The following is a 115343-nucleotide window of genomic DNA, read 5'->3' as shown; positions in this document are numbered from 1 at the left end:
CTATTCAGGAGCCGGACTGGGAGTGGGTACTCGTCGATTCGACCAGCGTCAAAGCCCATCCGCAGACCGCCGGCCAAAAAAAGCCGCGGGCGGCGAAGCACTCGGCCGCAGCAAAGGCGGGCTGACGACGAAGGTGCACGCGGCGGCCGATGCGTTGGGCAATCCGGTGTATGTGCATTTTTCGGGCGGGCAAGAAGCAGACGGCAAGCACTTTGAGCGAATCATCGAGTCCCTGCCGACGGAGGTCAAGGCCGTCGTCGGCGACAAGGGCTACGACACGAACGCGGTGGTGGAGCGTATGGAAGAGCACGAGGCCGAAGTGGTCGTTCCCTCAAAGAAAAATTGCACCACCGAGCGTGTAATCGACAAGAATTTGTACCAAGACCGCAACAAAGTGGAGCGGTTTTCTTGAAAATCAAGCAGAATCGCGCCGTCGCCACACGCTATGACAAGAAAGCCGCGTGCTATTTAGCCGTGGTTCACCTCGCCTCCGTCATGTGCTGGCTCAAATGACAGCTGTCCACACGCTCCAGATCACCCACCGAAAATAAAACTTACCGAAAGCATTGGTTTAAAGAGTACTGATTATTAGATTTGCCATATAAAATCACGCAAAAAAACAATATCTCGCTTTTTTAACTGCTCAAAATCATGAAACACCAGTTTACTTCTTTTCTTATCCTTGTGCTGCTGGCATTCAGCAGCCTGGCCGGGCTCCAGGCCCAGGTGCTGGACCCCACGTTTCAGCCCACGGTGCTGAAAGCTTCCTACATCGGGGGGCTGCAAACGGGCGTACAGGTGCTGGCCGTGCAGCCCGACGGCAAAATTCTGGTAGCGGGCGGCTTCGATTTCGCCAACGGCGTGCTGGCCAGCAAAATCCAGCGCCTGAACGCGGACGGCACCAACGACGGCACCTTCAACCCCGGCGGCATGGGCGCCAACGGCTTCATCTCGGCCGTACTGGTGCAGCCCGATGGCAGGATTGTAATTGCCGGCGGCTTCACCGTCTACAACGGTACGCCGGTTTCCATCCTGGCCCGCCTCAACGCCAACGGCACCCTCGACGCCACGTTTGCCCAGGTACCGTTGGGTGAAACTCGGCAGCTGAGCAGCCTGGCCCTGCAGCCCGACGGCAAAATCCTGGTGGGCGGCAGCAACAGCTTCACTCCTGGTGCGGCCGGCGCCCTAGTCCGCCTGAACGCCAACGGCACGCCGGATGCTTCGTTCAACATTGGCGCGGGAGTTCCATCGGGCCTGGTGAACGCCATTGTGGTGCAGCCTGACGGCAAAATTGTTGTGGGCGGTAGCTTTCCCAGTTTCAACGGGCAAACCAGCCGGCTAGTGCGGCTGAATCCCAACGGCAGCCTAGACGCGGCCTTCAGCCCCGGCACCGGCCCCAACAATACAGTATCAACCCTGGCCCTACAGCCCGACGGCAAAATACTGGCAGGGGGTTTCTTCACTACATACAACGGCCAGCCCGCGCCGGGCGTGACCCGCCTGCTGCCCAATGGCACCCTCGACAACACCTTCAACCCGGGCTTTGGCCCTACCACGGCCACCGGCACGGCCAGCTCGGTGCTCACCCTGCGGCTGCAAAGCAATGGCAATATTCTAGTAGGCGGCAACTTCGTGCAGTTCAATGGGTCGGCCACTATGCGGGTGGCCCGGCTGTTTCCCAGCGGTGCGGTGGACCCCAACTTTGGTTTGCGCGCGGGCGCCAACAACTTCGTAGTAGCCCTGGCTGAGCTGGCTTCGGGCCAGATACTGGTGGGCGGCGGCCTAACGCAGTTCGACGGCAACGCCAAAACTGGTTTGGCACGCCTTAGCGCCACCGGATTCGACGACCCGACGTTTGCGCCTTTGTTCGAACCGCGGGGCACCCTGGCCCAGGTCGAGCCCCTGGCCAACGGCCAGTTGCTGGTGCGCGGCAACTTCACCGTCTTTAATGGTACCCCGGCCCCGGGTGCGGCCACCGACGTGCGCCGTGTAAACGCCAATGGCAGCCTGGACCCCTCTTATGTCGTGGCGGGAACGTCGCTGCTGGGCGTGCAGCCCGACGGTGCCTTCTTTCAGCAGGTTGCAGGCCCTACGCTGCGGCGCATACTGCCTTCGGGGGCGGTCGACAACTCCTTTCTTGGACAGCCCTTCCTGCCCTTCACCTCGAACATCCGAAATGTGTTGGTGCAGCCCGACGGCCGCATACTGGTGTTTGGTCTGTTCGGTGCCTACAGCGGAACCCGCAACGGCACGGTGCGCTTGCTGCCCAATGGTAACCCCGATGCCTCGTTCACGCCGCCAGTGGGTTCGCTGTTTCGCACCTACTTCAGCCCTTACCTGCAGACCAACGGCAAAATTGTAGTCAACTACTCCGAAACGTCGGGCACCGTAACTACCACCCAAACCGTTCGCCTGAACGCGGACGGCACCCCCGATGCGACGTTCTCGTTCGGCACCGGGCCCAATGCCGGGTCGACCATTTTCAATTTAGTTCAACAGCCCAACGGCGAGTTTTTAGCGCGGGGCAGCTTTACTACCTTCGACGGGCAGGCTACGCCGTTCGGCATCGTTCGGCTCAATGCCAATGGCGGCCTAATCAGCACCCTACCTGGCCTGGCGGACTTCTACGGGGGGCTCTTGGTGCAGCCCGACGGCCGTATTCTGGCCGTCATAGCCTCCGGCGCCACTACCGCGCTGGTACGCCTGAACAGCGACGGCAGCCGCGACAACTCGTTTGCTCCGGTGGTTATTCCGGGCGCCATTTTCATAGGCGACGACGTGTTAACGGCCACGGTGCTGCAGCCTGCCGACAACAAAATCATCGTGTATGGCAGCTTCCGCTCGGTGGCCGGGCAGCCCCGCATCGGCCTGGCCCGCCTCACCAACTCCATTGCGAGCAGCATCCGCGCCGCGGCCGCCGCCCTGCCGCTGGAAGTATACCCCAACCCCACCCGCCAGCACCTTACGGTGGCCGTGCCCGTCGCCGCCACGGCCCTGCAGGCTACCCTGCTCGACCTGACCGGCCGCGCCGTGCGCACCTGGACGTTGCCTGCCCGCCAAGCGGAAGCCCAACTCGATTTGGGCGCTGTAGCGGCCGGCGTGTACGTGCTGCGCATTCCCACGGCAGCCGGTACCTATCAGCAAAAAGTGGCTGTGACCCGCTAAGTAGTGAGCCCTATTTATTTAGGCTATGTCAGGTCGCGAATTGGATAGTGTATTGCAGACCGACGCGGTCGAGGATATGCCAGACGGCGGTTTTGAGGGTCTTGAAATCGACGTAGGCTTCGGGACGGAGCCATTCGTATTTGATTTTGCGCCACAGAGTTTCGATTTTGTTGAGGTGGGAACTGTAGGGGGGCAAATAGAAAATATGGACGTCCCGGTCTTCCCACGCGGCCAGCCGCGCCTGAAAGGCGGCCGCGTGGTGGATTTTGGCGTTGTCGAGCACGAGCACGGTGGGGCGGGGGCGCGTGGCGGCCCAGGCATCGAGCGTGTCGATGACGAAAGCGGCGTTCAGGGAGCCTTCGCGGGCAGCGGTATGCAGATCGTTGGTGGTGGCGTTGTAGAAGCCCAGCACGTTGAAGCGCCGGCTGTGACACGGCTGCGTGGCGACCTGTTCGCCAGGGAATTGCCAGCCGTAGGGCAGGGCCGAGGTCAGGCAAAAGCCCGATTCATCACCGTAAAACAGGTCGATGTGGCCTGCTTTTTCCAGCCCTTGCCAGTCGGCCAGGCGTTCGGCTTTGTCGGCGTAGTCCTCCGGGTCCTGGGCCGTTTTCAGGCTGTGGCGGAACCGGCGCCACGTCCCACCAACTTTTTAAAAAAACGCTTTAACGTCCTGGGGGAAAATTCTTTGTTCAATTCCTGGCGCAACGTGGCCGTCACTTCTTTGAGTGGCTGGCGGTTGGTGCGCACGGCCGCTTGCACCCGCGGCTCGTCGGCCGCCGTGAGCACTGGCGGCCCGCCCTGGCCCCCGGCGACTCGCTGGTGCTGAGCTACTCGGCCCACTACCGCGCCCGGGGCTTCGAAAACAAGGTTTCCCGGCCCCTGATTAACGGCAACGGCACCTTTCTCAACAACTTCGACCTGGCGCCCACCATCGGCTACACCCGGCTGGGAGAGCTGGAAAGCGCCACCGACCGGGCGAAATTCAACCTGCCCGAACGGGCCCGCATGGCCCCGCAAAGCGACTCGGCGGCCTACGCCAATACCTACATTTCGACCGACGCCGACCGCCTGCGCTTCGAAGCCACGGTGAGCACCAGCCCCGACCAGATTGCGGTAGCCCCCGGCTCCCTCGTGAAAGAATGGCAGCAGAACGGCCACCGCTACTTCCACTACCGCCTGGCCGCGCCGGTGCTCAACTTCTATTCCATCACCTCGGCCCGGTACAAGGTGCGCCGCGAAAAGCTGAATGGCGTCGACCTGGAAATCTACTACCACCCCGCCCACCCCTACAACCTCGACCGCATGATGCGCTCCATGCGCGCGTCGCTGGCTTACTACGGCCAGCAGTTCGGGGCCTACCCCCAGCAGCAGGCCCGCATCATCGAGTTTCCGCGCTACCAACAGTTTGCCCAGGCTTTTCCGGGCACCATGCCGTATTCCGAAGGCCTCGGCTTCATCGCCCAGACCAGCCCCGACGACCACGACGTAGACCGCACCTACCGGGTGGTAGCTCACGAAATGGCCCACCAATGGTGGGGCCACCAGGTAACCGGCGCGGCCGTACAGGGAGCCACGTTTATGTCAGAATCTGTCTCGGAATACCTCTCGGTCCTGATGCTGGAACGGCTCTACGGCCCGGCGCGGGTGCTGACCCTGCGGCGCTACGCGCTGGATTTTTACCTGCGCGGCCGGGCCAGCGAAAAGGTGCATGAGCTGCCTCTGCTCTACAACGAGGACCAGCCCCACATTCACTACGCCAAAGGCTCGCTGGCGCTGTATTCGCTGCGCAGCTACCTCGGTGAAAAACGCCTCCACGGCGCGCTATCCCAGTTCATCCACGACTACCAGGGCCGCCCCGCGCCCTACCCCACCTCGGAGGACCTCTACGGCTACCTGCTGCGGGCCACCCCCGATTCGCTCCACTACTTCGTGCAGGACCAGCTGAAGCGGATTACCTTGTATGATAACCAGCTGCAGGAAGTAGCTTACCAACGCTTGCCGGATGGTCGTTACCAGGCCATTGTCCAAATCGAGGCCCACAAGCGCTACGCGGACCCGGTCGGCAAGGAAACGGAGGCTCCTTTGCACGATTACATCGATGTGGCCCTGTACGGGGCGGGCAGCAAGGTGCTCTACCGGCAGCGCGTACTCGTGACGAGCCCCCGGAAAGTACTGCGCCTCACCCTGCCCGCAGCTCCGCAAAAGGCCGTCATCGACCCCGATTTTCTACTCGTGGACCGTCGGCCGGAAGACAACAGCCGAGCCGCGGTGGAGCTGGGTCGCCCGCCGAGCTAGTGAGGCACTTCCCGAAGCCAGGGAGCGACAGTCCTCCTCGGCTCCTGCCGACGGTCGAATACCAGCAGGAGGCAGGAGCTGAGGGGACCACGTTTCGGCAGTTTTTTGAATGATTTATGGCTTCCTTAGAAAATATAAATGCTCCGTTGGCAGCTGGCCAGCGGAGCATTTTTTAAAGGGAATATGGCAAGAAGCATGAGAATGGCAATAGTGCAGCAGCTTGCTGCAACAATCGCGCGGCCTTGTGCTTCGGTGCCGGTTCAAAAACGCGCAGTCATGTCCAAATCGCCACCTCATCAACAGCAGAAGCCCCCGCACCACCTACGACGACTCTCGCGTGCAACGCAAGGCTTCAATGGATACAGAGGCTTCTTTCTGTGCGCACAGCTGAATGTGCACACCGCAAATATATTCCCTACCCCACGGCCATCTTGCCCGCCTCGTGCCACAGGAACCCCGGCAGCGGCGTCGCCAACTCCCAGGTAATGGCCATGGGCCGATTGCCCTTGTGGCTCACGTACCGCACGGGCCCCAGGAACACGTAGGGCATCGTCAGCCCCGCCGCATCCTGATTCCGCTCGCGCACGAACAGCAGAATGGTTTTGCCTTGCGCCTGGTGCCGAATGTAGCTGAGGCCCTTCGGAGTATCTTCCGCCGTGCTGTTCTGCGACTCCCAGTGAAACAGCGTGTCGCTGATAGCATAGTCGTGGTAGAGCGTGGTAGGGGAGTAGTTGCGGCTCGACTTTTCGAGGGTGACGAACAGCAGCTCCGTGTTCAGTGGCGCTATGTAGCAGACGCCTTCGCGCACGGACGGATTGCGCTCAAACGTCCACACCCCAAACGCACACAGGATTTCGTCGCGGCCATAGCGGCTGTGCAGCTGCAGCGCACAGGGGTAGGGTAGCTCCAGGGCCACGGGCGGAATGCTGATTTGCGCTTCGCACACGTCCACCACCTCCAGTACCTCCGCCGTCAGGGTCGGCATGGCCCGCAGCGTGGCCAGGCTGTCCAGCAACGAATCCAGCCCTAGCTTGGGCCCCGGCGTCTGGTACAGCAGGTAGTGCAGCATGAGCCCCATTTCCGGGGCTAGCGGGAGCTTCAGTAGCTCCGTCAAGTCCTCCACTCCCTCAAATACCCGCCGCACAAATGCCAGAAAAGCCGGCCCGTTGGCTTGCGCCAACCGCCAGACACTGCCCACCAGCTGCTTTTCGGTGGCCGCCAACTCCGGCGGAGCCAGCACCCCCGCCCGGACTTTCAGCGCCGTCCAGCCCCGGTCGCCGCGCGAACGGTAAATATCCACCAGCGCAAAATGCGTGTGCGCCAAAAAGGTGGCCAGCGTGAGCGGCAGCGCGCTTTCCTGCGGGAAGATGCGTATCCGCCGTTCCAGCACGCGCACATTCTCGCCGGTGGCCGCCCGGATGTTGTCGAGGATGAACCGCATGGCTTCGCGCTCCATCTGGATGCTGCACCCCACGGGCAGGCGCGGAAATCCTGCCTCCGCTTCGCTCAGCACCGAGCCGCCGGTGCGGCCCAGCAGCGCCCGGAATTTCTGCTCGTAGCTGTATTCCTGCCGGGCCTGCCCCACGAAGTCCAGCACCGTCAAACACTCTTTGCTGTCGTGTAGGCGCAGCCCCCGGCCCAGCTGCTGCAAAAACACCGTCAGGCTTTCCGTCGGCCGCAAGAACAGTAGCGTATCCACCTCGGGAATATCAACGCCCTCGTTGAAAATATCCACCACGAACAGGTAGTTGAGCTCCCCGCGCCGCAGCTGCGCCACCGCCGCCCGCCGCTGCTCGGCTGTGGTGTCGCCGCTGGCCAGGTAGCTGGCCTTCAGGCCCGCCGCCTGGAACTTGGACGCCATCAGCCGCGCATGCTCCCGCGTGGCGCAGAAGCCCAGGGCCCGCGCCTGGTGAGGCGCCAGCAAATAGTGCTGCAGCGCCTCTAAAATGGCACTCACCCGCACATCGTTGCCGGTGTACACGTTAGTCAGGTCTTCAGCGGCATAGCGTCCATTGGTCCACCGCACGTTGCGGTAGTCCACCGGGTCCGTGATGCAGAAATACTGAAATGGCACCAGCAACCCGCGCGCAATGGCTTCGGGCAGCCGGATTTCCGCCGCAATGGTGTTATCAAAGTCCGGCAGGATACTTTCCCCGTCGGCCCGCTCCGGCGTCGCCGTCAGCCCCAGCAGAATAGTGGGCTGAAACCAGGACAGAATAGGCCGGTAAGAAGCCGCTGCTAAGTGGTGCACCTCATCAATCACCAGGTATTGATAATAGTCCCGCGGGATGGTTTGCTGAAAGAAATCCAGCCGCGACGCGAAGGTCTGCACCGAAACGAACAGGTAGTCAAACTGTATCGGCTGCTCCGTCCCCACCCACAATTCCCCAAAATTGGCCTCGCCCAGAATGTGCCGAAACGTGGCGCGGGCCTGCCGCAAAATCTCCTCCCGGTGCGCCACAAACAGCAGCCGCGGCAGCGTGGTAAACTGCTTGGCAAAGCGGGCATAGTCAAACGCCGACACCACGGTTTTCCCCGTGCCCGTGGCTGCCACCACTAGGTTGCGGAAGTGCCCCCGCAGGCTGCGCTCGGTCTCCAACCGGTCCAGGATTTCCTGCTGGTACGGAAACGGCCGGATGCGGAAGTTGGGCAGTGAATCAGCCTCCGCCGCGCCGCTTTTCTCCTGGCGCAGGGCTTGGGCTAGCCTTTGCTGATGCTCAGGTAGGCCACTGTATTCTTCAAATTCCGGCGAGTTCCAGTAGGTTTCAAACGTGCCCCGGAACTTGTTCAAAATGGCCGCATTGTCCTGGGCCGTCACTTTCACGTTCCACTCCAGCCCGCTGGTCAGCGCCGAGCGGCTCATGTTGCTCGACCCAATGTAGGCCGTATCAAAGCCCGAATTGCGGCTGAACAGGTAGGCCTTGGCGTGCAGCCGTTCGTGCTCTGCATTGTAGCTGATGCGCAGTTCCGCTCCCGGCAGCGCAGCCAGGGCGTCAACCGCCTTCTGTTCGGTGGCCCCCATGTAGGTGGTCGTGAGCAGCCGTAGCGGCTTGCCCTGCTCGGCAAACGCCCGGAGCGCGGGCAGCAGCAACCGCAGCCCGCTCCATTTCACGAAACTAACGATGAAGTCAATCCGGTCAGCCGTTGCTATTTCCTTTTTCAACTCGGCCTCCATCGACAGCTCCGAATTGCCTCCGCTGAACAGGTCGCTCTGCGAAAACCGCAACGCCGGCTCTACCCCATCAAGGTGCTTGCCCAGCTTGGCCGAATCATGCTGCGTCGCCTGTGGAAGTTGCAGCCACGGCAGCACCGCCCGCAGCAGCTGCCCCTCCGGCGCCAGGTGGCTGCCCGCCGCCAACACATCCGACTTATCCTGCAGGTAGGCAATTATCCCGTTAGCCAGCGCCAGCTGCTCGCCCACCTCCTCATTCTTCGCCAGCTGCCCGAGCACGCTGCCCAGCAGTTGCGTCAGGTGCCGCGTGATAAACACGGCCGCGTCATCGGCCCCCAGATTTTTCTCCGCAATGGCATAAACCGCCGTTTCTAAAGTAGCAAGCTGGCCCCGCAGCTGTTGCGTGACGAGGGTTTCGTAGTGGCCGGTTTCCAATACAGTATGGATAGAGTAGCTGAGCGCACAAATTAGCGCACCCAGCGCAATATGAATCGATTTTCAACAAGCCCTTCCTGCACTCCTGAAAAGCGCCGCCGCTAGTTTGCCGACGGGATTTTCCTGTGTGCTACAGGCCTCCCAATACGTCGGCTACACCGCGCCGGCCGCTAGGCCTCTGGGGAATCCGGCACGCCAAGCGCTGCATCCAGTTCTTCCGACGTGGGCAGACTGCGGCGCAGCTCGGCGGGCAGGGCCCGCGTAAGCTGCCACTCTGCTACCCCAATCGGCTGGTTCAGGCCGCGCAGTGCGTATTCAGCCACCACCCGGTTCTGACTCTTGCACAGCACCAGCCCGATGGTGGGCTGGTCGGTCGGGTGGCGCAGCAGGTCGTCGGCCGCTGCCAGGTAGAAATTCATCTTGCCGCTGTCTTCGGGCTTAAACTCGCCCATCTTCAGGTCGATGATGACGAAGCACCGCAGCCGGAGGTGATAGAACACCAGGTCCAGGTAGTAGTCCTGCCCGCCGACTTCCAGGTGATACTGGCTGCCCACCAGCGCAAAGCCCTTGCCCAGCTCCAGCAGAAACGAGCGCACATGCCCGAGCAGGCCCTGCTCCAAATCCCGTTCCTGCGCCTCGGCCCCCAGCGAAAGGAAATCAAACGTGTACGGGTCTTTCAGAATCTGCTGCGCCAGCTCCGACTGCGGCGCGGGCAGCGTGCGACTGAAGTTGCTCACCGCCCGCCCCTGCCGGTGGTAGAGGCCACTTTCCACCTGCGCGGCCAGCACGTTGCGGCTCCAGCCGTTTTCAATGGTCTGCTGGACGTACCATGTCCGCTCGGTCGGGTCCGCTACCTTGTCCAGCAGGCGCACATTATGGCCCCACGGAATTTGTGCAACAAGCTGTTGCACAATTGACGCATCCGGCCACGCCTGAGCAAAAGCCCTCATGTATTTGAGGTTGCGGGACGAGAAGCCTGAGGCTTCCGGGAACTCCTGCCGTAGGTCCTGCGCCAGTTGGTCGACGACCTTGGCCCCCCAGCCTTGCTGCTGCTGTCGTTGCAGAATCTGCCGGCCAATGCGCCAGTACAGCTGCACCAGCTCCGAATTCACCGCCAACGCCGCCCGCACCTGCGTCTCACGGATGTGGCCTTCCAGCTCCGCCAGGAACTGCGGGTAGTCAGATGGGAGTGGGAGAGTAGGCATGGGTCGAAGATAGAAAGCGGCTAAGGGAAGCGAAAGCCGCCCCGCAAAATTACTCCGGTCTGTCGCGCCACTCTGCAGAATCACCAGTCCATGCTGACAGCCCGATTCGTTCTTTTACCTCCCCATGCAAAAGGCCGGCCCCTCACAAGTAGGGGCCGGCCTTGCCGGTTGCTGATACCCGGGAAAGCTGCTAATCCAGCGTTTCCGTTTCCCGCGCAGCTACCGGCGCGGCATCCTTTTCCGGAGCAACAGCCATGGCAACCGGCGCCGGCGCGATAATCGGCGTGCCTGCCACAACCTCGCCAAACAGCGGATTAGCCGGCAGCTCCTGCCCGCCGTTGCCATCCGGCACCTGGTTGAAAAGAACCTCCTCCTCACCCGGCGTACTCTGCGCCAGATGGTCTTCCAGCACTTCCTGCCCGCTGTCGGCGTGCAGCGCCTGCGTGAGCAGCGTATAGGTGCTCACGTCCACGCCGTAAATCTGATTCAGCGCGTTCATCTGCATGGCCGCGTCCTCCGCCGCGCCGATGGCATCCGAGAGCAGCTTGGTGTAGCGCCGGGCCTTCTGGTCGGCTTTAGCACGAAGTCGAATAGCGCGCTTCATGCGCCGCTTGAATTGGGTCTGATAAGCAGTAAGTGCCATGATGTTGCGGAATGAAAAGTGAGAAATGAAGAATGAGGAATCAGCAATGGTTGCCCCGGCCACGCCGGCAGCAATTATTCATTCTTAATTCCTCATTCTTAATTGCCGCCAGGCCTACGCCACGTACTCAATGGCCAGCGGGTTCGTGCTGTTGTTGTTCAGGGCGTAGAACTTGCCGTTGATCTGCTGGTAGAAGTTGATGCCTACCACGCCCACCACCAGGTTAGCCGCCACCGGAGCCGCCGGGAAGCTGGCCACCACCGACTGGTTCACCAGGGCCGCGCTGTTGATGGGCAGAATGCCCGGCGGAGCGGTTACCACGGCGTTGGTGTAGGTCAGCGTCTCCATGTCCAGGTCCGAAGCCGCAAACACCACCTCGAAGTGCGTAGCGCCCTGCGGAGCCGCAATGTCCGAGGCCGGATTCAGCGCCGGGATGCTCATGGTCACATCCGCCCCGTTGCCACTTACCTCTTAAGGGAAGTACATGGTCTGCCCGATGCCGGCCCCGGCATTGAAGTTGAAGCCGAGCAGGGGAGCCGAGTTGCCCGAGTCGAACACGCGCTGGCCCCGGTCGTTCGTGTCGTCGAGCCCGATGACCTCGCGCATCACTTTCGTGAGGCGGGCCGCCACCTGCGAGTCGCCGGCCGAGGCAATGGCCACCCGCAACGAGTTGCGGAGTAGCTTGCTGTACTTGGCGGCCAGGCCAAACTCGGCCGCGTTTTCGCGGGTCCGCGCCCGGCTCGGGGCGTTGGCGAAAGCCGCTTTGTCGCTGGCCGGTTTCTGGGAGATGCTCCCGTTTTTGCTGAACACCAGGCCCCCGACGGTGCCCTGAATGCCAATGATACCTGTCTGACGTGCCATAGTAGTAAGTTGTTAGAAGTTGAGAATCCGTTTGTGTCGTGGCTGCTTGCGCTTATGCGACCTTGCTACCAGGTGCAGCCCACCCCGTAGCGCCGCTTGTTTTTGTAGTTGAATTGCCGCCAATGCCGCGGCGTGAGCACGCCCACCGCCCCACACTTCCAGAGTCCGCGCCGGGCGGCTACCGCTGAGGCCTGCTGCGCGGCCCGGCCCGCTACCCGGTGCTTCGGGTCCCAGGCCCACGCCCAGCCCCGCACCACCAGCAAAGAATCAAGCGCCAGCGCCGGGCCGCCGGCTGCGGGCAGCCGCACTGAGGCCATGGTCCGCCCGTAGAGGTCCACGCCCCGCCGCGTCAGCAGCACCGTTCGATCTGAGCCGAGTAGCCGCGCCACCGAGTCTGCCGCCTGGTGCCCATAGGGTTGGTCTCGCTCCGGCGCATCCACCCCAAGCAGCCGCACCCGGTATGTCACGCCACCGGCCAGCACGTCGTAAGTATCGGCGTCCACCACCCGCACCACCCGGCCCGCTTCTTCTTTCGGCGCTGCGCTGGTACGGCTGGCCGGGGTCAGGCTCTTAACGGCCGTTTCACCCAACCCGAAACCAGTCGCAACCAGAAGCAGCCACCCACTGAAATACAGCGCTTTATCTTTCATAGCACGAACCTACAGCCGACCATTAGCCGTTGTATATTCGTCTGTCCAAGTAGTCCTGATTCGCCCCCACATGCCCCAGGTTTGCCTTTATCCCAAGGACGTTGCCCGGCTCACCGGCACCGGCTACGACGCCGGCAAGCGCCTGTTACAGCGTATCCGCACCCAGCTGCGCAAGCCCGCCCGCGCCTACATTTCCGTCGCCGAATTCTGCGCCTACACCCGTCTGCCGGAGGCCGAAGTACAAGCGGCCCTCAACGGGTCGCCGGCATCAGCCAACCGGGGCTGAAGGCAGGACGGAGGCAATCTGCAGCCACTTCCCGCGCCGCTGCTGCCGTCTGCTTATTTGCCTAATTTGCGGTTCCTCTAACAGTTATCTTCTTTCACAGTGTTTGCGTTTGCCCGGGCCCGATTTAGTTTCTTCTTCGCCTTGCTACTGGTAGTGGGTCTGCCTGGGGCCGGGCAGGCAGCCTCGCCGCCCGCGCCGCTCGTCCCGGTTGTCAGCGACACAGTTCAGCGGCCGATAGCCTATCACTTCGTCCTCACCAGCTTGCCGGCCAATACCCCCGGCGATGCGGCGCTCTACCTGGTGGGGTCTTTCAATAACTGGCAGCCCGCCGATACGCAGTATCGGTTTCGGCGGCAGGCCAACGGCCTGTTTGACCTCACGCTGCGCACGGAGCAGGCCCGGCTCGAATACAAAGTGTCGCGGGGGAGCTGGGCGGCCATTGAGGGCAGCGGGCACGGGCAGGTGCGTGCCAACCGCGTGGCAACGCGCCAGCAGGCGCAGACCGGCGACGTGGAAGTGCGCGTGCAAAGCTGGGAAGACCTGAGCGGCACCTTCCAGTTTTATTCGCTCTACGACCTGCTGCTGCTGTTTTCGTGCTTCCAGGGAGTGTTGCTGCTGATTGCCATTCCTAGCCTTCAGCACGCCAACCGGGCGGCTAACCGCTGGCTGCTCTGGCTGCTGGGCCTGGGAGCCGGCTGCACCCTGCTCACGGTGGTCAGCAGCGACCGGACGGTGGCCAATGTCTATCCGCAGCTGACGTTGGTGCCCGACTTCCTCTGGTTTCTCTACGGGCCGCTCTTCTACGGTTACATCCGCCGGCTGCTGTTTAACGAGGCGCCGCGGCGGCGGCAGTGGCTGCAACTGTTGCCCGCGGCGCTGCAGCTGCTGGTGTACCTGCCGTACTTTCTGCTCGACAGCTACGAGTTTCAGCTGCGGCTGGTGAGCCACGAAACCGGGCTGCGGGCCGTGCTGCTGACCACCGGATTGGTGGCGCTGCTCACCAACGCTGCCTACTGGCTGGCGAGCCGCCGGGTTATCCGGGCCTACACCCGGCAGTACGAGGCCAGCGTGTCGTACGCCCAGAACCTGCGCTATCTCACCACGGTGCTGGGCATTCAGGCCGGGTGCCTGGTGCTGTGGGGCTTTTTGTTCGGCGTAGTGCTGGCCAGCCGCTGGGCCATGTTCGACGTGTACACCCTCGTGGCCCGCAACCAGGCCCTGATCTGGCTGGTATTTTCTACGCTGCCCTATTTTCTGGGCTACGTCGTGCTGCACCAGCCCGAAATATTCCGGCTGGTGCCGGCCCCGGCGGCTCCAATCGCGCTGCCGGCTGGGGCAGAGGTTGCTGTGGTGCCCGTTCCGATGCCGCTGCCGGTTGTGGCTGAAGTGGCCGGGGCACCCGTCCAGGAGCCTGTTCCGGCGCCGCTGCCGGCTGTGCCGCGCCCGCCCCGCCCGCCGGCGTTGCTCGACCTGCCCGCCGCGCAGGCCACGGTGGCCGGCTACATGCGGCAGCATAAGCCCTACCTCAACCCGAGCCTGACCATTCATGAGCTGGCCACGGGGCTGCAGCTGCCGCCGCACGTGCTGTCCAAAGTCATCAACGAGGGCTTCGGCCAGAACTTCTTTGACTTCATCAACGCCTACCGGGTCGATGAATTCAAGCAGGCAATGGCGGCCCCGCAGGCCCGGCAATACACCCTTCTGGCCCTGGCGCTGGAGGTCGGCTTCAACTCGAAAACGGCCTTTAACCGCGCCTTCAAAAAGCAAACCGACCAAACGCCGCGCGAGTACTTCAGCGGCATCCGCGAGGAGTAGGCACCAGCCGCTGAAGCACCACTTTCGGACATAGGTACCATATTTATGGATTAATAAACATCTAATCAATAGGTAGTTATATGGTGTTGGTGAGGATAATGCGCGGACTTTGAAAAGTGGGGCGCTTCGCGAAAAGCAGGGAGCGAGGTTTGGCAACCCAATGCGGTAAGGCTCCGGCCGGCCGAAGTGGGAAGCACACTTTCTCCCACCCGGCGGCCACTGGTGCCGCGCTGTTTTTACTCCTTATGTCCTTTGCCAAACTGCTGCTCGTGCTGCTGCTGCTAGCCGGCAGCCGCCTCCCTGCTACGGCTACTTCGCTCGTTGCTGGCCCCGGCACTCCACCCATCAGCCGCATTGACCCAACCTTCTGGTGGGTGGGCATGAAAAACCCGAAGCTGCAGCTGCTGGTGCATGGGCCGGGCCTGACCACCAGCGAAGTAGCCCTTGCCAGCTACCCCGGCGTCACGCTGGACAGCTTTCAACGGCTGGAAAGTCCCAACTACCTGGTGGTCAACCTCACCATCAGCCCCAGCGCCCAGCCGGGCAAGCTACAGCTCGAATTCCAGGGCAAGCGGAAAACCACCTACGCCTACGAGCTGCGGGCCCGCACCACGCCCGGCGACAAGAGCAAAGTGCAGGGCATCAGCAGCGCCGACTTCATTTACCTGCTCATGCCCGACCGGTTTGCCAACGGCGACCCGACCAACGACGTGGTGAAAGGCAACCGGGCGCGTACCGTTGCCCGCGACTCCATGTATGCCCGCCACGGCGGCGACCTGAAGGGCATCGAGCAGCACTTCGACTACCTGAAAGAGCTGGGCGTGACGGCCATCTGGCCCACCCCGGTGGTCGACAACAACATGCCCAAAGCAGGCTACCACGGCTACGCTCTCACCGATTACTACGCCGTGGACCCGCACTACGGCAGCAATGAGGACTACGTACGCTTCGTGCAGCATGCCCACGAGCAGGGCCTGAAGGTGATTCACGACGTGGTGCTCAACCACATTGGCAGCTTCAACTACCTCTGGCTCGACCAGCCCGCTAAGGACTGGTTTCACCAGTGGCCCACCTTCACGCGGGGCAACTACCGCAACGGCACGGTAAACGACCCGCACGTGGCGGTGCTCGACCGCCAGCTGTTCAGCACCACCTGGTTCGACACCACTATGCCCGACCCGGCCCAGGAAAACCCATTGGTGGCCACCTACCTCATCCAGAATTTTCTGTGGTGGGTGGAGTACACCGGCGTCGACGGCTACCGCGTGGACACGTACACGTACTCCGACCCCACGTTTCTGATGAACTGGGGGAAGGCCATCCTGGAGGAGTATCCGCAGCTGGGCATGTTTGGCGAAACCTGGATGCAGCAAGGCGAAGGCGTGGCCCAGCAGGCGTTCTGGACCCGCAACGTGTTTCCGCCCATCAACGGCTTCAAGAGTAACCTGCCCGGCGCCCTCGACTTCATGCTGCGCATGACCCTGGTCGAAAGCCTGACCAAGCCCGCCGGTTTTGACGAGGGCGTGTCCAGGCTCTACTACGCCGTGCAGGGCGACTGGATGTACGAGGATGCCAGCCGCAACGTCATTTTCCTCGACAACCACGACGTGGACCGGATATTCTCGGTGCTGGGGGAGGACGTGAACAAGCAGAAAATGGCCCTGGCCTGGCTGCTGACCGAGCGCGGCATTCCGCAGCTCTACTACGGCACCGAGGTGCTGATGAAGAACTTCAGCCGCCCCGACGGGCTGCTGCGGGAAGACTTCCCCGGCGGCTGGCCCACCGACCCGAAAAACGCCTTCACGGCCGCCGGCCGCACCCCGGCCCAGCACGACATGCACACGTACGTGCGCAAGCTGGCCACCTACCGCAAAACCCACCCGGTGCTGCACACCGGTCAGCTCACCCACTTCGTGCCCGAAGATGGCGTGTACACCTACTTCCGCCACGATACCCAGGGCCACACCGTACTGGTGATGATGAACTGCAACCCGGTCGCGAAAACAGTGCCGCTGAACCGCTTTGCCGAGCGCCTGCGCGGCTACACCGCCGCCCGGGACGTGCTCACGGAAGCTGTGGTGCCAAACCTGCAAACAGCCACCGTACCCGCCTTCACCGCCCTGGTGTGGGAGCTGCGCTGAGTCGGGCCGCCCACACGCTCCTGTTTTTTCACTAATTTTTCGCCCCGTCCTGTGTTGCGCACGCTCATCCTGGGAGGTACCACCTTCGACCACATCGTGACCCTGCCCGAGCTGCCGGCTCCGCAGCCGCAGACCATTCACCGGGCGCCTTTCCACGAAGGCACCGGCTCAACCGGCGCGGGCAAGGCCCTGGCCCTGACAAAGCTGGGGCTGCCCGTCACCCTGTACTCGGCCGTGGGCGACGATGCCTACGGCCGCCACATCGTGGCCGATTTGCGCGCCCAGGGCGTGGACGCCCACTACGTGCTGGACCCCGCCGGCACCGAGCGCCATATCAACCTGATGGATGCCCAGGGCCGGCGCATTTCTCTCTTTATCACCCAGGCCTCGCCCACGTTGGCCTTCGACCACGCCCAGGTGGCAGGCCTCATCCGCGCCAGTGCGTGCGTGGTGCTGAACATCATCAGCTACTGCCAGCCGCTGATTCCGCTGCTCCGCGACTACCCGCACCCCATCTGGACCGACCTGCACGACTACGACGGCCACAACCCCTACCACCAGCCCTTCATCGAGGCCGCCCAGTACATCCACCTCAGCTCCGATAACCTGCCCGATTACCGGCCGGTAATGGAGCAGCTGCGGGCGGCGGGCAAGCGGCTGGTGGTGTGTACCCACGGCGCGGCAGGAGCCACCCTGCTCACCACCGCGGGCCAGTGGCTGGAGCAGGCCGCCGTGCCCGCGCCCGCCGTGGTCGACAGCAACGGGGCCGGCGACAACTTCTTTGCAGGGTTTCTTTTCGGCTTTCTGCGCCAGGAGCCCCTGCAAAAATGCCTGCAATACGCGACCTTATGTGGCAGCTGGTGCGTGGGTGCCTTCGGCCTGGTAGACCCGCAGCTGAGCAGCCCCCGGCTGGAAGAGGAATGGCAGCAGCACTTTGGCAACGCCTAGCGCCTTTTATGCATTATTGGCGTGACGGGCAAGCGTAACGCAGGCGAAGACAACAAAGTAAAGTTGCTGCAACGTGCTGCTCAGTCGTTCGTAATCGCGGGCCGGGCAGCTACAGCGGCGGCACCAGGCGAAGCTGCCTTCACCGCCGGCAAGCGCCTGTTACAGCGCATCCGCACCCAGCTGCGCAAGCCCGCCCGCGCCTACGTTTCCGTAGCCGAGTTCTGCGCGTACACCAGCCTCCCGGAAGCCGAAGTAGCCGCCGCGCTCAACAGGCGCTGAAGGCACTTTGGAGGCAGTCTGTAGGCACCTCGCAGCCTGGCCGCCGTGATAGCCAGGCACTGTACCAGGGACAGAAAACATCGCTAGGAAAATTCCCGAAGCTGCGCTTCCCAGATTGCGCAGGGGTTGCCAATTCTCGGTAGTGATGCTTTCCACTTCCGGCATCGTTGGTCTTGCGGTTGTCGCGGAAGGTCAACAAGGATTAGACTGCCTTGTACCGTGCCTCCGATTGCTGCGATAGTGACGCTCGCCTCCCACCTTATCAGCCGCCCGGAGGCTAGCCACACCCCTATTCTGCCCGCAGGCTCAGCACGGGATTGCGGCGGGCGGCTCGCCAGGCCTGCACGCCTACCGTGAGCCAGGCAATGAGTAGGGCCCCCATTCCGGCGGCTGCGAAGTACCACCACTGCCACGCCACGTGGTAGGCAAAGCCTTCCAACCACCGCTGCAGTAGCAGGTAGCTCAGAGGCAGCGCCAGTACGATGGCCACGACAACCAGCCAGGTCAGGCTGCTGGTCAACAACCAGACGATACCCAGCTCGCTCGCGCCCAGGGCCTTGCGGATGCCGATTTCCTTACGCCGCCGCTCGGCGGTGAAGGCGGCTAACCCTAGCAGGCCCAGGCCGGAAATGAGAATGGCCAGTCCGGCGAAGTAGCGGGCGAGTACGGCGACCCGCCGCTCGGCCACGTACTGGGCCTGGTAGTCGGTATCCAGAAACGTGTAGTCGAGCGTAAAGCCGGGGTTGTAGGCGGCGTACAGGTGCTGAAGCCGCGCAATCGTGGCCTGCTCCGCGTTGGGCTGGAGCTTCACTAGCACCGTGTTAATCTGGGGGTCGAGCTTGAGGAGCAAGGGTTTGATTTTTTCGTGCAGGGACTCGTAGTGGAAGTCGCGGACCACGCCTACGATGCGGGCCCCGTCGAGCCGTTGGCCCACGGGGTCCGGCATCCCCAGGCCGGCCACCAGGGCCTGGTTGACGAGGATGGCGGCGCTGTCGGCGCGGAATTGCGGCGCAAAGCTGCGGCCTGCTACTAAGTGCATGCCCATCGTTTCCACCAGGCCGTAGTTGACCAGCATCGTCGCTACGGGCAGGCGCTTGCCCCGCCAGCTCATCTCGGCGACGTAGCGCCCCCCCAGGAAGCCGCCCAGGACGCTGGACGCCTGCACGACGCCGGGCAATTTCTTTACCTCGCTCAGAAAGGCCGCCTGCTGGCGCGCCGCCTTGCCGCCCGTATCAAAGCGAATCACGTGGGCCTTATCGTAGCCCAGCGGTTGGCGCTGCACAAACGCCAGCTGCGCGTTGACGACCACCACGGCCACGATGAACAGCACCGAGAGCGTGAATTGCAGCACGACCAGGCCCTGCCGCGTCCACACGTCGCCGGCCCTAGTCGGCAGCTTGCCTTTCAGTACGGCCGCCGGCTGGAAACCCGACAGGTAGAACGCGGGGTAACTGCCCGCCAGCAGCCCCGTACCCAGCGCCAGGGCCAGGCTGGCCCCCACCAGCTGCGGCTCCCAGCGCAAGGCCAGCGGCTTGCCCGTCAGCTCGCTGAACTGCGGGAGCACGAGCTGTACCAGCCCCACGGCCACGACCAGGGCCAGCAAGGCCATCACCACGGACTCGGTCAGGTACTGCCCCACCAGCGCGGCGCGGCTCGCCCCCAGGGCCTTGCGAATGCCCACTTCCTTTACCCGCCGCGAGGCCTTGGCGGTGAACAGGTTCATGAAATTGATGCTGGCAATCACCAGAATGAGCCCGGCAATCAGGGCGAACAGCCGCACGTAGGCAATGCGCCCCCCGGTGGCGACGCCGTTTTCGTAGGTGCCGTGCAGGTACCCCGCCGAGAATGGCCGCACAAACAGCGTGCGCCCCCGGGCCTGGGCCTGCGCGCTCTTGGTTTTCAACAAACCTGCCAGCTTGGCTTGAAACTGCGCGGGGTCGGCGCCCTTCTTCAAGGCCAGGTAGGTGTTGAAGGGGCCGTCGTCGTCCCACTTGATGGTTTCGCTCATCTGCATCTGGTCCTTGAACGAGGCAAACGGCAGCACACAGTCAAATTGCTCGGACGAGTTGCGGGGCACCCCGGCAAACACCCCCGCCACCAGGCAGGTCTGTTTTCGGTCGGCCATTTGCCATTCCACGGCTTTGCCCAGGCTGTTCTGCGGCGTCTGGAAGAGCTTGATGGCCAGGGCTTCGGAGAGCACAATGGCGTGTTTATCCCGCAGCACCGTGGCGGGGGTGCCCACCAGCAGGGGGTAGGAAAACAGTTGGAAGAAGGCCGGGTCCGCGTATTTGGCGACGGCGGTGAGGTGCTGTCCGCCCGCCGCCAGCGTGAACGCGGGGAAGAACGGGACCGGCGTGGTGGTGGCCACGAATTCAATCTCCGGCATTTCCCGCCGCAGGGCCTCGGCCAGCAGCGGCACGGTACCGGTTTGGGTCTCGATGCCGGCGGCCGTGCGGCGGTTTTCCAGCACCTGATACAGCCGGCCGTCCAAAGCGTGGTAGCGGTCGAAGCTGCGCTCGTCGCTTATCCACAAGTAGATAAGCAGCGCGCAGGCCAGGCCGGTCGAGAGGCCAATCAGGTTGATAAAGAACGTGCTTTTGAACCGCTTGAAGTTGCGGTAGATGAGCAGCAAGGGGTAGGGAAGCATGGCCGAAGGAGGAGGAAAGCGTTCAGAATTGGCTGCGGCTGTTTTCCAGCACCACCTGCCCGTCGAGCAGGCGGATGACGCGCCGGGCGTACCGGGCGTCGTGCTCGGAATGCGTGACCATGAGCACGGTGGTACCCGCCTCGTTCAATTCAGTCAGCAGCCCCAGCACGTCGTGGCCACTGGCCGAGTCGAGGTTGCCGGTGGGCTCGTCGGCCAGCAGCAGCGGCGGGGCGTTCACCACGGCGCGGGCCACGGCCACGCGCTGCTGCTGCCCACCCGAGAGTTGCAGCGGAAAGTGGTTGCGCCGGTGCAGCAGCTGCATTTTCTCCAACACCTGTTCCACCCGCTGCCGCCGCTCGGCGGCCCCCACGCCGAGGTAGCGCAGGGGCAGCTCCACGTTCTCAAACACCGTCAGCTCGTCAATCAGGTTGAAGCTCTGAAACACGAAGCCCAGGCTCCGCTTGCGCAGCTCGGCCCGCTGCCGCTCGGAGTAGCGGCTGGTCTCGGTGCCCAGCAGTTGCAGGCTGCCGCCGTCGGGCTCGTCGAGCAGGCCCAGCAGGTTGAGCAGCGTCGATTTGCCGCAGCCCGAGGGGCCCATGATGGCCACAAACTCCCCCTGCTCCACCGTCAGAGAGACGTGGTTCAGCGCCTTGGTTTGCACCTCCTCGGTGCGGTACACCTTTTCCAGATTTTCAGTCTTAATCATGAGCATTAGTCTTATCGGACCAAGTAGTTATTGAAAATCCTATGGCTGGCGGTTGTCCAGCACCAGTTCCTGCTGGTCGGCGTAGCCTTCGTAGCTGGAGGTTACAACCCGGTCGCCGGGTTGCAGGCCCGCCAGCACTTCGTAGTAGTCGGGATTCTGCCGCCCTAGCCGGATGGCCACCCGTTGGGCCCGGGTGCCGTCGGCCGCCAGCTTGAACGCCCAGTTGCCCACGGTTTGTTGGTAAAAGCCACCTTTGGGCAGCAGCACCGCCGGGGCTTTCGCACTCATCGCCAGTCGGATGGGCAAGGTCTGGCCCCGCCGCAGGCCCGCTGGCGGGGTGCCGGTAAAGGCCAGGTCGATTTGCAGGCCTTTGGCCACTTGAGCGAAGATTTTGGTCACGCGCAAGGCATACGCCTGGCCATCCACCACCACTTCGCCCACCTGACCGGTTCCGATGCGGGCAATGTAAAACTCGTCCACCGCGGCGTGTAGTTTCACGCCCGCCAGCGCGTCAATCTGCCCCAGGCGCTGGCCCCGCGTTTTGGCCTCGCCCACTTCCGCCGCCAGCGAGCTAAGCCGCCCGCCCACCGGGGCCCGGAGCAGCAGGTCGTCCAGCTTGCGCCGCATCAGGGCCAGGTTGCTGGTCATGCGTTGCACCGATTCCTGCATGGTACCCAGCTGCTGCTGCATGGCCACCGAATCCTGGCGCAGGGTCTGCTGCGTGAGCTGCTGTCGGCGCAACTGGTAGTGGTAGGCGTTCTGGCTTTGCAGGTAATCCTGCCGCGCAATCACCTGCTGGTCGTACAGCACCTGGTTGGTGTCGAACACCCGCCGGGCCTCGGCCAACTGAAAGTCGATGTCCGCCAGCTGGTTCTGGCGCAGGATGCGGTTTTGCAGCAGCTGGTTGCGGGTATTGCGCAGGTTGTTCATCAGGTCATAGACGGCCGTTTCGCGGTTTACCATTTCCAGTTGCAGGTCGGGGTTGGCCAGCCGGAGCAGGGGCTGGCCCGCCGTCAGGGTCGCGCCTTCTTCAACCAAAACTTCTTGCACCGTGCCGGCTTCTGCCGCGTCCAGGTACACGGTGCGCAGCGGCTGCACCACCCCGTCAATGGCCGTGAATTCCTGAAAATTACCCCGCGTGACAGGGCTGATGGTCAGACGACTGGCCGCGACTTGCAGCCGCTGGCCTGGCCGGGGCCAGTAAATGCCGGCCGCGCCCGTCCCGGCCAGTACTAGCACCCCCAGCCACCACCAGCGGGCAACAAACGACCTTTTTTTCTTCGGTATCAGGACATCCATTCGGTTCGGCGCAGGAAACAGTAGCAAAAAACTATTGACCGGAGGTGCCAAGAACGATGCCTTACTCACAAGCTATTGCTAATCAGAATAATACTTTTGAATCCTGGTCGCCAGCTGCCGCCAAACGTCCGGTTTTGATACAGTGGACCGTTCGGTTCTGATACAGTTCAAATCGATTGACGGGTAGAAAACGGCTTGGCCGACTGAAAGCCAGTATTTTTTGAAGCCTGCACGATTTATGAGTTCCTCTCAGAAAACGGAAAATAGAGCACGTTAAGGGCTGAAAGGGGGCTGCCAAGGGTCTGCCAGGGCTAGGTGTCGAGCCAAAACCTCCAACTCAAAGGTTTTGCCCTATCTGTTTAACAATACCCAAATCTGGGAAAAGGGGTGGATTTCGGCTACCATCGTCTCGCTGGTAAAATGCAGTGTTTTTCTAGAATGAGCTTTGCATATTGGGGGTTGTTTTACTATGCCACGCAAACATGAGGGTCAAGCTCTGCATTTTATTCTTCGTCTTTGCCTCTTGTAGTGCAGATAGTGCAGAACGTAAGCCCCCCTCGCCTGCGGTGCGGGAATATTTGGAGGAGGTAGTCCGTATTATGCAAGCCAATTTCATTAATCGGGCGACCGTAAACTGGGTAGTTTTCAAGCAGAACCTGCTAGCGCAAGCAAGCGGCGCCAAAACAATTGAGCAGGCCTATCCAGCGGTTGAATTTGCCATCGTGGCCCTAGGCGATAAGCACACACAGTTTTATTGTGCCCGCCCGGTGAAAGGCCTTGAAATGACCCCTGCCAAGCAGCCCCCGCTATACCCCGACGAGCCGGTTCCTGAAGACATCGGCTACATCAGAATTCCGTGGGTTGTCGGCAGTCAGCAAAAGTTGGACAAGTACATAACCCAAGTGCAAGCCCACATCAAGGCGCGGGATAAGCCAGAGTTAAAAGGCTGGATTGTGGATTTGAGAGGGAATATGGGAGGGAATCTGTGGCCGATGCTCGTGGGGGCAGGGCCGATTTTGGGAGAAGATACGCTCGGCTATTGTATTGACGCGAATAACACCAAAACCGCGTGGCGATACGAAAAAGGCAAGGCATTTTCGGACGGCGACATACAGGCAGAAACAGCCAATTATTATACGCTGAAGTCTGCCAACCCAGTAGTGGCCGTGCTGACCGATACGCTAACGGCCAGTTCGGGCGAGGCCATTGCGGTCTCCTTTAAAGCCAGAAAGCACACCCGAAGCTTTGGAGCGGGCACGTGCGGGGTATCTACCAGCAGAAGCCGCTTTTATTTGTCCGATGGGTCCGTCATCTTGCTGACAACCGCAGTATTCGCTGACCGCCGCCTGGTACGGTATGGCCACTCACTAGTCCCCGACGAGTCACTCAGGCCAGTAGACGTAGTGCCGCGAGCCATTCGCTGGATTAGAAAAGAATACAAAGCGGAGAACTAAGTGGCCTAGCCTGGGGCCTGGGTTGTTACGGGTGACAGATAACCCCGACTTTTACGTTTCATCCAGCCTTTTCCATGATTTCCAAGCAAGCGCGCGTACTGGTAGTAGATGACGAAAGCGACGTGCTGTTCGCCATCAAGCTGCTGCTTAAGACCGAGGTGCGGGAAGTCGTCACTGAGAAAAACCCGGAAAACCTGCTCTCCTTGCTCCGTCAGCAACATTTCGACGCCATCCTGCTCGACATGAACTACCGCGCCGGCCAGGCCACCGGCAACGAGGGCTTCTATTGGCTCGGCCGCATCCTGGAGTACGACCCCACCGCGGCGGTTATCCTGATGACGGCCTACGGCGACGTGCGCACCGCTGTGCGCTCGCTCAAGGCCGGCGCCACGGATTTCCTGCTCAAGCCCTGGCACAACGAGCAGCTGCTGCAAACGCTCGCCGCCGCCTTGCAAGCCAAACCCCGCGGCAAAAGTGGGGGTCCCGGCCCGAAAACCTTACCCGCGTCGGCCGCTGCTACGGCCCTGCTGGGGCAATCGGCCGCCATGCAGGAAGTGCGGGCCATCATCGAAAAGGTGGCCCCGACCGATGCCAACGTGCTGCTGCTGGGAGAGAACGGCACCGGCAAAGAATTGGTCGCCCGGTCCCTGCACGAGCAGTCACGCCGCGCCGCCCGGCCCTTCATCACGGCCGACGTAGCCGCGCTCAGCACGGGCTTATTTGAAAGCGAGTTGTTTGGGCACACCAAAGGCGCATTCACTGATGCCCAGGCCAGCCGCGTGGGCCGGTTTGAAGCGGCCACCGGGGGCACCCTGTTTTTGGACGAGATTGGCAATATTCCCCTACCGCAGCAAGCCAAGCTGCTGACGGCCCTGCAAAACCGCCAGGTCGTGCCGGTGGGAAGCAACGTGCCCGTGCCCGTGGACATTCGGCTGCTGTCGGCGACCAACGCGCCGCTGCACGCGCTGGTCGCCCGCGGGGCTTTCCGCCAGGACCTGATGTACCGCCTCAACACGGTAGAAATCACGCTGCCGCCCCTGCGCGAACGGGACAACGACGTGCAGCTGCTGGCCCAGCACTTCGCGCAGGTGTATGCCGCCCGCAACCAGAAACTAGCCCCGGAACTTACCCCCGCCGCCGTGCACAAACTCCGGCAATACGGCTGGCCGGGCAACGTGCGCGAGCTGCAACACGCCGTGGAGCGGGCGATTATTCTGGGAACCGGCCCGGTGCTGCGGCCCGAGGACTTTCACTTTCCTAACCCCGCATCTGCCGACAAGGCGGCAGTTGGTTTGGCATCGGCAGAAAATGGAATTCCGTTGTTGGAAGTAGAAAAAAACACCATCCTGCGCGCCATCGAGCGCCACCAAGGCAACCTGACGAAAGCTGCCAAGGAGCTGGGCCTCACCCGTACGGCCCTCTATCGTCGCCTCGATAAGCATGGTATTTAACCGCCTGGATATCGGCTTATTGGGGCGGCTGGTACTGCTGCTGGCCGCGCTGGCTGGGGGCGGGTACGCCGCGTTTCACCACGCCTACGGGTTGGCCCTGGTGGCGCTGGGAGTATTGCTGGCCCTGGTCGTGGCCCTGGCTCGCTACCTGACGCGCGGTCAGCAGGCCCTGCTCGACTTTACACTGGCCCTGAAATACCGCGACTTTTCCCGGCAATACTCGGAGCAGATGGCTCCGGCATCGCTGCGGCGGCTGCACGCGGCGTTTAACCAAGTCAATGCCACGTTCCGCGAGTTGCGGTTTGAGAAGGAGGAGCAGTTTCAGTACCTGCAAACCATCCTGGCCCTCCTGGATACCGGCATCGTCTCCTACGATGCCGCGGGCACCGTAGTCTGGGTCAATGAGGCCTTCAAAGACACGCTTCAACTGCCCTACCTAAAAAATATTCAGGCGCTGCAACACCGGCAGCCGGTCCTGTACGAGGCCATTCGCCGGGCCGTGCCCGGCCAGCCCGCGGTGGTGAAACTGACCGTGGGCTCCCACGCGGTACAACTCCTATTGTCCGTCACGCAGTTTAAAACGCGGGGCGAAGCGTCTACCCTGCTGGCCTTCAAAAATGTCAGCCAAGCCCTGACCGACACCGAAACCGCCGCCTGGCAGCAGCTGCTGCGGGTGATGACGCACGAAATCATGAACTCGGTTACGCCCATTGCCTCCCTGGCCGATTCGCTGGGCCGCCACGTGCGGGCGGCCCAGCAGCAGGGTTCGGCCGCCGGGTTGCTCGACGATGTAGGCACCGGCATTCGCATCATTCAGCAGCGCAGCGAAGGATTGCTGCGCTTCGCCCAGGTGTACCGCAACTTCAGCACGCTGGCCCCGCCGCAACGCACGACTCTCTACGTGCAGGAATTGCTCCAGACGACCCATCAGCTGCTGGCCGAACAGCTGACCGCCCAAGGCATTGAAGTCGTTATCAGCGTGCGCCCCACTCACCTCACGTTGCAAGCCGATGGCCACCTGCTGGAGCAGGTGCTTATCAATTTGGTGCTCAACGCCGCGCAGGCCGTCGGCCAAACTCCCGACCCACAGATTAACTTGCTGGCCTGGCTCGATGGGCAGCAGCGAGTGGTCGTTGAGGTAAAAGACAACGGGAGCGGCATTCCTGCCGATTTATTGGACAGCATTTTCGTCCCTTTTTTCACCACCCGTCCAAGTGGCTCCGGTATTGGGCTGAGCTTGGCCAAGCAAATCATGCAACTGCACCAAGGCAGCATTCAGGTGCAATCCGCGGAAGGGGCAGGCAGCGTCTTTCAGCTTTGGTTTCCTTGCCCGGCTACAGTGTGATAGGCATTTGACTCGCAGACCTAATCCCAGCATAGTCGGAAATCATGACAGTTTTCTCATGAAATAAACGGGGTAAAGATGTTGATTTCATGCTACCGCACCGGCTCCTTGTCGTACCACTCGCCCAGAATATTCCGCCAGGCCTCCAGTACCGCCGGAGCCAGCAGCCGGGCCTTGTCCTTGGCGTACCGGTCCGTCACGTCCTCGTCGGCGTGCCCCAGCACCAGCTTGGCCAGCGCCTTGTTGCCGTTGCCAGCCTGCTTGAGCAGCGTGCCGGCCGTGTGCCGCGCCGTGTGCGTCCCGATGACCTGATGAATCGGCCGCCAGTTGTGGACCACCTTACCGCCCGTAATCAGCCGGTCGTCCCACTCCCGCGTCAGGCCCGCCTGCTGGGCCACCTCCTTAATCCATTCGCCGCGCTGCTGCCACGTGCGGGCCGGGAACTGCCAGCCCCACCGCTCCCCAATCTTTACAGCAATAGGGGGCAAGGGCACCGCCGCGTCGTTGCCCGTCTTGCCCTGCGCGTGCAGCAGCGCGGGCACCGAGCTGCCATCAGCCAAGGGCAGGGATATTCGCTCGCGCTTATCGAACTTCTCCAGGTCCTCATACCGCCGCCCGCTGAACAGTTGAAACAGCCATCGGTCCCGCTCTTCGGCCAGATGCTCTTCCGTAGGCCGCCACCCGATAAGCCGCCGCACCTCTTCAATCTCCAGGTCCAGTTGTGGTGCGTTCTTGGCCGAGTACTGCAGCCAGGGCATGTCCGCCTTCAGGCTCAGCTGCTCAAAGCACTTGCGCAGGCCGGTGAAATGCACCTTGATGGTCGCGTCCGACTTCTGCAGATCCAGCAGGTGCTGCTGGTATTCCCTGGCCACCTTCTGCGTCACCTGCTCCGGGCGCAGGTCCGGCTGCCAGCTTTCCATCATCGTCGCCAGCTGGTCGTACTTGCGTAGCGAGTCCTTACCCAGGTTGCGGTTCTGCTCCTTCCATTGCTCCAGCACCTGCCGGAACGTGCGGCTGTCGTCCTCCTTCTGCGGCAACGCCGCCACCGCTTTAGCTCTCTCTTCCGGGAACAGCTCGGCCAGCAGCGCCGCCTTTTCTACTTTCTGAAACGGGGCCGCGTCGAAAAGCCGGCCGAAAGCCCCCAGAATATCCCGCTCCCAGTCGCTCAGCCGGCCGTTGATGGCCACAAAGTCATCGTGGCCGCGCAGTGCCCGGCCCAGGTCGGCGTTCCACAGCACTTCTACCTGCCCGTTCTTATCCAGCCGCTGCGGCAGCACCCGCTCCCCGGTATTCTCCTGGATTTCCTGCCCATGCCAGCGCGCCGTGAGCCGCAGCGGGCAGTAGCCCTGCTTATCGGCCTCCGCCAGCCGCGGATGCAGGCGGACACTTATCTTCCGTTTGAATAGCTGCAGCTGCCTCATGGTCCCCGGATAGTAGCAGGCGTCGCCCTGGCTTTCGCCATGGTTTCCGCCCTGGTTTACCTTCCAAGTTAACCGGATATTATCGAATGTCCAAACTCGTTCCGCAACCAAATGTGCCCTGATCGCAACTAAAAGGGCATAAACGCAAGAGCACCCGCCTAAGAATAGGCGGGTGTTCTGGTCGTAGCGCTCCCTCCTGGGCTCGAACCAGGGACCCTCTGATTAACAGTCAGATGCTCTAACCGGCTGAGCTAAGGAAGCGGTTATGGCGACATTTATATGTCGTTGCGGGTGCAATGTTAGGGCATAATCCGAGCCCATACAAGTATTCACCTAAAAAAAATATTGTCCCAACGGGCTAGTTCGTGATTGTCAGGGTACTACCCGAAAGCGAAGTGCTATACTGTCGTAGCGCCCGGGCGGCCGGACCTACCCGTACCCGGCCTTGTAGATCAAACTGGGAGCCGCAACACGGGTCCTTAAGGAATAAGAGCGAAGCATCAATGCTGACGCGGGCACAGGTATCGTTGGCGCGGTACGGGCAATTACGCTCAAAGGCCAGATAAGAGCCCGCATTCTGGCGCACTACAATCAGCCCCCGTACTCCGCCCGCTACGTAAGCCGCCCCGTTGTCGGCCCGCAGGGCCGCATACTGCTGGTTGGTTAGGTTGATGGGCTGGCTAAAGGAAGCGAGGGGAATCTGCGGGTCATTGTCGGTAGTAGCCGACCCACAGGCCCCCAAACCCAATTGAGAACCCAACAGGACCACTGCTGCCATAGCCCGCAGATTAGGTGAAATACTCATTGTAGCAGGTGCCGGATGGTGAGAAGGAGACAAGAAGCAGATCCAAGGCCTTGGCACTAACAACCCAGGGCCGGCAGATTAAGCTCCCTCGAACTGCCGTAAAAACCGCTGGTCATTTTCAGTGAACAACCGCAGATCCTTGATCTGATATTTCAGCATGGTGATCCGCTCAATGCCCATCCCCCAGGCGTAGCCCGAATACACCTCCGGGTCGATGCCGGACTGCTCCAACACATTGGGGTCAACCATACCGCAGCCGCCGATTTCGACCCAGCCGGAGTGCTTGCAGATGTTGCAGCCCTTACCCTTGCAGATCAGGCAGGTGATATCGATTTCGGCGCTGGGCTCGGTGAAGGGGAAGAAAGAGGGCCGAAAGCGGATCTGGATGTCGGCCCCGAACATTTCCTGCACGAAATAATACACGGTCTGCTTCAGGTCAGCAAAGCTCACGCCTTCATCAATGAAAATGCCCTCGATCTGGTGGAACATCATGTGGGCCCGGGCCGAAATGGCTTCGTTGCGGTACACGCGGCCCGGCATAATGCTGCGAATAGGTGGCTTCTGCGACTCCATTACGCGCACCTGCACCGTGCTGGTATGCGTGCGCAGCAGGAAGTCGCTGGCGGGGGTGGCGGCCTCACGGGCTACGAAGAACGTGTCCTGCATATCGCGGGCCGGGTGGTTCTCGGGAAAGTTAAGGGCTGTGAAGTTGTGCCAGTCATCTTCGATTTCGGGCCCTTCGGCCACATTGAAGCCGATCCGGCCAAAGATGCGCACCATTTCCTCGCGCACCAGGCTTAGCGGGTGGCGGGTGCCCAGGGCGTTGGGAACGGGGGGCAGGGTATAATCGAATGCCGGGTCGGCCGGGGTGTTCTGGCTGGCGGCTTCCACTTCCTGCCGGCGCTGCTCGAAACGGTCCAGCGCCGCCTGCTTAAGCTGGTTCAACTCCTGGCCCACCGTGCGGCGCTGGTCGGGTGCTACGGTCTTGAGCTGATCGAAAAGCTCCGCCAACTGGCCCTTCCGGCCCGTGAAGGCTAAGCGGAACTGTTCCAGCTGGTCGGGAGCCGTAAGGTCGTAATCGGCTATTTCAGCGCGGAGGCGGTTGATTTGATCCTGCATAGTTCTGCAAAGGTACGCTTCCCGCCGCAACCCGCCGACACTTAAAAAAGACTGGTCACTGCTTCTAAAGGCTCTTTTTGAATAGTGGTACGATTGCTGCAAAAGGCCGTTCAGCCAACGGCCAACAAGATCGGGCACGGGGCGCCACCTACCTGATTCAGTGCCCTTGCAGCTGCCAGTGGGCGGCTGTCGTTTCTTCTCCTCATTTTGCCTTCCTGCCTTATGAAACGGTTCCTGCTTCCCGCCTTCCTGCTTGCTGCCCTACTTGGCGGCCCCGTCACTTCCCAGGCTGCCGATGGTCCGGGCCGCAAGAAAGCCCGCCCGGCCAAAGCCCTGCAGAAAAAAGCCGTGGAGGCTCCCAAGTCAACTTCAGCGGCCAATTGGGGTAGCTCGGCCGATGACGATGCCTTGTGGGCAACGCCAGCCAGGGAGCCCGCCGTTGCCACGACTGCTGCCGCCACGGCGCCCGTGCCGAATGATGATCCGGCCATGCGCTCCTCCGGGGTAATGCTAGCGCCGGGAATGAATACGGCACCTTACCGCGGGGTGAGCACCGATTACAACGGCCGGCCGCTCAATAAGCCCGCGCAGAAAGTTGTAGCTGCCGCGCCAGCCGACGATACTGTAGTAGAAGACGACCCCATGATGCGCTCCTCCGGGGTGATGCTGGCACCGGGGATGAACACGGCACCTTACCGCGGCGTGAGCACCGATTATCATGGCCGGCCGCTGAAGAAAAAGGCTAAAAAAGCCCTGGCCGCCCATGTGGCCACGGAAGCCCCGGTGGCTACGGCTGAGCTGCCGCAGTGGTAGGCATCTGCTTTGGGTGGTAATGCGTATGCCTGGGAGATGGTTGTTTCGCGAACTGCTAAATCCTGTCACCCATGTGGTACCGCTATTCCTTGTTTCTGCTTGTACTGGGCTTCGGTTTGCCGGTTGAAAATAGTGCGCAGGCCCAACGCCGCACTTCCAAAGCGAAGCCCAACCGGGCCCGTTCCGGCGCCTACTCCCGCTACGACCGGACCGGCCGGCGCAACGAAGCGGATATGCGGTTGGCTCCCGGCATGCGCATCAATATGCCCAGCCCGCCCACTACCGACTACATGGGGCGGCCGCTGAAAAAAAAGGTGCCGAAGCCGACGTCGGCCAACTCGACGCTCACTTCCGGCCAGACGGCTCCTGCCCCCACGAATAAGCCGGTTTCCCGGCCTGTCAAGCGAAAAAAGTAAATGGCCGGCTGCTTACGCAGCAGCCTGTTTGCGTACGTGCGGCCGATATTTTTTTGCTGTCCGGGGACAAAGCGCCCTAGATTTGTGTCTCCAAGTTCTCCGGCTTGAATTTTTCACCCCCCTCTTCACTTTTTTGCGCACTCGTTATGTTACGTTCTGCTTTTTCAAGCCTGCTGTTGGTTACTGTGTTGAGCGCTCCGGCTGCTTTTGCCCAGCAGAACAGAAAAAAACCAGCCAAGCCTGCGGCCAAAACGCAACCTGCGCCCGCGGCCGCGCCGGTAGAAGCTGCTCCGGCGCCCGCCAATGATGGCTTCGGGGCTCCGGCCGCCGTTGGTCGCGGGGCCGATGCACCGGCCCCGCAGTCGGAAGGCTTTTCCATTGCGCCCGGCTTTACGGCGGCTCCTTCCCGCCGCGTGAACACGGATTATCGGGGTCGGCCCCTGACGCCTTATGTGCGGCGCAACGTGCGGGAAGCAGTACCTGCGGCCATGCCTATGCCCGCTCCTGCTCCCGAGCCGGTAGCCGTGGAGCCCGAGCCAGCCCCGGCGGCAGCAACGGCTACTGCCACCAAGAAATCTTCGGGGGCCGCACCAGCCAAGAAAACCACTACTACTCCCAAGAAAGCACCCGCTAAAAAGCCGGCCGGTGATGGTTGGGGTTCGGGTGGCAGCGGCTGGTAAGCCCCGGACGTACTCCGTCACTCCCCACAACAAGGCCCGCCCGGATAGATATCCGGGCGGGCCTTGTTGTGGGGAGTGACGGCCAACAGTTATCCTGCTTCCTCCAGCTCAACTGGCTTTTGAGCGGTAGTGGGCACTGCTGCCCGATAGTACAGCGTACTGCAATTTTCGGGGCGCAGCACTTCCTGGGCCGCCGCGAGTACCGCGGCCGGCGTTACGGCCTGAACCCTGGCGCTTTCCTCATTTACGAGGTGAGCATTGCCCAGGAGTTTGCTGAATGCCAGATTCATCGCGCGGTTCAGGAGCTCGATTTCCCCGAATACGATGCTGGCCTCGGCCTGATTCTTTACCTTCTCCAGCTCCGTAGGAGTAGCTTCAGCCATCCGCAGCCCGGCCATCACCTGCTCAACAGCGGCGTCGGCTTCCTCCGGAGTGATACCCGCATTGAGCCGGCCACTAACTACCAGCAGGCCAGGCTCGAAGGACCCGGTACAGGAGGCCGAAACCGAACTGAACAGCTGCTGCTCCTTAACCAGGGCCTGGTACAGGCGCGACGATTTGCCCCGGCCCAGCAGGTCGCTGAGCAAGTCGGCGGCATGATAGGTTTCGTCGGGCCGGCCAGGCATATGGTACACTTTGTAAAGCGCATCTACCGGAACCTCGGCCGTCACGTCGAGATGGCGCGGGGTGGTCTGGCGCGGTTCCGCGGGCAACTGCCGGTCATAGAGCTGGCCGCCGGCAATAGGGCCAAACCACTTCTCTGCCAGCCGCTGGGCTTCGGCCACCGTTATGTCGCCGGCTACGACGAGAATAGCGTTGGCAGGGGAGTAGTGCTTTTGAAAAAAGGCCCGCACATCAGCCATTTCGGCATTTTCGATGTGGCTGACTTCCTTGCCGATAGTAGGCCACTGGTAGGGGTGCTGCTGGTAGGCCAGGGGCCGCAGCTTCAGCCACACGTCGCCGTAGGGCTGGTTGAGGTAGTTCTGCTTGAACTCCTCCACCACCACCTTGCGCTGCACTTCGAGGCCGTTTTCGGAGAAGGCCAGCCCCAGCATCCGGTCCGATTCGAGCCAGAAGCCGGTTTCGATGTTGTTGGCGGGCAGCGTGAGGTAATAGTTGGTGATATCGGGGGAGGTGAAGGCATTGTTTTCGCCGCCCACGTACTGCAGCGGCTCATCGTAGTTCGGGATGTTGACCGAGCCGGAGAACATGAGGTGCTCGAAAAGGTGGGCAAAGCCGGTGTGGGCCGGATCTTCGTCGCGCGAGCCCACATTATACAGCACGTTGACTACGGCAATGGGCGTGGTACGATCTTCGTGCACGATGCAGCGCAGGCCATTGGCGAGGGTGAATTCTTCGAAGTTGATCATAGAACAAGTAGGGGAGGCGCTAAAACGTAGTAACCTACGAAATACGCGCCGGGTTCGGACGATGGGCGAATTGCCGGCGGGAGTGTTACAGCGTAGCGCGCAGGCCCACCAGCAGAGTGCGGGCAGTAGGATAAGCGCCGTAGTCTACCCCCGGCCGCGCCGATTCCAGCTGGGCCGAGCTGACGTTGGGGTCAAAGCCCCGGTAGCGGGTGAGCAGCAGCAGGTTGGTGCCACCCGCCCATACGCTCACGCGGGCCCGGGGCGTCTGCACCACATCCATGGTCAGCGTACCCTGAGTGAGCCGCAGATGATTGCCGTTTTCCAGCACCCGCTGACTCGATATGAAATCACCGGAGCCCACGATCGGAATATCGGTGTCAGGGTTGGCCGGCGTCCAGCGCTGGCGCACCCGCGTGGTCGCATTGTAAGTGCCCGTCGGGTTGTCCAGGGAATTCAATTGATAGTTGAGCACCCGGTAACCAAACAGGCCATCGGCTTGCAGATCGAGGTGCCAACGGCGCCAGGCCAGGGTCTGGACCACGTTCAGGCTATGCCGCGGCAGTCCACTGCTGCCCAGATAGGTTACTTCGCCTCCGCCGGGTTGGGCAAAGGCATCATAACGCCGTTGGCCCGCCCCGCGCTGCCCCGCCGGGAAGGTGCCGTTTTGCTCGTAGCCATAGAAGGCGCCCAGCGGCTTTCCAACGGCCACCCGTTGCCGGTCTACGATGTAAAAGCCGGTGTTTTCCGGGATTTTCTCCACCAGGTTGGCGTTGGTAGCGGCGGCGACGGCCGTGGTGCCCTGCAGCGGCCCGAGGTGCCAGCCGGCGCTTACCGTTGCCTCAACGCCCTGGTTGCGCACTTCGCCCACAAATACGGGGGTAAGTGCGGGACCACCGGTCGGCGAATAATAATACGTAGTCATTTCCAGGTCGGAGCTCCGGCGGCGGTACGCTACCAGCGAAGCCGTGAGGCGTCCGGCCCGCCAGGCTGAGCGCCCGCCCGCCTCATACTGCCAGGTTCGCTCGTAGGCGGCAGGATTATATAACCCACTTAGGCCACCACTAGTGGTAGCCTGCGGCTTGGCGAAGCCCCTATTGCTGGTGCGCCCTGTGCCCACCCAGAAATGAGCGTCGCCCACCCACGGAGTCGGGGCCCACGCTTCCTGTCCCAGATGCCACGTGAGCTGGGCTCCGGGAAACCACCGGGCCGCGTGGAATGGGGTATGGTCCGCACGCAGGCTGGCTTCGAGGGCGTACCGCTGTCGGAAGGTGTAGCTACCCATAGCCGTACCACTACTGATGGGAGTTGCGGACCCGGTCTGAAGTGCACCGAAGGCGGAGGCTGAGTAAAAATACCCCCGGTTTTCTGCCAGCTTTATACCCAGCCGCTCATACCCCAGCGATGCCGTGATCAGATGGTCGGCAAACGCGCGGTTCAGCGCGATACCGGCCGCCAAAAAAGTGGTCCGGTGAGTAGCCTTGGTTTCGTAGGCGCGTATTTTGGGGGAGTCAGCAGGGAAGAGCTGTTCATTGGAATAGCCTTCGGCCTCCAGCTTATTCCGCTCGTGCCCGGCCGCCAGCGTGGCCCGCACCCCCGTTGCCAGCTGGTAGTGCGCCGTAAGTTGCATCAGGGCCTGCTGGGTGCGCTGGTCGTGGTAGCTTTCAAGTAGCTCCTGAACGGGGTTGTGAAAGGAGGAGGGGCCAAAGAAATCTATCCTACTATGGGTGAAGCGCCCGGTAGCATCGCGCACGGGTAGGGTAGGGAGAGCCCGCAGAGCGTCGTAGAGGCTGTTGTGATAGTCTTCGTCGGGACGGCGGCGGTTGGTGCGGGTAAGCGCGGCCCGCCCGCTTATCTGCAGCCGCGGAGTGATTTGCTGGTCAACATTAAGCCGGAAAGCATAGCGCGCTAAATGAGAGTTGAGGACTACGCCGTTTTGCCGCAGATACCCCGCGCTGGCCGCGTAAGCCGTACGAGTCCCGCGGCCCCGCAGCCCTACGTGGTGGCTCTGGGTAGTAGCGGTCTGCAGCACTTCGTCCTGCCAGTTGGTGCCGCCGGTACGACTAAACTCCGCCAGCTGGGCAGCCGAATACATCGGCGCCTGACCTCGCTTAACGCTGACTTCATTGGCCAGCTCCGCGTATTCCCGCGCCCCGAGCAGCTCGTAGCGCCGGGCTACGTGCTGCACCCCGCCGTAGCCGCTGTAGGTAATCTGGGCGGGGCGGGCACCGACCCCACGGCGGGTCCGGATATGTACTACGCCGTTGGAGCCAAGGCTGCCGTAGCGTGCCGTGCCGAACGCGCTTTTCACAATCTCTACCGAGTCGATATCTTCCGGGGCAATGCCCAGCAGCAGGTTGGTGTCCTCGGGCGGATCAACACTAATTGTTCTGGCAGTGGTAAAGTTGGGTTGGGCTGCGCGGCCATTCAGAAGATAAATGCTGCCCGGGGCGCCGCTGGTGTACACCGGCATGCCATCCAGGAGGATCAGCGGCTGCGTAGTCCCCAGGATGGAGGCTACCCCCCGAATGCGCAAGGCCATATTGGTGCCCGGGGCTCCGGAAAAGGGCGTTACCTGTACGCCGGCCACCCGGCCAAGAGCCGGCTGAAGGCTGGGATACAGCAGAACGGGCAGTGGCCCGGAAGCAGGCGCAACCGCGGTATACACGGAGGTGGCCCGGGGAAAGGGCGTGACGCTGTCGGGCAGCGCCGTCACGAACAGCGGAGCCCGGCTACGGGTCACGGAATCACCCTGCTGGGCCCAGGTCGGGGCAAAAGCGAGGAACAGCGCCCCAGCCAATAGAAGTCGGATCATAAGAATAGAAAAGGCCTAAAACTGGTCCCGAAGATAGCCGCTGACCAGCCAGATTTTCCGCGAAGCGAAACCAATAATTTCCCTCTCGTCCAAACCCGTACTTTTGGCCCCGCTACCACCCACCCACCCGTCTTATGAACTTCGACCGCAAGGATTACGCCAACGACGTACTGCTCCACCTCTACCAGGGCTTACTCAAGCCCCGCCTGATTGAGGAAAAAATGCTGATTCTGCTGCGGCAGGGGAAGGTGAGCAAGTGGTTTTCGGGCATCGGGCAGGAAGCTATTTCGGTGGGCAGCACCCTGGCGCTGAATCCGGACGAGTACATTCTGCCCCTGCACCGCAACCTGGGCGTGTTCACGGGCCGCAACATTCCGCTCGACCGGCTCTTCGCGCAGTGGCAGGGCAAAACCACCGGCTTCACCAAGGGCCGCGACCGGAGCTTCCACTTCGGCACCAACGAGCACCACATCGTGGGCATGATCAGCCACCTGGGCCCCCAGCTGGCCGTGGCCGACGGTATTGCCCTGGCTGATGTACTCGATAAAAAACCGGCCATTACCGTAACCTACAGCGGCGACGGCGGGGCTTCCGAAGGCGACTTTCACGAGGCCCTCAACGTGGCCGCCGTGTGGCAGCTGCCGGTTATCTTCATCATCGAAAACAACGGCTACGGCCTGAGTACGCCCAGCCAGGAGCAGTTTCGCTTTAAGTACTTCATCGATAAAGGCCCGGCCTACGGTATGGAAGCGGTGCAGGTCGACGGCAACAACGTGCTGGAAGTGTACGATACCGTGCGCCGCCTGGCCGAGGATATGCGCCAGAACCCGCGCCCGGTGCTGCTCGAAGCCCTCACGTTCCGGATGCGCGGCCACGAGGAAGCCAGCGGTACCAAATACGTACCCCAGGAGCTGTTTGAGGAGTGGGCCCAGAAAGACCCGGTGGACAACTACGAAAAGTGGCTGCTGGCCGAAGGCATCCTGGATGAGGAAGCCCGGATGCGCTTCCGCGAAACCATCAAGCGCGAGATTGAAGAGGGCCTGAAGGTAGCCGATGCGGTGCCCATGCCGATAGCCAGCCTGGATGAGGAAGTGCGCGACATGTACCGCGCCTTCGCCCCGGACGCTTCGCTACCCCTGGCAGCTGGTAACGGGCAACCGGCAACTGATAAGCGCTACGTGGATGCCATTTCGGATGCTCTGCGCCAGAGCATGGAAAAGTACCCCGAGCTGGTGCTCATGGGCCAGGATATTGCCGATTACGGCGGGGTGTTCAAGGTGACGGAAGGCTTCGTGGCCCGGTTCGGCAAAGACCGGGTGCGCAACACGCCGCTCTGCGAGTCGGCCATCGTGGGGGCGGCGCTGGGGCTGAGCATCAAAGGCAAAAAGGTGATGATGGAGATGCAGTTTGCCGACTTTGTGACTTGTGGCTTCAACCAGATCGTGAACAACCTCGCCAAAAGCCACTACCGCTGGGGCCAGAACGCCGACGTGGTGGTGCGCATGCCCACCGGGGCCGGCTCGGCCGCCGGGCCGTTTCACTCGCAGAGCAACGAAGCCTGGTTCACCCACACGCCCGGCCTGAAGGTGGTTTTTCCCTCGAATCCCCACGATGCGAAAGGCCTGCTCAATGCCGCCATTGAGGACCCGAACCCGGTTATTTATTTCGAGCACAAGATGCTCTACCGCAGCATCAGCGGACCGGTGCCCGATGCTTATTACACCACGCCCATTGGCCAGGCCGCGCTGGTGCGGGAAGGTGCCGAGCTGAGCATCATCACCTACGGCATGGGCGTGCACTGGGCCACCCAGCTGGCCGAAGAGCTGAACCTCTCGTGCGACATTCTCGACCTGCGCACCCTGCTGCCCTGGGATGAGGAAGCCGTGCGGGCCACGGTGCGCAAAACCGGGCGCATCATTCTTTTCCACGAAGACACGCTCACGGGCGGTATCGGCGGCGAAATCGCGGCCTGGATTGCCGAGCACTGCTTTGAGCACCTCGATGGCCCGGTGCAGCGCGTGGCGTCCCTGGATACGGCTATTCCGTTTGCGCCCCCGCTGGAAAAGCAGTTTCTGCCCCAGCAGCGCCTGCGCGAGCGGGTAGAGAAGCTGATGGCCTACTAGACCGAACCCGCGCTCCGGCAGCCAAAAATGCCGGAGTCCGGAACGCTATGTATCTTGCGGGCTGACCACTACGCTTCGCTCCGACTCCTGCTGCTTTATGATTGTCTTTGTTTTTCGGGGTCTGCGGCGGGTACTGGGGCTGCTGCTGCTAAGCTGTTTGCTGTCCGTAACCTGCCATCCCTACCGGATTCCCAACCCAACCGGCCCGCCGCAGCCCAGGGTGCGCAAAGCCAGCCGGGCGGCTAAACCGGCGGATGAGTCGGCCGACGGCCGCAGCGCGGCCGGGGCCACCGAAGCCAAGCCGATGAGGAATAGCTACGACCGGCACGAAATGCTGAAAAAGCCCAAATACAAGCGGCGGCGATTGAAGCACAAGGTCGGGCAGCGCAAGTTTCTGGGTATCACGCTGCCATTCTAAAGGTCTGGTCACCAATTGCGGTACGCCTGCGTATAGCAGCCGGGCCGGCAGTTTGCTCCAGCCTATGGTTCGTGCTTCAGCTAGTATTCTCGTTTTTTAACCCGCTCTACATATGCGCTTATTCCTACTGGTGCTGCTGCTTACTATCGGGGGGGCTCCGGTCTTCGCCCAGACCGCTGATTCAAGCCCGGAACAGCAGCGGGCCGCTAACCGCCGCGCCCTGCGTGATGCCCGCAAATACCCGGCGGAGTATAAAGACTCTCATTTAGTTGTGTCGAAGGAAGAGCTGCGCCAGGGCAGCAGCCCCGCTGTTTCGCAACCGAATGACGAACGGGATAGTTATAAGTTCGACCATAACGGGGCCGCCTACGTGAAAGAACCAATTGGCCTTGGTTTGCGTCCTGCTGGTAAGAAGAAGAAACACCCCACGAACGAATAACCTTCCCCTATGAGTACCCCCTGGCAACCCCTGACCCAAGTCGAACAACTCACCGATATCGTGCAGGAGTCGCATGAGCAACCAGTGCTGATTTTCAAGCACAGTACCACCTGTTCCATCAGCGCCGCCGCCAAAAGCAAGCTGGAGCGGCAGTGGCCCGACGCTAACCTGAGCGACGTGAAGATTTATTACCTGGACCTGCTGCGCTTTCGTCCCATTTCGGCAGAAATAGCCAGTACGTTTGGAATCCGGCACGAATCGCCGCAGCTGCTGCTCATTCACAATGGCGAATGCCGCTACGATGCCTCGCACATGGGTATCCGGCTCAGCGACGTGAAGCAGGCAGTTGGGGCATAAGGGCTACGCTGGATGAGTGGTTAACGGTCAGAACGTAAGGACGTAAGTTTCTGCCCGGGCGGTAAGCCTGATGTCAAATCCAGGGTTCAGCCCAAGCGCTGCCCGGAACGTTCGGGCCCACCCGGTAAGCTGCTAACCCAGGCAATGCAGCAGCGTTTCCGCCGGGACGCCGCGCGTAAACAGCCGGTTGCCGCGGGCGGTGTCAGGGTCCATCGTCCAGGAATAAGGGCAGGGCTATACCTGCAATATTTACGTACTTTAGGTGGCGCGGCGCAGTAGCTGCCCCAGCCATTTGGTCTCCACTTCTCAGCCCGTCTGTCGTCCGTGCGCAACATCTTTACCTTCGGCTGTTTTCTGCTCGGCACGCTGAGCACTGTTTCCGTGGCCCGGGCCCAGAGCGTGAGCGGCACCGACGAGCCCTCGTACCGCAAGGAATTCACCTACGGGATTAACTTCAATACCCGCGGCGGCCTGGTGGGGGGCGTAGCCCTACGTTCATCACGGGTGCTCGACGAGAAGTGGCTGCGCTTCTGGAGCGTGGAAGGGGTGGAAGTGAAACATCCCAAAGAACAGCGGCGGCCTAATCAGTACACGGGGGGGATTTATACCAATGCCAAAGCCAACTATCTGTTTGTGCTGCGGCCTTCGGTAGGGCTGGAGCGGGTGATTTTCCGCAAGGCCCCTGACTCCGGGGTGCAGGTGAATGCCCGGTTGGGTGGGGGGCCGTCAATAGGTCTTTTGATGCCTTACTACATCTACTACGACTACACTCCCCGCGATAACAGAGGCGTTCCGGTGCCGCCCCAGGATATCCGGGCGGAGCAATACGATCCGCAAAAACACCCGGCCCAGGAGTTTATCGTAGACCGCGCCCCCCTGTTTTCGGGGATCAACAACACCAGGCCCAAACTTGGGGCTCACCTGCGCGGGGCGCTCAGCTTTGAATATGGTCGCTACAAGGATGCTGTAGCGGGCGTGGAAACCGGGTTTGTAGTGGAGGCCTACGCCAAAGAGCTGACTATTCTGAAGACTGCTCTTCTCGATGATAAGCAGTTGAACAATAAATTTTTCCCGTCGGTTTACCTGACTATTTTCCTGGGTAACCGCAATTAAAATATCCGGTAGTTGGTAGGCCGGAGGCGGCCCACGGGTTGTTGTGAGCTTGCTGCCGGCAGCTAATGGCCGGGTTCCCGCCTGCCGGGAACAAATTGCCTTCTCCCGGTCTTACCAGCTAGTGCTGATCATTCAGTACCGGCTCCCACTCACTACCTTTGCGGCATGGACGAACTGTTGCTGACCCTTCCTATAATTCAACCCCAGGCTACTCCGCCAACTGCTCCGGCCAAGCCCCGCAAGCCCGATTGGCTGCGGGTGAAGCTGCCCGTAGGCCCTGAGTACGCCAAAGTCCGCCGTCTGGTGGATGAGCATAAGCTCCATACCATCTGCGAGAGCGGCAACTGCCCCAATATGGGTGAGTGCTGGGGCGCCGGTACGGCCACGTTTATGATTCTGGGCAACATCTGCACGCGGTCCTGCTCGTTCTGCGCGGTGGCCACCGGCCGCCCCACCGAGTACGATACCGATGAGCCCCGCCGCGTGGCCGAGGCCATTCAGCTGATGAGTGTGAAGCACGCCGTAATTACGTCCGTCAACCGGGATGAGCTCAAGGACCGTGGTGCCAGCATCTGGCACGAAACAGTGGTTCTCATCAAGCAGCTAAGTCCCGGAACCACCATCGAAACGCTGATTCCGGACGTTAAAGCCAACTGGGCCGCGCTGGAAACGATGATTTCCGGCGGTCAGGAGGTGGTTTCGCATAACATTGAAACCGTGGGCAGCCTCTACCGCCTGGTACGTCCGCAGGCTAAGTACGACCGTAGTCTGGAGCAAATCCGGCGTACCAAGGATGCCGGGAAACGGACCAAGTCGGGCATCATGTTGGGCCTAGGCGAAACCCAGGCCGAGATGTACCAGGCCATGGACGACCTCGTCGCCAGCGGACTCGATATTCTGACGCTGGGGCAGTATCTGCAGCCCACCAAGCGCCATCTCGATGTTGCCGAGTTTATCCATCCGGACCTGTTTGCCCACTATCGTGAAGAGGGTTTGCGCCGGGGACTGAAGTACGTAGAAAGCGGCCCGCTGGTGCGCAGCTCCTACCACGCTGAGCGGCACGTGAACGTGCCGATTTAACGCAGTATTTGCTCCATAAAAAGAGCCCTTCCTGAAAAGGAAGGGCTCTTTTTATGGAGCAAATACTGCGGATGCTGAGTTAACGGCGGGCCTGATTATCGATGGGCGGGTAAGTGCCCAGTACGCTGCCAACAATGCGGTACACTTCCGGCTCCGAAATAGACTGGTCCTGAATCTGGGCCTGCCCGATACCCCGCCACGCCAGCTCCTTGCGACGTGCATCCACAAAATCAATAATCACGGTGCCCGCCTTGTAATCGGAAACCATGTTCATCCCCCGGTTGTAGCCGTAGCCATAACCGTAGCCATAGTAGGGGTTTCCGAAGGGCGCGCCCCCATTGACGCGCTGCTTGTCTTCGACCTTGGCACTATACGCCACGAACACGTCCGGATTCTGGTCAACCTGAGTGAGACCTTTTCTGGTCATCTCGGCTTCTACCGCCGTGCGCATGCGCTTGTCGAAAAAGGATTCGTACTCTTTAGCCGGCCCACCTTCCGTGTCAGCCATCTGCTGCGGATACCAGGCCCAGGTTTTGTAAGCCCGGAAGTTCACGGAGTGGTCAAAATCGGAAGTTACGCCTACCCGGGAAGTGAGGCTACAACCGGTGACGCCTACTAAAAGGGAAAGGCTCAGGGCCGCCAAAGCGGCTGACCGAGTGAATAAGCGGGGGAAGGATTTCATAGAGTAAGAAGAAGCGTGGGAGGAATGGCCAAAGAAACACAAAATCCCGTCCGAATGAATGGAAATGCTGATTTCCGGGTCTGCTCACTAAACGCCCAAGCCCTTGGCAATGTTCCCCGATGAGCGACCGAGTCCGTAGCGGGAGATAAAAATTTCAAGTAGAATTCTCTTCCACCTTGAAATACCTCTATCTTCCCCGTCCAAACCTCCTCTATGAACAACCGACTACTATACGCAACCGCTCTGGCCGTACTGACTTCCTGTAGTACCGCTAAAGATGAATCAGCCGGCAAACGCACCAATCAAAGCCCCACGTCCTTTACCACAGTGGTGGAGTGCACCCTTTACGACGGCATGACCAAACAGTCGCCCCAGCTCACCATCGTCAGCTCCGGCATGGAAGTGCAGGTGATGGATACCGTCGATGCCTATTTCGTGAAAGCGCGCGTAACGAAGGATGGCAAAACCCTGAACGGCTACATGTACCGCACCTGTTTCCCGCAGAAGTGATTTTTTTTTAATGTGCTGATGTGAAGAATGTGTAGAATGTGCTGATGTGGGGAATGTGTAGAACGTGCTGATGTGGAGAATGTAGAGAATGTGCTGATGTGGAGAATGTGCTGATGTGGAGAATGTGGAAGCGGGTCGGCCCAAATCCGTCATAAGGAATACATAAAAAAGGCTCGTGCAGAATGCACGAGCCTTTTTTTGCTTTTAGGTCCTGAGCCGAAAGTCAGCACATTTCCCACATTAACACATTAGCACATTATTTACATCAGCACATTATTCACATCAGCACATTTTCCACATTGGCACATTAGTAAGACGGGCCTTTGTCGGTGGAGACCAGCTGTTCTTCCGCGTCCACGTACTGCTCGATGGGGGTGCAGGAGCAGATCAGGTTCCGGTCGCCGTAGGCTGAGTCGATGCGGGCCACGGTGGGCCAGAATTTGAACGTGCGGGCGTACTCCGTCGGATAGACCGCCTGCTCGCGGGTGTAGGGGCGGGTCCACTCGTGCACCAATACCGCCGCGGCGGTGTGCGGAGCGTGCTTGAGCAGGTTATCCTTGGCGTCGGCGCGGCCGGCTTCCACTTCGGCAATTTCCTGCCGGATGGAAATCATGGCCTCAATGAAGCGGTCCAGCTCCTCCTTGCTTTCCGATTCGGTGGGCTCCACCATCAGCGTACCGGCTACGGGGAAGGACACGGTGGGCGCGTGGAAACCGTAATCCATCAGGCGCTTGGCAATGTCCTCCACCTCAATACCCGATTTCTTGAACTGGCGGCAATCCAGAATCATCTCGTGGGCGCAACGGCCATTGGAGCCGGTATACAGCACCGGGAAATGCTCTTCCAGCCGCGCCTTGATGTAGTTGGCGTTCAGGATGGCAATTTTAGTGGCATTCTGCAATCCTTCGCCGCCCATCATATTGATGTAGGCGTAGGAGATGGGCAGAATGCTGGCGGAGCCCCAGGGTGCCGATGTAACGGCCCCGGCCGTGCGGCCATCCGCATCGATCAGCACGTGGCCGGACAGGTAAGGGGCCAGGTCGGCTACTACGCCGATGGGTCCGACGCCGGGTCCGCCGCCGCCGTGCGGAATGCAGAAGGTTTTGTGCAGGTTCAGGTGGCACACGTCAGCCCCGATGGCGGCGGGCGAAGTAAGGCCTACCTGGGCGTTCATGTTGGCCCCGTCCATGTACACGCGGCCGCCATGCTGGTGAATGGTGGCGCAGATGTCGATGATGGTTTCCTCATACACCCCGTGGGTGCTCGGGTAGGTCACCATCAGGCAGCTGAGCTTATCGGCGTACTGCCCGGCTTTGGCTTTGAGGTCGGCCACGTCGATGTTGCCGTCCTCGGTGCTTTTCACCACCACTACCGTCATGCCGGCCATCACGGCCGAGGCGGGGTTGGTGCCGTGGGCCGAAGCCGGAATCAGCGCTACGTTACGGTGCTGGTCGCCGCGGGCGTCGTGGTAGCCCTTGATGGCCAGCAGGCCGGCGTATTCGCCCTGGGCACCGGAATTCGGCTGCAAACTCACGGCGTCGAAACCCGTGACTTCACACAGCCACTTTTCCAGATCGTGGAAGATTTCGGTGTAGCCCTGGGCCTGCTCGCGGGGGGCAAACGGGTGCAAGCCCCCGATTTCGGGCCAGGTCACCGGAATCATCTCCGCCGTGGCGTTAAGCTTCATGGTGCACGACCCCAGCGCAATCATGGAGTGAACCAGGCTCAAATCCTTGTTTTCGAGCTGCTTCATGTAGCGCAGCATCTCGTGCTCGGAGTGGTGGGTGTTGAAGATCGGGTGGGTGAGGTAGTCGCTCTGACGAACGAAATTTTCGGGCCACGTCACTTCCACCTCCGTCGGCAGCTCCACCAGCCCCTGAACTTCCTTGCCCAGCACTTTGGCAAACACGTCCACGATACCGGCTACGTCGCTGATTTCGGTGTTCTGGTGCAGGGAAATACCCACGCGTACCGCGTCGAAATAGCGGAAGTTGAGGCCCGCCGCTTCGGCTTCGCGCTTCACGGCCTGCTGCAGATCGGTGCTTTCGAGGCGCAGATTCAGCGTGTCGAAATAAAACGCGTTGGTTTGCTCTACGCCCAGGCCGTGCAGGGCCTTATCCAGCGTCCGGGTCAGGGCGTGGATGTTAGCGGCAAACTGGCGGATGCGCTGCGGCCCGTGGTAGACGGCGTACATGCCGGCCAGCACGCTCAACAAAACCTGGGCGGTGCAGATGTTGCTCGTGGCCTTTTCGCGGCGGATGTGCTGCTCGCGGGTTTGCAGGGCCATGCGGTAGGCCTTGTTGCCGGCGGCGTCGATGCTCTGGCCGATAATGCGGCCCGGAATAACGCGCTTGAACGCATCCTTGGTAGCCAGGAAACCGGCGTGCGGACCACCGTAGCCCATTGGTACGCCGAAGCGCTGGGAGTTGCCCACGCAGGCATCAGCCCCCATTTCGCCGGGCGGGGTGAGCAGGGTGAGGGCCAGCAGGTCGGTGGCAACGGTTACGAACTGACCGTTATCGTGCGCTTGGCGGATGAAGTCAGTGTAGTCGAACACCTGGCCGTCGGCGGCGGGGTATTGCAGGATGGCCCCGAACAGCGCCTCATCGGTGAGGTCGGCGGTGCGGTGGTCGCCTACTACCAGCTCAATGCCCAGCGGGGTGGCGCGGGTGCGCAGCACGTCCACGGTCTGGGGCAGCACCAGCTCCGACACAAAGTACCGGGTGGCGTTCTTCTTCTTGCTCAGGCTATGAAACATGTGCAGCGTCTCGGCGGCGGCGGTGCCTTCGTCGAGCAGGGACGCATTGGCTATTTCGAGGCCGGTCAGGTCAATAACCATGGTCTGGTAATTGATCAGCGCTTCGAGGCGTCCCTGGGCAATTTCGGCCTGGTAGGGCGTGTAGGCCGTGTACCAGCCCGGATTTTCGAGGATGTTGCGCTGAATAACGGCCGGCATCTGGGTGTCGTGGTAGCCCAGGCCGATGTAGTTTTTGAACAGGCGGTTCTGGCCGGCAATCTGCTTGAACTTCGCCAAAAAAGCCCGCTCCGTCAGGGCAGCAGGCAGGTTGAGTGGCTTTTTCAAGCGGATAGCGGCCGGCACGGTCTCGTCGATGAGCTGGTCAATCGACTCCACTCCGATGACGCGCAGCATCTCGGCCACGGCCCCGCTGTCGGGTCCGTTATGACGGTCCACGAACACGTCGGCAGGCTTGGTTTTCAGCAACATAAGGAAAAGCTAGAGGTGGCGGGAATACGCGGCCACTGGGGTAGCCGCACCTGTAACAAAGGTAAGCCGAAAACCTCACCCGGTAGTAAGCCGGAGAAAGGAGAAATCAGGAGGAAAAGCCTTTTTATCGGGCGGAGGTTTTGCTTTTTGCCGGTAGGCTTAAAGCCCCGCCAGTAGATTCCGGCTGGCTGGCCTGGCCGGATGCCGGTGGGGACCAGGGCCGATCGGAGCCCCGCGCCCGCAGGACAGCCCAGAATATTTAACCAGCTTTGGGGCCGCATTCCCTCCCACCCGAATTCCCAAGCTATGCGTCCCCTCACCCTCGGTATCATCCGCGAAGGCAAAACGCCGCCCGATAAGCGCGTTCCGCTCACGCCCAAAAAGTGTACGGAAGCCCAAAGCCTGTTTCCAAACCTCACCGTAGCGGTCCAGGAGAGCCCCCTGCGCAGCTACTCCGACCAGGAGTACCGCGACCTGGGCATCGAAGTGCGGGCTGATGTGACGGATTGCGACATTCTGCTGGGCGTGAAGGAAGTGCCGGTGGCGCAGCTGATTCCGAACAAGACGTATCTGTTCTTCTCCCACACCGTGAAAAAGCAGCCGGCCAACCGCGAGTTGCTCCGGGCCGTGCTGCAGAAGAACATCACGCTGATCGATTACGAAATGCTCACCAACGCCAGCGAAGAGCGCATCGTGGCGTTCGGGCGTTACGCGGGCATCGTGGGAGCCTACAACGGGCTGCTGGCCTATGGGCGGAAGCATAACCTGTTCCGGTTGAAACCCGCCTACCAGTGCGTGGATATGGACGACATGCAGGAGGAGTTTTTCAAAGTCCGGGCGCTGCCGCCGATCAAGATTGCCGTTACCGGCTCGGGCCGGGTGGCGCAGGGAGCCCTGGAAGTGCTGGACCGCATGGGTATCCGGCGGGTGAGCGTGTACGACTTTCTGTACCTTGGCTTCAAGGAACCCGTGTACGCTCAGCTTCGCAGCTCCGACTACAATGCCCGCCGGGATGGGCGGGTGTGGGATACGCCGGATTTTCACCACCACCCCCAGCTGTATACGTCGACGTTCGACAAGTTTCTGCCCGTCACCGACCTGCTGATTGCCTGCGCCTACTGGCACCCGGCGGCCCCGCTGCTGTTCAGCGAAGCCGATACCCGGCAGCCCACCTTCCGCATCAACACCATTGCCGACGTAACCTGCGACGTGAACGGCTCGATTCCGACCACCAGGCGCAGCAGTACCATTCAGGATCCGCTGTTCGACTACAACCCGCAGACCGGCGCGCTGGAGCCAGCCTGTTCCCGCCCGACCAACATTACGGTCATGGCCGTGGATAACCTGCCCTGCGAGCTGCCCCGCAACGCCAGCCGCGACTTCGGCCGCCAGTTGCTCGACAACGTTTTTCCTCACCTGCTCAGCGACGATGCGGATGCCGTCATCGAACGGGCTACCATCACTCGTAACGGCCAGCTAACCGAACGCTACCAGTACCTGAACGACTATGTATTATGAGTTGCGTGTTATGAGTTGCCAGTTGCGTGTTATGAGTTGCCGGTTGCCAGTTGCCAGTCTCGTGCTGTCTGGTAGTGGTTGAACAAACCGACAACTGATAACCGGCAACCGGCAACCGGCAACCGGCAACTGGCAACTGGCAACCGGCAACACGCAACTGGCAACTGGCAACCGGCAACTGGCAACTGGCAACCGGCAACACGCAACTGGCAACACATAACCGACTCAGACGCCGTGCAGCACCGGGTACTTGGCCTGTACCAGCATATACAGTCCGTAAGCCATCAGGCCTACAGCAACGATGCCCAGCACGGCGGGGCCCATGGCGCTGAGTAAATCGAAAGCCCCCTCCGTGTCGCTCACCTGCCGGGCATTGGATGACCGGGCCGCCTGCACGAAGAAATAACCCACGAGAGCCATAACGATGCCCCGGGCGGTATAACCCACCTGGCCCGTGCGAAAAACGAGCTGCTGTTGTTGCGCCGTCAGGCTGCTGGCATTGACGTGCTCGGCAAACTTACCCGAGTAGGCATGCCAGATCTGGTACAGTCCCGTGCCGATAATAACCAGGCCGATACCAGCTACCAACCATTGTCCGAAAGGCTGAGCCAGCAGCGTAGCCACCGCCGACTGCTTGGCGTCGCCGCCGCCGCCGGACCCGGCCACGGCCGTGTTCTGCCAAGCCGCTTTGCCGGCATAAAATGCCAGGGCTACATATACCAGGCCGCTGCCGGCGTAGCCCAGGCGTTTGGCTAGTCCTTTCGCGCCGGAGCCCTTGCTTTCCGTGTCGCGCAGGGCCTGGGTGAAGCGCCAGATAACGTAACCCGCGAGTCCGAAGGCAATCAGGCCCAGCAGAAACCGCCCCAGGGGCAGATCCTGAATGGCTTGTACGGCCTGCTGCTTATCGGTCGTTTTACCCCCCTGCGTGCCGGTGGCTGCCAGCAGGGCCAGGATGCCCATGGTGAGGTAAACTACGCCCTTGGCCGCGAAGCCGAAGCGAGCCAGTAACCTGATGCCGCGGGAAGGAGAAGCACTGGGTAGAACGGAGGAAAGAGATGCCATAGCGGGAAAGCCGAAAATAGGGTGAGATGGTACGTACGGCTCCTGGGCCGAATGGGTGCCCCTACTTCCTGGCCTGCTTTCTTATCAAACCCCGTGGCGTCCAAGCAGGCTGCTGGGCTGATACACCGCCGCGCCCTGGCGTAGCAAAGCCTGATTTTCGGGAATGTCTAAGGTGAAAACGGGTTTGCCCTGGGCCGAATTACTGTGCAGCAGCTGCTCCAGGGTGCTGTCGGGGCCGGCAAAAGGAATGAAGAACTGATCGGCTAAATCCGTAATCAGCAGATTGCGGATATCGGCCGTTTCCTGGGACGAGATGGTAACATCAGGCTCGAAGAGCGTGACAAACAGCAGGCGGCCGGCTTTTATTTCCGGCGCGTACTCCGAGCGCACATTGGGCTGAATACCCCGGGCCAGAACGTAGACAATAGGCTGCGTGCTTCCTTGCAGCAGGTAACGAAAAATGCTTTGCTCGAGCTGGGAGTGAAAGCCCGATATCACGCACTGCCCACTAGCCCGCTGCTCCATGGCCCACAGATTAGCGCCGTGCTCGATACCGATTGGGTAATCCCGCGAGCAGAAAAAAGCCGTCTTAGGCTGCTTCAACAACGCCGCATCACCCAACAACCGCAATTCTTCAGGGGCAATAGTCATAAGGATTCATCTCGGAGATGACCACAAGTTACGGACGCGCAGAAGCTGAGTAGAACCAAAAAAGCCCCCACCAACTCCTTACGGACGGTGCGGGGCTGTATTGGGAAGAGCAAAACGCTTAGAAATTGCGGTGAAACCAGTCTTTGATTTCGGCTACCGTGTGGCCGGTTTTCTGCTGCAACTGTCCAAACCACTCGTCCTGCTTGCCTTCGCTGTAGTTCAGGTCGTCGTCGGTCAGGTTGCCCCATTGCTGCTTGGCTTTGCCTTTCACTTCGTTCCAGTTGCCGCGGGCCCGCAGCTCCGATTGGTCATCGACGTTGTTTTGATTGAGGTCCATCGTAAGGGGGGAGGGGGTGAGGTGAGACTATCTTCTCAGAAGATACGCAACCCCAACGGCAGGGTTCTTTTAATTTCTGGTTATGCCAATGCTAACTACTTGAAAGTAGGTGGGATAAGGTGCTGGACGGGCTTTAGTGTTGGCCAAAAGCTATGGCTATAAGCACCACTACTGCTACGACGGAAGCGCCCAGGCCTGCGCCAAATCCCGCGGCGGCCTGCCCCAGCTTCTTGCGTTGGGCCTGCCGCTGGTAACCGCTCAGATAGGCGGGATTCTGCAGCAGGGCCTGATCCGGTACTATCAGGTTGGAGGTGGCGGGGCGGGTAGCTGCAATAGCGGCTCCCGCCGCAATTCCGCCCGCGCCGCCTATCGGCAAGGAAACTACTGTGGCACCAAACGTCCCCCAGAATGCTCCCGGAGCCTTAAAGTACTTACGGGCATCCCGCTGACCCTGGGTGCGGGCCTGTTCCGAAGTGAGCGGGGCAGGTGTTGCCGCCGCCGCCGCATAGGTAGAAGTATGAAGCATTTCCTTCGTGCCATTCGCGTACCGGATCATGAATACGTCGGAAGTATTCAGAAACAGGGTATCGGCCGGATTGGCGGGTAAGACGAAGGAGATTTTCTCGGGTCGAATGGTGAGCACCCGCGCCGGAAATTCTTCGCCGTCGGTGCGCAAAATGACGTCCTGCGCCTGAACGGCGAACGGCAGGCTACTGAGGAGGAGCAGAATGAAGTAACGGTAACGCATGATTTCTACGAGGAAAAGAGATACAAATGGCCGGTGGTTCGCATGGCGTTAGTTGCGCCGCGAGTTAAAGCCCACCAGCAAGCTGATGCGGGCGCCACCATTGCCGGGCACCACCGCCAGATTTACCGGGAAGTTAACTCCGTGGGTCCGGTAAGTGGTGCCGACCGCCAGCGCAATACTGGCGCTGATCGGCGTCAGGTTGGGGCCCAGACCAAACTCGAATCCTTTGGGGCCACGAATCCCGATCAGGGCATTCAGGCTGGGAATGAATTTGTTCTGCTCCAGCCCACCGATCAGCGGCACTATTTCTACCAGGCCCGCGGTACCGTTGGGCAGGCGAAACACCCGCGTCTCAAACTGCCAGCCGAACTGCGTTATAAAGGGTTTGATGTTGCGCTCCTCCGCTTTGGTAGCGGCACCGGCCGTCAGTACCGTGAAGCCCAGCCGGGGCCCCCCCAGGTGAACATCGTTGTAGGCTGATTCTTCGTCGCCGGGTACGGTCGGACCAGATGGCGCCGCCGGGGGCGGCGTGTTCGGTAACGCCGGGGCAGGCGACAGGCCCAGCACTTCCTTGGTGCCGTTGGCGTAGCGAATCATGAATACCTCCGACCGGCGGACGGTAATAAGGGGGCCATCGAGGTTGTCGGTACGCTTGTAGCGCACTTCCAGAGGAGTGATTTCCAGCACCTTGACCAGCACCTCGTCCCCGTTTTTTTTGGTGAGTAAATCCTGGGCCTGGGCGGTAGACGCCAGCAGGCTGAAAAGAGTGAAGAGTAAAAAACGGTTCATCGGTTGGGGCGTTGGGGGAAAGAATAGGTCGGAAAGGTGCAACGCATTATGGGTTCGTCGGCTACGAACTTAAACCCGCCTAAGACTCGCAAATACAGATTTTATGATTATCAAATACCTGATAATCAACGTAATAATGTGCATTGGGCTGACTTTGGGGCTGGCCGCTTTCAGGTAAAAGGCCCGCTCTGATGGGAGCGGGCCTTTTGGAATATTTCAGCTGGACCGAAGTCCCCGCAAGCTATTTGGTCTCTTCTACCATTTTGCCGGCGGGCTGGTCTACTACTACCGCCGTGTCGCCGGCCTCCGGAGCCATGTCCGATTTTACTTCACCGGCAGCATTTGAAGTCGCGTCAGCAGCATCCTGCGTGGTGGTAGCAGCATCAGCCGCGGCGCTTTCGGCGGTAGCTTCGGCGTTGTCCTGAGTTTTCTCCGAGCAGGAAGTAACCGCGAAAGTACCGAAAGCAGCCAGCAGGAGGAGAGATTTGAAAGAGGTTTTCATGACTAAAGCTAAGGGTTAAATGAGTTTGGGTGTCGTTCATACCAGCCGGCAAGGAAAAGTAACCCGGTCGGGTAAAAAACGTGGCTAAGAACTTGCAGCCCGGCGCGTACGTAGCCTGTCATATTGCCTGCTTATTTTCCCAGATGTTCGGTTTATTTCGCTTTTCTCTGCTCCCGATCCTGTTAGTGCTCAGTCTGAGCAGCCTGGCTCAACGCTCACCCGGCAACGATGGCTTCCAGCGGCGTGATGGTACCATGTACCGCATCCGCAACGGGGAGCAGCGCGCCATGAATCATGATGTGCACCTACCTAATGGCCGGACCATCACCCGCGATGGATTCGTGGTTGACGCCACCGGCCGGCGTACGGAGCTGGCCGAGGGTAAGGGCTGTACGTTGCTGGGCGCTCCCACGGCAGTCGTGACCACTGCCGCCGGGCTGACCCTGGCATCCCCAGCCAGTGCCGTACCGGCTACGTCGCGCTACGAAGCCGATCTGTTGGATCGGGTGTTTGGGCCGCGCGGACGCGGCAAAGGCTGGGGGCGGTACAAGAAGCACGGCAAATGGAAGCGGGATAAGGACGATGATTAACGCCTGAGCCAACCGGATGGCTAACGTAGATCGGAGCTTATTCCAGTGGTTCGCCCTGCTTATCGATGTAGAAGGTGCGGCCCTGCTGCACCACCCGGGCCCGGCCCTCACTAAAGTCGCTGGCATCGGAGTAGAGCCCAAAGGGCTTGGTGTCCGTTCCGGGCTCGTCGAGGTAGTCAGGACTGATAAAGGTGTAAGCGCCTCCCAGTTTCACCCGGGCCAGACCGTCGTGGAAGGAGTAGGCCTCCTGAAAAAGTACGGGGGGCCTGGCTTCCGCGGCGGGTCCGCTGATGTAGAACCAGCCCCGGTGGTCCAGTACCGCGGCACGGCCTTCGGAAAAGTCCAGCGCATTGAAGTAGTACTGGTTGAACTCCTCGCCCTGCTCATCCAGGAACGTGTAGAGGTCGCCGATCCGGGCCCGGGCGAAACCGGCAGCGTAAGGATTCAGCGCATCATAGGCAGGAGCCAGGGTTTCGGCTCCTTTTTCATTGATGAAGCCATAGGCTCCCTGCCGGCTTACCACTGCCCGGCCATCGCGGAATTCGGCGGCGGTGGCGTAGCGCGCCGGTACCAGGGTATCGCCATTGGCCTCCAGAAATCCCCAACTGCCATTCTGCTCAAAAGGCTTAGGCGGGCCGGCGGTAGCAGCGCGGAAAATCCAGATCAGGGCCACGAGTCCTGCCACTGCCCCCACGACGACTCCCAGCCGGGGCAGGCGCCGGCGCCACTGTCGTAATAGCCTGCCATACGCCTGCCCCGGGGTAGTTCCCGGCAACGTAAAAGCGGCCGGGGCCACAACTGGTGCCGCCGGCGTGCCGCTGGCAGCAGGGCTGGCTCCCCCGTCAGCCCCGGGAATACCAACGGTAGCCGGCGGCGGAGCAGTGGCCGGTGCCGGCGGCGCAGTGGCGGCCTGCATCTGCTGCATGAGCAGTCCTAACTGCTGAATTTTGGCATCCAGCTCCCGGTTGCGGGCCTCCGATTCGGCCCGGGAGGCCGCCATGGCTGCTTCCAGGATTTCTTTTTCGCGACTCTCGGCGGCAATCCGGGCCTGCAGCGCGGCGGCTTCAGGAGCTACCGCCGGGGCCTCCGCCAACCTTTCGCGCAGTTGGGCAATACTATGCTCCCGCTCCGCTTCGCGGGCTTCCAGGGCCCGCAGCTGAGCGCCTACCTCGGCCTGCATAGTGGCGCGCAGCTGCTCTAAACCCTGCTTTTCCTGCTGCCGGGCGGCTACTTCCTCGTAGCCATAAGGAGCCGTATCCAGATCATCTATATCGTGTGCCCCGAGCCAGTGCCAAAGCTGCGTAGCCTTGTGTTTGAGAAAGCCCGGCCCCTCGGCGGTTGCGGGCAGTTCCGGATCAGGATCTGTATCCGCGGCATACTCCGTGGTTCGGGACGAGGCAATGGTTGAGGCGGTTGCCGTCACCCGGTCGGCCGACTCCAGCTCCCGGGCTAGTTGGGCAATATCCGATTCGGGGAGGTCAATTTCGGGCGTGGCCAGCTGGGCAAGGCGGCGCGTGAAGCGCGTCGGGTCAGCGAGGAGGTGAAAGCTGCTGGCCGCGGGCACGGCCGCCATGCGCTCCTCTATTTCCCGCCCGAACACCACTGGTTCACCAAAGAGCAACAGCCCGGTGATGAAGTTTAGGTTGGCCTGTTCTGCCGCTAAGTAGGGCCGCAGGAATTGATTCAGGGCGTCTTTCTGCTGGCTGAACTGCTGGAAAGGATTGTCGGCCCCGGCCGCGCCGGTCAGGGGGGCACTGTCGAGCTGCCAGGCGGCGTGCGCAAAATCGCGGATGGCCAGGCGGCCGCCCCGGGGCTCAAGCAGAAGCAGGGTAATGCTGTGGGGGCGCACCACCACCGCGTCCAAAGGGTGGTCATCGGACAACATCAGGTTGCCGATCAGCAGGGTTGCGGGGGCCTGCGACTCGGCCTCCAGGGCCGTGCGGACGGCGGCAAACTGGGTCTGCCGGGCGGGGTCGGAAAAAGGAGCGCGTAAAAAAACGTGAAGCATAGGCAAAGGAAGCGGACCACAATTTCCCGGCCAGACGGGCCGGGGCATTTGTACGGAGGAGGCGAACGGTTGGGCTAACTTTTCCGCGGGCAAGGCAGTATAGCAAATACTTTCTTTCGCTTTTTTGCCTGTGCTCATGGATTCGACTGCCCCCACGCCGCAAACTCCCGTTACGCCCACTATTCCGTTGGCTGTAACCGATCAGCAAAACTCGGCTCTGCTCGATGATACGCTGAAGCTGCTCACTGCGGGCCTGCCCGAAAAAGCGGACAGCCGGGGACTGACTGAAATTGACCGGTGGGCTGAAGTTCTGCGTTCTTCGGAGCGCCCCGGCCTGGCCAAGATCATTCAGGAACTGAAGCTGCTCAATGAGCAGCTCAGTACCCCCGATACTGCGGCCCACGATATTGCCGAAACCCTGGCTACGCTGGGGGCCGAAACGGTGAAGGTAGCCGATGAAACCAGCGACGACTACAGTGGCCCCCTGACCCGGCTCGGGAAGCTGCTCATCAAAATGGGCAACGCGCTGTCCCGTTAATCCAGCCTTCGCTTAAACGCACCAAAGCCTCGGCCAAGCACTGGTTGAGGCTTTGGTGCGTTAAGCCGGCGCGGGGCCCGGCTGAGGAACTAAGAAAACCGGGCCCTGGTGGAGTAGTTCAGGTGCCGGGCGCGTACTTTTGCGCCGTGGTTTTCCCGCCGCTTTTGTGGTTTATTATGCCTGGTTCCGCCGCCCCTGACCTTACGCTGTACTATCCTTTCGAGGAAAAGCACTTTGCCGACCACTGCTTTTTGTGCGGCACGGCCACGGCTCCGGCCGAAGTAATCCTGGTTTTTGATCAGTGGCTGCTGCAGCGCTACGACCTGGCCGGCCAGCAGATTCAGCTGCTCGACCAGAGCGTACGGGCTTATGAGCAGCTGCAGATTCCCTGTTGCCCGAAGTGCCGGACGCACTACGTGGAACCCCTGGAAACCACTATGGCCGCGGCGGTGGATTCCGCCGCCTTTCGGGAGCTGGACGAGAAAACTCTGTTTCTGTGGCTGGGCAAGATGTTCTATGGCATCCTGGTGCTCGAACTGCTCAACGAGCTGAATCCACTCATTAAGCCGCAGTATCCGTTGTCGGAAAACGGGCAGATGCTGCGGCGCCTGCAGGCGTTTTTTCAAACGTTCCAGGCGTTGCGCGTGCCCATCGTGTTCGAGGATTTTACGCCGGCTTCCATCTTTATTCTCCCCGCCGATTCTCGTCAGGATCAGATTTCATTTGAATACGATGATGACCTGACCACCATGACGTTCAGCATCCGGCTGGACGATATGGTGCTGATAGCCTGCTTTATCGACAATGGCATGCTGCGACAGGCTATGCGCCGCGTGTATCAGGACGCGCAGCGGCCGCTGCATCCGGTGCAGATAGCCGAGTTCAAAGCCCGGGTGTACTACGGGGCTCATCTGCTGAATGTAGTACCCGACTATTATGCGCGGCCGGTGCCGGCCGGGGCCGACCACATCATTTACGATACGCTCATTGACGACATCACCCGGGAGATTTTCAATCCCTGGGAAAATTCCGGCTACGGACAGTCGTTGCAGGAAATGTGGAAGCGGTGGCAGATTCCGTACACTGAAATCATGCGCGACCCGGCCCAGCCCCTGAGCTACCTCTACGATCAGCAGGGCCGCCCCCGGACGCTGGACGCATTTCCGGAGTCAGCCGCCGGCCCGGCTGGTCAGGGTTAACCCGCCCGCCAGGCGGGCTCGGGTTTCACTGCTTTCACGATTTTCACGTTTTTCCACATTTCGTCGAGGTGCTCCCACTTGGCGGCCAGGATATCCATGCAGTGGCGGTGCCGCCGGTTCATCGTGTCGTGAATGATGTAAGTGCCGTCGAGCTTCTTGGAAATGCCGGTCACGCGGACGGAATCCCCGAAATTGAATTTGCCGCCCCAGGGCTTGAGCAGGTCGCGCGACAAAGCCATCCAGCGGTTTTTGCTGGAATGCTGCGGCGTAATAAAGGAATTGTCGGCCGTGATGAAGGGCTCGGAATCGGTTTGCCGGGGGTCAGGCTCGTAAATGGTAGCCGTGACGGTGTAGACGGGCAGCCGACGGGGAACTCGCCTGGGAACGATCAGCGAGGGAGCAATCAACGTTACCATTCGCGGGCTCAGGTGCGCAACGGTCGAGGGGAGGGCGGCGGCGGTGGAAACCGGCCGGGCAGGAAAAAGGAAGGTCAGCAGGAATAGCGCAAGGGACATGACGTTGAAGTTAATGAACTCTTCTTTCGTCCGAAGAGGATGGACAGCCGGCCCGACCCGGCAAACGGGAGGTGGAAAACCTGGTTTTTAAGGAAAAAGTTGCCCGATAATCTATGGGCAGGCAGCTGGGGAATCAGGCGGCCCCAGAAACCCGAACAGGAAGCTCAATATAGACGATAACAATAATTACTTAGACTTATAAAATATTGTCTTTTTTAACGGGAGTGTAAAGGTAGTGGAAATGATTTTAGCGGTCAGCTAACGCATTTAGCTGACTGATGCCCAACGGCCTGGGAATATAGCACTTCGATTGACCAGCGAATCGGAGGCTGTCGGTTTTCTGGCCATTAAGCAGGATCGTAAAACCAGGTTGCAACGGAACACGGGTGGGGCAGGTGCGTACAGTCGGGAACAGGTTTGCTGATGCCGTTCCGCGTCTTTCCACTTCCAACCCAACCCTCACCATGGCGCTTTCTTTCCCTTTGTGTTCAGTTAGTCGCCTGGCTGCCGTAACCAGCCTGCTGGCGCTCGGGCTGGCGGCCGGCTGCTCGTCGCCGGCTGCTGATTCCGGCACTGCCCCCGCCGATTCCGCCGCCGCCGCCGCGCCCAAAGCCCCGGCCGCTTCGCCGCTACAGGTAGTAGCAGCCCTGCGCGAGCCTCAGTTCGTCGGGGTGGCCGTAACGCCGGACGGCCGCGTGTTTGCTGTCTTCCCTCGCTGGGACAATAACCCCGTCGCGGCAGTTGCCATTATCGGCGCTGACAATTCCGTGCAGCCCTACCCGGACGCTGACTGGTGCGCCTGGAACGAAACCGTCCGCAACGAGCCTCAGAAGCACTGGATCTGCCCGCAAAGTGTGTACGTCGATAAGACCGGGATGCTGTGGGTGCTCGATCCGGCCTCGCCCGGCTTAAAAGGAACCGTACCTGGCGGCCCGAAGCTGGTGAAGATCGATCCTAAAACGGACAAGGTAGTGCAGAACATCAGCATCCCGGAAAGCGTGGCTTCGCGTAAATCCTACCTCAACGACGTGCGCATCGATACGCAGAACAACTATGCCTACCTCACCGAATCGGGCGTGGGCAGTCTGGTGGTGGTCGACTTAAAGTCAGGAAAGGCCCGCCGGCTGCTGGCCATGCATCCGTCGATGATGGGCGACACCACGCTGAACATCAAAGCCGACGGCCACGAAATGATTGATGCCACCGGTAAGCACGCCCGGTTCAACGCCGATGGTATTGCCCTGAGCCAGGATCGGCAGTACCTCTACTGGAAGCCGCTGACCAGCTACACGCTCTTCCGCATCAAAACTGCGGCCCTGCGCAACCCGGCGCTGTCGGATGCCCAGCTGGCCCAACAGATCGAGGATCTGGGCAAGGTGCCCGCCTGCGACGGAATGGAAATAGATGCCAACGACAACCTCTACATGACGGCTTTTGAAAACCATTCCATCGTGCGCCGTACCCCGGCCGGGAAGATTGAAACGGTGGTGCAGGACCCCCGGCTGGAGTGGCCCGATACGTTTGCATTTGCCGACGGTAGTCTTTACGTAACGACTTCTGCCATTCACAAAACCCCTACCTGGAATAAGGGAGTGGGGAAGCAGGATCAGCCGTACTACATCTTCAAAATGGCGTTACCCAGGTAGCGGGCCCTCAACAAAGCGTAAAGCCCGGGCTACTTGCCAAACGGTCGTTGCGCTTTATTTTGAATAGATTGGCTTCCTCAACAGCTGATCGGTGAACGTGCCCGCGAAAGCAACTGATTGAAAAAGAGGCGTATTTGCATACGCGAATACAAGTTTTTGCCTTACGGTCAGGACGTATACTTTTACGGCTGACTTATCCCGCCCCGACTCTATGGACGCTTACTCCTACATCGCCAACGCCCACGGCGAATACATCGATCAGCTTTATCGCGCTTACCAGGCCGACCCCGAGTCGGTAGACTTTGGCTGGCGCAAGTTTTTCGAGGGTTTCGACTTCTCCCAGCACTACCCGGCCGACGGTGAGCCGGGGGCCGCCAGCGCCCCGCCGCAATTGGCCGCGCGCTCAGCCCCTCAGGGCAGCCCGGTCGCGCCCGGTGGAGCCCCGGAGCAGAAAGATGGTTTTGGCGTGCTGAGTACGGCTGCCTCGACTAACAACGGCGGCTCGATTATGCCGCTCAATGGCCCGGCCACGGACAAGGAAACGGCCGTCAGCAACCTGATTCACGCTTTTCGCAGCCGGGGCCACCTGCGGGCCAAGACCAATCCGGTACGGGAGCGCAAAGACCGCCACGCCCGCCTCGACCTCACCGATTTCGGCCTGGGCGAAGCTGACCTCGATACCGCCTTCCGCAATGGCGCGCTGCTGGGGCTTGGCGATTCGGCCAGGCTGCGCGACATCGTGGCCGCCCTGGAGAAGATTTATACCCGCAGCATTGGCTTCGAGTATATGTACATCCGGGACCCGCAGCTGCTCGACTGGTTCCGCACGAAAGTAGAGCGGGACTCGCTGAGTTTCAACCCCGGCGTGGAATACAAAAAACGCATTCTGAAAAAGCTGAACGAGGCCGTGGTGTTCGAGAACTTCCTGCACACGAAGTTCCTGGGGCAGAAGCGCTTCTCGCTCGAAGGCGGCGAAACCACTATTGCGGCCCTCGACGCCATCATCAATAAGTCGTCGGAGCTGGGGGTGAAGGAAGTGATGATCGGCATGGCCCACCGGGGGCGGCTGAACGTGCTGGCCAACATCATGGGCAAGACGTACGAGCAGATCTTCTCCGAATTTGAGGGTACCGCCGTACCCGACCTGACCATGGGCGACGGCGACGTGAAGTACCACATGGGCTACTCGTCGGAGGTGGAAGCGGAGGGTGGGCAGAAAGTGAATCTGAAGCTGGCCCCCAACCCCTCGCACCTGGAAGCGGTGAACCCCGTGGTGGAAGGCTTCGTGCGGGCCAAGATTGAGCACCAGTACAACGACGACTACCACCAGATTCTGCCCATCCTGATTCACGGCGACGCGGCGTTGGCCGGCCAGGGCATTGGCTACGAGCTGACCCAGATGTCGCTCCTGGAAGGCTACAAGACGGGCGGCACCATTCACTTCGTCATCAACAACCAGGTGGGCTTCACCACCGACTTCGAGGACGCCCGCTCGTCTATCTACAGTACCGACCTGGCCAAAATCATTGATGCCCCGGTGCTGCACGTAAACGGCGACGACCCGGAAGCCGTGGTATTCGCCGTGCGCCTGGCCACGGAATACCGCCAGCAGTTCCACGCCGATATCTTCATCGACATGGTGTGCTACCGCCGGCACGGCCACAACGAGTCGGATGAGCCGAAGTTCACCCAGCCGACGCTCTACAACCTCATTTCCAAGCATCAGAATCCGCGCGAGGTATACAACGCCATGCTGGTGCAGCGCGGCGACGTGGACGCGGAGCTGGCGACCCAGATGGACAAGGAATTCCGCGACACCCTGCAGGCCCGCCTGGACATGGTGAAGCAGAAGCCCCTGCCCTACAACTACCAGGCCCTCGAAAACGAGTGGCGCAGCCTGCGCCGCTCCAGGCCCGAGGACTTCGACCAGTCGCCGGAAACCGGCGTGAGCGAAGACGTGGTGACGAAAGTAGGCCGGGCGCTGACCACGCTGCCCGAAGGCTTCCGGCCCCTGAAGCAGATTGAGAAGCTGATGGAGGAACGGCGCAGGATGTTCTTCGACACCCGCGTGCTGAACTGGGCCGCCGGCGAGTTGCTGGCCTACGGCTCGTTGCTCGACGAGAAGCACATCGTGCGCGTGAGCGGGCAGGATGTGCAGCGGGGTACGTTCTCGCACCGCCACGCCGTGCTCCACGACGCCGAAACGTCGGCGCCTTACAACTCACTCAACTATATTTCGGAAGGCCAGGAGAAGCTGAGTATCTACAACTCGCTGCTGAGCGAATACGCGGTGCTGGGCTTTGAATTCGGCTACGCCATGGCCAACCCCACGGCCCTGGTGGTGTGGGAAGCGCAGTTCGGCGACTTCGCCAACGGCGCCCAGACCATGATTGACCAGTTCATCGTGAGCAGCGAAAGCAAATGGCAGCGCATGAACGGCATCGTGCTGCTGCTGCCCCACGGCTACGAAGGCCAGGGCCCGGAGCACTCCAATGCCCGCCCCGAGCGGTTCCTGCAGTTGGCGGCCGAAAACAACATCGTCGTGGCCAACCTGACCACGCCGGCCAACTTCTTCCACGCCCTGCGGCGGCAGCTGACCTGGAGCTTCCGCAAGCCGCTGGTGGTGATGTCGCCGAAGTCGATGCTGCGCCACCCGCTGTGCGTGTCGCCGATGGAGGAGTTTACCAACGGCACGTTCCGCGAGGTGCTCGGCGACCCGTTTGCCGAAGCCAAAAAGGTAAAGCGCGTACTGCTGTGCTCGGGCAAAGTGTACTTCGACCTGCTCGATGAGCAGCGTACTGCGAACCGCACCGACGTGGCCCTGGTGCGCCTGGAGCAGCTGCACCCGTTCCCAAAAAAGCAGCTGGACGTGGAGCTGGCGAAGTATCCGAAGGCGAAAGTATACTGGGTTCAGGAAGAGCCCGAGAACATGGGCTACTGGGGCTTCATGCTCCGCTACCTGCGCCGCGAGCTGGAGGACGTTATTGCCCGCAAGCCCTCGGCCTCGCCCGCTACCGGCTACAACAAGGTGCACGTGAAGGAGCAGAAGGACCTGGTAGGCCGCGCCTTCGATAAGCCCCGCGAAGCCGTAGCCGACGACAACATCAAGGACACCGTAGAAATAGCCAAGCAGCAGGACTAACCCCATGGTAACCGAAGAGCAGATTCAGGCCATCGTCCGTCGCATCGTAGCCGGCTACCAGCCCGACCGGATTATTCTGTTCGGCTCGTACGCCTACGGTACGCCGACGGAGGACAGCGACCTGGATCTGCTGGTTATCAAGCCGGATAAGAGTAGTCGGGCTGAGCGGGCCGTGGCGGTGCGCCGGCTGGTACGCAGTCCTGAAATGCCGGCCATGGATATTCTGGTACGGACCCCGGAAGAGGTAGCGGCGGCAGCCGAGGTACGTTTTACGGTAGAGGCGCAAGCCCTGCAAAAAGGCCGACTACTATATGCCGCCGCTTAATCAACAGGAAAAGGCCTGGGTGCAGGAATGGCTAAACCTGGCCAATCATGATTTGCGGGCCGCCGGGCAGATGTTCCAGGATGACGCGGCCCTTTACGGTTATCTGATTGCTTTTATATGCCAGCAGGCTACCGAGAAGTTCGCCAAAGCTGCTCTGACCGTGGAAGGAGTGAATTTCCCTAAGACGCATGATATAACCCGCTTGCTGGTATTGTTTCCGCCAATTTTTGTCTTCACTCAGCAGGAATTTGACGATGCTGCCCGTATCAGTGACTACGCAGTAGAAGTGCGCTACCCGGGCCTTACCATCGTGATGAGCGATTTGCAGGAAGCGCTGCGCATTGCCCGTCATTTTCGCACCCGATTACTGCCCGGCATTCAGGCCGCTTTAGTATAAATCTCCCCACCGAAACCCTTCAACTCCCTCCCTATGGGTCTGGAAATTAAAATCCCCGCCGTCGGCGAGTCCATCACCGAAGTAACCATTGCCAAATGGCTTAAGCAGGATGGCGACACCGTGCGGCGCGACGAAATCATTGCCGAGCTGGAATCTGATAAGGCCACGTTTGAGCTGCCGGCGGAGGCTGATGGCGTGCTGAAAATCCGCGTGGCCGAAGGCGAAACCATCGGTATCGGCACCACCATTGCCGATATCGACGGAGCAGGTGCTCCGGCCCCGGCCGCTAGTGCCCCGGCGGCCAGCGCCCCGGCAGCAGCCGCGGCCCCGGCTCCGGCCGCGGCCGATCCGGTGAGTCAGGGCGAGCAAAACCCTGCGGCCAGCGACCAGGCCGGCTACGGCGGCCAGCCCGCGGGCGGAGCCGCCTCCGCTCCGGCGGCTGCGGCTGCGGCTCCGGCGGCCAGTGCCGGCGGCGCTACGGTTGAAATGAAAATCCCAACCGTAGGCGAGTCCATCACGGAAGTTACCGTGGCCAAGTGGCTGAAAGAGGATGGGGCCCAGGTGCAGCGCGACGAAATCATTGCCGAGCTGGAATCGGATAAGGCTACGTTTGAGCTGCCGGCGGAATCTGCGGGCACCTTGCGCCACGGGGCTAAGGAAGGCGAAACCATTGCCATCGGCGCGGTAGTAGCCCGTATCGAAGGCGGCAGTGGGACCGTTGCCCCGGCCGCCCCCGCGGCTACGCCGGCGCCAACCCCGGCCGCCCCGGCGGCGGCGGCGCCGGCCAATTCAGCTTCGACTTCCACGAGCTATGCCACCGGCACGCCTTCGCCGGCGGCCGGCAAGATTCTCGGGGAGAAAGGCATTGCCGCCGCCGACGTGCAGGGCTCCGGCCGCGACGGGCGCATCACGAAGGAAGACGCCCAGAATGCCCAGGTCCGCCCGGCCGCCCCGGCTCCCGCTGTACCGGTGGCCTCTGCGGCTCCGGCCGCGCCAGCAGCTCCGGCCGCGACTGGCAACCCGCAACCGGCAACCGGCAACAGAAATGTACGCCGCGAGAAGATGAGCAACCTGCGCAAGACGGTGGCCCGCCGCCTGGTGTCGGTGAAGAACGAGACGGCGATGCTCACCACTTTCAACGAGGTGAACATGCAGCCCATCATGGACCTGCGCACCAAGTTCAAGGACAAGTTCAAGGAGAAGAACGGGGTGAACCTGGGCTTTATGTCTTTCTTTACCAAGGCCGTGTGCGTGGCGCTGAAGGAATGGCCTTCGGTGAATGCCCAGATTGATGGCACCGAAATCGTGTTCAACGACTTCTGCGATATCAGCATCGCCGTATCGGCCCCGAAAGGGCTGGTGGTACCGGTGATTCGCAACGCGGAGCAGCTTTCGTTCGATGGTATCGAGAAGGAAGTAGTACGGCTGGCGATGCTGGCCCGCGACAACAAGCTTTCCATCGAGCAGATGACCGGCGGTACGTTTACCATCACCAACGGCGGTATTTTCGGCTCCATGATGAGCACCCCGATTATCAATGCCCCGCAGTCGGCCATTCTGGGGATGCACAACATCGTGCCGCGCCCGATTGCTGAAAACGGGCAGGTGGTCATCCGGCCGATGATGTACCTGGCTCTGAGCTACGACCACCGCATCATCGACGGCCGCGAGTCGGTGTCGTTCCTGGTGCGAGTAAAGGAGCTGCTCGAAGACCCCACGCGCCTGTTGCTGGGCGTGTAGGCACTTGTTTCGAAGACCTTATGCAAAAAGCCGGCTCCTGCAACGCAGGAGCCGGCTTTTTGCATAAGCCCGAACGGCAACGGATTAAAACCAACTTAAAACCCCGGGTCAAAGTATAGCTTGAAAACACTTCTTCTTTCAACCAACCGTTTTTCGCATGGCTACCGAAACTTTACTGCACTGGCTTTACGTGGGCTCCATGGTGGGCGGCGCGCTGCTGTTCTGGGCGTGGAGCCGCAACCCCAAAGGCGTACCACAGTACGAATACAGCATTGCCATGATGATTCCGATCTGGTCGGCCCTGGCGTACATGGGCATGGCGCTGGGCCAGGGCAAGACCGAGGTGGCTGGTCAGATCACACACTATGCCCGCTACGCCGACTGGGTGGTGAGCACGCCGCTGCTGCTGCTGGCGCTGGCATTCACGGCCATGTTCTACGTGCCCAAAGACGAGCGCAGCAAAACCCTGCTGTTTGGCCTGGTGGCGGCCGATGTGGTGATGATAGTCTGCGGGCTGTTTGCCGACTTGTCCGAATCGAGCACGGCGCGGCTGCTGTGGTTTCTCTGCGGCGTGGGTGCTTTTCTGGCCGTGTTGTCCATACTGTGGGGGCCGTTGCGCCGCATTGCCGAAAACAGCGACGCGGAACTGGGCAGCATCTACATAAAGCTGGTGGGCTTCCTGACCATTCTCTGGATCAGCTACCCCACCATCTGGGCGCTGGGGCCGTCGGGCTTGCGCGTGTTCGGGCAAACCACCGAGACGCTGCTGTTCGTGGTAGTGCCGTTCTTCTCTAAAGTCGGCTTTAGCATCCTGGATTTGTACTTCCTGCGCGACCTGGCCCCGCGCAAGCCCCCCTTGCACCACGCGCCGGCTTAACCCGAAGCTCAGCCTAAGACCACGGATTGACGCGGGTTTTTCGGATTTCACGGATTTTGTGGACGATTAAAAGCAAAGAGGCTTGCCAACCGGCGAGCCTCTTTGCTTTGTTTCTGGACAGATATCTCCTGAACAGGCGTTGTGAATTAGGGCCATCCACAAAATCCGTAAAATCCGAAAAATCCGCGTCAATCCGTGGTCTTAGTCGACCGGCAATTCCCGGACGCGGGTGGTCTGCAGGCGGGTGGCCAGCTGGCGGGCCAGGAGCTTGGCTTCCTCGGCCTTTGATCCGGCAAAGCACTCTTCCACGGTTGAGAAAAACAAGCTCAGCCAATGGTCAATGTGCGGGCCGCTGGTAGGCAGGGCTAGTAGGGCCGGTACTGGTTCGCCTTCCTCCAGCTGCTTACCCAGGAGCGTGGTGCTCCAGTAGCGGTACTGGGACGTGAGATACTGCGGCCAGTGAATGCGGGCGGCGGCACCGTAGCGCGGGCCCAGCAGCGTGTCGTTGGTGGCCTTGTGGCACAGGGCATCAACCAGCGTTTTGATATCGCCTTCCGTCTTGATATCAGCCAGGGTAGCAGAGGTCTTCATGGGTAGGAGCGGAGAGAGTGGGGAGTTTCAATACGCAGCGAATTTACGCAGGTTTACTCATTTCGCTAATATAGCATAGTTAGCTACATAACCATAGCCGTAATTTTTAGAGCGAATTCCAGAACTTGGTACGGGAACAAGTGTAGGGGCGGGGCTTGCCCCCGCCCGCCGTCAGCACAACAATCGTTCAACGATGGGCGGGGGCAAGCCCCGCCCCTACCCGTTCTACTGTACCCTATCCTGGAATTTGCTCTAAGATTTATCTTCTTCGGCTAGCCGGTCGGATATGCAGTGTTTTCCTCCGCCCTAAAGAACAGACAGCGCCGGGCGTGGGCTCAGCCGGGGCTCGAACAGGGTGGCTATGCTCAGGGCCCGGGCTTTAGCCTCTACCGTCCTGGTGCCGCTGAAGTGCTCATCTACCGGCTGGTAAAACAGCTGGAGCCAGCGCTGAAAGTGGGCCACCCCCACGGGCAGAGGAATGTGTTTGGGAAATGGTTGGCCCTTACAGCGGCTGGTGCCCGGCAGCACGCTGCTCCGGAAATCGTACATGGCGGGCAGGTGGCTGGCCCCGTTGACGTGGGCGAAGCCGTTGAAAACCGGCCCCGACAGGGCATCCTGCTGCACGTGGTCGTAAAACGAATCGACGAGCAGGCGGATATGGTTTTCGGTGGTCAGGTCGGGCAGCAGGGCTTGGGGGAACAGGGCAGGAGGTATTACACCAGACGCTTCGCGGCGGCGGGTTGTTCCGCCTGCGGCAGCCCGGGCTTCTTCGCCCCGCCCATTACCACCAGCACCACGGCCACGATAATCAGCGCCGCCCCGCCCAGCATGGGGGGGCTGAGCGCTTCGCCGGCCAGGGCCCAGCCCAGCAGTACCGCCACCACCGGATTGACGAAGGAGTTGGTACCCGCCAACGCGGGCTCCACAACCCGCAAAAGCCAGATGTAGGCCGAAAAGGCCACAATGGAGCCCAGCGTGATCAGGTAGACGTAGGCCAGCCACGACTTGGTGGTCACGGCGGCCAGCTCGAAGCCGGTCGCTTCACCACGCAGGCCGCCCACCACCAGCATCAGCAGCCCGCCGCACATCATCTGCATACCGCCGGCCAGGAAAGGAGAGGAAGCGGACTGGTGCTTCTTGGCGTAAAGCGACCCAACGGCCCACATGACCGCCGCCGACAGCACCAGGATAATGCCCCGGGTTTCGTGGCCGGGCAGCGCTACGTGGCTGGTGCCGCGGGTGCTGGCCACCAGGTACACGCCCACCATGCCCACCACCAGCCCGATAGCCACCGGCAGCGTGGGCCGGCCCGAAATGCCGCTCAGCCAGCCCAGCAGAACCAGAAACATGGGCACCGTGGTAACGAGCAGCGCGGTGAGGCCGGTGGGAATGTACTGCTCGCCCAGCGTCACGCCGCCGTTGCCGAAGGTGAGCAGGCAGAGGCCGATGAGCAGCGCCGGGCCCCAGCTGCGGCGCGTGGGGGTCGGCTCGCCCCGCAGGCGCATGAAGCCGTAGAGCAGGGCCCCGGCCAGAAAATAGCGGGAGCCGGCCATCAGCAGGGGCGGCATGCTGTCGATGGCGAAGCGGATGCCTAAGTAGGTGGAGCCCCAGATGATGTAGACGATGGCAAAGGCCCCGATGATGGCCGCCCGGCTGGGGGCAGGAGAAGGTTGAAGCATGACTGCGTACGGATGGAAGCATAAAACTACGCCAAACCCCGGCGGCGGGCTCCCCGGGGCTGGCAGCGCCGGGTTGCCGCCCGACAAAGCGGTAGCGCGCCAGCCGGTTCAGAGCACTTACACAACTGCCCCGTCGGGGCGGAGTCTGTAGTTACCTTTACCGCTCCCTCTTCCCGATACTGATGCGCCTTCGTATTCCCCTGCTGGCCACGTTGGCCCTGTTTTTTCTGCCTCTGCTGACCAGCGCCCAGCTGATGCGGTCCAAAGCCCGGTTCACCCGCGCCGATTCGCTGCGCGGGGCCCTCACCCCGCTGCGAACCTGCTACGACATCAAGTATTATCATCTCGATGTGAAGCTCGACATCGACCAGCGGGCCCTGAGCGGGTCCAACCTGTTTCGCTTCCGCGCCACCCAGGATTTCAGCCGGCTCCAGTTCGATCTGTTTGCCAACCTGGCGGTGGAGAAAGTGGTGTATAAGGGTCAGGATCTGAAGTTCACCCGCGAGGCCAACGCCGTGTTCGTGACCTTCCCCCAGCCCATCAGGGCGGGCAGTACCGACGAGTTCACCGTATTCTACTCCGGCCAGCCCACGGTGGCGGAAAAGGCGCCCTGGGACGGTGGCCTCGTGTTCACCAAGGATTCCAACGGCAAGCCCTGGGTGGCCACGGCCTGCCAGGGCGTGGGCGCCAGCATCTGGTGGCCCACCAAAGACCATCAGTCCGACGAGGTCGACAGCATGCTCATCAGCATCACGGTGCCTAAGGGACTGAAGGACGTGTCGAACGGGCGGCTGCGCAAAGTCACGCCGCTCAAGGACGGCACCACCCGCTTCGACTGGGCCGTGCGCAACCCCATCAACAACTACGACGTGGCCATGAACGTGGGCGACTACACCCATTTCGGCGACTCCTACGCCGGGGAAAAGGGCAAGCTAAGCCTCGACTATTGGGTGCTGACGGAAAACCTGGCCAAGGCCAAAACGCAGTTCGGGGCCAACGTGAAGCCTATGCTGAAGTCGTTTGAGCACTGGTTCGGGCCCTACCCGTTCTATGAGGACGGCTATAAGCTGGTGGATGCGCCCCACCTGGGCATGGAGCACCAGAGCGCCGTAGCCTACGGAAACAAGTACCTCAGCGGCTACCTCGGCCACGACCGGTCGGCGACGGGCTGGGGCCTGAAGTGGGACTTCATCATCATCCACGAAAGCGGCCACGAGTGGTTCGGCAACAACATCACGAGCAAGGATATTGCCGACATGTGGATCCACGAAAGCTTCACCACTTACTCGGAGGCCCTGTTTACGGAAAGCCAGTTCGGGAAGCGGGCCGGGCAGGAATACCTCCACGGCCAGCGCCGCAACATCCAGAACGACGGCCCCATCATCGGGGCCTACGGGGTGAATAAGGAAGGCTCGGGCGACATGTACGACAAGGGCAGCAACATGCTCAACATGGTGCGCACCATCATTGCCGACGACGAGAAGTGGCGGCAGATTCTGCGCGGCCTGGGCCAGACGTTCTACCACCAGACCGTAACCACCGACCAGATCGTGGGCTACCTCAACCAGCAGAGCGGCCAGAACCTGACCCCGGTCTTCGACCAGTACCTGCGCTACCGCAGTCTGCCGGTGCTGGAGCTGCGCCAGGAAAAAGGCCAGCTGCTGGGGCGCTGGGTCGCCGAGGCCGCCAACTTCACCATTCCCCTCCGGATGCGGGTGCGCGGCTCGGAGTATAAGCTGGTGCCGCTGACCACCAAATTCCAGCCCATCGAGCTGACCGGGGCCACGAAGGACAACATCGATATCGACACCTTCAACTACTACATCGGCGTGCTGGTCGATTAAGACGCGCTTACCGGTTCACCGTCAGCCCGGGCCAGTCGTCGGTGCGGAACGGGGAGGCGGGGAGGTCCTCGGTGTTGTACAGGTTGGGGAAGGGGCTGTTGCCCCAGGCGTAGCGCACCGCCACGGGCGTGGCTACCTGGTCGCTATAGAGCACCAGCTCCTGGCCTTCCAGCCGGCCCTGGGCCCAGACGAATTTGCGGTCGGCCCCGGCCAGGGCAAAGCCACGCAGGTAAGGGCCCGTCGCATCTTTCAGCACCAGCCCGCCGCCCGTCTGGGAAAAGCGCAGCCGGACGGTATTGCCCTGCACCCGCATATCCTGCAGCAGCGGCCCCGAGTGCACCACGCCCGAATCCTGGTAGGCCACGCGGCGGGCAGCCAGCGCCAGCCGCTCACCCACCGGCTGCTTGTTGCGCGGGTGAATGTCGTTCGGGTCACCCAGGTCGAGGGCGACGGCCATACCCGTATGGGGCACGGCCAGGGTGCGCAGCTGGGCTTCGCGAAGCTCGGCCCATTCGTAGTCGGCGGGCTGGGCCTGGTCGGGCATGAAGCCGGCGAGCTGCACGAAGAGAAACGGCAGGTCGCCCTGGCCCCAGCGGGTGCGCCAGTCCTGAATCAGGGCCGGAAACAGGGTGCGGTACTGGTATGCCCTAGGCGCGTTGTTTTCGCCCTGATACCAGATAATGCCTTTCAGCGCGTAGGGCAGCAGGGGCGCAATCATGGCATTGTAGATGGCGGCAGGCTCGGCCTGCGCGCCGTTCGGAAACGGACTTTGCGGTACGCCCGCCGGGTCATACGCCGGCTGATACTGCCACTCCCCGGCCAGGGAGAGACGGCGGGTGGCCGTGGTCAGCTGCACGCTGTCGGGCCCGCCCACAAAGCCGCCTTCTCCTCCGGTATCCAGCACCCGCACGGTAATTACGTTGCGGCCCGGCTGTAGCAGCCCGGCCGGCACCACGTAGTGCCGGTGCCGGTCGGGCCCGGCCGTCTGGCCTACCAGCTGCCCATTCACCCAGGTGCTGTCCTGATCATCGATCCTGCCCAGCGAAAGCCCCGCGGGCTGGCGGGCCTCTTCCGGCGTCAGCCCCACTTCCCGGCGAAACCACACCGGCCCGTCGAACGACCGCAGCGGCGAGTTAACTTCCCAGGCCCCGGGCACGGGCATCGTGGCCCAGGTCGGGGGGTGGAAGGTCGTATCGGCCCAGGTGCGGCCGTCGGGTAGGCGGCCCTGGTCGCGGCTGGCCGGACTGCCGCGCCAGGCTTGCCGGCGGGCAGCATAGTCGTCCAGCCGCTCGTTGATGCGGTTGGGCTGCTGCTCCAGCTGAAGGGCTTTTTCCTGGTAGCCGGGCAGGGTCCGCAGGGCGGCCGGGCTCACCCAGCTTTCGGCGTCGGTACCGCCCCATACCGCGCTGATCAGCCCGATGGGAACCTGGTACTGCCGGTGCAGGCGGCGGCCGAAGAAATAGGCGACGGCGGAAAAGCTGCCCACGGTTTGGGGGCTGCACTCCTGCCACCCGGCGCTCTTAAACCCGGCCCGGGGGGAGGAGGCCGTGGCTTTCGCCACCGTGAGCAGCCGGATGCGGGGGTAGGTGGCCGCCGCTATTTCCGGCCGGAAATCCAGCACGTCCCCTTGCAGGGGCCACTCCATGTTCGACTGGCCCGCCGCCAGCCACACGTCGCCGACCAGAATGTTGCGCAGCCGGATGGTGTTGCGGCCTTTCACGGTCAGGCCGTAAGGCCCGCCCGCGGGCAGCGGGGGCAGCGTGATGCGCCAGCGGCCCGTAGCGTCCGTCGCCGGCGCCCGGTAGGTCCGGCCCTGGAAGCTGATCCGGACCCGTTCGCCGGGGGCGGCCCAACCCCAGATCGGGAGAGGGGTGTCGCGCTGGAGCACCATGTTGTCGCCCACCAGCCGGGGCAGGCGTACCGTAGCCCGGGTCAGGGTAGCCATAAGCAGCAACGTCGCCAGCAGGATGCCTCTGATGCTGGTAGAAATCATAGCGGGAACTGAAAAGGACACAATAGCAGCGCCCGGGGAGGACCAGGCGGCCTAACGCAGACGCGGCAAAAATAGCGCACTCCTCCGCAAGGACGAAACCTTTCGGCGGCCGGAAGGCAGCACGGAGCGGTACCGCAACGTACTGCCGGGGAAAGATGCCGGCCTGACTGCCGCGAATAGCTCGCGGAAAGCCGCTTACCTTAGTAGCCCAACCCAACCCAAAAAACCGCATGAGCAGCATTACTATCCGCAGCCTGAAAGAGCTGGAGCAGTACGAAGGCCAGGAGCTGGGCGTGTCCGGCTACCACACCATCACCCAGGAGCAGATCAACCACTTTGCCGACGCTACCCTCGACCACCAGTGGATTCACCTCGACGCCGAGCGGGTTAAAACGGAGTCGCCCTTCGGCGCGACCATTGCCCACGGCTACCTTACGGTGGCGCTGCTGCCCTACCTCTGGAATCAGATTGTGCAGATCGAGAACCTGAAGATGCAGGTGAACTACGAAATCGAGAGTCTGCGCTTCAACCAGGCCGTGCTGGTGAATGGCGAGGTGCGCCTGCGGGCCCGACTGCTGACGGTGAAAGATCTGCGCGGCATTGCCAAAGCCCGGATTGAGGTGGCCCTGGAAATCAAAGACGGGAAGAAGCCGGCCTATACCGGCATCATCACCTTCCTCTACCACTTTCTGTAGCTTCCCGTGTAGTGGCGGGGTTCTGGCCGGGGTCCGTGGATATCGGCGAGGAATACAATTAAGCACAAAGGGCAGGATCTGGTGGTCTTGCCCTTTTTTTGTGGCTAACAAGCGTTAGTTCGTGTTTTTGCCGGCGGGTACCGGCGGTCGGTTCTGATGAGGTGCTGGATGAGGGTGGAATAATTATATCGGTAGCGTCGGCAGAAAGCCGGGGGCTATGCGCTATCTTACTAGTTCCGTTCGGCCCCGGGTCGACCCTAACTCCGCCTGTATGCTGCCGATACCGCCTGAAAACCTGCCGGGGCTCTACCGCCCCGAGTTTGAGCACGACGCCTGTGGCACGGGGTTTATTGCCTGCCTGAACGGCCGCCGCTCGCACCAGATCGTGAGGGATGCGCTGACCATGCTCGAAAACATGGAGCACCGCGGCGCCTGCGGCTGCGACGCTGATTCCGGCGACGGGGCGGGTCTGCTGCTCCAGCTGCCGCACTGGTTTTTACTCGAAGAATGCGCGGCCCGCGCCATTCGCCTGCCCGAGCCCGGTGGCTACGGAGTGGGCATGGTGTTTCTGCCCAAGCCAACGGCTCCCAAAGAAGCCTGCCGCCAGCTCATCAACGAGGCGGCGGCGCAGCTGCACCTGACGGTGCTGGGCTACCGGCCGGTGCCGGTGAACCCCGCGGGTATCGGCCCCACGGCCCTGGCTGCCGAGCCGGATATGGAGCAGGTGTTCGTGGCCCGGCCCGCCGGCCTGAGCACCGACGACGATTTTGAGCGCAAGCTCTACGTGCTGCGCCGCGCCATCACTAAGCTCGTGCTGGAAGCCAACCCCCAGGGTGGTGGGGACTTCTACTGCGCTTCCCTGTCCTGCCGGGTCATCGTCTACAAAGGCCAGCTGACTACCTACCAGGTGCGGGGCTACTTTCCCGACCTGTCGGACCCGCGGGTGACGTCGGCCTTCGGGATGGTGCATTCACGGTTTTCCACCAACACCTTCCCCAGCTGGAAGCTGGCCCAGCCCTTCCGGCTGCTGGCCCACAACGGCGAAATCAACACGCTGCGGGGCAACCTGAACTGGTTTTACGCCGGCCTGCGCAACTACGTATCGCCTTATTTCTCGGCGGCGGAAATGGAGCTGGTGCTGCCCGTCATCGACGCCAACCAGTCGGACTCGGCCTGCCTGGACAACATCGTGGAAATTCTGCTGCACTCGGGCCGCAGCCTGGCCCACGTGATGATGATGCTGGTGCCCGAAGCCTGGGACGGCAACACCGCAATGGACCCGCTCAAAAAGGCCTTCTACGAGTTTCACGCTACTTTTATGGCCCCCTGGGACGGCCCCGCGGCCCTGCTCTTCACCGATGGCCGCATGCTGGGCGCCATGCTGGACCGCAACGGCCTGCGCCCCCTGCGCTACGCCGTGACCGACGACGGCCGGGTGCTGGTAGCCTCCGAGGCCGGCGTCCTAAACATCGCGCCCGAAACCATCGGGCAGAAGGGCCGCCTGCAGCCGGGCAAGATGCTGCTGGTCGATACCGTGGCCGGCCGCATGATCAGTGATGAAGAGCTTAAGGCACAGGCCGCCGCCCAACAGCCCTACGGCCAGTGGCTCGACGAGTATCAGATCCGGCTGGAAGAGCTGCCCGAGCCCCGCCAGGTGTTCACCGATCTGGAGGCCGATGCCGTGTTCAGGTACCACCAGGTATTCGGCTACACCCGCGAGGACATCGACACCATCCTCACCCCCATGGCCGTGGAAGGCAAGGAGCCGATCGGGTCGATGGGCGTGGACGTGCCGCTGGCCGTGCTCAGTGACCAGCCCCAGCACCTGAGCAGCTACTTCAAGCAGTTCTTCGCCCAGGTTACCAACCCGCCCATCGACCCGATCCGGGAGCGGCTGGTGATGAGCCTGGCCACCTTTCTGGGCAACAACGGCAACATCCTCGACGAGGACAAGATGCACTGCCACTGCGTGGCGCTGCGCCAGCCGGCCCTGAGCAACCACGAGCTGGAAAAGCTGCGCAGCATCGACACGGGCCTGTTCAACGCCAAGACGCTGCAGACCTACTTCAAGGCCGATGAGAAGCCCGGCTCCCTGCAAAACGGCCTCGAACGCCTCTGCCGCTACGCCGAGGATGCGGTAAACGACGGCTTCGAGGTGCTGATTCTGTCCGACCGCGCCCTGGACTCGGCCCACGCGCCCATTCCTTCCCTGCTGGCCGTGTCGGCGGTGCACCACCACCTGATCCGGCTGGGCTACCGCGGCTCGGTGGGGCTGGTGGTGGAGGCCGGCGACGTGTGGGAGGTGCACCACTTCGCCTGCCTGCTGGCCTTCGGGGCCACGGCCATCAACCCCTACCTGGCCCTGTCCACGCTGCGTACCATGCGCGAGGCCGGACAGTTCGGGCCGGGTCTGGACTACCCGCAGCTTTCCCACAACTACCTCAAAGCCGTGTGCGACGGGCTGCTGAAGATCTTCTCCAAAATGGGCATTTCGACGCTGCAGTCGTATCATGGCGCGCAGGTGTTTGAGATTCTGGGTATCAACCAGCAGGTGGTGGATGCCTACTTCACCGGGGCCGTGACCCGCATCGGCGGGCTGGGGCTCGATGAAATTGCCCGCGAAACCCTCTACAAGCATTTTCAGGGCTTCAAAACCACTTCACCCGAGGAGCAGCTTCTGCTGCCCGACGGCGGCGTGTACCAGTGGCGGCGCCGGGGCGAGGCCCACATGTTCAACCCCGAAACCGTCCACCTGCTCCAGCACGCCACCCGCACCGGCAGCTACGCCACCTACCAGCGCTACGCCCGGCTGGTGAATGAGCAGCCCGAGCGAATGTTCACCCTGCGCGGCCTGCTCGACTTTGCGAAGCACCGCGCCGCCATCCGCCTCGCCGAGGTGGAGCCCGCCGAGGGCATTATGAAGCGCTTCGCCACCGGGGCCATGTCGTTCGGCTCCATCTCGCACGAGGCCCACAGTACCCTGGCCATTGCCATGAACCGCATCGGCGGCAAAAGCAACACCGGCGAAGGCGGCGAGGATCCCATGCGCTACGAGCGGCTGCCCAACGGCGACTCCATGCGCTCGGCCATCAAGCAGGTGGCCTCGGCCCGCTTCGGCGTCACGGCCCACTACCTCACCAACGCCGACGAGCTGCAGATTAAGATGGCCCAGGGCGCCAAGCCCGGCGAGGGCGGCCAGCTGCCCGGCCATAAGGTGGACGAGTGGATTGCCCGGGTGCGCCACGCCACGCCCGGCGTGGGGCTGATTTCGCCCCCGCCCCACCACGACATCTACTCCATCGAGGACCTGGCCCAGCTGATCTTCGATCTGAAAAACGCCAATCGTGCCGCCCGCATCAGCGTGAAGCTGGTGAGCAAGGCCGGCGTGGGCACCATTGCCGCCGGTGTCGCCAAGGCCCACGCCGACGTGATTCTGATTGCCGGCTACGACGGCGGCACCGGGGCCTCGCCCATCAGCTCCATCCGCCACGCCGGCCTGCCCTGGGAGCTGGGGCTGGCCGAAGCCCACCAGACGCTGGTGCGCAACCAGCTCCGCAGCCGCGTGGTGCTCCAGGCCGACGGCCAGCTCAAAACCGGGCGCGACCTGGCCGTGGCAGCCCTGCTGGGGGCCGAAGAATGGGGGGTGGCCACCGCCGCGCTGGTGGCCGGGGGCTGCGTGATGATGCGCAAGTGCCACCTCAACACCTGCCCCGTGGGCGTAGCCACCCAGGACCCCGAGCTGCGCAAACTCTTCAGCGGGCAGCCTGAGCACATCGTCAACCTGTTCCGCTTCCTGGCCGAGGAGCTGCGCGAAATCATGGCCGGACTAGGCTTCCGCACGGTAAATGAGATGGTGGGTCGCCCCGAGTTCCTCAAGGTGCGCGACAACCTCACCCACTGGAAAGCCCGCCACCTCGACCTGTCCGCTATTCTGCACCCCGCCGTCAATAGCTCCGGCGGCACGCTCTACCACAGTGAGCAGCAGGACCACGGCCTGGCCGGCATCCTCGACTGGCAGCTGCTCGACCACGCCCGCCCGGCCCTGGAGGAACGGATTCCGGTTTTTGCTGAGTTTGAAGTGCGCAATACCGACCGCACCATCGGCACGCTGCTCTCAAACGAAATTGCCAAGCGCTACCATGCCGCCGGCCTGCCCGAGAATACGATCAACTACCGCTTCCGCGGCTCGGCGGGGCAGAGCTTCGGGGCCTTCAGCGTCAGGGGTTTGTCGTTTGCCCTGGAAGGCGAGGCCAACGACTACGTGGGCAAGGGCCTGAGCGGGGCGCAGCTGGCCATCTTCCCTTCCGCGGCAGCCCGGTTCCTGCCCGAAAACAACATCATCATCGGCAATGTGGCGCTGTACGGGGCTACCTCCGGGGCGCTGTTCGTGCGCGGGCAGGCCGGCGAGCGGTTTGCCGTGCGCAACTCCGGGGCCACGGCCGTGGTGGAAGGCGTGGGGGACCACGGCTGCGAGTACATGACGGGCGGCCGCGCCCTGATTCTGGGCCGCACCGGCCGCAACTTCGCCGCCGGCATGAGCGGCGGCCTGGCCTGGATCTATGACCCCGACGGTACTTTCCCCGCCCACTGCAACCCCGAAATGGTGGAGCTGGAGCCGTTGGAGCCCGACGACGAAACCGAAATCCGGGTCCTGCTGCATAAGCACGTCCAGCTTACCGGCAGCCGGCTGGCCGCCCACCTGCTGGAAAGCTGGAGCGAGGTAGCCGGGCATTTTGTGAAAGTCTTCCCATCTGAATACAAGAAGGTGCTGCACAAGGCGCGCTACGCCACGGTGGGGTAGGAAGCAGCGGCAAACACGAGAAAAAAGAACGTCATGCTGGGCGCAGCAAAGCGGAGCCGAAGCATCTCTGCCGCAATGGTAATCCGATGCGGTTGCAACGAAGCGATAGAGATGCTTCGACAAGCTCAGCATGACAATACCAATCCAACGTCAGCCCCGTGAGAGGACCCGGCTTCGCTCAGCATGACAACCAAGCAACATCAGCAATGCCGAGACGCGAAGGGTCGCGATTTCTCTACAATCGTTCAGGACAACCCATTACCGACCATGGCCAACCCCACCGGTTTCAAGGAATTCTCCCGCCAGCTGCCGCCCAGGGCCGCGCCGCCGGAGCGTATTGCCCACAACCAGGAGTTCGTTGGGACCTATTCCGATGACCAGCTTACCCAGCAGGCGGCGCGGTGCATGGACTGTGGTATTCCGTTCTGCCACGCGGGCTGTCCGCTGGGCAACATCATCCCCGAGTTCAACAACGCGGTGCACCAGCAGGACTGGCAGGAGGCCTACCGGATTCTGAGCGCCACCAACAACTTCCCCGAGTTCACCGGCCGCATCTGCCCCGCGCCCTGCGAGGCGGCCTGCGTGCTGAGCATTCACAGCGCTCCGGTGGCCATTGAGGAAATTGAGAAGCACATCATCGAAATTGCCTTTGCCCGGGGCTACGTGCAGCCCACGGCGCCGGTGCTGAAGTCGGGCCGCACGGTGGCCGTGGTGGGCTCGGGGCCGGCCGGGTTAGCCGCCGCCGCCCAGCTGGCCCGGGCCGGGCACTCCGTCACGGTGTTTGAGCGCGACGACCGGCCCGGGGGCCTGCTCCGCTACGGTATCCCCGATTTCAAGCTCGATAAGTGGGTGGTAGACCGCCGGATCCGGCTACTTGAAGCCGACGGCATCGTGTTCCGCTGCAACACTGAAGTGGGGAAAGACCTGCCCGCCGCCGAGCTGCTGCGCGACTTCGACGCGGTAGTGCTGGCCGGCGGCGCCTCCGTGCCCCGCGACCTGCGCCTGCCCGGCCGGGAGCTGGCCGGCATCCACTTCGCCATGGACTACCTCACCCAGCACAACCGCCGCGTGAGCCGCCTGGAAATCGACGGCGCGCCCCTTCTGGCCACCGGGCAGCAGGTCGTGGTTATCGGCAGCGGCGACACGGGTTCCGACTGCGTGGGCACGGCCAACCGCCAGCAGGCCCGGTCCGTCACCCAGTTTGCCCTGATGCACCAGCCCGGGGCCGAGCGGCCCGCGCACACGCCCTGGCCCGCCGAGCCCCACATTTTCCGCAGCTCCACCTCCCACGAGGAAGGCTGCCAGCGCTACTGGGGCATCAACACCAAAGCCTTCCTCAGTGACGAAACGGGGCACGTGCGGGCCCTGCTGGTCACCGACGTGAGCTGGGAAACCGACGTGCTGGGCCGCCGCCTGCGCTTCCAGGAAATTGAGGGCTCCGCGCGCGAAATCCCCTGCCGGCAGGTGCTGCTGGCCCTGGGCTTCACCTCCCCGCGTTACGAAGGCTTGCTGGAGCAGCTCGGCGTGCGGCTGGACGAGCGCGGCAACGTGCAGGCTTCCGACAAGTCTTTTTCCACGAACCGGCCCAACGTTTTTGTGGCCGGCGACATGCGCCGGGGCCAGTCGCTGGTGGTCTGGGCCATTTCCGAAGGCCGCGAAGCGGCCCGCCAGGTAGATGTATTTCTGACCGGCAAAACGGCGCTGCCAAGTAAGGATGCCGTGGGCGTGTTTGCCCGGGCGTGAGTAGCTGCTGGCGCCAGTTGTCAATCACGTCTGTCATCCTGAGCTTGCGAAGGACCTTCCTCTTCGTGCTCTGTAAACCCTTTTCAATGCCCAAAACCCTTTATTGATCCATAGAGCGGTTTCATGAACGGTGTAGAAACGCGTATTCGCGTCTCGTCGTTGAACGACAAGCGGGGCTGCGGCGCGTGCGATGAGACGCGAATACGTGATTTCTACGGGCCAGATACATCGTTCGAAAAACCGCTATAATAGTGCGCTTTGTGCATTGAATGAGCTTCGCAGAGAATGAGGCTGTTTAGGGTTTCGAAAAAGCTGTCATCCTGAGCGGAGCGAAGGACCTTATCACGTCCGTACCGCTTGGAATTAGGCCAAAATGAGCCGTCGTGATAAGGTCCTTCGCAAGCGGACGCCAGATGAGGATGACAAACGACGAAAAAACCGAAACCCTAAACAGGTTCAATAAAGAGGAAGGTCCTTCGCAAGCTCCGGATGCCCGTTAGTTTGGCAACGACGCCACGCGAGATGCCTCGGCAAGCTCGGCATGACGTGCTGCTAACCTGTTTGCCGCCATTTCAACCCTCCCGGCAGAAATCTGCTTTACCCGAAGGGTTCCGGGCTCCTGAGCCTTACCTTTGCCCTGCTGATTTCCACCGAATTCACCCCCTTATGAATCAATACGACGTTACCGTCATCGGCTCCGGTCCGGGCGGCTATGTGGCGGCTATCCGCTGCGCCCAGCTGGGCCTCAAAACCGCTCTCATCGAGAAGTACGACACGCTCGGCGGCACCTGCCTCAACGTGGGCTGCATTCCCAGCAAGGCCCTGCTCGACTCCTCCGAGCACTACCACAACGCTCATTCGGTGTTCAGGGAGCACGGCATCGACCTGGAAAACCTGCGGGTGAACATGCCCCAGATGATTGACCGCAAAACGGGCGTGGTGAAGGCCAACGTGGACGGCATCGTTTACCTGATGAAGAAGAACAAAATCGACGTGCTGCAAGGCCTCGGCTCGTTCGTGGACAAAACGCACATCAGCATCGCGCCCACGGCCGGCGGCGAGGCGCAGACCATCGAAACCAAGAACGTCATCATCGCCACCGGCTCCAAGCCCACGGTGCTGCCGTTCATCGCCCAGGACAAGGAGCGCATCATCACCAGCACCGAGGCCCTGAACATCCGCGAGGTGCCCGGCCGCATGGTGGTGGTGGGCGGCGGCGTCATCGGCCTGGAGCTGGCCTCGGTCTATGCCCGCCTGGGCACCAGGGTGAGCATCGTCGAGTTCACCGACAGCCTCATCCCGACCATGGACCGCGGCCTGGGCAAGGAGCTCAAGCGCGTGCTGGGTAAAATCGGCATCGAGTTTTTCATGAGCCACAAGGTCACCGGCGCCACCCGCGAGGGCGACCTCGTGACCGTGACCGCGACCAATCCGAAAGGGGAGGAGGTGAAATTCGAAGGCGACTACTGCCTGGTGGCCGTGGGCCGCTCGCCCTACACCGCCGGCCTCAACCTCGAAGCCGCCGGCATCGAGATGGAAGAGCGCGGCCGCATCAGGGTCGATGAGCACCTGCAGACCAACGTGCCTGGCATCTACGCCATCGGCGACGTGGTGCGCGGCGCCATGCTGGCCCACAAGGCCGAAGAAGAAGGCGTGTTCGTGGCCGAAACCATCGTGGGCCAGAAGCCGCACATCAACTACCTGCTCATCCCCGGCGTGGTGTACACCTGGCCCGAAGTGGCGGGTGTGGGCTACACCGAAGAGCAGCTTAAGGAGCAGGGCAAGGCCTACAAAATCGGCAGCTTTCCCTTCAAAGCCAGCGGCCGGGCCCGCGCCAGCGGCGACACCGACGGCTTCGTAAAAGTGCTGGCCGACAAAGTGACCGACGAAATCCTGGGCGTCCACATGATTGGCCCGCGCATTGCCGACCTCATCGCCGAAGCCGTGACCGCCATGGAGTTCCGCGCCTCCGCCGAGGACGTGGCCCGCATGAGCCACTCGCACCCCACCTACGCCGAGGCCATGAAAGAAGCGTGTCTGGCCGCGACGGAGAACCGGGCGATTCATATGTAGAAAGGCAGCAGCTGACGACAGAAGAACGTCATGCTGAGCTTACCGAAGCATCTCTACTGCTTCGTTGAAAACCAATCAAAAAGCGGCGGCAGCTTCTCGGAGCTACCGCCGCTTTTTTGTAGCTTGGGGCTATGACACAGGAAGAACACGTTCGCCATTGGGTAGATACCTCCGCCCACAACTGGGAAGGTGCGCAAACGCTGGTGGCAACCAGCCTTCGGCCGGCACTGGTGTTTGCCCACTGGACGCTTGAAAAGCTGAGCAAGGCCCTGTGGGTGCAGCAACACGCCAACGCCATGCCGCCCGCCACCGATGACGTGACGGTTTTACTGGCGGCTACTTCTTTCACCCTGAATACCGCGCAAACAACCTTTGCGCACCAGTTGAAAGCCTATCACGATGATGTGCTAGAGCCCGACCCCACGCACCCGCTCCCCATTCCCGACCTGCAAACGCTGAATACGCAAGCTGATGCGATGCGCAGGTAGTTGCTTGAAGCAATTGGGAATTGATAGGTAATCCCGCCCTGCGGCAGAAACGAAAGAGGCTGAAGCTACGGGAGCTTCAGCCTCTTTTACATTTGTTAAAGCAGGTTGAAACTATGCAGGCGTTGTAAAAATATTGAAAAATCATGTAGTGCTTTCAAGTCCTCTGTCGGTATACCGTCAGGGTCGAAATGCATAACGTCATTTCTTATTCTGCGAGTCTGGTCAACTTTGTCGCAAAATATTTTTCTAGAAATAGAAAGACCAAGCATACTCCACCGGGTGCAATTCAAATCTTCGCTTGGCTGCTTTTGAGTAGTTGGGTGACGAGGTCGAACTTGCGGCTTTTGTAGGCTACGCGTAGCCGTAGCAGATGGTCGCAGCCGTGGTTGGCCCAGCGCTGGCCGGAGCGTTTCATGCGTACTTGCAGCACACTTCGGTGGGCGGCCTCAATCGGGCCGCTGCCGATGAGCAGGCCGTCGGCCTGATAGGAGCCATAGCACATGCGGTAGTGATTGGCCCGCAGGTAGCTCCCCAGGCACTGCCGGTCCGCCGCGGGTAGCTGCCGCAGCCCGGCCACGTGGGCTTCGACCCGTTCGCTCTCGTCGCAAAGCAGGTGCTGCTGTTGCCGGGCCAGCCAAGTGTTGCCTTGCGGCAGTTGGCGGGCCACGGCGGCCAGTTTCTCGACCACGTGGTAGTAGTCGAGGATGTGGGTGGCGTCAGGGTAACTGGTAGAGAGCCACTGACCAATCCAGGCAGCCCCGTCCGTGATAAAGACCTTTCGCACCGGGCTGTCGGGCGGCAACAGCCGCTCAAAGTGGGGCGTAAAACCGCTATAATGGCCTCGATGGGCCACGTATTCAGAAGCATGTGGCCCGGCGGGTCCGTCGGCGGGTCCGTCGGCGAACACGCGGCCGAGTTTAGTTTCCTGCCACCCCTGGTCGGTGAAGAGCATACTGCCGTCCACCATCCCATAAACCAGGCCCGGGGCCTGCGCTTGCTGGGCCGCCAGCGCGGGGGAGGGCGTACTCAGGTGCTGCTCGTCGAGCGCATCGGCGATGCGCTGGCACTGCCGGTACGCCTGGCTCTGGTTGACGCGCCGGCCCAGCAACTGCTCGACCAACTCGGGCACCTGGCCAAAAACGGTCAACGTGCTGAGCAGGGCCAACTTCTCCTGCAGGTAGGGGCTGGTGCGGCTGCCGAGCACGGGCCGGCTGAAGGCGTGGCTAACGGCTACTTCAATCTTGCCGTAGCGGCTGCGGATACCGTTTTTTTTCGCTTGTCAGCCGGCACCGGCCCGACCGTCTGCTCCAGCACCTGCCGGCCCAATCCGGTCTAGACCTGGTCAAATTCTTTCTCAAACGTGTAGAAGTCGGCGTGGCGCTCTAAGGCGCAGAGCGCTTCGAAACGCGTTTCAGCCAGGGCTAGGTAGTCCGCTTTGGTCATCATCACAAGGGGGGCAATGGTCTCCTTCAAAGATAGCAGCCCCAAGCGAAGTTTTGAATTACACCCCATCCGGAGTTCCAAAGTTCCAAACAGTGTTTACTGCAAAGTAACTGTCAACGGACATACCGGTTTCGTATCTAAGGCGCTTCTAATGCGACGGCCTTAATTCGTCACTTACATCGCCTTATACTCGTTCCAGCTCTTAATCTTCAAATCCTTCATCTCCAGCGTGCAAAACGCCTTAATAAACGCCTTTGCCAGCCGCGCATTCGTCAGCAAGGGCACGCCGGAATCCACGGCGGTGCGGCGGATTTTGTAGTCGTTATCCAGCTCGCCTTTTGACAGGTTTTTGGGGATATTAATTACTAAATCGATTTTCTTCTCCTTCAGGTACGTCAGCACGTTGGGCTCCTGCAGGTCGTCGGGCCAGAAGAGGAGGCTGCTGGGGATGCTATTTTCGGCGAAGAAGCGGTGGGTGCCCTGGGTGGCGTAAATCTGGTAGCCGCGCTTCACCAGCAGCCCGGTGGCGGAGAGCAGCGCCACTTTCGATAGGATGGGGCCGCCGGAAATGAGCACCGTTTTCTCGGGGATTTTGTAGCCCACGCTCAGCATCGATTTCAGCAGGGCCTCCTCGGCGGTGTCGCCCAGGCAGCCTACTTCGCCGGTGCTCACCATGTCGACGCGCAGCACCGGGTCGGCGCCGGGCAGGCGGGTGAAGGAGAACTGCGGGGCCTTCACGCCCACGAAGGGCAGGTCGTAGATTCGCTCGCTTTCGTCGCGCTTTACTTCCTTGCCCAGTAGCACCTGGGTAGCCTTTTTGATGAGGTTGTTGCCCGAGATTTTCGATACGAAGGGGTAGCTGCGCGAGGCCCGCAGGTTGCACTCAATCACGCTGATGGCCCCGTTTTTTTCCAGAAACTGAATGTTGAACGGGCCGCTGATTTCGTAGCGGCGGGCCACCTTCTCGGCAATGATTTTGAGCTTGCGGATGGTGCCCACGTACACCCGCTGGGGCGGGTAGTACATGGTGGCGTCGCCGGAGTGCACGCCGGCAAACTCGACGTGCTCGGAAATGGCGTAGCTCACGATTTCGCCCTTGTCGGCCACCGCGTCCAGCTCAATTTCCTTGGCTTCCTGCATGAATTCGGATACCACCACCGGGTATTCGGCGCTCACTTCCCTGGCGGCTTTCAGGAATTCTTCCAGCTCGAAGGCGTTGGACACCACGTTCATGGCCGCGCCCGACAGCACGTAGCTCGGCCGGATGAGCACCGGGTAGCCCACTTCCCGCACGAACCCGTGCATGGCCTCCAGCGAGGTCAGCTCCTTCCAGCGCGGCTGGGCAATGCCCAGCTCGTCCATGATGCGGCTGAACTTGTGGCGGTTTTCGGCCTCGTCGATGTGCGCCGCCGTGGTGCCCAGAATGGGCGCGTGGGCTTCTTCGAGGCGCATGGCTAAGTTGTTGGGAATCTGGCCGCCGGTGCTCAGGATCACGCCGCCGGGCTGCTCGAAATCCAGAATATCCATCACCCGCTCGAAGCTCAGCTCCTCGAAGTAGAGCCGGTCGCTCACGTCGTAGTCGGTCGAAACGGTTTCGGGGTTGTAGTTGATGAGGATGGTTTTGTAGCCCTCCTCGGCGGCCGTTTGCACGGCCTGTACGCCGCACCAGTCGAACTCGACCGACGAGCCGATGCGGTACACGCCCGAGCCCAGCACCACGATGGACTTCGCGGTTTCGCGGGCCAGGTCGTTTTCGGTGCCGTGGTAGGTGGTGTAGAGGTAGTTGGTTTTGGCCGGGAATTCGGCGGCCAGCGTGTCAATCTGCTTCACCACGGGCAGCACGCCCAGGGCCTTGCGACGGGCACGCACCAGCAGCTCGTCGGCCTTCACATCAGATTCGCCCAGCAGCTGCACGGCAATCTGCTGGTCCGAGAAACCAGCTTTCTTGACCTCGCGCAACAGCTTGGTTTCCAGCGAATCGAGGCCGGCGGCGCGGCCGGCGGCCAGCTGCTGGCCCAGCTCAAAAATATTGAACAGGCGCTGCAAAAACCAGTGGTCGATGCGCGTGAGCTGGTGCACCTGTTCCAGCGAGTAGCCGGCCTCGAAGGCGTTGTTGATGGCGAAGATGCGTTCCTCGTTCGGCTCGCTCAGGAGCTTATCAATCGTGTCTTTTTCGATGTTTTCGGGCCGGTTGGCTACGAAACCGCGCTTGCCGGTATCGAGCATCCGCAGGCCCTTCTGAATGGCTTCCTCGAACGTTTTTCCGATGGCCATCACCTCGCCCACGCTCTTCATGGCCGAGCCAATCTGGCGGTTCACGCCCGAGAATTTGCCCAGGTCCCAGCGCGGCAGCTTCACCACCACGTAGTCGAGGGCGGGCTCGAAAAAGGCCGAGGTGGTCTGCGTGACGCTGTTTTTCAGCTCGGCCAGCGAGTAGCCCAGGCTCAGCTTAGCGGCCACGAAGGCCAGCGGGTAGCCCGTCGCCTTCGAGGCCAGCGCCGACGAGCGCGAGAGGCGGGCATTCACCTCAATCACGCGGTAATCTTCGGAATGCGGGTCGAGGGCGTACTGAATGTTGCACTCGCCGATGATGCCCAGGTGCCGGATGGTTTTGATGCCGATGGTGCGCAGCTTGTGGTACTCGCGGTTGCTCAAGGTCTGCGACGGGGCCACCACAATGCTCTCGCCGGTGTGGATGCCGATGGGGTCGAAGTTCTCCATGTTGCAGACCGTGATGCAGTTATCGAACTCGTCGCGCACCACTTCGTACTCCACTTCCTTCCAGCCCTTCAGCGATTCTTCCACCAGAATCTGGTCCGAAGTCGTGAAAGCCTGCCGGGCCAGAGCCTGCAATTCGTCCATATTATTGGCGAAGCCGCTGCCCAGTCCGCCCAGCGCGAAGGCGGCCCGCACGATGATGGGGAAGCCGATGGTTTCGCCGGCGGCCAGGGCGGCGGCCATCGTGGTGCAGGCCACGCTGCGGGCTGAGAGCACGCCAATCTGCTCGAGCTTGACCTTGAAAATCTCCCGGTCCTCGGTGTCGATGATGCTCTGCACGGGCGTGCCCAGCACGCGCACGCCGTACTGCTCGAACACGCCGGCCCGGTACAGGGCCACGGCGCAGTTCAGGGCCGTCTGGCCGCCAAAGGCCACCAGAATGCCATCGGGCCGCTCTTTTTTGATGACTTCCTCCACGAAGTAGGGCGTCACGGGCAGGAAGTACACGTCGTCGGCCATGCCGTCGGAGGTCTGCACCGTGGCAATGTTGGGGTTGATGAGGATGGTGCGGATGCCTTCCTCCTTCAGCGCCTTGAGGGCCTGCGAGCCGGAATAATCGAACTCCCCGGCCTCGCCAATTTTCAGCGCGCCGGAACCGAGGATGAGTACTTTGTTGGGTTTGTTCATTCTAAAAAAAGAGAGCAGAGCATTAATTATTTAAAATAATCTCTTGCCGAACTCAGATAAAAAGCAAAAAATTAGCGGTTACCCAAGGTTTCTGGTTTACCGTCTCGCAAATGAGCAATGCTATCTATAACGCAGCGTCCATTTTCACCCTTAGTGTAAAGCAAGTAGCCAACATTATCATTATTAGCTGTTGGTGGCAATTCATACACCACACCATTGTTTTTTAGCGGAGAACTATGTGGTTTTAAATTTGAAATATTTGCTTTATCATAAAGCTCCATCATCCAGAAAATTTCGTCAGCTTCAAAGCCTTCTGCTTCACCATCTTCCATATGCGCGGCATTTAATGCCTTACCACGCCGCTCCAGCGATGCTTTTTTCTCTTGCAAGTAGCTGACGGAGAAATAACCTGACTTCTTAAGCGACTCAATGTATCGGTCGATACTTGGCTCGTTTATCTGAATGTACTTCGTCGGACTCCTATCATCAGGGCCGAGCTTTGCTAGGAAAGCTGAATCTGTATTTGCCGAAACAGGGAATTTAAACGAAACGGACTTTATATCGGTACCAGGGTGCTCGTAATCAGTTTGAATTAGATACCAATTCAAAAAAGCTTTTATCCGCTCACTACAAGCATCTGGTTGCTTTGTCACACTAGCAACGGGATTTTTTACGAATGTTGAATCCGATACTGAGGCTGCGGACTTTGCAGCTCTATCGTTGCCGCAACTGCCTGCTAGAACGCCCAACAAACAAATTGAAAGTGATTTAGCAGATTTCATAAAAGTGCCAAAATGAATATTATGCAGAATGAGCTTGTCCCGCTTTATACGCCACCACCGCTTTCAAAAAATCATCAAACAGAAACTCGGTGTCCTCCGGCCCGCCAGCGGCTTCGGGGTGGAACTGAGTGGAGAAAAACGGCTTGGACGTGTGCTTGATGCCTTCGCAGGTGCCGTCGTTCAGGTTCTCGAACAGCATCTGCCACTCGGCGGGGAGCGTTTCGGTATCCACCGCGAAGCCGTGGTTCTGGCTGGTGATGTAGCAGCGCTGGGTGCCGGTGAGCTTCACGGGCTGGTTGTGGCTGCGGTGGCCGTATTTCAGCTTAAAGGTGTCGCCGCCCGCCGCCAGGCCCATGAGCTGGCTGCCCAGGCAGATGCCGAAAATGGGCTTGTCCTGGGCCAGGGCTTTTTGCAGGTGCCGGATGGTGGCTTCGCACATTTTGGGGTCGCCGGGGCCGTTGCTTAGGAACAGGCCGTCGTAGTCGAGGGTCGTGAAATCGTAGTCCCAGGGCACGCGAATCAGCTCCACGTCGCGGGTCAGGAAGCAGCGGATGATATTGGTTTTGGTGCCGCAGTCCACGAGCACGATTTTGTGCTGGCCGCTGCCGTAGTGCTGGATGCCGGCCGGGCTCACCTGCGCCACCAGGTTGTCGAGGTTGGGGTCGTAGAAGGGCACGTCGGTTTCGGCCACGATTTTGCCCAGCATCGCGCCGTTCTCGCGCAGCTTCTTGGTGAGCATGCGGGTATCGACGCCGCAGATGCCGGGGATGTTGTACTCCTTCAGCCAGTCGCCGAGGCTTTTGGCGGCGTTCCAGTGGCTGTGCTCCCCGGAGTAGTAGTTCACCACCAGCCCGGCAATGTGGATTTTATCGGACTCGAAGATCCGGGAAATCGACTCGTACAGCGCTTCGCCGGGCACGCCGTAGTTGCCCACCATGGGGGTGGTGAGCACCAGAATCTGGCCGGCGAAGGACGGGTCGGTGAGGTTTTCGGGGTAGCCCGTCATGGCCGTGCTGAACACGACCTCACCGGCGGCGGAGGTGAAGGCGCCGAAGGATTCGCCCGAGATGGCGGTACCGTCTTCGAGGGTTAAGGTTACTGGTTGGGTCATGTTTTGGTGGCACACCTAGAAATGATGAATGAAACCTGTTTAGGAAGCAGGTAGAACGTCATGCTGAGCTTGTCGAAGCATCTCTACCGCTTCGTTGCAGTAGTAATTCAACGAAGCGGTAGAGATGCTTCGACAAGCTCAGCATGACCGTTCAATGTGAATTTTTGCTCACGCAAACAGCTTCCTATATAAAGTCCAGCCCCGGCAAGCCGAGCAGACCAGCGGCCCGCCGCGCCACGGTTTTGACACTGGCGACGTCCGGGCCGGTGATGGTCAGGTGGCCCATCTTGCGGCCTGGGCGCGCGGGCGACTTACCGTACAGGTGCAGGTGCGTGCCCGGCAGGCTCAGCACGGCGGGCCAGTCCGGCTCCCGCGGTTGACCGCTGACGTCAAACCACCCATCGCCCAGCAGGTTGAGCATGATGGCCGGGGAATGCTGGCGCGGCGGCGGCAAGGGCAAGCCCGCCATAGCGTGGACCTGCAGGTCAAACTGCGACACGTCGCAGGCGTCCAGGGTGTAGTGGCCGCTGTTGTGCGGGCGCGGGGCCATCTCGTTTACCACCAGGCCGCCGTGCTCGCTGCCGTCGTCCACCACGAAAAACTCGACGCACAGCACCCCGATATAGCCGAGATGCTGCGCGATGGAAACAGTGGCGTCGCGGGCCCTGGTTGCCAGGGCGGGCGGCATATTTCCTTCGTAAGCGTGGGTCACGGCCAAAATGCCCTCGACGTGCACGTTGCGCTGCGGCGCGAAGCTGACGACCCGCCCGTCCCAGCCGCGCGCCACCAGCACCGAGCACTCGGCAGTTAGCGGCAGCAGCTTTTCCAGCACGCAGGCGGCACCGCCCAACTCCGCCCAGGCGGCAGCCAGCTCAACGGCGGTCCTGACGCGGACCTGGCCCTTGCCGTCGTAGCCCAGGCGCGCGGTTTTCAGGATGCCGGGCAGCAAATCAGCCCGGTCGGCCTGCACGACCTGTAGCTGGGCCAGCGTTTCAATCACCGCATAGGGCCCGCAGCTCACCCCCGACCCGTCAGCGCAGGCCGCGAAGTGGGCTTTTTCCGCGATGCGGTCTTGGGCAATGCCCACCACGGCCGCGCCCGGCGCCACGGGTCGGGTCCGCGCCAGCGCTTGCAGGGCCTGGGCGGGCACGTTTTCAAACTCGGTGGTGATGGCCTGGCACAGGTGGGCCAGCTGCGCCAGCCCGGCCGGGTCGTGGTAGTCGGTCTGGATGTGGTGGTGACTCACCCGCCCGGCCGGGCTTTGCGCGTCCGGGTCCAGCACGGCGGTGAAGTAACCCAGGCGCTGGGCGGCGTGCACAAACATCCGGCCCAGCTGGCCGCCCCCCATCACCCCCAGGGTGGCCGGCTGGCCCGCGGCGTCCTCACTGCCCGGGAAAACCGGGGTCATCGCGGCAACGGGAATACCGGCGCTCATAGCGGCAGCGTCATAGCGCGGGCGGCTTCGGTTTGTTCGGCGCGAAACGCCAGCAGCCTGGTAGCCAGGTCCGCGTCGTGCAGGGCCAGCATGCTGACCGCGAACAGCGCGGCATTAGCCGCCCCGGCATTGCCAATGGCAAACGTGGCCACGGGCACCCCTTTGGGCATTTGCACGATGCTGTGCAGCGAGTCCACCCCCTGCAAATGGCGACTGGCCACCGGCACCCCAAGCACGGGTAGCGTGGTTTTGGCGGCCATCATGCCCGGCAGGTGGGCGGCCCCACCCGCGCCGGCGATGATGGCCTGCAAGCCGCGCGGGCCGGCTTGTTCGGCGTAGGCAAACAAGTCGTCGGGCATGCGGTGGGCCGACACCACGCGCGCTTCATGGGCCACGCCAAAGTGCGTGAGCATCTGCACGGCATGCTGCATGGTGTCCCAGTCGCTGCTGGAGCCCATGACCACGCCAACCAGTGGCTGGCCCGGGGCGGCGCTGGGGGTTTCTGATGTAGAAATAGTGTTCATCGGAGTTATTTGGTTGTCATGCTGAGCGAAGGCGCAGCTGTAGTCGAAGCATCTCTACCTCACGTTTGCGGCCGTATGGACGAAGCGGTAGAGATGCTTCGACTACGGCTGCGCCTTCGCTCAGCATGACGTTTTGTTTATCAGCGCTCCAGCAGGATTTCCGTGCCTAAAATCACCAGGTCCACCCGGCCTTTCAACGTCTGGTCGAGGAAGGGCGTGTTGTGGGATTTGGATTTCATGAACTCCCGCGTGAAGGTTGTTTCCGCTTCGGTATCGAACAAGAGGCACTCGGCTTTCTGACCGACTTCGATGGCGGCTACCGGCAGGCCCATCAGGCGGCGGGGCTCCGCCGAATAGCGTTTCACCACCACGTCCCACCCGAATTTTCCGGGCCTGACGAAGTAGTGATAGAGCGACACCAGCGCCGTATCCAGGCCGGTGATGCCATTGGGCGCGCTGATGAAATCCTGCGCTTTTTCAAACGGCGTGTGCGGCGCATGGTCCGTGGCAATAAGGTCGAATACACCTTCGATGAGCCCTTCGAGTAGCGCATCACAATCCGCCTGCGTCCGCAGCGGCGGGTTCATTTTATAGTTCGTGTCGTAGTCCCCGATGTGCTCTTCGGTGAATAACAGATGGTGCGGGGAAACTTCCGCCGTGACCTTCACATCGCCGCGGGATTTCCACCAGCGGATGGTCTCCATCCCCATCTTGCTGGAAACGTGCTGGATGTGAACGTGCGCGCCCGCCGCGTGGGCCAGGCGGATGTCGCGGTCGATGATGATTTCCTCCGCGCAAGCCGGCGAGCCCTTGATGCCGAGTCGGTAACTCATCACCCCTTCGTTCAGCGCGCGCGGCCCGGCCAGTTCCGGCACCTCGCAGTGGCTGGCGAAAAACATCCCGAACTCGGTGGCGTACTGCATCGCCCGCAGCAGTACCGCCGGGTCGGCCGTGGTATCGCCATCGTCGGTTAGCATTTTCACCCCGAGTTCGCGCATCCCGTCGATTTCCGCCAGTTCCTTGCCCTGGCGGTCCTTGGTGACGCAGCCGGAGGTGTAAATCGGAATGCGGGACCGGTGTTTGGCATTGTCCAGCACGGTAGCCACCACCATCGCCGAGTCGATGGCCGGGCGGGTGTTGGGCATCATGACCACGCCAGTAATGCCGCCGTTGATGGCCGCTTCGCTACCCGTAGTAATGGTTTCCTTGGCCTCAAATCCGGGGGCGCGGAAATGGACGTGGGCATCAAACATGGCCGGCATCAGAATCCGGCCACGCGCGTCGATGACGCGGGCGCCCTCGGGAATGGCCAGGTTGTTCCCGATGTCCTGAATTTTTCCTTCGACAATCAGGACATCGCCCTCGAGAAGCACGGGTGAATTTTCGGAGGCAATGCGGGCGTTTTGAAGGAGGAGCATGGAGGAATGATTTCTGTAAACTGGCAAGGCGTGTTGGGAGGTCCTGGCTATTGGAGATGCAAAAGCTGTTTATAAAGTCCATTGAACGGTCATGCTCATCTGGCGTCCGCTTGTCGAAGCATCTCTACCGCAGTAGTAAACTCAATCGAAAGGATTAGTTACGCGGTAGAGATGCTTCGACAAGCTCAGCATGACGTTCAGAAGACCGGCCGAAAGTCGGTTCTGCCCTCGGAGCTTCCCCACCCGGCGTGAGCCAGTCGAGCACGGCCATTCGAATGACGATACCGTTTTCGACCTGGTTGGTGATAAGGCTGCGCTCATAGTCCATGACGGCGTCACAGAGTTCAACCCCCCGGTTCACGGGGCCGGGGTGCATGATGTAGAGGCCGCGTTGGCGGATTTCTGCCAGCCGGTCGTTGGTGATGCCGTAGAGCCGGTGGTATTCGCGGAGGCTGGGGAAAAACTGCACGTCCTGGCGCTCCATCTGCACGCGGAGCAGGTACACGACATCGGGCGACCAGGCCAGGGCCGCTTGATAGTCGGTGAAGCGGCGGATAGTTGCCGGGCCGTGCTTGGGTACCAGCGACCCCGGGCCGAGGTAGGCGACCTCGACGCCCAGCTTTTGCAGCAGGGTGCTGGTGGAGCGCGCGACGCGGGAGTGGAGAATATCCCCGACGATGAGGACTTTTTTGCCCGTGGGGTCGGGAAATTTTTCCTTGATGGTGAAGGCGTCCAGCAGGGCCTGGGTGGGGTGCTCGTGCGCCCCGTCGCCGGCGTTGATGACCGCCGCCGTCGTTTGGCGGGCAATCAGGCCGGGCAGGCCGGCCCGACCATGGCGGACGACGATGTAGTCGGTGCGCATGGCCTGGAGCGTCTCGACCGTCTCACGGACCGACTCGCCCTTGGTGATGGAGGAGTGGGCGATGTCGAAATTCGTCACATCGGCGGAGAGGCGTTTGGCGGCGACCTCGAAGGAGGAGTGCGTCCGGGTGCTGTCCTCGTAGAAAAGCATGAGCACGGACTTACCCTCGAGGGCGGGGACTTTGTTCACCGAGCGAGTGGTGAACTGTTCTTTAAAGGACGTGGATTGGTCGAGCAGGAGCTCGATTTCCTCCCGGTGAAGGGATGCGATGTCGAGCAGGTCTTTACGTGCCATACCGGAGTTGGGGAAAATAGTAGCGTGCGTGTTTTAGATGCTCACACACCGCGTTTGCACCTTATTTGCAATCGTTCAGACCAGTTGGCCTACAAGTCGGAGGTTTTGACCTGTTTGTTTAACAACCCCCATGCTTTGGTGGCAGCCGCCATGGTTGCGGGCGAGGTGGCTGGTGTCCATCGGGTTTGGGTTGTGAAGTATGAATTGGCTGCGGGGCGGCAGCCGACGAACTCAATGGACATAAAAAAACCGTTTCGGAATCCGAAACGGTGGCGGGGCAACACCCAGAAAAAACAGCGGAAATGCCAGCGGCAAAATCGGGAAAACCGACGGTGGCGAAGACCTTCCGGTCCTCTCGCGGGTCCCTGCCGAGCAGGTTCCCGCGCTTCATCAACGGGTTTTTTGGTTGAAGCACGACGCAAAGCTACGGCATTGTTACGCCCGGCAATTCATCGGCAATGTTAATTTTTTTTCGCACCGCTTTGCTCAAATTTTATTTTCGGCCTAACGGGCTAAACGACGCACTTTTTGTCATTCTTTTCGCCACCAAAAAAAATTATGGCTCGCGTAACCAATTGCTTTGCAAGTACAACCCACCTTAACTTTAGCTCTTTATTGCGCAGCCTTAGTTGGCGGGCCACCACTCTCCGGCGGCAAGCAGCCCATTTATAGCGGATTCGTGAACGGTTCGTCCAGTTATCAGGCGACTTGGGTGTGGTAGCCGCAGTGGTCAAACCAATTTTTGGCGTCCTGGCTGGTAATCCAGTCGATGGCCTCGTGCAAGGCGTTTTTCAGGGCGTCATAGGACCGGGCGGCCCCGGTGCGCAGCTTGTTTTTGAGCTTGCTCCAGGCCTGCTCAATGGGGGAGAAGTCGGGCGAGTAGGGCGGCAGAAACACGACTTCCACGCCGCGCTTGGCCAGCCACTGGCGTAAGCCGGTCAGGTGATGCACGGGCAGGTTGGCGAGCACCAGTACATCCCCGCGGCGCAGCGTCGGGGCCAGGCAGTGGGCCACGTAGAAGGCAAAGCTGCGCTGGGTCAGCGCCCGGTCCAGCAGTTGCCCGGCCCCGCGCCCGCGCCCGGAAAGCGCCCCGATCAAGGTGAGTGACCGGCCCCGCCAACAGCCCGGGCATGGGTGCGGGCGTAGTCCAGGCGCAAGCCCGTTTCGTCCAGGAAGGGGCCTTGGTTAAAAGTGTGGTCCAAATGTCGCATTTGGACTAGCTTTCCATCTGTCGGTGAATAACGCACTTATGCAGAAGACATTAGCCTGCTAACACCTCGTCTGTGCTACCAAACTTCTGTGCCTTGCTGCTGCCATTCTGCTTTTAACACGGACATCACAATTTTGTCGTGGAATACGCCCTGTCGACAACAGGCCTGTCGTAGCCGCCCTTCCACGATGAAGCCCGCTTTTGCATAAGCTTTTAAGCCGCCCGTGTTCGATTCTGAGACCGTGAGCATAATCCGATTGAGCTGGCGGCTGGCAAAGCCGATGTCGACGATTTGCTTCGTCACCGCCGTGCCCACGCCCTTCCCCCAAAAAGCTTTCTCTCCGATGAAAATGAAGTACTCGCCCGAATGGTTGGTTGTGGAAATACCCGAGAGGCCTGCATAGCCAATCAACGCATTTGTCTCTTCTAAACAGATACCCAGGTTCAGGCTGTTTTCCTGCTGTAAGGTGGCCGCAAACCAATGGTCAATCTGCTGCGGGGTCTTCATCACTTGAAACGCCGAGAGTGAATACTCAATGACCTCGGGGTCGCAGAGCCAGTGGTAAAAGGGCGCAACGTGTTCTTGTTGTAGAGGAACTAGCTTCACCATCGTCCTATTCTGTCGTTTTCTTGCCGTGGAGTTGGCAGGGCTAAAAGTAAGCAGGCGGCTAACCCAAATGCGACTTTTGGACCAAACTTTTAACCAAGGCCGGAAGTGAAACCGGGCCACATCCGGGCGGGTACAGACGTGTTCGACGTGTTGCTGACGTACCTCACCGACCCGCTTCAGGTCGCGTTCCGCGGCGTGCAGGCTTTTTTTTTCGCCGCAGCCGGTGCGCGTCCAGCACCTGCCAGATACAGGTCTGGCCCACGGGCCGCCCGCCCTGGGCCTGCCAGGCGGCGCCCAACTCGGCCAGCGTCGCATCCGCGTGCTGGCCGACGTAGGCCACCAGCCAGGCCTGCGCGTCGGCGTCGAGGTAGCGGGCCCGCCCGCTCCGGGCGGGCTTGGGGACCAGCGAGCGGGTGGTCGCCTGCCGGCGCACCAAGCGGCGGTGGTCTAATTCAAGATGAAATCCGTAGGAGGATTCATGGTTTATACAACACTTTTGCGCCAAATGCGGCAGCGACCAAATTCGGCGTAACGGGCATAGCCAAGGTCACGCCCGCTATCCGTGCAAAGCCTGCCGCCACCAGGCGCGGTTCGTGCCCGCCGCCGTGGCCAAGGCCGCGCAGTACGCGCAGGTAGACCAGCTGCTGGTCGAACGCCACTCGCAGCGCAGCATCGCGCGCGTGACGGGCGTGTCGCGTGTGAGCGTCGCCAAACGGATCAAGAAAAGCCCAGGTCAGTAGCCCGCTGCTGCCGCGCCTGCGGCCGAAAAAAGCGCAGAAAAAACGCTGGGAAGGGCTCGAGCTCGATGAAATGGGGACGTTTGTAGGGCGCAAAAAGCACAAAGTCTGGCTGTGGCTGGCTGTCGAGCGGGCCAGCCGGCGCATCGTGGCCCGGACGCCGGGGCAGCGCGTGCCAGAGGCCGCGGCGCGCCGCGGCTGGCACGCGCTGCCCCGGCGCTACCACCGCCACTGCTGGTACTTTACCGACGAATGGAAAGCCTACGCCAAGGTGCTGCCCCGCTCCCAGCACCGGCCCTGCCCCAAAGGCGATGGCCGGACCAGTATCGTCGAGGCCATCAACTGCTCGTTGCGCCAACGCGGGGGCGTGCTGGTGCGGAAGAGTTGTTCGTTCAGCAAATGCCTGAAAATGCCCACCGCCCGAATTAAAATTGAACCTGTTTAGGGTTTCGGTTTTTTCGTCGTTTGTCATCCTTCATCTGGCGTCCGCTTGCGAAGGACCTTCTCACGACGGCTCATTTTGGCCTAATTCCAAGTGGTACGGACGTGATAAGGTCCTTCGCTCCGCTCAGGATGACAGCTTTCTCGAAACCCTAAACAGCCTCATTATCATCGACAACCATAATCGCAGTATCATCTTACATTAGACCACCGCCAATAAATCAAATAGGATACTCTGCCCATTGACCCGGCGGTTACTTTACCAGCCCCGTGGCCACCCACCTGCGGGGCCGCTACCGGGATGCATCGTACCCCTACCTCTTTCTTCGAAACCACCGCGGCGGCGGTGCGCATTCATTTTGCGCTGACCCAGTGAAACGAAAAGAGGCTGAAGCTCGCGGAGCTTCAGCCTCTTTAGCATTGGGGGGCGCAGCGCCACCTGGCGGGCCTTACGGGCTAACCAGGTTCAGGCTGAGGTTGAAATACAGCGGGTTCGTCAGCTCGTTCTGGTAGAGCGAGGGCTCGGAGCCGAGCAGGCTTTCCCGCTCGCCGGTGGGGTCTTGGTTGCGGAAAGCATCGTTGCGGTAGTTATAGCGCAACCCGGCCTGGGCCGACACCCACACGAAGCCCGCCAGCTGGCGCTCGTAGGTGATGCGGGGTTTCAGCTCGCCGCGGCGCAGGTATACGTCGCCCAGGCCGGCGTCGCCGAGGTAGTAGGCGTTACCTTCCAGCTCGTAGCCGAATTTCAGCAGGGCCTTGGTGCCGAAGTTGCGGCGCAGCTCGGCGCGGGCCGGAAACACCACCTCACAGCCCCACTGGGGCGAAAACGTGCGGTTGTAAAGTACCACCGGAATGTAGAGCAGCTGTCCGGCGCGGTAGGTCCGGGTCAGACCCAGGCCCCATTGCAGGTTGTCGTTGGGCTTCCAGCCGTAGATGGCCGTGGCGCTGTAGGTCAGGTGCTTGGCGCTGATGTCGCCGGGCTTGCGGTAGTTGCCGCTGGCGTCAGCGTTCAGTTGCACCAGGGCAAAATGCTTGATGTCGAACGGCTTGAACACGGTGGCGTTCAGGCCGGTGGTGCGCAGGCCGTCCTGCAGCTGCCGGAAAAACAGCGAGCGTTCGGGGTTAGCCACGTCCAGGCCGGTGTTCCAGTAGGTCAGGCCGAGGTTCACAATAACGCTGTTGCGCGAAATCACCGGCGCATTGAACGCCAGGCGCATGCCGCGGGCCGAGTTAATCCTGGTTTCGGCCGCCGAGGGCTCGCCGGTGGCGATGCGCGTGTGCTGGCCCGTGGCGTTCACCGTGTAGGGCAGCTGGGCTTCGTAGCCCACCGAAATCAGCTTGGTGGGCGACAGGTACAGCACTTTCTGGGTGGCGTAGTTGGTGCCGCCCGCCGTGGCATCGCCAAACTGGTCGAAGTTTTCTTCCGGCGCGGCCGGCGTCGCGGTGCGGGCGGTGTCGGTGACTTGCGCCACGGCCGGCGCGCCGGCCAGCAGGCAGGCCGCCAGCAAAAAAGCAGGGTTATTCATGCGGGAATTAGGGAGAACAAGCGGAAAATAAGCTGGCGCCGTCCCGCCACCGGTCGGGGGCGGGGCGGCGCCAGCCAGAAACGGGCAGCCAACTACTTTTTCGCAATCTGCCGCTTCCACACGTCGGTGCGGCCGAAGAGCGACACGCCGATGAAGCCGCGCACCTCCAGCGTGTTGGGGTCAGTCAGGGTCATCTCGCAGCTGTAGTCGCTGCCGTTTTTGGGGTCGTAGATTTTGCCGTTCTCCCACTTGCTTTCCTCGATCTGGGTGAACTCGCGCATGTTCTCCAGGCCTTTCAACTTGTTTTTGCGCTTGGTTTCGTCGGGGTTGTTGACGTCGGTGCGGGGCGTGCCGTCGGGGTTGTTGGCCACCTTCAGCCACACGATGCGGCCGTAGTATTTGTCGCCCCTCTTGTAGATCTGGACCATGCCGGTGCCTTCACCGTTTTTCCAGACGCCGATGACGGCATCGGGGTTGGGCGCGGCCTGGATAGTGGTGGCGACGGTCAGCAGTAAGCCAACCAACAGCAGGAAGCTGAGAAGACGTTTGAGCATGGGGGAAAGCGGAAAAGAGTGGGAAGTGAGTTGAGGAAGCTAAAAGTATTCAAAAAGGGCTGGTATCCCCACAAAACCAGAAATCATTTTGCGAACTGGTCCCGAAAGTGAGAAATAAGCCCGGGAACCCGCACCACCGCCCGGTGGGGGCGCCAGTGGGAAGCAACCACAAAAAAAGCCGCCCGCTGCGGTCGGCAACGGTCGGCTTGCTTTGCAGAACCCTGGGCTTAATGCTGGCAGCGTGGCGCGGGGGGTGGCACTACCGTCTTTGACGGTGGTGAGCATGGTGACCTGGGTGACGTTCGGCTGGCTGTTCGGGGCTGGTAACGGCAAGCGGCCGGAGCTACGGAAGCGTCAGCCGTCGGACTGATTTCCGTTAGCTGACGCTGGTCAGGCAGCATTGTTCCGGCGGCAACCAGCCCGACGGCTTGCCGCCGCCGGACCGGAACGTACCCCGTTCGCGAAACCACTATAGTTACGGGGTTGCATTATTTGACTTATAGCAGTTTCGGGAACAGTAGAGTCATTGCTCGCTGCTCTGGACCGGTCGCCGGAAGCGAATGTTGAACGGCCCGGACCAACGGAAACCGGCCCTACGGCTGGTAGCCGCCGGACCGGCAGCCACACCGTTCGCGAAACCGCTATAAAAACCCGTTAAAAATTAGTGTTGGCTATGCACTCGAAACAAGCCGATTGCTCCTACGTCTTCTGCACCAGCTTGAACCCGTCCCCGGTCACCTGGTACTGCTGGCCCTGGATGGTGATGATTTCGCCTTCCAGCAGCTTGCTCAGGTCCTCAATGTCGCCCTCGATGGTGTGCAGGGAAAAGCCGTGCTTGCGGGCCAGGGCCAGGTAGCGGGGGTTGATGTAGTCGCGCACCCCGCAGAGGATGATGCGGACGTGGGCGGTGGTGTTTTTGAGCAGCTTCGCGTCGCGGGGGAAGGTGTAGTTGTCGGCAATCAGGATCAGGTCGGTGGAGTCGGCGGCGGTGAGCTGCCGGGCGTAGAGCAGGGCCTCGGCGTCGTTTTCGGGCGCGTCGCCGCCGCCGCCGGCCTTCATGGTTTCAATCAGCTTGTCGCGGATGGTTTCGTAGCGGTCGGTGCGCACCTGGTAGAGGCCGCCGGTTTTGCCCACCCGCTTGTCCTTGTCGGGCTGGTCGTTGCCGTCGTTGAAGAACACGAAGGTTTTCTCGTCCTGCAGGGCGCTGAGCTGGAGCCAGGCCAGCAGGTCGTAGGTGTAGGGAAACATGCTGCCCGTCACGTCGGTCACCACCACTTCCTTGCTCCACTCGGGGTGGCGCTGCATCACCCGGGTCACCACGTTGGCATCGGGGGGCAGGGGCATTTCTTCGGCGGCGGCGGTGTCGGCCAGCAGCTCCCCGGCCCGGGTGATGCGGGCTTCGCAGTAGTCGTGCTTGTGCTGCGGGTTCTTCTTTTTCAGGAACACGCGGTAGAGCCGGGCCACCGAGTCGGGCAGCGAAAAGCTGGTGAAAGCCAGGTCCGGCTGGCCCACCACCTGCCACGGCCCCATCGGCAGGCGCACGGCTCCCCGCACGATAAACGGGAACTGGCGGCGGTTGATGGGGAAGCCCGAGGCGAAGACGATGCTCTGCCGCAGGGCTTCCTCCAGCTCGGCGGTACACAGCGGCTTGGCGGGGGGCAGCACCCGCACGCTCCGGGTAGCGCCGTGCTCATCCACCGTCAGCTCAAACTTCACGATCTGGGCCGGGCGCTCCGGGCAGCGGTAGGCCCCGCGCAGGTTGCGGGCCATCTGGCGGTTGGTGAGCCGGGTGAAGGGCAGGTTGCAGGCCACCTTCTTACCCGGGGCCTTTTTGGCGGACTTGGGGCGCTTCTTTTCCAGCAGGCGCAGCTTGCGGGTCAGGCTGTCGAGGTCGGCGCGGCTGGTGGCGGCGGTGGCGTGCCGGGTCACGTACACTACGAACCCGTGGAAAAACGGCTGGCAGGCCGTCGGGCTGGCGCAGCCGGTCTGCTCCACCAGCGTCCAGGTGATGGATTCGTCGGTCAGCAGGCCCGGCAGCCCCGCGGCCAGGTTGCGGATGCGGCTCAGGTTGAGCTGGCGCTGATTGAAAGCCGGGTTCAGGCGAAAGGCCGTGTACACCAGATCGACGCGCACTATGTGCCGCTCGGTCAGGTGCAGCGCCCGCAGGTCGGCCCCCGAAAAAGTAGAGGGCAGCTGGAGGGCCTCCAGGTCCGGCAGCGGCTCGTAGCGCGCCGTGCGGTAGGCGTTCAGCTGGTCGTAGAACGTGTTCAGCGCCGCTTCCGGCAGCGGAGTCTGGGCCTGAGCAACGTGGGCGAACAATAGGAGCAGCAGGCTCCAGACTAACTTCCTGGGGGATAAGGACAGCATAGCGGTAGAATAGAAACAGCGACTGCCCGCAAAGTAGGGGTTTGCCGGCAAGGGGCCAGGGCTGGGCGGTACTGCGGTACTGGTGGAAGTCTGGGCTGCCACCGGCAGCGGGACGTCCAGCCGCCACCCCGCGGCAAGTCTCCGGACTTGCACAGCTCCACCAGCCAGTGCCGGCTCAGCATGTAGGACGGGCAGGACAACTTTTCCTGGGGTAATCGTCTCTTCAGCCCGTTCCCCTTCGCAAGTCTGGAGACTTGCCCCGTGGTGGCGGCTGGAAGTCCCGCCCGGCTATGCCAGACTTCTGCCAGGCAGGCTCCCGCCAGGCGGCGTTTTTGTGCTGCTGAGCGAAGTCGAAGCCTCTCGCGTGCTGACGGCTGGTTGCCAACCCAACGGTGCCCCGCGAGATGCTTCGGCTTCGCTCAGCAGGACGGTCTGTTTAGCGTGCTGTCCATCCGCTGGTCCGGGCTCCATATACAGGGCCAGCTCCTGCTGATCCAGCCCAACCCAGGTCCGGACGCGGGCCAGGATACTCGTGGAAGTAGTACGGTGGGCAATAGAACAAGAGTAGCTTATGGGGTTTTATCGGATCTGTGAAAAAAACAGCACGAGCTCTGCGAAAGGGGGGGGCTGTTTTGTATAGAATTTTAGAAAAACGGCCCAAACCTCTTGGCCCCTACCTGTCGTCGGCAGTAGAAGCGAAAAGCGGCGGAGTGGCCCGGAGTGGCCGCCGCTTTTGCGTAATTAGTCCTGCTTCTCCCCAACCACTGCCGCCCATGGCCCGCCCCGATACGTTCGTCCAGACCCAGCCCGCCACCCGCGCCGAATGGGGGCAGTGGCTGGCCGATAACCACGCCAGCAGCCCCGGCGTGCGGCTGGTGTACTTCAAGAAGGAAGCCGGCCACCCCCCGGGTGGGCTACGACGAAGCCGTGGAAGAAGCTTTGTGCTTCGGCTGGATCGACTCGTGGCCGCGCAAGCTCGATGCCGAACGGAGCCAGCTGCTCTTCACCCCGCGCCAGCCCCAAAGCGGCTGGAGCAAGGTGAACAAGGAGCGGCTGGTGCGCCTCGGCCAAGCCGGCCTGCTCCGGCCCGCGGGCCTGGCGGCCATCGAAACAGCCCGGCAGAACGGCGCCTGGGAAACCCTCGACGCAGCCGAAGCCGGCACCGTACCCGCCGACCTGACGGCCGCCCTAGCCACCGATGCCGCCGCCGCGCAGCATTTCGCGGCCTTCAGCCTGTCGGCCCGCAAGATGATTCTGACCTGGGTGCTGGCGGCCAGGCGGCCGGAAACCCGCGCCCGGCGCGTGACCGAAACCGTGCGGCTGGCCGCCCGAAATAAGCGGGCCAATTTCGACCGGGAGTGAGCGGGGCCGGGGGCCGGGCCGGCTACTCCCGCCGGGCATTGACCGCCGGATGGTAACCTTTCGGGTGCCGCTTGCGAATACCTTCTTTCGCGCCCTACCCCGGCATCGATCTTCCCTTCGCCCGCTATTCTGCATTCTGCCATGGCCAAGAACAAGCACAAAAAGAAGCGATCCAAGTCCGCCGACGACGTGGCGGACGACCTGTTCAGCATCGCGGCCCAGTCGGTCCGGCAGTTTCGGAAAGTGACCAACGAAATAGCCAGGCTCAGCACCGGGCAGAAGCTGGCGGGCGGTACGGCCCTGCTGGCCGCCGGCCTGCTCTACCTCAACAAGCGCAAGCAGGATACCGGCGGTTCCGGCTTCAGCTTCCGTCTGCCCCAGCTGGCCACCGCCCAGGTCGTGGAGCCCAGCGACGATGAGGCGTGGGAAGCTGCGCCAGCCCGGCCCGCGTCCAAGGGCCACAAACATACCAAAGCCGGCCTCAAGCCCGGCAAAGCCCACCGCGCTTCCCATCCGCCGTCCGCCCACCCCGACAAGGACGCGTAGCTGTTCCCGCTGATATCTGCCTTTTCACTTTACCGCACCCCCGCCATGAAAAAGACGAAAAACAACAAAGCCAAAGCCGGCAAGAAAGGTCTGCTCGGCCGGGCCGCCAAGTCCTTGCGGAAGCTGGGCAAAGGCGGCAGCCTGAGTCGGCTGAGCACCACCCAGAAAGTAGTGGGCGGCACGGCCCTGGTGGCGCTGGGGCTGAGCTACCTGGCCAAGCGGACCCAGAGCGTTTCGGCCGCCGTGCCAACCGCTCACGCTGCCAGCGCCGAAGAACACCTGACCGCCATGGAAGCCGGCAGCTAGCAGGCCGCCTGCCCCCTGAACGCACCACGGCCACTGCCCGGACAGGCGGTGGCCGTGGTGCGTTCAGGCCGGGTGGGGCGCTGGTCCGGTCGTTAGGCTTCTCCGCCCCGGGCGCGGAGCCGCCGGGCTTACCTGCCCAACACGTCCTGCAGCTCCTGCGGGCGGAAGCGGGGGGCCAGTTCGGCAAACCCCCGCAGCATGGCTGCGTGGCCGGCGCCTGCCAGCACCAGGGCTCTGCCGTCGGCGGGCGTCATGGTTTTCTGCACAATGGAAAACCTGTACAGGTTGCGGCGGTACCACTCCGACACGAGGTAGGGCCCGGCGAAGTCGCCCACTACCCCGGCCCGGTTCAGCTGGTCGAAGTACCCGCGCTGGTTGGCCGTCAGGCTCCGGGGCGTGTTGAAGTCGGGCTGCAGCTGGGCGGGCCTGGTCCGGGCGCGGGCGGCCGGGGTAACCAGCACTGCCAGCTAAAGAAGCAGGTATTTCATCAGGGAAACGGGGATGGGGGCGTAGCAGTGGGCCCCGGCTGCCGGGGTCCGGGCTATTCTTTATGCACGTCGCGGAAGCGCAGCATATCCAGCAGGCGCAGCTCTTTGGGCGTGTCGAAGCCGCAGGAAGTGGTGAACTTCTCCGGGTTGTGGTAGGTGCCAAACAGCATGTCCCACCACACGATGTCGCCGTAGTTGTTGGCGTGCTTCTCGTACTCGTGGTGGATGCGGTGCATTTCGGGCCGCTGGAAAACGTAGCCCACCCAGCGCGGGGTACGCACGTTGGTGTGGTAGAAGAACTCACCCAGGGCCGTGCAGAGCGTGTAAATGGCCCCGGCCTCGGCGCTCAGGCCCAGCAGGGTGTAAATCAACAGGCCCCCGATGATGGAGTTGACCGTCATTTCCAGCGGGTGCTTGTAGAAGGAGGTGATGACCTCGATGCGCTGGGGGCTGTGGTGAATCTGGTGGAAGTGCTGCCACAGAAAGTCCACCGTGTGCCGCCAGCGGTGCCACCAGTAGAACACGAACGTGGCCACGAAGTAGGCCAGCACCCCGCCCGCCCAGGCCGGCACGTGCGCTGACAAGTGAAACAGGGAGTACGCCGACAGCCACTTCTCCCAGCTCAGCCCTGCCACCAGTACCACCAGCAGCTGCAGGAAATTGACGGCCAGCACCCGGATCGACCAGGTGGGCACGGCCGGGAGCTTCCAGCCCGGAATAAGGCGTTCGAGCAGAAAGCAGCCGGCAAACACGGCGAAAATGATGGGGAGCATGGCCACGAAGGTTGAGGTGAACGAATGCCCCAAAGGTGCCGGCCCGGCCCCGCTGTTTTCATGACATATATCATATTCGGCCCCGCGGCCGGGTCAGCTCAGCTTATTGCGCAGGCGGCTCAGGGTTTCGGGGGCCATGCCCAGGTGGGAGGCAATGTGGTGCAGGGCAACCCGCTGAAACACGGTGGGGAAGTCGCGCACCAGCAGCGCATACCGCTCGGCGGCCGTGCGGGAGCGAAGGTGCTGGGCCCGCTGCTCGCTGAGCACGTAGTACTTCTCAATCAGCCGGCGGCCGATGAAGTTGAACTCGGGGAAGTCGTGGTAGAGGCGCTGGAGCTGGTCGTAGCTGATGGAATGGACCACGGCGGGCTCCAGCAGCTCCAGGTATTCTTCGGAGGGCTGCTGGGTGAAGAAGCTCAGGATGGAAATCACAAAGTCGCCGGCCTGCATAAACCAGGAGGAGATTTCGCGGCCGTGCAGCAGCGTGTAGCCCCGCACCAGGCCGGTTTCCAGAAAATATACCCGCCGCGCCACCTGCCCCGGCCGGAGCAGGACGTGGTGGGCCGGAAGCTTTTCCGGCATGGTGCTGGCCAGGATGGCCTCGGTCAGCCCGGCACTCAGCGGCTGCAGGGTGTTCAAAAAAGTAATGAAGCTGGACATACGGATCGGGAGGCGGGCAGTGGGAGAGTCGGGCTTGTTATCGGGCTTCCGGGGCGCGGTCGAGCAGGTCCTCCACCGGGTAGCGCGGCCGGTAGCCCAGCACCCGCTGCGCCTGGGCAATGCTGTAGACCGGAGTAGGGGCGGGTTGGATTTCTCCGTGCCGGGAGTAGGCTGTAAATCAGGTCGGAAGCAGGCCGGCCCGGAGAAAAGGGACGGGTAAAAAAGGCAACCTTCGGCGTAATTCCTGCGAATAATTAAACCCGCTGGGATAAACGTGCCGGGAGGTGCGGCATCTGCCAGTCGGCTTACATCCTTTTCTGTACCGTCATGGCCAAAGACAAAAAGAAGAATTCGAAAAAAGACAAGCCGTCCAACGACCTGATGGACAATGCCGCCAAGTCGCTCCGCAAGTTTCGCAAAGTCACGAAGCATATCACCAAGCTGAGCACGGCGCAGAAAGTGGTGGGCGGCATGGCCTTGCTGGCGGCAGGACTCACCTATCTGGCCAAGAAGCAGGCTGATGCCGATGGCGCGGCCACCCTTAAGCCCGATGCTGATGCGGCGGAAGTCGATCTGGCCACGCTGGCGGGTGAAGGTGAGGGCAACGCGGACTACGCCACCGATTGGGTCGGGGCGGAGTCGGGAGGCGGAATGGCAGAGTCCAGAAAAAGCAAGCGGCACCGCTAAACTCCGCAGTATCCCTGGTGATACTGGCTAGCTGGCGGAAGTCTGAAGCCCGGCGCAGTCGGGGGGGGACTTCCAGCCGCCACCACGCGGCCAGTCTCCGGACTTGCGACCCCCAGCAACCGGGCTCTCAACGCGTCGCCCGCCCGCTATCCGCCTGAGGTTTGTCAGTCCGGAGACTGACCCCCGTAATTGAGGCTGGAAGTCCCACCCGACTGCGCCGGGCTTCAGACTTCCGCCAGGATTGCCCCGGGGCAATCCTGGCGTTGCCGGACCCCGGCTTGCACCGGCTTTCCTGTCTCCCCCCTAAATGGCAAAAGGCCGGCGCTGCGGGAGCGTCGGCCTCTTGCCATTTAGGGGGGCGTAATAAGACTACACCGCCATTTTTACGTTGGTAGCATTGGCACCCTTCGGCCCCATTTCCACCTCAAACGTCACCTTGTCGTTTTCTTTGATCGGACCGCTCAACGAGTTGGCGTGCACGAAAATGCTTTCGGCGGTTTCCGAGTCCTTGATAAAGCCGTAGCCCTTCGAGTCGTTGAAGAACGTCACGGTGCCTTTGCGGATCAGGTCGGCCGGGTCCATGTCTTCCTGCTTCGGAACCCCGAGCTGGATGTCCTCGGCGTTAATTTCCTTTTTCTTGCTCGGATCGGGCGGCGTGGTGGAGATGTTACCATTCTCATCTACGTAGGCCAGCATCTCGCTCAGGTCCTGGCCTTTCTTGGCGTTGGCCTGGCGCTCTTCCTTGCGCTCTTCCTTTTCCTTTTTGTTTTTCTGACGTTTCTTCTCGTTTTCTTTCTTGCCGAAAGAGGCTTGGGACCTGGCCATGATGCTCGTAGGTAAGTGGTTGTTCCATCCGTTGGGGCCGCTAAAATCAGACGGGCAACAGAGAACGGGGTGAATAGATTAATACAGATACGCAGGGGCGAAAGTTCAGGGCACCTAAAGTAGCCGGAACTCCCCAAAATGCTCCGCGTAGATCCGGCGGCGGCCGGATAAAACCTAGCAGGGGCCGAATATACCAAAGCTTCGGCAGTCGTTTGTTACGTGGGCAACGAAAAAATCGTCACTTCCCGCACTTCTCCCGCCGCCAGCTCCCCCAAGTGAACGGTGCCCACCCGTACCCGCAGCAGGCGCAGCGTGGGAAAACCCGCCGCGGCCGTCATCTTGCGAATCTGCCGGTTCTTGCCTTCGGTCAGGGTGATGGAAACCCAGCTGGTAGGGCCGTGGCGGTCGTCGCGGATTTTGCGGGTGCGGGCCGGGAAGTCGGGTGCGGGGTCGAGGCGGCACGCGCGGCAGGGCAGGGTCTGGTATTTCACGTCGCGGATACCGATTTCCACGCCCTGCTGCAGCCGGGCCACGGCCTCGTCGGTGATGAGGCCATCTACCTGGGCGTAGTATTCCTTCTCCACTTTCTTGCTGCGCACCCGCTCACTTACCCGGCCGTCGGTGGTGAGCAGCAGCAGGCCTTCGCTGTGCTCATCGAGGCGGCCGATGGCCATGGTGCCGGCCGGAAAGTCGTGTAGCTCGCCCAGCAGCTTTTTCTTTTTCAGGTCGGCCACAAACTGACTCAGGTAGCCGAAGGGCTTGTGCACGAGAAAGTGCCGGTGTACCACGTCGGCTTCCCGGGGAGCCATATTAGATATTTCCGTCACCTAGGCTTTCTTCAGAAACTGCGTTTTGAGCACCATGGTGGTGCCGCCGGCCCGGCCTTCAACTTCTTCCGCGCTGTTGGTCAGTCGGATATTCTTCACGAGCGTGCCCCGCTTCAGCGTCAGGGACGACCCCTTTACTTTCAGGTCTTTGATTAGCGTGACCGAGTCGCCTTCGGTGAGCAGGGTACCGTTGCTGTCTTTTACGTCCATGAATTTCTGATGCGGAATCGAACAGGAGTGCGGCGCTGACCGCGCTCCGGCCCAAATATCGGCAATTCGAGGTTAGCAGGAGCGGTTATCGGCAGGGCCGGAGCCGGGGCCGGCCGCCCCGGTTCAGGCGCTTACTTCTTAAAATAAGCCAGCAGCTCGGCTTTATTAGGAGTTGCCAATCGGAATGTAGGTGTTGTCGTGGAGCACCACGTTTTCGGGTTGGAGCAGCTTGATGTGGGTCAGGGCCACACTGTAGGAGCGGTGCACGCGCAGAAAGCCGGCCCCCGGCACGCCCACCATTTCCTTCATCGTCTGGTGCAGCAGGTAGGTTTTGGTGGCCGTCGTGATTTTGACGTAATCCTTGCTGCCCTCCACGTACACGATGGCGCGGTGGCTGACTTTAAGCAGCCCCCGCCGCTCTTTCACCAGCAGAAACTTTTCCTCGGTCGAGCCGGCGGGCGGGGCGGGCGGCACGGCCGGCAGGCGGCCAATGGCTTTGACGAACCGCTCGTAGGAAACCGGCTTGAGCAGGTAGTCCAGCACGTCGAGCTCGTAGCCCTCGTAGGCGTATTCGCGGTAGGCGGTGGTCAGAATGGTTTTGGGGGCATCCTGGAGGGTTTTCAGAAAATGCCGCCCCGTCACCAGCGGCATTGCAACGGTAAGACTTGATAATCATCCAGGAACAGGTATGAGACCTGTTTTCAAATACTTAGGACTTACGCAAAAGCGCCGTTTGACAGCCCCAGAGGGGCGGCATGTCAGTAGTAAATAATTGTTCATCCGGAAGAAAGCCCCGCAGGGGCGGCACCCGGCCGCCGTTCTGGCAAGTGTCGTCCCTCCGGGGCTTTCTTCTTATATTTCAGGTGGTTACTACCGACATGCCGCTCCTCTGGGGCTTAGTGAATATGGTTTTTCGTAAGTCCTAACTATAAACTGCTGTTACGCCGGGTGAGGCGGGTTACCGGCGGTTAGAAGTCAGGAGCGGGAAGCCAGGAGTTTAGGAATCAGGCGGTAAAAAGAGGAAGAAACGAAACGGGCGACCAGGCCGACGTGCTTTACCTCGGCCCCCTGCTCGTAGGCGGCCTTCCCGCTCCTCAAACAGGGTTGCCGTAAGGCCCCGCGTAACAGTAGTTATAAAAGCATCGGCAGCTCCTGGCGCTGCCGATGCTTTTTGGGCTTAGCGGCCGGAGGCGGGCGGGAAAACCGGCCCCAGCGCGGCAGTAGAGTTGCCGCCGCTTAGGGCCGCCGGGCTGGCTGAGCCCGGCCCGGATTACGGCTGTTGCTCCCGGGCCCGCAGCTCGGTAGCAATCCGCTCGTCCCAGCGTTGCTGCGCGCCAACCGGGCCGGTGCTGATTTCGTGGTCGTATTGCTCCTGCAGGCGGTTCATCTCCTGGAAGGAGGTGAAATACGCCAGCTGGATAACGGCGTTGTAATCGTCCACGCGGAGGCGGTCGGCCTGAATTTTCTGCTTGAACCGCTCGGCAACCAGCTTCGCCAGATCGAAGTGCCGCTGCTCATGGTTGAGCACGGCCGCGTCGGCCGCGGCTGACATCCAGGAGGAGTTGCGCACCACGAATACTTTGGTTTGCACGTCCAGCTGCAGCCGCCCTTGCGCTATCCGGGGCTGAAGGCTGAAGGCGAAGCTCGGAAATACCGCCGCCGCATAGTGGCCCGGCCGGGGGGGACCCCGGAAATCAGCCCGGGTCAGCGGCCGGCCGGGCGCGTAGAAAAGCGTGTCCGGGTCGGTATTCTGGGTGAAGTCCTGAAACGTGACCCGCACGCCCTCTACCAGCTTCAGGTTGTGTCCCTCGGCCTGGATCAGCCAGTCGTTCAGGTAGCGCAAACCCAGGCCCAGCGCCGTCTGCAGCGTGGGGGCCACCACGGCCCGCTGCCCGACCGGCCGCCCGTAGCGGGCCACGTTGCGGTACTCGGTCAGTGGGACGGTCTGCCCATCCCGTTGCCATTCAAACGCCATGGCCACCACCACGCGCCCTTCTACCTGCCCCGGCGAGCCCGGTACGGCCTTTTCCGTCACCTGGCATTCGGTGAGGCGGATGGTTACGCCGCGCCGCGCCGGATTGGGCGGCACACTCTGCTGCACGAAACCCTGGAGGGCCGCCCGCGTGCCGCCCGCCAGCCCGACGGGCTGCACGACTCCCGGCTGGCCCGGTTTGGTGGGAGAAGTTAATAAATGGGCTACCGCCCCGCGGCTGGTACGGGCATCTAGCACCGCCGCGGCGTAGAACCGGGTAGCTGCCGGGGGCAGCGGCGTGGCCCGCAGCACCAGCGGGGGCAGTTTCGGCGTTGGCTGCCGGGCCGCGGTAACCAGCGTCAATCCCATTGCCGCAATCAGGACACGGGGACACGTCCACCAAACGGCGGTGGAGCCACCAGGTGAGGCATGAGCAGAAGAGGTAGCGGTGGTTGGTTTCAAAACCGGATAGCGAAGGCAGGTAAAGAGGCCCGGGAGTTGGGGGCCTAACACTCAACCCCAAAAAATCGTGTGCTGCGCCGAACAGGTTTCGATAAAATATTGTCCTTCAGCAGCAAGGTCCGGTGGGTGGCCGCACCAGCTAAACGAAGGAGGCTGCTATCTTAGCCGCGTCAGTAGCATATTCCTGTAGTATGGACCGAAAAAGCCTTCTTGTAGTGCTGTTGCTGACGCCCGGGCTCAGCTACGCCCAAGGCTCCGATACGATTCGGGTGCCGGTGATGCCGAAGGTCGCCCTCGACAACGTGGAGGTAGCCCCCGCGGCCAGCACCAAAGGCTGGCTGCTGCTCGATAAGGACATTCAGCTGGAGCTCGACGGGGCCATTCACAACCTCTACAACTTCAAGTTCGACAAGGCTGAGCGGCAGTTTCGCTCGTTGCGCCGCCGCTATCCGGAGCACCCGCTGCCTTACCTATTGATGGGCCTCAGCCAGTGGTGGAAGATCATGCCCACCAACCTGCGCGAGAAAAAGTACGACAAAACGTTCTTCGCCTACATGGATACCACCGTGGCCAAGGCGGAGGTGCTCTACAAGCAGGACAACCAGAATTACGAGGCCTGCTTTTTCCTTTCGGCCGCCTACGGCTTCGATGCCCACCTGAACGCGGAGCGCAAAAACTGGAGCCGGGCCACCGTCAGCAGCCGCCGCGCCCTCGACCACCTGCAGAAAAGCAAGGAAGCCAATGGCCTGAGCCCCGAATTCCTGTTCGGCCAGGCCCTGATCAACTATTACCAGGTCTGGATTGCCGACAACTATCCACTGCTGCGGCCGGTGATGCTGTTCTTTCCGAAGGGCGACAAGCAGCTGGGCCTGCAGCAGCTCAAAAGTGCCGCCGACAACGGGTTTTACACGGGCCTGGAGGCCAAGTTCTTCCTGATGAAAATCCTCTTCGACGAGGAAAAGAACCTGCCCGCGGCTTTGCCCACCGCCCGCTACCTGGCCAGCAACTACCCCGACAACGCCTACTTCCAGCGCTACTACGCCCTGACGGTTTACCACCAGAACGACCAGGGGGAGTGTGAGCGGATCAGCCGCGAAATTCTGGCGAAGATAAACCAGGGCTACCCCGGCTACGAAGCCATCAGCGGCCGGTACGCCACGTTCTTTCTGGGTACGCTCATGCAGCAGCGCCGGGAGTACGACAAGGCCAAAGACTATTTTCAGCGCTGCGTGGTGTTTTCGGAAAGCACCGGCGAAACCAGCAGCGGCTTCTGCGTCTGGGCCAACCTCAACCTGGCCCGCCTGGCCGACGACGCCCAGGACACGGCCGCCGCCGTGCGCTACTACACCGAAGTTGAGGACAAAGCCGACCGTGCTACGCCCCAGTACCGCGAAGCCCGGGAGTATCTGAAAACCCACAAAAAACAGTCGTAGGCGGCCGCCTACCGGGTGGCATTGGGCAGCCGGGCGGGGCCGTGCTTCTTCAGCCGGGCCCCCCGGTTGGCCAGGCTCAGGGCCACCTGAAAGTAGCCATTGACGCCGTACGGATTGCTGGAGCTGAACACGGGCGACAGGTCGTTCGACCCGATGGTAATGGCACCCAGCCGCAGCATCAGGCCGTAGGCCAGAGTTTGGTAGCCGTTGATCAGCGAGATAGGGGCGGCTACTTCCAGCCAGTTGCTTTCGAACCGCGGCGTGAGGGCGGCAAATGAGAAGCTGCGCATCCCGATGGCATAGCGGCCCCGCAGGCCCTGACTCACCGAGACGTTGGCGTAGAGGTGGGGACGCAGGCAGTAGTCCAGGTCGAGGTTGAGAGCCGTGGGCAGCCCGGCCCGGAACTCCGTTGTCCGGGTGTGGGTCTGGGTGCGCAGAATCCGGTCGAACCGGGCATCGAAGTTGTCGAAGTCAATGCCCTCCAGATCGGCCTCGCTCACGCTGGCGTTGGTAGCGCGGATGTTGTTGAAAGCCGTGGCCTCCTTGTCGTACAGAATGCTGCCCAGATCGGTGACGCTGGCCGACAGCCGGTAGCGGTACTTGTTGCGGGAATGGTCAATCCTTTCCACGCCTTTTTTATCGATGTAGCGGTACTGGCCCGCATTGGGGCGGTTTTCGTACACCACGCCAATATCCGCGCCCCAGCCCGCCCCCGGCGCACCCCGGGCCGTGAGCAGGTCCACGGTCCGTTCGAGGGTGAGGTTGTCGAAAGCCTGGGCATTGGAATAGCCGAAGGAGGCTTCCAGGCTGTTCAGCCGAAAAGTGGAGTCGCCGGTGGCGGCAGTCCGCTCCACAATCTCGTAGTCGGCCCGGCTACTTTGCAGGTAGGCCGAGCCGAACCCAATCAGGCGCTTGACCGTGAGGCCCGCCTTCAGAAAATGCTGGTCGTTGTCGACGACGACCTGCCCATAAGTCGCGTTCCACTCAGCAAACAGGTTCATGTTCAGGTTGAAGGTGTTATCAGTTGAGCGGCCCCGCATTTTGAATTTATCCACCGCAGTACGGATCAGATTTTCCGATACCTCGTTGCCCTGCATGGCCGACCGCACCCGGGTGCTGAAGGCCACTCCCCGCTTGGGACTAAGCCGGACCATCAGACCCGGCCCGCGCACATTCAGGCCCGCGCTGAGCAGCTTGGGCCGGTCACTTTCGCGCCGGGTCAGAAACTCCTTGCCCAGATCCAGATCGGCACCCGTATTCTGGGGGCTCCAGGCGCCGGTGTAGCGGTAGGCGGTGTTGGTGGCGTGGGCATCGGCTCCAAAGAGCTGCAGCTGCAGCACGTAGCGGCTGTCGGCGACGTGGGCGGGGTTCCAGGTCACGCCCGTCAGCCCGGCGTAATTGCTGTGGCTGCCGCTGAACAGCTGCTGGGCCATTAAGGGCGCAGCTATCAGCATCAATGCGGTGAGCAGTAGAGGTTTAAGCATATGCAGTAGGTGCAGTAGGTATTAGAATGGGGAGTGAAGCCGGGACCAGGCTTTGCGGCCCCGGCCGGGTAGTTGGGGCCGGGGGCTCCTTCAGCCCGACGGGACCAGGCCCGCCGGCAGAGTCTGGTCGGGGGGAGCCTGCTGGAATTTCCGGACCCGGCGCTGGCGGTACCGCTCCACGGGCCCGGCAACAAAGCGGACCAGCAGCAGCGAAAACAGCACCGTGACCACCACCAGAGTCAGCCCGAACCAGGCCTCCGGAATACGGGCCTGGTCGAGGGCGTATTTCACGATGGAGCCGGTAAACATGTGGGAAATGTATACCGGGTAGGAAAGCTCGCCGAGGTGATAGTCGAAGCGGTTGTTCCTGGTCAGGATAAATAGAAACGGCACCGTCAGGGCGAAGAACAGGTAGTAGACGATGCGCTTGGGCAGGTCGGTGGGCAGGAAGTGGTAGCTGAGAATAACGGCCAGCGCCAGCAGCAGCACGGCCTGAAAAACCCAGGGCGGCACCGCTTGGACCTTCAGTACCAGGTAAGCCCGGTAGCAGAGGGCGCCCACCAGAAAAAACATGAGCTCGGAGGGAAAAAACCGGTAGCTCCACGGGTCATCGTGCAGGCCGATGTTATAGAGTGCCAGCCGGATGGCCAGGCTGCCGCCCGCCAGCACCACCAGCACCGCCACGCTGCGCCGCACCAGAAATGGGGCCAGCAGGTAAAACAGGATTTCCACGCCCAGCGTCCAGGCCTGGGGCAGAAACATAAACATGTACACCGGCGGGTTGGTGACGTGGAAATCGGGGGCGAAAAACAGCCGGCCGGTTTGTGGGTTCAGTCCCAGGAAGAAAACCATATCCTGGCCCAGGACCACCACATTGGTGAGGATGACGTAAAACAGGGCATAGGGCTGGATATAAGGCAAGGCCTCAAAGTAGGCCGACAGCTTGAACGGGTTGCCGGTCAGCCAGTAGCCGCCCACGCTGCAGACCACGCTCAGGACCAGCACCACCCAGTACACCGGGTAGAGGCGCAGCAGCCGGTTCGTGATAAAAAGCCGGTAGGAGTGGGCCTGCCCGATATACTTCTCGTTCAGCACCAGCGCCATGTAGAAGCCCGAAACGATGTAAAACGCCTGTACCGCAATGGCCCCTTCCATCAGGCGGAAGCCAAAAATGGATGAAGAATGTGCAATGACTACCGCAATAGCCAACAGAAGCCGAACGATTCCCATACCTGATGCCCGCGGGCGTTTAATGCCATGAATAACCAGGCCGTTTGCTAACCTTACCAATCAACTTATACCTCGACTTAGGCTGCTACTAGCCCGCCGGAATCTTTGCCAAACATATTAAATATATCTTTAATTACATATTAAATATGTTTTTAACTAAACAATATATTAGATAAGTTATGTGATTTGGTTTTCGGGTTAACCTTCCCGAACTTGAAAGCATCTGTCCTCTTACTTCTTTGCGCCGCGCGCCATGCTAACCACCTTTTCTGAGCCTCCTGCCCCTGTCGTTCTGGATGAAGCTTCTTTGCGGGCCACTTTTGAGCGGCTCCGGGGCCGCAGCGCCGCGCTGCGGCAGGAAAGCTGGGAGCCCCGGGCCGCCCGTCTGCGCAAGCTGGGCGAGTGGCTGGCGAAAAACCAGCCCCGGGTTCAGCAGGCGCTGTATGCTGACTTCCGCAAGCCGGCCGAGGAGGTCGACCTCTGCGAAATCTACGCCTCCCAGAGTGAGCTGAAGCACACGCTGCAGAACCTGAAAAAGTGGATGAGCCGGCGCAGCGTAGGCACGCCTTTATCGTTGCTGGGGGCTAAAGGCTGGGTGCAGCCCGAGCCCAAGGGCGTGGTCCTCATTATTGCGCCCTGGAACTACCCGTTTTACCTGGCTATCGACCCGCTGATTTCGGCCCTGGCGGCCGGCAACTGCTGCCTCATCAAGCCATCGGAAATGACGCCCGCCACCAGCCGGCTATTGCGGGAGCTGGTGGCCGAAACTTTCGACCCCAGCGAAGTGGTGGTATGCGAAGGCGACAAGGACGTGTCCACGGCCCTGCTCCGCTTGCCCTTCGATCATATCTTCTTCACCGGCAGTCCGCAGGTGGGCAAAGTAGTGATGCGCGCCGCCGCCGAGCACCTCACTTCCGTCACGCTGGAGCTGGGTGGCAAGTCGCCGGTGGTGGTCGACGAAACCGCCGACCTGCGCGACGCGGCCGAGAAGATCGTGTGGGGTAAGTTTCTGAACGCCGGCCAGACCTGCGTGGCCCCCGATTACCTGCTGGTGCAGGAGCAGGTGCGCGATCAGCTGGTGCAGGAAATCCGCAGTGCTACCCGCCGCCTGTACGACCCGAAGGGCGAGGGGGTGCAGAAGTCCAGCTCCTTTGCCCGCGTCATCAACGGCCACCATTTTCAGCGCCTGAGCCGGTTGCTGGAAGAAGGCCAGCGCCGCGGCGGCACGCTGGAAATGGGCGGCATCGTCGATTCGTCGGAGTGCTTTATCGAGCCCACCCTCATCGACGGCGTACCCACCGATACGGGGTTGTGGAGCGAGGAAATCTTCGGTCCCATTCTGCCCATGCGCACCTACCGCACCCTGATGGAAGCCGTGGATTTCGTGAACGAGCGGCCCCGGCCGCTGGCCCTGTACCTGTTCTCGCGCAGCGCCGACAACCGCCGCTACCTGCTGAAGCACGCGCCGTCCGGCGGGGCCGCCATCAACGACACCATTGTGCACCTGATGCACCTGGAGCTGCCGTTCGGGGGCTTCGGCAACAGCGGCATGGGCCGCTGCCACGGCCGCTACGGCTTCGACGCGTTTTCCAACCTGAAGGGCGTGTTGCAGCAGCGCGTGGGCCAGACTTCCGTGAAGCTGCTCTATCCGCCCTACACTACCAAGGTGAAAAAGATGATTGCGCTGGTGATGCGCTGGTTCTAGCCGGGAGCGAGGGCCGCCGCTTTTTTAGGAACCAAAAACAAGGCTGCATGCCGAGTATGTGCGGGGAATTACCGATCTTTTCGGGGTGCAACCTTCCTCTGCCGGAACAACGCGCACTCCTGGTTCTACTCCGTTGCTCATGACTCCCACCGACGCGCACCGCACTACCCTTCGGGCTCTGGCCGACACCTTTATTCCGGGCTTTGCAGGCAAAGCCGACCACGCGGCCTTCTGGCGGCGTAGTGGCTCTGAAGGCGTGGATGTAGACCTGGTGTTCGAGGTAATTGCCGGCCAGCCCCAGGCGGCCCGGCAGGAATTTCAGAAGCTGCTGCAGCTGCTGAACAGTCCGATGCTGGGCATCACCTGGCTGGGCCCGCTGAAGCCCTTCCACCGGCTGGCGGCCGACCAGCGCCAGCAGCTGTTGCGCAGCTGGGCCCAGAGCAACCTGCCCCAGCTGCGCAAAGGCTTTCATGCCCTGCGCAAGCTGCTCGTGTTTCTCTACTACGGCAGCTCCAGCGCGGAGCAAACTAACGCCGCCTGGGAGTCAATCGGGTATGCCGGGCCGCTGGCGGACGAGGTGGTGGATACGCCCAGGCCCATCCGTACCCTGCAGCCCACGGCCGACGTCACCTACGACTGCGACGTGCTGGTAATTGGCAGCGGAGCCGGCGGCGGCGTAATTGCCGGGGAGCTGGCGGCGGCGGGGCAGCAGGTGCTGGTCCTCGAAAAAGGCCCCTACTGCCACGGCTGCGACTTCACCCAGCGCGAAGTAGATATGCTGGGCAAGCTCTACGACGCCAAAGGAGCCCTGACCACCCAGGACGGGGGCGTGGCCTTGCTGGCCGGCAGCTGCCTCGGCGGGGGCACCACCGTGAACTGGGCCGGCGCCTTCCGCACCCCCGACTACGTGCTGCAGGAATGGGCCCGGGAGCATCAGGTGCCCCATTTTACGTCCCTCGAATTCAAAAAAAGCCTCGACGCG

General features: G+C 61.6%; 99 protein-coding genes, 1 tRNA gene and 3 pseudogenes (1 of these 103 running past the window's edge). 49 read left to right on the top strand and 54 right to left on the bottom strand.

The window, feature by feature from the left end:
• The 3 genes from ABD833_RS03470 to ABD833_RS03460 all read left to right on the top strand — a co-directional run.
• Positions 1-125, top strand: partial view of an IS5 family transposase gene (locus ABD833_RS03470; RefSeq protein ID WP_345071010.1) — the final stretch only. Its footprint begins 241 nt before the window's first position; the window shows 125 of its 366 coding nt (coding positions 242-366); its start codon lies off the left edge, out of view; its stop codon occupies positions 123-125.
• Between the two features lie 8 nt (positions 126-133).
• Positions 134-412: a transposase gene (locus ABD833_RS03465; protein ID WP_345071009.1), complete on the top strand. Its 279-nt coding sequence runs from the start codon at positions 134-136 to the stop codon at positions 410-412.
• A gap of 239 nt (positions 413-651) precedes the next feature.
• Positions 652-3165, top strand: a complete 2514-nt coding sequence (locus tag ABD833_RS03460; RefSeq protein WP_345071007.1) for a T9SS type A sorting domain-containing protein — start codon at positions 652-654, stop codon at positions 3163-3165.
• A gap of 28 nt (positions 3166-3193) precedes the next feature.
• Here ABD833_RS03460 and ABD833_RS03455 read toward each other — a convergent pair.
• Positions 3194-3796 (bottom strand): annotated as a pseudogene (locus tag ABD833_RS03455) (IS630 family transposase); the annotation flags it as partial.
• A 122-nt stretch (positions 3797-3918) separates the two neighbouring features.
• Between ABD833_RS03455 and ABD833_RS03450 the strand changes: the two are divergent.
• On the top strand, positions 3919-5460 hold the full coding sequence (locus ABD833_RS03450; RefSeq protein ID WP_345071006.1) for a M1 family metallopeptidase: 1542 nt from the start codon (positions 3919-3921) through the stop codon (positions 5458-5460).
• Positions 5461-5875: 415 nt separating this feature from the next.
• Here ABD833_RS03450 and ABD833_RS03445 read toward each other — a convergent pair whose 3' ends face one another.
• From ABD833_RS03445 to ABD833_RS03420, 6 genes are all read right to left on the bottom strand, one after another.
• Complete coding sequence (locus ABD833_RS03445) at positions 5876-9067, bottom strand: DEAD/DEAH box helicase (RefSeq protein ID WP_345071005.1); 3192 nt, start codon at positions 9065-9067, stop codon at positions 5876-5878.
• Between the two features lie 170 nt (positions 9068-9237).
• Positions 9238-10272 carry a PDDEXK nuclease domain-containing protein gene (locus ABD833_RS03440; protein WP_345071004.1) on the bottom strand — a complete coding sequence of 345 codons (1035 nt, stop codon included), beginning with the start codon at positions 10270-10272 and terminating at the stop codon, positions 9238-9240.
• Between the two features lie 190 nt (positions 10273-10462).
• Positions 10463-10915 carry a hypothetical protein gene (locus ABD833_RS03435; RefSeq protein ID WP_345071003.1) on the bottom strand — a complete coding sequence of 151 codons (453 nt, stop codon included), beginning with the start codon at positions 10913-10915 and terminating at the stop codon, positions 10463-10465.
• Positions 10916-11029: 114 nt separating this feature from the next.
• Positions 11030-11362, bottom strand: coding sequence for a hypothetical protein (locus ABD833_RS03430; RefSeq protein WP_345071002.1), 333 nt, complete (start codon positions 11360-11362; stop codon positions 11030-11032).
• 24 nt (positions 11363-11386) lie between these two features.
• On the bottom strand, positions 11387-11776 hold the full coding sequence (locus tag ABD833_RS03425) for a hypothetical protein (protein WP_345071001.1): 390 nt from the start codon (positions 11774-11776) through the stop codon (positions 11387-11389).
• Positions 11777-11841: 65 nt separating this feature from the next.
• Positions 11842-12426, bottom strand: coding sequence for a thermonuclease family protein (locus ABD833_RS03420; protein ID WP_345070999.1), 585 nt, complete (start codon positions 12424-12426; stop codon positions 11842-11844).
• A gap of 70 nt (positions 12427-12496) precedes the next feature.
• Between ABD833_RS03420 and ABD833_RS03415 the strand changes: the two genes are divergently transcribed.
• The 5 genes from ABD833_RS03415 to ABD833_RS03395 all read left to right on the top strand — a co-directional run bounded on the left by ABD833_RS03415 (position 12497) and on the right by ABD833_RS03395 (position 17895).
• Positions 12497-12712, top strand: coding sequence for a hypothetical protein (locus ABD833_RS03415; protein ID WP_345070998.1), 216 nt, complete (start codon positions 12497-12499; stop codon positions 12710-12712).
• A 99-nt stretch (positions 12713-12811) separates the two neighbouring features.
• Positions 12812-14527 carry a helix-turn-helix domain-containing protein gene (locus tag ABD833_RS03410; RefSeq protein ID WP_345070996.1) on the top strand — a complete coding sequence of 572 codons (1716 nt, stop codon included), beginning with the start codon at positions 12812-12814 and terminating at the stop codon, positions 14525-14527.
• A gap of 245 nt (positions 14528-14772) precedes the next feature.
• On the top strand, positions 14773-16668 hold the full coding sequence (locus tag ABD833_RS03405; RefSeq protein ID WP_345070994.1) for a glycoside hydrolase family 13 protein: 1896 nt from the start codon (positions 14773-14775) through the stop codon (positions 16666-16668).
• Positions 16669-16719: 51 nt separating this feature from the next.
• The gene (locus ABD833_RS03400; RefSeq protein ID WP_345070993.1) at positions 16720-17616 is read left to right on the top strand and encodes a carbohydrate kinase family protein; all 897 of its coding nucleotides are present in this window, start codon (positions 16720-16722) and stop codon (positions 17614-17616) included.
• 63 nt (positions 17617-17679) lie between these two features.
• On the top strand, positions 17680-17895 hold the full coding sequence (locus tag ABD833_RS03395) for a hypothetical protein (protein WP_345070992.1): 216 nt from the start codon (positions 17680-17682) through the stop codon (positions 17893-17895).
• A gap of 289 nt (positions 17896-18184) precedes the next feature.
• Here the strand turns inward: ABD833_RS03395 and ABD833_RS03390 are convergent, their stop codons facing one another.
• Genes ABD833_RS03390 through ABD833_RS03380 form a run of 3 tightly spaced genes read right to left on the bottom strand, consistent with a single transcriptional unit; the run spans position 18185 to position 22547 of the window.
• Complete coding sequence (locus ABD833_RS03390; protein ID WP_345070991.1) at positions 18185-20542, bottom strand: FtsX-like permease family protein; 2358 nt, start codon at positions 20540-20542, stop codon at positions 18185-18187.
• A 22-nt stretch (positions 20543-20564) separates the two neighbouring features.
• A complete protein-coding gene (locus ABD833_RS03385) occupies positions 20565-21248 on the bottom strand; it encodes an ABC transporter ATP-binding protein (RefSeq protein ID WP_022821726.1) in 684 nt (227 codons plus the stop codon).
• Positions 21249-21287: 39 nt separating this feature from the next.
• Entirely contained in the window at positions 21288-22547 is a 1260-nt protein-coding gene (locus ABD833_RS03380; RefSeq protein ID WP_345070988.1) for an efflux RND transporter periplasmic adaptor subunit, read from the bottom strand.
• A gap of 482 nt (positions 22548-23029) precedes the next feature.
• Between ABD833_RS03380 and ABD833_RS03375 the strand changes: the two genes are divergently transcribed.
• From ABD833_RS03375 to ABD833_RS03365, 3 genes are all read left to right on the top strand, one after another.
• Positions 23030-24001 (top strand): S41 family peptidase, encoded by a 972-nt coding sequence (locus ABD833_RS03375; protein ID WP_345070987.1) that lies wholly within the window; start codon positions 23030-23032, stop codon positions 23999-24001.
• A 74-nt stretch (positions 24002-24075) separates the two neighbouring features.
• Entirely contained in the window at positions 24076-25452 is a 1377-nt protein-coding gene (locus tag ABD833_RS03370) for a sigma-54-dependent transcriptional regulator (RefSeq protein ID WP_345070986.1), read from the top strand.
• On the top strand, positions 25442-26797 hold the full coding sequence (locus ABD833_RS03365; RefSeq protein ID WP_345070985.1) for a sensor histidine kinase: 1356 nt from the start codon (positions 25442-25444) through the stop codon (positions 26795-26797). Before ABD833_RS03370 ends, ABD833_RS03365 begins: the two co-directional genes overlap by 11 nt.
• Positions 26798-26889: 92 nt before the next feature.
• Here the strand turns inward: ABD833_RS03365 and ABD833_RS03360 are convergent, their stop codons facing one another.
• The 4 genes from ABD833_RS03360 to pheS all read right to left on the bottom strand — a co-directional run bounded on the left by ABD833_RS03360 (position 26890) and on the right by pheS (position 30142).
• Positions 26890-28218, bottom strand: a complete 1329-nt coding sequence (locus ABD833_RS03360) for a site-specific integrase (protein ID WP_345070984.1) — start codon at positions 28216-28218, stop codon at positions 26890-26892.
• A 187-nt stretch (positions 28219-28405) separates the two neighbouring features.
• A tRNA-Asn gene (locus ABD833_RS03355) sits at positions 28406-28479 on the bottom strand.
• Between the two features lie 97 nt (positions 28480-28576).
• On the bottom strand, positions 28577-28996 hold the full coding sequence (locus tag ABD833_RS03350; protein WP_345070982.1) for a hypothetical protein: 420 nt from the start codon (positions 28994-28996) through the stop codon (positions 28577-28579).
• A gap of 105 nt (positions 28997-29101) precedes the next feature.
• On the bottom strand, positions 29102-30142 hold the full coding sequence (pheS, locus tag ABD833_RS03345) for a phenylalanine--tRNA ligase subunit alpha (protein ID WP_345070981.1): 1041 nt from the start codon (positions 30140-30142) through the stop codon (positions 29102-29104).
• Positions 30143-30364: 222 nt separating this feature from the next.
• Between pheS and ABD833_RS03340 the strand changes: the two genes are divergently transcribed.
• From ABD833_RS03340 to ABD833_RS03330, 3 genes are all read left to right on the top strand, one after another.
• Positions 30365-30955 carry a hypothetical protein gene (locus ABD833_RS03340; protein WP_345070979.1) on the top strand — a complete coding sequence of 197 codons (591 nt, stop codon included), beginning with the start codon at positions 30365-30367 and terminating at the stop codon, positions 30953-30955.
• A 71-nt stretch (positions 30956-31026) separates the two neighbouring features.
• Entirely contained in the window at positions 31027-31371 is a 345-nt protein-coding gene (locus ABD833_RS03335; protein ID WP_345070978.1) for a hypothetical protein, read from the top strand.
• 146 nt (positions 31372-31517) lie between these two features.
• The gene (locus ABD833_RS03330) at positions 31518-32051 is read left to right on the top strand and encodes a hypothetical protein (RefSeq protein WP_345070976.1); all 534 of its coding nucleotides are present in this window, start codon (positions 31518-31520) and stop codon (positions 32049-32051) included.
• An 89-nt stretch (positions 32052-32140) separates the two neighbouring features.
• Here the strand turns inward: ABD833_RS03330 and ABD833_RS03325 are convergent, their stop codons facing one another.
• On the bottom strand, positions 32141-33421 hold the full coding sequence (locus ABD833_RS03325; protein ID WP_345070974.1) for a M16 family metallopeptidase: 1281 nt from the start codon (positions 33419-33421) through the stop codon (positions 32141-32143).
• Positions 33422-33506: 85 nt separating this feature from the next.
• Positions 33507-36233, bottom strand: coding sequence for a TonB-dependent receptor domain-containing protein (locus ABD833_RS03320; RefSeq protein WP_345070973.1), 2727 nt, complete (start codon positions 36231-36233; stop codon positions 33507-33509).
• Between the two features lie 134 nt (positions 36234-36367).
• Between ABD833_RS03320 and ABD833_RS03315 the strand changes: the two genes are divergently transcribed.
• The 6 genes from ABD833_RS03315 (at position 36368) to lipA (ending at position 41763) form a co-directional block, all read left to right on the top strand.
• On the top strand, positions 36368-38356 hold the full coding sequence (locus ABD833_RS03315) for an alpha-ketoacid dehydrogenase subunit alpha/beta (protein ID WP_345070971.1): 1989 nt from the start codon (positions 36368-36370) through the stop codon (positions 38354-38356).
• A 97-nt stretch (positions 38357-38453) separates the two neighbouring features.
• The gene (locus ABD833_RS03310; RefSeq protein WP_345070970.1) at positions 38454-38774 is read left to right on the top strand and encodes a hypothetical protein; all 321 of its coding nucleotides are present in this window, start codon (positions 38454-38456) and stop codon (positions 38772-38774) included.
• A gap of 112 nt (positions 38775-38886) precedes the next feature.
• A complete protein-coding gene (locus ABD833_RS03305; protein WP_345070969.1) occupies positions 38887-39213 on the top strand; it encodes a hypothetical protein in 327 nt (108 codons plus the stop codon).
• Between the two features lie 9 nt (positions 39214-39222).
• A complete protein-coding gene (gene ytxJ, locus ABD833_RS03300; protein WP_345070968.1) occupies positions 39223-39570 on the top strand; it encodes a bacillithiol system redox-active protein YtxJ in 348 nt (115 codons plus the stop codon).
• 324 nt (positions 39571-39894) lie between these two features.
• Positions 39895-40683, top strand: a complete 789-nt coding sequence (locus tag ABD833_RS03295; RefSeq protein WP_345070967.1) for a hypothetical protein — start codon at positions 39895-39897, stop codon at positions 40681-40683.
• Between the two features lie 177 nt (positions 40684-40860).
• The gene (lipA, locus tag ABD833_RS03290; RefSeq protein WP_345071023.1) at positions 40861-41763 is read left to right on the top strand and encodes a lipoyl synthase; all 903 of its coding nucleotides are present in this window, start codon (positions 40861-40863) and stop codon (positions 41761-41763) included.
• A gap of 79 nt (positions 41764-41842) precedes the next feature.
• On the opposite strand, the gene ABD833_RS03285 is transcribed toward lipA, so the two are convergent.
• Positions 41843-42445: a DUF4136 domain-containing protein gene (locus ABD833_RS03285; RefSeq protein WP_345070965.1), complete on the bottom strand. Its 603-nt coding sequence runs from the start codon at positions 42443-42445 to the stop codon at positions 41843-41845.
• 213 nt (positions 42446-42658) lie between these two features.
• Between ABD833_RS03285 and ABD833_RS03280 the strand changes: the two genes are divergently transcribed.
• Entirely contained in the window at positions 42659-42955 is a 297-nt protein-coding gene (locus ABD833_RS03280) for a hypothetical protein (protein WP_345070964.1), read from the top strand.
• Between the two features lie 307 nt (positions 42956-43262).
• On the opposite strand, the gene gcvP is transcribed toward ABD833_RS03280, so the two are convergent.
• Positions 43263-46181: an aminomethyl-transferring glycine dehydrogenase gene (gene gcvP, locus ABD833_RS03275; RefSeq protein WP_345070963.1), complete on the bottom strand. Its 2919-nt coding sequence runs from the start codon at positions 46179-46181 to the stop codon at positions 43263-43265.
• Between the two features lie 306 nt (positions 46182-46487).
• Between gcvP and ABD833_RS03270 the strand changes: the two genes are divergently transcribed.
• Together ABD833_RS03270 and ABD833_RS19295 are read left to right on the top strand one after the other, a co-directional pair.
• A complete protein-coding gene (locus tag ABD833_RS03270) occupies positions 46488-47699 on the top strand; it encodes an NAD(P)-dependent oxidoreductase (protein WP_345070962.1) in 1212 nt (403 codons plus the stop codon).
• A 94-nt stretch (positions 47700-47793) separates the two neighbouring features.
• Positions 47794-47919, top strand: coding sequence for a hypothetical protein (locus ABD833_RS19295; protein WP_425553559.1), 126 nt, complete (start codon positions 47794-47796; stop codon positions 47917-47919).
• 5 nt (positions 47920-47924) lie between these two features.
• Here the strand turns inward: ABD833_RS19295 and ABD833_RS03265 are convergent, their stop codons facing one another.
• The 6 genes from ABD833_RS03265 to ABD833_RS03240 all read right to left on the bottom strand — a co-directional run bounded on the left by ABD833_RS03265 (position 47925) and on the right by ABD833_RS03240 (position 51788).
• Positions 47925-48761, bottom strand: coding sequence for a DUF1206 domain-containing protein (locus ABD833_RS03265; RefSeq protein ID WP_345070961.1), 837 nt, complete (start codon positions 48759-48761; stop codon positions 47925-47927).
• An 84-nt stretch (positions 48762-48845) separates the two neighbouring features.
• On the bottom strand, positions 48846-49412 hold the full coding sequence (locus ABD833_RS03260) for a DNA-binding protein (RefSeq protein WP_345070960.1): 567 nt from the start codon (positions 49410-49412) through the stop codon (positions 48846-48848).
• Between the two features lie 118 nt (positions 49413-49530).
• Positions 49531-49749, bottom strand: coding sequence for a CsbD family protein (locus ABD833_RS03255; RefSeq protein WP_345070959.1), 219 nt, complete (start codon positions 49747-49749; stop codon positions 49531-49533).
• 133 nt (positions 49750-49882) lie between these two features.
• A complete protein-coding gene (locus ABD833_RS03250) occupies positions 49883-50497 on the bottom strand; it encodes a hypothetical protein (RefSeq protein ID WP_345070958.1) in 615 nt (204 codons plus the stop codon).
• 48 nt (positions 50498-50545) lie between these two features.
• Positions 50546-51286, bottom strand: coding sequence for a hypothetical protein (locus ABD833_RS03245; protein ID WP_345070957.1), 741 nt, complete (start codon positions 51284-51286; stop codon positions 50546-50548).
• Positions 51287-51527: 241 nt separating this feature from the next.
• The gene (locus tag ABD833_RS03240; protein ID WP_345070956.1) at positions 51528-51788 is read right to left on the bottom strand and encodes a hypothetical protein; all 261 of its coding nucleotides are present in this window, start codon (positions 51786-51788) and stop codon (positions 51528-51530) included.
• Positions 51789-51931: 143 nt separating this feature from the next.
• On the opposite strand from ABD833_RS03240, the gene ABD833_RS03235 reads away from it, so the two are divergent.
• The gene (locus tag ABD833_RS03235) at positions 51932-52378 is read left to right on the top strand and encodes a DUF6799 domain-containing protein (RefSeq protein WP_345070955.1); all 447 of its coding nucleotides are present in this window, start codon (positions 51932-51934) and stop codon (positions 52376-52378) included.
• Between the two features lie 37 nt (positions 52379-52415).
• On the opposite strand, the gene ABD833_RS03230 is transcribed toward ABD833_RS03235, so the two are convergent.
• Complete coding sequence (locus ABD833_RS03230) at positions 52416-54386, bottom strand: WG repeat-containing protein (RefSeq protein ID WP_345070953.1); 1971 nt, start codon at positions 54384-54386, stop codon at positions 52416-52418.
• A 136-nt stretch (positions 54387-54522) separates the two neighbouring features.
• On the opposite strand from ABD833_RS03230, the gene ABD833_RS03225 reads away from it, so the two are divergent.
• Both ABD833_RS03225 and ABD833_RS03220 read left to right on the top strand, forming a co-directional pair.
• Entirely contained in the window at positions 54523-54924 is a 402-nt protein-coding gene (locus ABD833_RS03225; protein WP_345070951.1) for a hypothetical protein, read from the top strand.
• Between the two features lie 176 nt (positions 54925-55100).
• Complete coding sequence (locus ABD833_RS03220) at positions 55101-56123, top strand: hypothetical protein (RefSeq protein WP_345070949.1); 1023 nt, start codon at positions 55101-55103, stop codon at positions 56121-56123.
• Here the strand turns inward: ABD833_RS03220 and ABD833_RS03215 are convergent.
• Positions 56120-56638 carry an RlpA-like double-psi beta-barrel domain-containing protein gene (locus tag ABD833_RS03215; protein WP_345070947.1) on the bottom strand — a complete coding sequence of 173 codons (519 nt, stop codon included), beginning with the start codon at positions 56636-56638 and terminating at the stop codon, positions 56120-56122. The genes ABD833_RS03220 and ABD833_RS03215 overlap by 4 nt on opposite strands.
• Positions 56639-57102: 464 nt before the next feature.
• Here ABD833_RS03215 and ABD833_RS03210 point away from each other — a divergent pair, with 464 nt between their 5' ends.
• From ABD833_RS03210 to ABD833_RS03185, 6 genes are all read left to right on the top strand, one after another.
• Positions 57103-58284, top strand: coding sequence for an SMP-30/gluconolactonase/LRE family protein (locus tag ABD833_RS03210; RefSeq protein WP_345070945.1), 1182 nt, complete (start codon positions 57103-57105; stop codon positions 58282-58284).
• Between the two features lie 211 nt (positions 58285-58495).
• A complete protein-coding gene (locus ABD833_RS03205) occupies positions 58496-61426 on the top strand; it encodes a 2-oxoglutarate dehydrogenase E1 component (protein ID WP_345070943.1) in 2931 nt (976 codons plus the stop codon).
• A 4-nt stretch (positions 61427-61430) separates the two neighbouring features.
• Positions 61431-61751, top strand: a complete 321-nt coding sequence (locus tag ABD833_RS03200) for a nucleotidyltransferase domain-containing protein (protein ID WP_345070941.1) — start codon at positions 61431-61433, stop codon at positions 61749-61751.
• Positions 61738-62148 (top strand): HEPN domain-containing protein, encoded by a 411-nt coding sequence (locus tag ABD833_RS03195; protein WP_345070940.1) that lies wholly within the window; start codon positions 61738-61740, stop codon positions 62146-62148. The genes ABD833_RS03200 and ABD833_RS03195 overlap by 14 nt, the downstream gene beginning before the upstream one ends.
• 33 nt (positions 62149-62181) lie before the next feature.
• On the top strand, positions 62182-63888 hold the full coding sequence (gene odhB, locus ABD833_RS03190; protein WP_345070938.1) for a 2-oxoglutarate dehydrogenase complex dihydrolipoyllysine-residue succinyltransferase: 1707 nt from the start codon (positions 62182-62184) through the stop codon (positions 63886-63888).
• A gap of 157 nt (positions 63889-64045) precedes the next feature.
• The gene (locus ABD833_RS03185) at positions 64046-64765 is read left to right on the top strand and encodes a bacteriorhodopsin (protein WP_345070937.1); all 720 of its coding nucleotides are present in this window, start codon (positions 64046-64048) and stop codon (positions 64763-64765) included.
• 201 nt (positions 64766-64966) lie between these two features.
• Here the strand turns inward: ABD833_RS03185 and ABD833_RS03180 are convergent, their stop codons facing one another.
• The 3 genes from ABD833_RS03180 to ABD833_RS03170 all read right to left on the bottom strand — a co-directional run bounded on the left by ABD833_RS03180 (position 64967) and on the right by ABD833_RS03170 (position 67035).
• The gene (locus tag ABD833_RS03180) at positions 64967-65356 is read right to left on the bottom strand and encodes a group III truncated hemoglobin (RefSeq protein ID WP_345070935.1); all 390 of its coding nucleotides are present in this window, start codon (positions 65354-65356) and stop codon (positions 64967-64969) included.
• Between the two features lie 306 nt (positions 65357-65662).
• Positions 65663-66013 carry a group III truncated hemoglobin gene (locus tag ABD833_RS03175; RefSeq protein ID WP_345071022.1) on the bottom strand — a complete coding sequence of 117 codons (351 nt, stop codon included), beginning with the start codon at positions 66011-66013 and terminating at the stop codon, positions 65663-65665.
• A gap of 56 nt (positions 66014-66069) precedes the next feature.
• Positions 66070-67035, bottom strand: a complete 966-nt coding sequence (locus tag ABD833_RS03170) for an EamA family transporter (protein WP_345070933.1) — start codon at positions 67033-67035, stop codon at positions 66070-66072.
• Positions 67036-67217: 182 nt separating this feature from the next.
• Here ABD833_RS03170 and ABD833_RS03165 point away from each other — a divergent pair, with 182 nt between their 5' ends.
• Complete coding sequence (locus tag ABD833_RS03165) at positions 67218-68879, top strand: M1 family metallopeptidase (protein ID WP_345070931.1); 1662 nt, start codon at positions 67218-67220, stop codon at positions 68877-68879.
• Between the two features lie 7 nt (positions 68880-68886).
• Here the strand turns inward: ABD833_RS03165 and ABD833_RS03160 are convergent, their stop codons facing one another.
• On the bottom strand, positions 68887-70872 hold the full coding sequence (locus tag ABD833_RS03160) for a sialate O-acetylesterase (RefSeq protein WP_345070929.1): 1986 nt from the start codon (positions 70870-70872) through the stop codon (positions 68887-68889).
• Between the two features lie 230 nt (positions 70873-71102).
• Between ABD833_RS03160 and ABD833_RS03155 the strand changes: the two genes are divergently transcribed.
• The 5 genes from ABD833_RS03155 (at position 71103) to ABD833_RS03135 (ending at position 80672) form a co-directional block, all read left to right on the top strand.
• The gene (locus ABD833_RS03155; RefSeq protein WP_345070927.1) at positions 71103-71567 is read left to right on the top strand and encodes a MaoC family dehydratase; all 465 of its coding nucleotides are present in this window, start codon (positions 71103-71105) and stop codon (positions 71565-71567) included.
• A 271-nt stretch (positions 71568-71838) separates the two neighbouring features.
• The gene (gene gltB / locus ABD833_RS03150) at positions 71839-76368 is read left to right on the top strand and encodes a glutamate synthase large subunit (protein ID WP_345070925.1); all 4530 of its coding nucleotides are present in this window, start codon (positions 71839-71841) and stop codon (positions 76366-76368) included.
• Positions 76369-76635: 267 nt separating this feature from the next.
• Complete coding sequence (locus ABD833_RS03145; RefSeq protein ID WP_345070924.1) at positions 76636-78111, top strand: glutamate synthase subunit beta; 1476 nt, start codon at positions 76636-76638, stop codon at positions 78109-78111.
• Between the two features lie 666 nt (positions 78112-78777).
• Positions 78778-80184 (top strand): dihydrolipoyl dehydrogenase, encoded by a 1407-nt coding sequence (lpdA, locus tag ABD833_RS03140; RefSeq protein WP_345070923.1) that lies wholly within the window; start codon positions 78778-78780, stop codon positions 80182-80184.
• A 131-nt stretch (positions 80185-80315) separates the two neighbouring features.
• Positions 80316-80672 (top strand): hypothetical protein, encoded by a 357-nt coding sequence (locus tag ABD833_RS03135; protein ID WP_345070921.1) that lies wholly within the window; start codon positions 80316-80318, stop codon positions 80670-80672.
• Positions 80673-80958: 286 nt separating this feature from the next.
• Here ABD833_RS03135 and ABD833_RS03130 read toward each other — a convergent pair whose 3' ends face one another.
• The 11 genes and pseudogenes from ABD833_RS03130 to ABD833_RS03080 all read right to left on the bottom strand — a co-directional run bounded on the left by ABD833_RS03130 (position 80959) and on the right by ABD833_RS03080 (position 94271).
• Positions 80959-81876: a hypothetical protein gene (locus ABD833_RS03130; RefSeq protein WP_345070920.1), complete on the bottom strand. Its 918-nt coding sequence runs from the start codon at positions 81874-81876 to the stop codon at positions 80959-80961.
• A gap of 413 nt (positions 81877-82289) precedes the next feature.
• A complete protein-coding gene (carB, locus tag ABD833_RS03125; protein WP_345070919.1) occupies positions 82290-85520 on the bottom strand; it encodes a carbamoyl-phosphate synthase (glutamine-hydrolyzing) large subunit in 3231 nt (1076 codons plus the stop codon).
• A gap of 71 nt (positions 85521-85591) precedes the next feature.
• On the bottom strand, positions 85592-86302 hold the full coding sequence (locus ABD833_RS03120; protein ID WP_345070918.1) for a hypothetical protein: 711 nt from the start codon (positions 86300-86302) through the stop codon (positions 85592-85594).
• A 19-nt stretch (positions 86303-86321) separates the two neighbouring features.
• Entirely contained in the window at positions 86322-87413 is a 1092-nt protein-coding gene (gene carA, locus ABD833_RS03115; protein WP_345070917.1) for a glutamine-hydrolyzing carbamoyl-phosphate synthase small subunit, read from the bottom strand.
• A gap of 184 nt (positions 87414-87597) precedes the next feature.
• Positions 87598-88821: a 5-(carboxyamino)imidazole ribonucleotide synthase gene (locus ABD833_RS03110; protein WP_345070916.1), complete on the bottom strand. Its 1224-nt coding sequence runs from the start codon at positions 88819-88821 to the stop codon at positions 87598-87600.
• 23 nt (positions 88822-88844) lie between these two features.
• The gene (gene purE / locus ABD833_RS03105; protein ID WP_345070915.1) at positions 88845-89372 is read right to left on the bottom strand and encodes a 5-(carboxyamino)imidazole ribonucleotide mutase; all 528 of its coding nucleotides are present in this window, start codon (positions 89370-89372) and stop codon (positions 88845-88847) included.
• A 140-nt stretch (positions 89373-89512) separates the two neighbouring features.
• Entirely contained in the window at positions 89513-90790 is a 1278-nt protein-coding gene (locus ABD833_RS03100; RefSeq protein WP_345070914.1) for a dihydroorotase, read from the bottom strand.
• 154 nt (positions 90791-90944) lie between these two features.
• The gene (locus tag ABD833_RS03095; protein WP_345070913.1) at positions 90945-91946 is read right to left on the bottom strand and encodes an aspartate carbamoyltransferase catalytic subunit; all 1002 of its coding nucleotides are present in this window, start codon (positions 91944-91946) and stop codon (positions 90945-90947) included.
• 699 nt (positions 91947-92645) lie between these two features.
• Positions 92646-93053, bottom strand: a pseudogene (locus tag ABD833_RS03090) (transposase); the annotation flags it as partial.
• 179 nt (positions 93054-93232) lie between these two features.
• The gene (locus tag ABD833_RS03085) at positions 93233-93766 is read right to left on the bottom strand and encodes a GNAT family N-acetyltransferase (protein WP_345070912.1); all 534 of its coding nucleotides are present in this window, start codon (positions 93764-93766) and stop codon (positions 93233-93235) included.
• Positions 93767-93929: 163 nt separating this feature from the next.
• The gene (locus tag ABD833_RS03080) at positions 93930-94271 is read right to left on the bottom strand and encodes a hypothetical protein (RefSeq protein WP_345070911.1); all 342 of its coding nucleotides are present in this window, start codon (positions 94269-94271) and stop codon (positions 93930-93932) included.
• On the opposite strand from ABD833_RS03080, the pseudogene ABD833_RS19290 reads away from it, so the two are divergent.
• The 3 genes and pseudogenes from ABD833_RS19290 to ABD833_RS03070 form a co-directional block, all read left to right on the top strand.
• Positions 94252-94311, top strand: a pseudogene (locus ABD833_RS19290) (hypothetical protein); the annotation flags it as partial. The gene ABD833_RS03080 and the pseudogene ABD833_RS19290 overlap by 20 nt on opposite strands.
• 48 nt (positions 94312-94359) lie before the next feature.
• On the top strand, positions 94360-94506 hold the full coding sequence (locus tag ABD833_RS03075; protein WP_345070910.1) for a hypothetical protein: 147 nt from the start codon (positions 94360-94362) through the stop codon (positions 94504-94506).
• A 70-nt stretch (positions 94507-94576) separates the two neighbouring features.
• Complete coding sequence (locus ABD833_RS03070; RefSeq protein WP_345070908.1) at positions 94577-94948, top strand: IS1 family transposase; 372 nt, start codon at positions 94577-94579, stop codon at positions 94946-94948.
• Positions 94949-95393: 445 nt separating this feature from the next.
• Here ABD833_RS03070 and ABD833_RS03065 read toward each other — a convergent pair whose 3' ends face one another.
• The 3 genes from ABD833_RS03065 to ABD833_RS03055 all read right to left on the bottom strand — a co-directional run bounded on the left by ABD833_RS03065 (position 95394) and on the right by ABD833_RS03055 (position 99391).
• Positions 95394-96470 carry a DUF6268 family outer membrane beta-barrel protein gene (locus ABD833_RS03065; RefSeq protein WP_345070906.1) on the bottom strand — a complete coding sequence of 359 codons (1077 nt, stop codon included), beginning with the start codon at positions 96468-96470 and terminating at the stop codon, positions 95394-95396.
• 92 nt (positions 96471-96562) lie between these two features.
• Entirely contained in the window at positions 96563-97024 is a 462-nt protein-coding gene (locus ABD833_RS03060) for a DUF2147 domain-containing protein (protein ID WP_345070904.1), read from the bottom strand.
• Positions 97025-97723: 699 nt separating this feature from the next.
• Positions 97724-99391, bottom strand: a complete 1668-nt coding sequence (locus tag ABD833_RS03055; protein ID WP_345070903.1) for a hypothetical protein — start codon at positions 99389-99391, stop codon at positions 97724-97726.
• A 909-nt stretch (positions 99392-100300) separates the two neighbouring features.
• On the opposite strand from ABD833_RS03055, the gene ABD833_RS03050 reads away from it, so the two are divergent.
• The 3 genes from ABD833_RS03050 to ABD833_RS03040 all read left to right on the top strand — a co-directional run bounded on the left by ABD833_RS03050 (position 100301) and on the right by ABD833_RS03040 (position 101605).
• Positions 100301-100753 carry a YdeI/OmpD-associated family protein gene (locus ABD833_RS03050; RefSeq protein WP_345070901.1) on the top strand — a complete coding sequence of 151 codons (453 nt, stop codon included), beginning with the start codon at positions 100301-100303 and terminating at the stop codon, positions 100751-100753.
• Between the two features lie 141 nt (positions 100754-100894).
• On the top strand, positions 100895-101299 hold the full coding sequence (locus ABD833_RS03045) for a hypothetical protein (RefSeq protein WP_345070900.1): 405 nt from the start codon (positions 100895-100897) through the stop codon (positions 101297-101299).
• A gap of 45 nt (positions 101300-101344) precedes the next feature.
• Positions 101345-101605: a hypothetical protein gene (locus tag ABD833_RS03040; protein WP_345070898.1), complete on the top strand. Its 261-nt coding sequence runs from the start codon at positions 101345-101347 to the stop codon at positions 101603-101605.
• Between the two features lie 128 nt (positions 101606-101733).
• Here the strand turns inward: ABD833_RS03040 and ABD833_RS03035 are convergent, their stop codons facing one another.
• The 3 genes from ABD833_RS03035 to ABD833_RS03025 all read right to left on the bottom strand — a co-directional run bounded on the left by ABD833_RS03035 (position 101734) and on the right by ABD833_RS03025 (position 103526).
• Positions 101734-102066: a DUF5694 domain-containing protein gene (locus ABD833_RS03035; protein ID WP_345070896.1), complete on the bottom strand. Its 333-nt coding sequence runs from the start codon at positions 102064-102066 to the stop codon at positions 101734-101736.
• An 80-nt stretch (positions 102067-102146) separates the two neighbouring features.
• Entirely contained in the window at positions 102147-102866 is a 720-nt protein-coding gene (locus ABD833_RS03030) for a sterol desaturase family protein (RefSeq protein WP_345070895.1), read from the bottom strand.
• Between the two features lie 93 nt (positions 102867-102959).
• Positions 102960-103526, bottom strand: a complete 567-nt coding sequence (locus ABD833_RS03025; RefSeq protein ID WP_345070894.1) for a Crp/Fnr family transcriptional regulator — start codon at positions 103524-103526, stop codon at positions 102960-102962.
• Between the two features lie 327 nt (positions 103527-103853).
• Here ABD833_RS03025 and ABD833_RS03020 point away from each other — a divergent pair, with 327 nt between their 5' ends.
• Positions 103854-104213 (top strand): hypothetical protein, encoded by a 360-nt coding sequence (locus ABD833_RS03020; RefSeq protein ID WP_345070892.1) that lies wholly within the window; start codon positions 103854-103856, stop codon positions 104211-104213.
• Between the two features lie 369 nt (positions 104214-104582).
• Here ABD833_RS03020 and ABD833_RS03015 read toward each other — a convergent pair whose 3' ends face one another.
• The 5 genes from ABD833_RS03015 to ABD833_RS02995 all read right to left on the bottom strand — a co-directional run bounded on the left by ABD833_RS03015 (position 104583) and on the right by ABD833_RS02995 (position 108410).
• Entirely contained in the window at positions 104583-105038 is a 456-nt protein-coding gene (locus tag ABD833_RS03015; protein WP_345070891.1) for a cold-shock protein, read from the bottom strand.
• 215 nt (positions 105039-105253) lie between these two features.
• A complete protein-coding gene (locus tag ABD833_RS03010) occupies positions 105254-105847 on the bottom strand; it encodes a pseudouridine synthase (RefSeq protein WP_345070890.1) in 594 nt (197 codons plus the stop codon).
• An 18-nt stretch (positions 105848-105865) separates the two neighbouring features.
• Positions 105866-106075 carry a zinc ribbon domain-containing protein YjdM gene (locus tag ABD833_RS03005; protein WP_345070889.1) on the bottom strand — a complete coding sequence of 70 codons (210 nt, stop codon included), beginning with the start codon at positions 106073-106075 and terminating at the stop codon, positions 105866-105868.
• Between the two features lie 165 nt (positions 106076-106240).
• The gene (locus tag ABD833_RS03000) at positions 106241-106726 is read right to left on the bottom strand and encodes a LytR/AlgR family response regulator transcription factor (protein WP_345070887.1); all 486 of its coding nucleotides are present in this window, start codon (positions 106724-106726) and stop codon (positions 106241-106243) included.
• Positions 106727-107345: 619 nt separating this feature from the next.
• A complete protein-coding gene (locus tag ABD833_RS02995) occupies positions 107346-108410 on the bottom strand; it encodes a hypothetical protein (protein WP_345070886.1) in 1065 nt (354 codons plus the stop codon).
• Between the two features lie 290 nt (positions 108411-108700).
• Here ABD833_RS02995 and ABD833_RS02990 point away from each other — a divergent pair, with 290 nt between their 5' ends.
• Entirely contained in the window at positions 108701-109942 is a 1242-nt protein-coding gene (locus ABD833_RS02990; RefSeq protein ID WP_345070885.1) for a tetratricopeptide repeat protein, read from the top strand.
• A gap of 8 nt (positions 109943-109950) precedes the next feature.
• Here ABD833_RS02990 and ABD833_RS02985 read toward each other — a convergent pair whose 3' ends face one another.
• Positions 109951-111426 carry a DUF5723 family protein gene (locus ABD833_RS02985; RefSeq protein ID WP_345070884.1) on the bottom strand — a complete coding sequence of 492 codons (1476 nt, stop codon included), beginning with the start codon at positions 111424-111426 and terminating at the stop codon, positions 109951-109953.
• A gap of 90 nt (positions 111427-111516) precedes the next feature.
• Complete coding sequence (locus ABD833_RS02980; protein WP_345070882.1) at positions 111517-112656, bottom strand: acyltransferase family protein; 1140 nt, start codon at positions 112654-112656, stop codon at positions 111517-111519.
• A gap of 253 nt (positions 112657-112909) precedes the next feature.
• Here ABD833_RS02980 and ABD833_RS02975 point away from each other — a divergent pair, with 253 nt between their 5' ends.
• Positions 112910-114361, top strand: a complete 1452-nt coding sequence (locus tag ABD833_RS02975) for an aldehyde dehydrogenase family protein (protein WP_345070881.1) — start codon at positions 112910-112912, stop codon at positions 114359-114361.
• A 139-nt stretch (positions 114362-114500) separates the two neighbouring features.
• On the top strand, positions 114501-115343 hold an 843-nt coding region (locus tag ABD833_RS02970; RefSeq protein WP_345070880.1), incomplete at its 3' end, for a GMC family oxidoreductase N-terminal domain-containing protein.

This window comes from Hymenobacter fastidiosus (genome assembly GCF_039539565.1).
GTDB lineage: Bacteria > Bacteroidota > Bacteroidia > Cytophagales > Hymenobacteraceae > Hymenobacter > Hymenobacter fastidiosus.
This window is presented reverse-complemented; position numbering and strand designations above follow the sequence as displayed.

Excerpts from the sequence above, each read along its gene's own strand:
- carB (WP_345070919.1), bottom strand. The coding sequence starts at position 85,520 with ATGAACAAACCCAACAAAGTACTCATCCTCGGTTCCGGCGCGCTGAAA.
- ABD833_RS03260 (WP_345070960.1), bottom strand. The coding sequence starts at position 49,412 with ATGACTATTGCCCCTGAAGAATTGCGGTTGTTGGGTGATGCGGCGTTG.
- ABD833_RS03070 (WP_345070908.1), top strand. The coding sequence starts at position 94,577 with ATGGGGACGTTTGTAGGGCGCAAAAAGCACAAAGTCTGGCTGTGGCTG.
- ABD833_RS03380 (WP_345070988.1), bottom strand. The coding sequence starts at position 22,547 with ATGGATGTCCTGATACCGAAGAAAAAAAGGTCGTTTGTTGCCCGCTGG.
- gcvP (WP_345070963.1), bottom strand. The coding sequence starts at position 46,181 with ATGTTGCTGAAAACCAAGCCTGCCGACGTGTTCGTGGACCGTCATAAC.
- ABD833_RS03180 (WP_345070935.1), bottom strand. The coding sequence starts at position 65,356 with ATGAAGACCTCTGCTACCCTGGCTGATATCAAGACGGAAGGCGATATC.
- ABD833_RS03315 (WP_345070971.1), top strand. The coding sequence starts at position 36,368 with ATGAACTTCGACCGCAAGGATTACGCCAACGACGTACTGCTCCACCTC.
- ABD833_RS03435 (WP_345071003.1), bottom strand. The coding sequence starts at position 10,915 with ATGGCACTTACTGCTTATCAGACCCAATTCAAGCGGCGCATGAAGCGC.
- ABD833_RS03325 (WP_345070974.1), bottom strand. The coding sequence starts at position 33,421 with ATGATCAACTTCGAAGAATTCACCCTCGCCAATGGCCTGCGCTGCATC.
- pheS (WP_345070981.1), bottom strand. The coding sequence starts at position 30,142 with ATGCAGGATCAAATCAACCGCCTCCGCGCTGAAATAGCCGATTACGAC.
- ABD833_RS03370 (WP_345070986.1), top strand. The coding sequence starts at position 24,076 with ATGATTTCCAAGCAAGCGCGCGTACTGGTAGTAGATGACGAAAGCGAC.
- ABD833_RS03375 (WP_345070987.1), top strand. The coding sequence starts at position 23,030 with ATGAGGGTCAAGCTCTGCATTTTATTCTTCGTCTTTGCCTCTTGTAGT.
- carA (WP_345070917.1), bottom strand. The coding sequence starts at position 87,413 with ATGACCCAACCAGTAACCTTAACCCTCGAAGACGGTACCGCCATCTCG.
- ABD833_RS03460 (WP_345071007.1), top strand. The coding sequence starts at position 652 with ATGAAACACCAGTTTACTTCTTTTCTTATCCTTGTGCTGCTGGCATTC.
- ABD833_RS03165 (WP_345070931.1), top strand. The coding sequence starts at position 67,218 with ATGCGCCTTCGTATTCCCCTGCTGGCCACGTTGGCCCTGTTTTTTCTG.
- ABD833_RS03420 (WP_345070999.1), bottom strand. The coding sequence starts at position 12,426 with ATGAAAGATAAAGCGCTGTATTTCAGTGGGTGGCTGCTTCTGGTTGCG.
- ABD833_RS03205 (WP_345070943.1), top strand. The coding sequence starts at position 58,496 with ATGGACGCTTACTCCTACATCGCCAACGCCCACGGCGAATACATCGAT.
- ABD833_RS03045 (WP_345070900.1), top strand. The coding sequence starts at position 100,895 with ATGGCCAAGAACAAGCACAAAAAGAAGCGATCCAAGTCCGCCGACGAC.
- ABD833_RS03335 (WP_345070978.1), top strand. The coding sequence starts at position 31,027 with ATGTGGTACCGCTATTCCTTGTTTCTGCTTGTACTGGGCTTCGGTTTG.
- ABD833_RS03280 (WP_345070964.1), top strand. The coding sequence starts at position 42,659 with ATGAACAACCGACTACTATACGCAACCGCTCTGGCCGTACTGACTTCC.
- ABD833_RS03195 (WP_345070940.1), top strand. The coding sequence starts at position 61,738 with ATGCCGCCGCTTAATCAACAGGAAAAGGCCTGGGTGCAGGAATGGCTA.
- ABD833_RS03010 (WP_345070890.1), bottom strand. The coding sequence starts at position 105,847 with ATGGCTCCCCGGGAAGCCGACGTGGTACACCGGCACTTTCTCGTGCAC.
- ABD833_RS03310 (WP_345070970.1), top strand. The coding sequence starts at position 38,454 with ATGATTGTCTTTGTTTTTCGGGGTCTGCGGCGGGTACTGGGGCTGCTG.
- ABD833_RS02990 (WP_345070885.1), top strand. The coding sequence starts at position 108,701 with ATGGACCGAAAAAGCCTTCTTGTAGTGCTGTTGCTGACGCCCGGGCTC.
- ABD833_RS03405 (WP_345070994.1), top strand. The coding sequence starts at position 14,773 with ATGTCCTTTGCCAAACTGCTGCTCGTGCTGCTGCTGCTAGCCGGCAGC.
- ABD833_RS03170 (WP_345070933.1), bottom strand. The coding sequence starts at position 67,035 with ATGCTTCAACCTTCTCCTGCCCCCAGCCGGGCGGCCATCATCGGGGCC.
- ABD833_RS03360 (WP_345070984.1), bottom strand. The coding sequence starts at position 28,218 with ATGAGGCAGCTGCAGCTATTCAAACGGAAGATAAGTGTCCGCCTGCAT.
- ABD833_RS03240 (WP_345070956.1), bottom strand. The coding sequence starts at position 51,788 with ATGAAAACCTCTTTCAAATCTCTCCTCCTGCTGGCTGCTTTCGGTACT.
- ABD833_RS03230 (WP_345070953.1), bottom strand. The coding sequence starts at position 54,386 with ATGCTTCACGTTTTTTTACGCGCTCCTTTTTCCGACCCCGCCCGGCAG.
- ABD833_RS03030 (WP_345070895.1), bottom strand. The coding sequence starts at position 102,866 with ATGCTCCCCATCATTTTCGCCGTGTTTGCCGGCTGCTTTCTGCTCGAA.
- ABD833_RS03225 (WP_345070951.1), top strand. The coding sequence starts at position 54,523 with ATGGATTCGACTGCCCCCACGCCGCAAACTCCCGTTACGCCCACTATT.
- ABD833_RS03385 (WP_022821726.1), bottom strand. The coding sequence starts at position 21,248 with ATGATTAAGACTGAAAATCTGGAAAAGGTGTACCGCACCGAGGAGGTG.
- ABD833_RS03160 (WP_345070929.1), bottom strand. The coding sequence starts at position 70,872 with ATGATTTCTACCAGCATCAGAGGCATCCTGCTGGCGACGTTGCTGCTT.
- ABD833_RS02985 (WP_345070884.1), bottom strand. The coding sequence starts at position 111,426 with ATGCTTAAACCTCTACTGCTCACCGCATTGATGCTGATAGCTGCGCCC.
- ABD833_RS03210 (WP_345070945.1), top strand. The coding sequence starts at position 57,103 with ATGGCGCTTTCTTTCCCTTTGTGTTCAGTTAGTCGCCTGGCTGCCGTA.
- ABD833_RS03220 (WP_345070949.1), top strand. The coding sequence starts at position 55,101 with ATGCCTGGTTCCGCCGCCCCTGACCTTACGCTGTACTATCCTTTCGAG.
- ABD833_RS03285 (WP_345070965.1), bottom strand. The coding sequence starts at position 42,445 with ATGAAATCCTTCCCCCGCTTATTCACTCGGTCAGCCGCTTTGGCGGCC.
- ABD833_RS03100 (WP_345070914.1), bottom strand. The coding sequence starts at position 90,790 with ATGCTCCTCCTTCAAAACGCCCGCATTGCCTCCGAAAATTCACCCGTG.
- ABD833_RS03085 (WP_345070912.1), bottom strand. The coding sequence starts at position 93,766 with ATGGTGAAGCTAGTTCCTCTACAACAAGAACACGTTGCGCCCTTTTAC.
- ABD833_RS03135 (WP_345070921.1), top strand. The coding sequence starts at position 80,316 with ATGACACAGGAAGAACACGTTCGCCATTGGGTAGATACCTCCGCCCAC.
- ABD833_RS03340 (WP_345070979.1), top strand. The coding sequence starts at position 30,365 with ATGAAACGGTTCCTGCTTCCCGCCTTCCTGCTTGCTGCCCTACTTGGC.
- ytxJ (WP_345070968.1), top strand. The coding sequence starts at position 39,223 with ATGAGTACCCCCTGGCAACCCCTGACCCAAGTCGAACAACTCACCGAT.
- ABD833_RS03200 (WP_345070941.1), top strand. The coding sequence starts at position 61,431 with ATGGTAACCGAAGAGCAGATTCAGGCCATCGTCCGTCGCATCGTAGCC.
- ABD833_RS03020 (WP_345070892.1), top strand. The coding sequence starts at position 103,854 with ATGGCCAAAGACAAAAAGAAGAATTCGAAAAAAGACAAGCCGTCCAAC.
- ABD833_RS03320 (WP_345070973.1), bottom strand. The coding sequence starts at position 36,233 with ATGATCCGACTTCTATTGGCTGGGGCGCTGTTCCTCGCTTTTGCCCCG.
- odhB (WP_345070938.1), top strand. The coding sequence starts at position 62,182 with ATGGGTCTGGAAATTAAAATCCCCGCCGTCGGCGAGTCCATCACCGAA.
- ABD833_RS03440 (WP_345071004.1), bottom strand. The coding sequence starts at position 10,272 with ATGCCTACTCTCCCACTCCCATCTGACTACCCGCAGTTCCTGGCGGAG.
- ABD833_RS03015 (WP_345070891.1), bottom strand. The coding sequence starts at position 105,038 with ATGGCCAGGTCCCAAGCCTCTTTCGGCAAGAAAGAAAACGAGAAGAAA.
- ABD833_RS03060 (WP_345070904.1), bottom strand. The coding sequence starts at position 97,024 with ATGCTCAAACGTCTTCTCAGCTTCCTGCTGTTGGTTGGCTTACTGCTG.
- ABD833_RS02975 (WP_345070881.1), top strand. The coding sequence starts at position 112,910 with ATGCTAACCACCTTTTCTGAGCCTCCTGCCCCTGTCGTTCTGGATGAA.
- ABD833_RS03330 (WP_345070976.1), top strand. The coding sequence starts at position 31,518 with ATGTTACGTTCTGCTTTTTCAAGCCTGCTGTTGGTTACTGTGTTGAGC.
- ABD833_RS03005 (WP_345070889.1), bottom strand. The coding sequence starts at position 106,075 with ATGGACGTAAAAGACAGCAACGGTACCCTGCTCACCGAAGGCGACTCG.
- ABD833_RS03235 (WP_345070955.1), top strand. The coding sequence starts at position 51,932 with ATGTTCGGTTTATTTCGCTTTTCTCTGCTCCCGATCCTGTTAGTGCTC.
- ABD833_RS03110 (WP_345070916.1), bottom strand. The coding sequence starts at position 88,821 with ATGACCCCGGTTTTCCCGGGCAGTGAGGACGCCGCGGGCCAGCCGGCC.
- ABD833_RS03250 (WP_345070958.1), bottom strand. The coding sequence starts at position 50,497 with ATGCGTTACCGTTACTTCATTCTGCTCCTCCTCAGTAGCCTGCCGTTC.
- ABD833_RS03255 (WP_345070959.1), bottom strand. The coding sequence starts at position 49,749 with ATGGACCTCAATCAAAACAACGTCGATGACCAATCGGAGCTGCGGGCC.
- ABD833_RS03305 (WP_345070969.1), top strand. The coding sequence starts at position 38,887 with ATGCGCTTATTCCTACTGGTGCTGCTGCTTACTATCGGGGGGGCTCCG.
- ABD833_RS03185 (WP_345070937.1), top strand. The coding sequence starts at position 64,046 with ATGGCTACCGAAACTTTACTGCACTGGCTTTACGTGGGCTCCATGGTG.
- ABD833_RS03055 (WP_345070903.1), bottom strand. The coding sequence starts at position 99,391 with ATGCTGTCCTTATCCCCCAGGAAGTTAGTCTGGAGCCTGCTGCTCCTA.
- ABD833_RS03155 (WP_345070927.1), top strand. The coding sequence starts at position 71,103 with ATGAGCAGCATTACTATCCGCAGCCTGAAAGAGCTGGAGCAGTACGAA.
- ABD833_RS03270 (WP_345070962.1), top strand. The coding sequence starts at position 46,488 with ATGCGTCCCCTCACCCTCGGTATCATCCGCGAAGGCAAAACGCCGCCC.
- gltB (WP_345070925.1), top strand. The coding sequence starts at position 71,839 with ATGCTGCCGATACCGCCTGAAAACCTGCCGGGGCTCTACCGCCCCGAG.
- ABD833_RS03350 (WP_345070982.1), bottom strand. The coding sequence starts at position 28,996 with ATGGCAGCAGTGGTCCTGTTGGGTTCTCAATTGGGTTTGGGGGCCTGT.
- ABD833_RS03040 (WP_345070898.1), top strand. The coding sequence starts at position 101,345 with ATGAAAAAGACGAAAAACAACAAAGCCAAAGCCGGCAAGAAAGGTCTG.
- ABD833_RS03000 (WP_345070887.1), bottom strand. The coding sequence starts at position 106,726 with ATGCCGCTGGTGACGGGGCGGCATTTTCTGAAAACCCTCCAGGATGCC.
- ABD833_RS03120 (WP_345070918.1), bottom strand. The coding sequence starts at position 86,302 with ATGAAATCTGCTAAATCACTTTCAATTTGTTTGTTGGGCGTTCTAGCA.
- ABD833_RS03425 (WP_345071001.1), bottom strand. The coding sequence starts at position 11,776 with ATGGCACGTCAGACAGGTATCATTGGCATTCAGGGCACCGTCGGGGGC.
- ABD833_RS03415 (WP_345070998.1), top strand. The coding sequence starts at position 12,497 with ATGCCCCAGGTTTGCCTTTATCCCAAGGACGTTGCCCGGCTCACCGGC.
- ABD833_RS02980 (WP_345070882.1), bottom strand. The coding sequence starts at position 112,656 with ATGGGAATCGTTCGGCTTCTGTTGGCTATTGCGGTAGTCATTGCACAT.
- ABD833_RS03145 (WP_345070924.1), top strand. The coding sequence starts at position 76,636 with ATGGCCAACCCCACCGGTTTCAAGGAATTCTCCCGCCAGCTGCCGCCC.
- ABD833_RS03025 (WP_345070894.1), bottom strand. The coding sequence starts at position 103,526 with ATGTCCAGCTTCATTACTTTTTTGAACACCCTGCAGCCGCTGAGTGCC.
- ABD833_RS03215 (WP_345070947.1), bottom strand. The coding sequence starts at position 56,638 with ATGTCCCTTGCGCTATTCCTGCTGACCTTCCTTTTTCCTGCCCGGCCG.
- ABD833_RS03095 (WP_345070913.1), bottom strand. The coding sequence starts at position 91,946 with ATGGCACGTAAAGACCTGCTCGACATCGCATCCCTTCACCGGGAGGAA.
- ABD833_RS03265 (WP_345070961.1), bottom strand. The coding sequence starts at position 48,761 with ATGGCATCTCTTTCCTCCGTTCTACCCAGTGCTTCTCCTTCCCGCGGC.
- ABD833_RS03390 (WP_345070991.1), bottom strand. The coding sequence starts at position 20,542 with ATGCTTCCCTACCCCTTGCTGCTCATCTACCGCAACTTCAAGCGGTTC.
- ABD833_RS03245 (WP_345070957.1), bottom strand. The coding sequence starts at position 51,286 with ATGAACCGTTTTTTACTCTTCACTCTTTTCAGCCTGCTGGCGTCTACC.
- lpdA (WP_345070923.1), top strand. The coding sequence starts at position 78,778 with ATGAATCAATACGACGTTACCGTCATCGGCTCCGGTCCGGGCGGCTAT.
- ABD833_RS03365 (WP_345070985.1), top strand. The coding sequence starts at position 25,442 with ATGGTATTTAACCGCCTGGATATCGGCTTATTGGGGCGGCTGGTACTG.
- purE (WP_345070915.1), bottom strand. The coding sequence starts at position 89,372 with ATGAACACTATTTCTACATCAGAAACCCCCAGCGCCGCCCCGGGCCAG.
- ABD833_RS03065 (WP_345070906.1), bottom strand. The coding sequence starts at position 96,470 with ATGAATAACCCTGCTTTTTTGCTGGCGGCCTGCCTGCTGGCCGGCGCG.